At 69.7% G+C, this 97123-nt stretch carries 78 protein-coding genes and 4 pseudogenes (1 of these 82 running past the window's edge); 36 read left to right on the forward strand and 46 right to left on the reverse strand.

Annotation, left to right across the window (positions count from 1 at the left end; genetic code table 11):
• From RCO28_RS27145 to RCO28_RS27200, 12 genes are all read right to left on the reverse strand, one after another.
• Positions 1-721, reverse strand: the beginning of a protein-coding gene (locus RCO28_RS27145; RefSeq protein ID WP_308943897.1) for an amidase. 749 nt of this gene lie to the left of the window's left edge; 721 of the gene's 1470 nt are visible here — the first part of the coding sequence; its start codon is at positions 719-721; its stop codon lies off the left edge, out of view.
• Positions 718-1989 (reverse strand): M20 family metallo-hydrolase, encoded by a 1272-nt coding sequence (locus RCO28_RS27150; protein WP_308943898.1) that lies wholly within the window; start codon positions 1987-1989, stop codon positions 718-720. The genes RCO28_RS27145 and RCO28_RS27150 overlap by 4 nt, the downstream gene beginning before the upstream one ends.
• 32 nt (positions 1990-2021) lie before the next feature.
• Entirely contained in the window at positions 2022-3371 is a 1350-nt protein-coding gene (locus tag RCO28_RS27155; RefSeq protein WP_308943899.1) for an MFS transporter, read from the reverse strand.
• Between the two features lie 104 nt (positions 3372-3475).
• On the reverse strand, positions 3476-4390 hold the full coding sequence (locus RCO28_RS27160) for a LysR family transcriptional regulator (RefSeq protein WP_308943900.1): 915 nt from the start codon (positions 4388-4390) through the stop codon (positions 3476-3478).
• A gap of 167 nt (positions 4391-4557) precedes the next feature.
• Positions 4558-4872, reverse strand: a complete 315-nt coding sequence (locus tag RCO28_RS27165; protein ID WP_308943901.1) for a hypothetical protein — start codon at positions 4870-4872, stop codon at positions 4558-4560.
• A gap of 26 nt (positions 4873-4898) precedes the next feature.
• Complete coding sequence (locus RCO28_RS27170; protein WP_308943902.1) at positions 4899-5423, reverse strand: LysR family transcriptional regulator; 525 nt, start codon at positions 5421-5423, stop codon at positions 4899-4901.
• 25 nt (positions 5424-5448) lie between these two features.
• Positions 5449-6819 (reverse strand): L-serine ammonia-lyase, encoded by a 1371-nt coding sequence (locus RCO28_RS27175; protein WP_308943977.1) that lies wholly within the window; start codon positions 6817-6819, stop codon positions 5449-5451.
• A gap of 136 nt (positions 6820-6955) precedes the next feature.
• Positions 6956-8167, reverse strand: a complete 1212-nt coding sequence (locus RCO28_RS27180) for a helix-turn-helix domain-containing protein (protein WP_308943903.1) — start codon at positions 8165-8167, stop codon at positions 6956-6958.
• 123 nt (positions 8168-8290) lie between these two features.
• Positions 8291-9637, reverse strand: a complete 1347-nt coding sequence (locus tag RCO28_RS27185; RefSeq protein WP_308943904.1) for a DegT/DnrJ/EryC1/StrS family aminotransferase — start codon at positions 9635-9637, stop codon at positions 8291-8293.
• A 170-nt stretch (positions 9638-9807) separates the two neighbouring features.
• On the reverse strand, positions 9808-11307 hold the full coding sequence (locus tag RCO28_RS27190; protein ID WP_308943905.1) for an amino acid permease: 1500 nt from the start codon (positions 11305-11307) through the stop codon (positions 9808-9810).
• 176 nt (positions 11308-11483) lie between these two features.
• The gene (locus RCO28_RS27195; protein ID WP_308943906.1) at positions 11484-12947 is read right to left on the reverse strand and encodes an aldehyde dehydrogenase family protein; all 1464 of its coding nucleotides are present in this window, start codon (positions 12945-12947) and stop codon (positions 11484-11486) included.
• Positions 12944-13843 (reverse strand): NAD(P)-dependent oxidoreductase, encoded by a 900-nt coding sequence (locus tag RCO28_RS27200; RefSeq protein WP_308943907.1) that lies wholly within the window; start codon positions 13841-13843, stop codon positions 12944-12946. Before RCO28_RS27200 ends, RCO28_RS27195 begins: the two co-directional genes overlap by 4 nt.
• A gap of 452 nt (positions 13844-14295) precedes the next feature.
• Here RCO28_RS27200 and RCO28_RS27205 point away from each other — a divergent pair.
• Positions 14296-14687, forward strand: a pseudogene (locus tag RCO28_RS27205) (transposase family protein); the annotation flags it as partial.
• A gap of 7 nt (positions 14688-14694) precedes the next feature.
• On the opposite strand, the gene RCO28_RS27210 reads toward RCO28_RS27205, so the two are convergent.
• Both RCO28_RS27210 and RCO28_RS27215 read right to left on the reverse strand, forming a co-directional pair.
• The gene (locus RCO28_RS27210) at positions 14695-15114 is read right to left on the reverse strand and encodes a hypothetical protein (protein WP_308943908.1); all 420 of its coding nucleotides are present in this window, start codon (positions 15112-15114) and stop codon (positions 14695-14697) included.
• Positions 15115-15708: 594 nt separating this feature from the next.
• A complete protein-coding gene (locus RCO28_RS27215; protein WP_308943909.1) occupies positions 15709-18105 on the reverse strand; it encodes an MFS transporter in 2397 nt (798 codons plus the stop codon).
• A gap of 261 nt (positions 18106-18366) precedes the next feature.
• Between RCO28_RS27215 and RCO28_RS27220 the strand changes: the two genes are divergently transcribed.
• On the forward strand, positions 18367-19011 hold the full coding sequence (locus RCO28_RS27220; RefSeq protein WP_308943910.1) for a helix-turn-helix domain-containing protein: 645 nt from the start codon (positions 18367-18369) through the stop codon (positions 19009-19011).
• Between the two features lie 83 nt (positions 19012-19094).
• Here RCO28_RS27220 and RCO28_RS27225 read toward each other — a convergent pair.
• From RCO28_RS27225 to RCO28_RS27235, 3 genes and pseudogenes are all read right to left on the reverse strand, one after another.
• Positions 19095-19422, reverse strand: a pseudogene (locus RCO28_RS27225) (transposase family protein); the annotation flags it as partial.
• A gap of 95 nt (positions 19423-19517) precedes the next feature.
• Entirely contained in the window at positions 19518-20075 is a 558-nt protein-coding gene (locus tag RCO28_RS27230; RefSeq protein ID WP_308943911.1) for a MarR family winged helix-turn-helix transcriptional regulator, read from the reverse strand.
• Positions 20076-20364: 289 nt separating this feature from the next.
• A complete protein-coding gene (locus tag RCO28_RS27235) occupies positions 20365-21039 on the reverse strand; it encodes a DUF1326 domain-containing protein (protein WP_308943912.1) in 675 nt (224 codons plus the stop codon).
• A gap of 648 nt (positions 21040-21687) precedes the next feature.
• On the opposite strand from RCO28_RS27235, the gene RCO28_RS27240 reads away from it, so the two are divergent.
• The 3 genes from RCO28_RS27240 (at position 21688) to RCO28_RS27250 (ending at position 24454) form a co-directional block, all read left to right on the forward strand.
• Positions 21688-22524 (forward strand): hypothetical protein, encoded by an 837-nt coding sequence (locus RCO28_RS27240; protein ID WP_308943913.1) that lies wholly within the window; start codon positions 21688-21690, stop codon positions 22522-22524.
• A 37-nt stretch (positions 22525-22561) separates the two neighbouring features.
• Positions 22562-23092 (forward strand): carboxymuconolactone decarboxylase family protein, encoded by a 531-nt coding sequence (locus RCO28_RS27245; protein WP_308943914.1) that lies wholly within the window; start codon positions 22562-22564, stop codon positions 23090-23092.
• An 81-nt stretch (positions 23093-23173) separates the two neighbouring features.
• On the forward strand, positions 23174-24454 hold the full coding sequence (locus RCO28_RS27250) for an MFS transporter (protein ID WP_308943915.1): 1281 nt from the start codon (positions 23174-23176) through the stop codon (positions 24452-24454).
• Between the two features lie 380 nt (positions 24455-24834).
• On the opposite strand, the gene RCO28_RS27255 is transcribed toward RCO28_RS27250, so the two are convergent.
• Entirely contained in the window at positions 24835-26409 is a 1575-nt protein-coding gene (locus RCO28_RS27255) for an APC family permease (protein ID WP_308943916.1), read from the reverse strand.
• A gap of 101 nt (positions 26410-26510) precedes the next feature.
• Complete coding sequence (locus RCO28_RS27260; protein ID WP_308943917.1) at positions 26511-27443, reverse strand: LysR family transcriptional regulator; 933 nt, start codon at positions 27441-27443, stop codon at positions 26511-26513.
• Between the two features lie 223 nt (positions 27444-27666).
• On the opposite strand from RCO28_RS27260, the gene RCO28_RS27265 reads away from it, so the two are divergent.
• Together RCO28_RS27265 and RCO28_RS27270 are read left to right on the forward strand one after the other, a co-directional pair.
• Positions 27667-29214, forward strand: coding sequence for an amino acid decarboxylase (locus tag RCO28_RS27265; RefSeq protein ID WP_308943918.1), 1548 nt, complete (start codon positions 27667-27669; stop codon positions 29212-29214).
• A gap of 543 nt (positions 29215-29757) precedes the next feature.
• Positions 29758-31011, forward strand: coding sequence for a YncE family protein (locus RCO28_RS27270; protein ID WP_308943919.1), 1254 nt, complete (start codon positions 29758-29760; stop codon positions 31009-31011).
• A gap of 74 nt (positions 31012-31085) precedes the next feature.
• Here the strand turns inward: RCO28_RS27270 and RCO28_RS27275 are convergent, their stop codons facing one another.
• From RCO28_RS27275 to RCO28_RS27285, 3 genes are all read right to left on the reverse strand, one after another.
• The gene (locus RCO28_RS27275; protein WP_308943920.1) at positions 31086-31709 is read right to left on the reverse strand and encodes a hypothetical protein; all 624 of its coding nucleotides are present in this window, start codon (positions 31707-31709) and stop codon (positions 31086-31088) included.
• Between the two features lie 150 nt (positions 31710-31859).
• Positions 31860-32432: a hypothetical protein gene (locus RCO28_RS27280; protein WP_308943921.1), complete on the reverse strand. Its 573-nt coding sequence runs from the start codon at positions 32430-32432 to the stop codon at positions 31860-31862.
• Between the two features lie 81 nt (positions 32433-32513).
• On the reverse strand, positions 32514-33128 hold the full coding sequence (locus RCO28_RS27285; RefSeq protein WP_308943922.1) for a class I SAM-dependent methyltransferase: 615 nt from the start codon (positions 33126-33128) through the stop codon (positions 32514-32516).
• Between the two features lie 337 nt (positions 33129-33465).
• Here RCO28_RS27285 and RCO28_RS27290 point away from each other — a divergent pair, with 337 nt between their 5' ends.
• Positions 33466-33645, forward strand: coding sequence for a hypothetical protein (locus RCO28_RS27290; RefSeq protein WP_308943923.1), 180 nt, complete (start codon positions 33466-33468; stop codon positions 33643-33645).
• Between the two features lie 15 nt (positions 33646-33660).
• On the forward strand, positions 33661-34056 hold the full coding sequence (locus tag RCO28_RS27295; RefSeq protein ID WP_308943924.1) for a TniB family NTP-binding protein: 396 nt from the start codon (positions 33661-33663) through the stop codon (positions 34054-34056).
• 66 nt (positions 34057-34122) lie between these two features.
• Here the strand turns inward: RCO28_RS27295 and RCO28_RS27300 are convergent, their stop codons facing one another.
• Together RCO28_RS27300 and RCO28_RS27305 are read right to left on the reverse strand one after the other, a co-directional pair.
• The gene (locus tag RCO28_RS27300) at positions 34123-34692 is read right to left on the reverse strand and encodes a hypothetical protein (protein WP_308943925.1); all 570 of its coding nucleotides are present in this window, start codon (positions 34690-34692) and stop codon (positions 34123-34125) included.
• 673 nt (positions 34693-35365) lie between these two features.
• Positions 35366-36409, reverse strand: a complete 1044-nt coding sequence (locus tag RCO28_RS27305; protein WP_308943926.1) for an AraC family transcriptional regulator — start codon at positions 36407-36409, stop codon at positions 35366-35368.
• A 146-nt stretch (positions 36410-36555) separates the two neighbouring features.
• On the opposite strand from RCO28_RS27305, the gene RCO28_RS27310 reads away from it, so the two are divergent.
• The 6 genes and pseudogenes from RCO28_RS27310 to RCO28_RS27335 form a co-directional block, all read left to right on the forward strand.
• Positions 36556-37611, forward strand: a complete 1056-nt coding sequence (locus RCO28_RS27310; RefSeq protein WP_308943927.1) for a 3-keto-5-aminohexanoate cleavage protein — start codon at positions 36556-36558, stop codon at positions 37609-37611.
• Between the two features lie 296 nt (positions 37612-37907).
• Positions 37908-38597 (forward strand): hypothetical protein, encoded by a 690-nt coding sequence (locus tag RCO28_RS27315; RefSeq protein ID WP_308943928.1) that lies wholly within the window; start codon positions 37908-37910, stop codon positions 38595-38597.
• Positions 38597-39979, forward strand: a complete 1383-nt coding sequence (locus tag RCO28_RS27320) for an MFS transporter (RefSeq protein WP_308943929.1) — start codon at positions 38597-38599, stop codon at positions 39977-39979. Before RCO28_RS27315 ends, RCO28_RS27320 begins: the two co-directional genes overlap by 1 nt.
• Before the next feature lie 134 nt (positions 39980-40113).
• Positions 40114-40938 (forward strand): SDR family NAD(P)-dependent oxidoreductase, encoded by an 825-nt coding sequence (locus tag RCO28_RS27325; RefSeq protein WP_308943930.1) that lies wholly within the window; start codon positions 40114-40116, stop codon positions 40936-40938.
• Positions 40939-41561: 623 nt separating this feature from the next.
• The gene (locus RCO28_RS27330) at positions 41562-43100 is read left to right on the forward strand and encodes a long-chain fatty acid--CoA ligase (RefSeq protein WP_308943931.1); all 1539 of its coding nucleotides are present in this window, start codon (positions 41562-41564) and stop codon (positions 43098-43100) included.
• Between the two features lie 62 nt (positions 43101-43162).
• Positions 43163-43387, forward strand: a pseudogene (locus RCO28_RS27335) (IS630 family transposase); the annotation flags it as partial.
• 72 nt (positions 43388-43459) lie between these two features.
• Here the strand turns inward: RCO28_RS27335 and RCO28_RS27340 are convergent.
• A complete protein-coding gene (locus RCO28_RS27340) occupies positions 43460-44107 on the reverse strand; it encodes a GNAT family N-acetyltransferase (RefSeq protein ID WP_308943932.1) in 648 nt (215 codons plus the stop codon).
• A gap of 225 nt (positions 44108-44332) precedes the next feature.
• On the reverse strand, positions 44333-45859 hold the full coding sequence (locus RCO28_RS27345; protein WP_308943933.1) for a hypothetical protein: 1527 nt from the start codon (positions 45857-45859) through the stop codon (positions 44333-44335).
• Between the two features lie 216 nt (positions 45860-46075).
• Between RCO28_RS27345 and RCO28_RS27350 the strand changes: the two genes are divergently transcribed.
• Together RCO28_RS27350 and RCO28_RS27355 are read left to right on the forward strand one after the other, a co-directional pair.
• Positions 46076-46564, forward strand: coding sequence for a glutathione peroxidase (locus tag RCO28_RS27350; RefSeq protein WP_308943934.1), 489 nt, complete (start codon positions 46076-46078; stop codon positions 46562-46564).
• A 152-nt stretch (positions 46565-46716) separates the two neighbouring features.
• Positions 46717-47223: a carboxymuconolactone decarboxylase family protein gene (locus RCO28_RS27355; RefSeq protein WP_308943935.1), complete on the forward strand. Its 507-nt coding sequence runs from the start codon at positions 46717-46719 to the stop codon at positions 47221-47223.
• A 239-nt stretch (positions 47224-47462) separates the two neighbouring features.
• Here the strand turns inward: RCO28_RS27355 and RCO28_RS27360 are convergent, their stop codons facing one another.
• Positions 47463-51893, reverse strand: a complete 4431-nt coding sequence (locus RCO28_RS27360) for a trypsin-like peptidase domain-containing protein (RefSeq protein ID WP_308943936.1) — start codon at positions 51891-51893, stop codon at positions 47463-47465.
• 47 nt (positions 51894-51940) lie between these two features.
• A complete protein-coding gene (locus RCO28_RS27365) occupies positions 51941-52291 on the reverse strand; it encodes a CU044_2847 family protein (protein WP_374991258.1) in 351 nt (116 codons plus the stop codon).
• A 915-nt stretch (positions 52292-53206) separates the two neighbouring features.
• Between RCO28_RS27365 and RCO28_RS27370 the strand changes: the two genes are divergently transcribed.
• Positions 53207-53419: a hypothetical protein gene (locus RCO28_RS27370; RefSeq protein WP_308943938.1), complete on the forward strand. Its 213-nt coding sequence runs from the start codon at positions 53207-53209 to the stop codon at positions 53417-53419.
• Between the two features lie 9 nt (positions 53420-53428).
• Positions 53429-54130 carry an ISL3 family transposase gene (locus RCO28_RS27375; protein WP_308943978.1) on the forward strand — a complete coding sequence of 234 codons (702 nt, stop codon included), beginning with the start codon at positions 53429-53431 and terminating at the stop codon, positions 54128-54130.
• Positions 54131-54323: 193 nt separating this feature from the next.
• Here RCO28_RS27375 and RCO28_RS27380 read toward each other — a convergent pair whose 3' ends face one another.
• From RCO28_RS27380 to RCO28_RS27400, 5 genes are read right to left on the reverse strand one after another with little or no spacing between them, the layout of a single operon-like run.
• Positions 54324-55367 (reverse strand): 2-hydroxyacid dehydrogenase, encoded by a 1044-nt coding sequence (locus RCO28_RS27380; protein WP_308943939.1) that lies wholly within the window; start codon positions 55365-55367, stop codon positions 54324-54326.
• A 45-nt stretch (positions 55368-55412) separates the two neighbouring features.
• Positions 55413-56039, reverse strand: a complete 627-nt coding sequence (locus RCO28_RS27385) for a histidine phosphatase family protein (RefSeq protein WP_308943940.1) — start codon at positions 56037-56039, stop codon at positions 55413-55415.
• Positions 56036-57541 (reverse strand): FGGY family carbohydrate kinase, encoded by a 1506-nt coding sequence (locus RCO28_RS27390; protein WP_308943941.1) that lies wholly within the window; start codon positions 57539-57541, stop codon positions 56036-56038. Before RCO28_RS27390 ends, RCO28_RS27385 begins: the two co-directional genes overlap by 4 nt.
• Positions 57534-59096 (reverse strand): FGGY-family carbohydrate kinase, encoded by a 1563-nt coding sequence (locus RCO28_RS27395; RefSeq protein ID WP_308943942.1) that lies wholly within the window; start codon positions 59094-59096, stop codon positions 57534-57536. Before RCO28_RS27395 ends, RCO28_RS27390 begins: the two co-directional genes overlap by 8 nt.
• Complete coding sequence (locus tag RCO28_RS27400) at positions 59096-60457, reverse strand: MFS transporter (RefSeq protein ID WP_308943943.1); 1362 nt, start codon at positions 60455-60457, stop codon at positions 59096-59098. Before RCO28_RS27400 ends, RCO28_RS27395 begins: the two co-directional genes overlap by 1 nt.
• Before the next feature lie 253 nt (positions 60458-60710).
• Here RCO28_RS27400 and RCO28_RS27405 point away from each other — a divergent pair, with 253 nt between their 5' ends.
• The gene (locus tag RCO28_RS27405) at positions 60711-61493 is read left to right on the forward strand and encodes a DeoR/GlpR family DNA-binding transcription regulator (protein ID WP_308943944.1); all 783 of its coding nucleotides are present in this window, start codon (positions 60711-60713) and stop codon (positions 61491-61493) included.
• 318 nt (positions 61494-61811) lie between these two features.
• Here the strand turns inward: RCO28_RS27405 and RCO28_RS27410 are convergent.
• Positions 61812-61938, reverse strand: a pseudogene (locus RCO28_RS27410) (transposase family protein); the annotation flags it as partial.
• 212 nt (positions 61939-62150) lie between these two features.
• Between RCO28_RS27410 and RCO28_RS27415 the strand changes: the two are divergent.
• On the forward strand, positions 62151-63098 hold the full coding sequence (locus tag RCO28_RS27415) for an NmrA/HSCARG family protein (RefSeq protein ID WP_308943945.1): 948 nt from the start codon (positions 62151-62153) through the stop codon (positions 63096-63098).
• Between the two features lie 338 nt (positions 63099-63436).
• Here RCO28_RS27415 and RCO28_RS27420 read toward each other — a convergent pair whose 3' ends face one another.
• Entirely contained in the window at positions 63437-64339 is a 903-nt protein-coding gene (locus tag RCO28_RS27420; RefSeq protein ID WP_374991259.1) for a YceI family protein, read from the reverse strand.
• Between the two features lie 648 nt (positions 64340-64987).
• Between RCO28_RS27420 and RCO28_RS27425 the strand changes: the two genes are divergently transcribed.
• Positions 64988-65185: a hypothetical protein gene (locus RCO28_RS27425; RefSeq protein WP_308943947.1), complete on the forward strand. Its 198-nt coding sequence runs from the start codon at positions 64988-64990 to the stop codon at positions 65183-65185.
• Positions 65186-65434: a hypothetical protein gene (locus RCO28_RS27430; RefSeq protein ID WP_308943948.1), complete on the forward strand. Its 249-nt coding sequence runs from the start codon at positions 65186-65188 to the stop codon at positions 65432-65434.
• A 118-nt stretch (positions 65435-65552) separates the two neighbouring features.
• On the opposite strand, the gene RCO28_RS27435 is transcribed toward RCO28_RS27430, so the two are convergent.
• Positions 65553-66014, reverse strand: a complete 462-nt coding sequence (locus tag RCO28_RS27435) for an Lrp/AsnC family transcriptional regulator (RefSeq protein ID WP_308943949.1) — start codon at positions 66012-66014, stop codon at positions 65553-65555.
• Positions 66015-66095: 81 nt separating this feature from the next.
• On the opposite strand from RCO28_RS27435, the gene RCO28_RS27440 reads away from it, so the two are divergent.
• Both RCO28_RS27440 and RCO28_RS27445 read left to right on the forward strand, forming a co-directional pair.
• Positions 66096-67436, forward strand: a complete 1341-nt coding sequence (locus tag RCO28_RS27440; RefSeq protein WP_308943950.1) for an amino acid permease — start codon at positions 66096-66098, stop codon at positions 67434-67436.
• A complete protein-coding gene (locus RCO28_RS27445; RefSeq protein WP_308943951.1) occupies positions 67433-68179 on the forward strand; it encodes a class I SAM-dependent methyltransferase in 747 nt (248 codons plus the stop codon). Before RCO28_RS27440 ends, RCO28_RS27445 begins: the two co-directional genes overlap by 4 nt.
• A gap of 476 nt (positions 68180-68655) precedes the next feature.
• On the opposite strand, the gene RCO28_RS27450 is transcribed toward RCO28_RS27445, so the two are convergent.
• On the reverse strand, positions 68656-70209 hold the full coding sequence (locus tag RCO28_RS27450; RefSeq protein WP_308943952.1) for an L-lactate permease: 1554 nt from the start codon (positions 70207-70209) through the stop codon (positions 68656-68658).
• Positions 70206-72170 carry an FAD/NAD(P)-binding protein gene (locus RCO28_RS27455; protein ID WP_308943953.1) on the reverse strand — a complete coding sequence of 655 codons (1965 nt, stop codon included), beginning with the start codon at positions 72168-72170 and terminating at the stop codon, positions 70206-70208. Before RCO28_RS27455 ends, RCO28_RS27450 begins: the two co-directional genes overlap by 4 nt.
• 156 nt (positions 72171-72326) lie before the next feature.
• Between RCO28_RS27455 and RCO28_RS27460 the strand changes: the two genes are divergently transcribed.
• Entirely contained in the window at positions 72327-73529 is a 1203-nt protein-coding gene (locus RCO28_RS27460) for a transposase (protein WP_308943954.1), read from the forward strand.
• 41 nt (positions 73530-73570) lie between these two features.
• Here RCO28_RS27460 and sbnB read toward each other — a convergent pair whose 3' ends face one another.
• From sbnB to RCO28_RS27485, 5 genes are all read right to left on the reverse strand, one after another.
• Complete coding sequence (gene sbnB, locus RCO28_RS27465; protein ID WP_308943955.1) at positions 73571-74578, reverse strand: 2,3-diaminopropionate biosynthesis protein SbnB; 1008 nt, start codon at positions 74576-74578, stop codon at positions 73571-73573.
• Between the two features lie 3 nt (positions 74579-74581).
• Positions 74582-75637 (reverse strand): 2,3-diaminopropionate biosynthesis protein SbnA, encoded by a 1056-nt coding sequence (gene sbnA, locus RCO28_RS27470; RefSeq protein WP_308943956.1) that lies wholly within the window; start codon positions 75635-75637, stop codon positions 74582-74584.
• Positions 75638-75823: 186 nt separating this feature from the next.
• The gene (locus tag RCO28_RS27475) at positions 75824-76954 is read right to left on the reverse strand and encodes a 2-oxoacid:ferredoxin oxidoreductase subunit beta (RefSeq protein ID WP_308943957.1); all 1131 of its coding nucleotides are present in this window, start codon (positions 76952-76954) and stop codon (positions 75824-75826) included.
• Positions 76944-78845 (reverse strand): 2-oxoacid:acceptor oxidoreductase subunit alpha, encoded by a 1902-nt coding sequence (locus tag RCO28_RS27480; RefSeq protein ID WP_308943958.1) that lies wholly within the window; start codon positions 78843-78845, stop codon positions 76944-76946. The genes RCO28_RS27475 and RCO28_RS27480 overlap by 11 nt, the downstream gene beginning before the upstream one ends.
• Before the next feature lie 55 nt (positions 78846-78900).
• On the reverse strand, positions 78901-79806 hold the full coding sequence (locus tag RCO28_RS27485; RefSeq protein ID WP_308943959.1) for a 4-(cytidine 5'-diphospho)-2-C-methyl-D-erythritol kinase: 906 nt from the start codon (positions 79804-79806) through the stop codon (positions 78901-78903).
• 239 nt (positions 79807-80045) lie between these two features.
• Between RCO28_RS27485 and RCO28_RS27490 the strand changes: the two genes are divergently transcribed.
• From RCO28_RS27490 to RCO28_RS27515, 6 genes are read left to right on the forward strand one after another with little or no spacing between them, the layout of a single operon-like run.
• Complete coding sequence (locus RCO28_RS27490; protein ID WP_308943979.1) at positions 80046-81287, forward strand: class I SAM-dependent methyltransferase; 1242 nt, start codon at positions 80046-80048, stop codon at positions 81285-81287.
• A gap of 15 nt (positions 81288-81302) precedes the next feature.
• The gene (locus tag RCO28_RS27495; protein ID WP_308943960.1) at positions 81303-82091 is read left to right on the forward strand and encodes an SDR family oxidoreductase; all 789 of its coding nucleotides are present in this window, start codon (positions 81303-81305) and stop codon (positions 82089-82091) included.
• 48 nt (positions 82092-82139) lie between these two features.
• Positions 82140-83504, forward strand: coding sequence for an FAD-dependent oxidoreductase (locus tag RCO28_RS27500; RefSeq protein WP_308943961.1), 1365 nt, complete (start codon positions 82140-82142; stop codon positions 83502-83504).
• Positions 83505-83511: 7 nt separating this feature from the next.
• Entirely contained in the window at positions 83512-84621 is a 1110-nt protein-coding gene (locus RCO28_RS27505; RefSeq protein WP_308943962.1) for a nucleotide disphospho-sugar-binding domain-containing protein, read from the forward strand.
• A 29-nt stretch (positions 84622-84650) separates the two neighbouring features.
• On the forward strand, positions 84651-85229 hold the full coding sequence (locus RCO28_RS27510; protein WP_308943963.1) for a dTDP-4-dehydrorhamnose 3,5-epimerase: 579 nt from the start codon (positions 84651-84653) through the stop codon (positions 85227-85229).
• On the forward strand, positions 85226-86197 hold the full coding sequence (locus tag RCO28_RS27515) for a Gfo/Idh/MocA family oxidoreductase (protein WP_308943964.1): 972 nt from the start codon (positions 85226-85228) through the stop codon (positions 86195-86197). Before RCO28_RS27510 ends, RCO28_RS27515 begins: the two co-directional genes overlap by 4 nt.
• A gap of 67 nt (positions 86198-86264) precedes the next feature.
• Here RCO28_RS27515 and RCO28_RS27520 read toward each other — a convergent pair whose 3' ends face one another.
• Both RCO28_RS27520 and RCO28_RS27525 read right to left on the reverse strand, forming a co-directional pair.
• Positions 86265-87212 (reverse strand): oxygenase MpaB family protein, encoded by a 948-nt coding sequence (locus RCO28_RS27520; RefSeq protein ID WP_308943965.1) that lies wholly within the window; start codon positions 87210-87212, stop codon positions 86265-86267.
• A gap of 106 nt (positions 87213-87318) precedes the next feature.
• Positions 87319-88965, reverse strand: coding sequence for an FAD-binding protein (locus RCO28_RS27525; protein WP_308943966.1), 1647 nt, complete (start codon positions 88963-88965; stop codon positions 87319-87321).
• Positions 88966-89202: 237 nt separating this feature from the next.
• Between RCO28_RS27525 and RCO28_RS27530 the strand changes: the two genes are divergently transcribed.
• On the forward strand, positions 89203-90096 hold the full coding sequence (locus RCO28_RS27530) for an NAD(P)-binding domain-containing protein (protein WP_308943967.1): 894 nt from the start codon (positions 89203-89205) through the stop codon (positions 90094-90096).
• A gap of 147 nt (positions 90097-90243) precedes the next feature.
• Here the strand turns inward: RCO28_RS27530 and RCO28_RS27535 are convergent, their stop codons facing one another.
• Positions 90244-93501 carry a BTAD domain-containing putative transcriptional regulator gene (locus RCO28_RS27535; RefSeq protein ID WP_308943968.1) on the reverse strand — a complete coding sequence of 1086 codons (3258 nt, stop codon included), beginning with the start codon at positions 93499-93501 and terminating at the stop codon, positions 90244-90246.
• A gap of 117 nt (positions 93502-93618) precedes the next feature.
• On the opposite strand from RCO28_RS27535, the gene RCO28_RS27540 reads away from it, so the two are divergent.
• The 3 genes from RCO28_RS27540 (at position 93619) to RCO28_RS27550 (ending at position 97076) form a co-directional block, all read left to right on the forward strand.
• Positions 93619-94203, forward strand: coding sequence for an NAD(P)H-dependent oxidoreductase (locus RCO28_RS27540; RefSeq protein ID WP_308943969.1), 585 nt, complete (start codon positions 93619-93621; stop codon positions 94201-94203).
• Positions 94204-94348: 145 nt separating this feature from the next.
• The gene (locus RCO28_RS27545) at positions 94349-95953 is read left to right on the forward strand and encodes an MFS transporter (RefSeq protein ID WP_308943970.1); all 1605 of its coding nucleotides are present in this window, start codon (positions 94349-94351) and stop codon (positions 95951-95953) included.
• Between the two features lie 145 nt (positions 95954-96098).
• On the forward strand, positions 96099-97076 hold the full coding sequence (locus tag RCO28_RS27550; RefSeq protein ID WP_308943971.1) for an NADPH:quinone reductase: 978 nt from the start codon (positions 96099-96101) through the stop codon (positions 97074-97076).
• The last annotated feature ends 47 nt before the right edge of the window (positions 97077-97123 follow it).

The raw sequence follows: 97123 nt of genomic DNA on the forward strand, positions 1-97123 counted from the left end.
GGCCGGACATGACGGCGGCGAGCAGGGCGGTGTCGGCAACGGTTCGGCCCATCGGGCCGTCGCCGCGGTACCAGTCCGCGCTGAGCGGCGGCAGTCCGGGGATCCGGCCGTACGGAGCCTTGTAGCCGACCGTGCCGGTGAAGGCGGCGGGCACCCGGGTCGACCCGGCGATGTCGGAGGCCGTCGCAAGGGTCGTCATCCCGGCAGCGAGCGCAGCACCCGCGCCGCCGGAGGAACCGCCCGGGGTGGCCGACAGGTTCCACGGGTTCCGGGTCACGCCCCACATCGGGCTGTGCGTCACGGTGGCGCAGCTGAACTCGGGCGAGGTGGTGCGGGCGTGGATGACGCCGCCCGCCTGCCGGACCCGCTCCACGACGGGGTGGTCGGCGTCGCTGATCCGCCCGGCATGCGCCGCGAGACCCTGCTCGATACGGCGGCCGGCCAGGTTGTGCTTCTCCTTGGAGGCGACCGGGACGCCGAGGAGCGGGGCCGTCGGCGATCCGTCCCGAGCGGCGTCCAGGTATGCCGTGGCCGCCTTCTCGGCGAGCGTGCGGGCCTCGTCGGCGAAGGTCTCGGTGAACGCGTTGATCCCGGTCCCGCGGTCGCCGTTGACGCGCTCCGCCTGGGCGGTCACGGCGTCGAGCAGCTCGACCGGCGACAGCTCCAGGCTGCGGAAGGCGCGCAGCGCCGTGACCGCGTCGAGGTGGGCGAGGTCGCTCATCGGGTGCCTCCCTGCGCCGCGCGCTGCTCGGTGACCTCGTCGAGCCCGCCGCCGAGGAGTTCCCAAGTGGCCTCGGTCAGGGCGTCCACGCCGACGGCCATCTGCGCGTCGCTGGTCAGCTCGCGCTCGCAGTGGCTCACCCCGTCGATGGAGGGGATGAACATCATCAGGGCAGGCACGATCCGGTTCATGGGCACCGAGTCGTGGCCCGCCATGGTGTTGACCCGCCGCACACCGATGCCGAGCCCGGCCGCGGCCTTCTCCGTGATCTGCAAGCTGCGCTCGGGGAAGCTCTGCACGGGCCGTACGTCGAAGTCCCGTACCTCGATGGCAAGTTGGTGCTCGCGGGCGACATCCGCGATGCGCTCGAGGAGCAGCGCGCGAGCCTTTTCGACGATCGCCGGTGAGGAGGCCCGGAGGTCGGCGACCAGGTGGACCCTCCGGGGGACGACGATCGGGGAGTTCGGCTCCAGGGTGAGGTAGCCGACCGACGAGACGATCGACTCCGGCTCGAACTCGCCGGTCACGTCGTGTACCAGGCCGATCACGCGGGCTGCGGCGACCAGGGCGTCGCGCCGGTCGGCCATCGCGGTCGCGCCGGTGTGGGACTGCTCGCCGAGCACCTCGACGTCCAGCTTCTGCGTGTACCAGCTGTGGTCCACGGCGCCGATCGCGATGCCCTCGCGCTCCAGTACGCGGCCCTGCTCGATGTGGATCTCGGCGTACGCGACCGGGGTGGGGCGAGGGTCGGAGCCGCGGTAGCCGATGGCGTCGAGCGCCTCGGCGACGGTGACGCCTTCCAGGTCTGTGACGGCCAGCATCGCCTGCTCGTCCATGAGCCCGGCGAACACCGAACTCCCCATGATCGAGGGGGCGAACCGGCCGCCCTCCTCGTTGAACCAGTCGACGACGGCGAGGTTGTACTTCGGCGCCTCCTCGCCCTGTGCGACCCGCCGCGCCAGCCGGTCCGCGGCGTGCAGGGCCGCGATCACGCCGTACGCACCGTCGAACCGGCCGCCGCGCGGCTGGCTGTCCAGGTGCGAGCCGACGAGCACGTAGTCGGCGCCCGGATGCCACTCGACCAAGGCGAACATGTTGCCGATCGAGTCGACCCGTACGGGCCAGCCCCGCTCGGCGGCGAACGCGGCGAACCAGTCCCGCATCTCCTTGTCCTCGGGCGTGGCCGCCTGCCGTTCGACACCCCCGGCGGGGGTCGCGCCGATCGCGGCCACGTGGTGGAAGTCGGTCAGGAATGTCTCTGCGCTCATGGCGCTGTCCTCCAACGGGTGGTGACGGTCGGTCAGGCCGCGACGACAGCGCGGTGGGGGTGCGTCTCGGGCACCCTGGTGGCGAGCAGCAGCACGAGGACGATCGCCGCAGCGGCCGCCATGTAGTACCCGGGCGAGGCGGGGACGCCGGTCCGTCCGGTGAGGTAGGTGCCGACGAACGGGGCGGTGCCGCCGAAGAGGGCGTAGGCCACGTTGTAGCTCACGGCCGCCGACGTGAACCGGGTCCGGGTCGTGAAAATCTCGACGAAGAACGTGTAGCAGCCGCCGCCGTACATGGTCAGGCAGACCACGAACAGGGCCTGTCCAAGGAGCGCGAGGCCGAGCGAACCACTCGTCACCAGCGCGAAGGACGGCACCGCGACCACGGCCAGGGCCAGCGATCCCGCGATCAGCATCGGCCGGCGTCCGACCCGGTCGCCCACGATGCCCCACACCGGCAGCAGTACGGCGTACAGCAGCATCGCGGCCGCGTTGGTGAGCAGCGACTCCTCACGGCTGAGACCACCCGCGGTCTGGATGTACGACACGAAGTAGCCGCTGACGAAGTAGAAGCCCATCGCGGTCAGGCCCATCACCAGGACCACCTGCAGCATGCGGGCCTTGTTCTCCCGGAACGCGTCCTTCACCGGGCTGCTCTCCTGGCGCTCCGCCTGCTCCAGGACCTTCTGGAACGCAGGGCTCTCCTCCGTACGGCTACGGATCCACAGGCCGAAGAAGGCGAGCGGCAAGGAGAGCAGGAACGGGATGCGCCAGCCGTACGACTGGAAGGCGCCCTGGTCGAGCGTCCGCGACAGGACCAGGAACAGCGTGCCGCCGACCACGGAGGGCAGCGCGGTCGCCGCCAGGGTGATGTTGAGCCAGAAACCGCGCCGGTGGAGCGGGGCGTGCTCGAACACGAAGGCCGGCGCGCCGACCGACTCGCCGCCCGCGGAGAAGCCCTGGACCAGGCGGCACAGCACGAGCAGCGCGGGGGCGGCGGCACCGATGGTCGCGTAGGTGGGAAGCAGGCCGATCAGGGCGGTCGCGGTGCCGATGGACAGCAGCGTGATGTAGAGGACCTTGCGGCGGCCGATCCGGTCGCCGAGCGCGCCGAAGAAGAGGCCGCCGAGCGGGCGTACGAGGAAGGCCACGCCGAACGTCGCGAACGTGGAGAGCAGGCTGGCCAGTTGGCTCTGGCCGGGGAAGAACAGGGACGCCAGCGTCACGGCTGACAGGGCGTACAAGGTGAAGTCGTAGAACTCGATGAACTGGCCGACGCTGCCGCCGGCCAGGACGCGTTTCTGGATGCGTGTGGGCCGGGCCGGGTCGGTCCCATCGGACGGCGACGAGGCTCTGGCGGTGGCGGGTTCGCTGGTCGTCATCGGTGGCTCCCCAGGTCGAGTGCAGCCATGTTTGGGGAGCGGCGTTTGATGTGTCTAACAGATTCTTTCGCTGCGCATCATCGACTCGGTCGATGCATGAGTGATCAGCCCGCGAGCCCGAAGATCCGAAGGCAGACCTCCTCGAAAGCCTGGGCCTTGAGTGTCGGCCGGGTACCGGCGGCGCGGACCAGCAGCACGTCGATCTGCGGGAGGCTCTCGACTATGGGGAGCCGGACCACCGGGCTGCCGGCGTAAGTGAGGTCGTGGTGCAGTCGTTGGTTGAGCACGGAGTAGCCGTGGCCGCGGCTGACGAACGACCGGACGGTCTCGTAGCCGCTGGCGCGGTGCCGGATCATGGGCGCGATGCCGCACATCTTGAAGAGACTGAGGTAGTACTCGCGGGTGTGCGGCAGGTCGAGGAGGATGAACGGCTCGTTGGCGAGGGCACTCAGGCTAACCGGCTGCTCAGGTTCGGCGGCGAGCGGATGGTCGGCCGCGACTATGACGTGGGGTGGGACGTGCTGCAGGGTTCGGCGCGGCAACTCTGCCCCCAGGCCCAGGTCGTACATGAGGGCCAGCTCGCACTTGCCGTCGCGCAGCGCCCGCCTGAGGAATTCCTGATCCCCCTCCAGGAAGGACAGGTGCACGCCCGGATGCTCGCGCTCGAACTCCTGAAGGATGGCCGGGGCCCGAAACGGCGCGAGCGGCGCGAACACGCCGACGGAGAGCTCCCCGACGAGGTCGCCGCCGTCCTCGCGGGCCGTCTCCGGCAGCCGGTCGGCCTCTTCGAGCAGTACCAGGCTGCTCCGCAGCAGCCGCCGCCCGGCCGGGGTGAGACGCAGGCCCCGCCGGTGGAGCCGGGTGAACAGCTGTACCCCCATGGCGTGCTCCAGCTGGGAGATCGCCGAGGAGAGCGTCGACTGTGTGACCTTGAGGGCGACAGCGGCCTCGGTCATGTTCTCCAGCTCGGCCACCGTGCAGAAATAGCGGAGCTGCACCAGCGTGAATGACCTCATCATTCTCGACATTGTGCCGACATGCCGCGGCGGCGCCGCACCCGAGCCCCAGAGGGTGCGGTCGCGGCGGACCTGCATGCCTCCACCTGTCCGCTGGCGGTCGAGTCCCCCATGGAGTCGTGACGTCTTGAGCGCACGGTACGACTTCACGTGTTCGCCCCGAGCGGCGCTCAGTAGCAACGTCGTCCGTCTATGGAGGTCTGGGCGGTCTCGCGGATGCAGGCGGCGAGGTCCGGAATCGCAGGATTGGCGGGTGGGTCGGGCCAGGCGAGGCGGACCGGGACCTGTGGGGCGTCGGTGAGGGGGTAGTAGCCGACACCGGGGTAGGGGTAGATGTGAGAGGTTGCGGTAGTGGTCATGCCGAACCCTCGGTCTGCGGCGATCGCCGCCAGCCAGTCGTCGGTGTTGCCGACCTCTGTGACGGCTCGTGGCTGGTGCTCGCTGGGCCAGAGGCGTCGTGAACTGGCGTCCGAGACGGTGTTCATGATCAGGGTTCGCCCCGCCAGGTCGGTCAGACTGAGGGCCGTCCGGCCGGCTCGCCGTGCCGGGACAGGGCCACGACGGGTTCCTCGTGGAACAGGACGGTGCTGTCGAGGCCGGGGGCGGGCGCCGGCCCGCGCAGGATGACCGCGTCGACCCGACCCTGTGCGAGGCCGTCGTCGGCGCGCAGCAGTTGCAGGGGCGTCTCGGGGTGCAGTTGCTGCCAGCGGAGCAGGACTGCCGGAGTGTGGCGGCCCAGGGCGGACCCTGCGTGACCCAGGCGGAGAGGCCAGGGGCCCGCGCGGGCCGGGTCGAGGGCGGCTTCCGCCGCGCTGACCGCTGCCGCGGCGCGGACGCGGAAGGACGTGCTGGCGGCGGTGAGGCTCAGGTGGTGGGTTGAACGGTCTACTAGCCGTACGCCGAGGTGGTTCTCCAGAGCCTTGAGAGTGCGGGAGAGCGAGGGCTGGCCGATGCCGAGGCGCGCGGCGGCGTGCGTGATGGTGCCCTCCTCCGCGATAGCGAGGAAGGCGCGCAGGTGGCGCAGTTCCATGGTCATGCCTACAGCGGGAGCGCGGGGTTCGTCAGCATTCGATGACGTTGACGGCGAGGCCGCCGCGAGAGGTTTCCTTGTACTTGATCTTCATGTCGGCTCCGGTCTCCTTCATGGTCTTGATGGCTTTGTCCAGGGAGACGTGGTGCCGGCCGTCGCCGCGTAGGGCCATGCGTGCGGCGGTGATGGCTTTGACCGAGGCCATGCCGTTGCGTTCGATGCAGGGGATCTGCACGAGGCCACCGACGGGGTCGCAGGTGAGGCCGAGGTTGTGTTCGATGCCGATCTCGGCGGCGTTCTCGATCTTTTCAGGAGTGCCGCCGAGGATTTCGGCCAGACCGGCAGCTGCCATGGAGCAGGCGGAGCCGACTTCGCCCTGGCAGCCGACCTCGGCGCCGGAGATGGAGGCGTTCTCCTTGAAGAGGATGCCGATGGCACCGGCCGTGAGCAGGAAGCGGATGATGCTGTCGTCGTCGGCGCCAGGGATGAAGTTGCGGTAGTAGTGCAGGACGGCGGGGATGATGCCGGCCGCGCCGTTGGTCGGGGCGGTTACGACACGGCGCCCGGAGGCGTTCTCCTCGTTGACGGCCATGGCGTAGAGGGTGACCCACTCCATGGCGTGTTGGTGAGGGTCGCCCTGGGCGCGCAGGGACCGGGCGGAGGTGGGCGCGCGGCGGCGGACTTTGAGGCCGCCGGGCAGGACGCCTTCACGGGACAAGCCAGCGTCTACACACTCCTGCATGACGGCCCAGATTTTCAGCAGGCCGTCGCGTATCGCTTGTTCGGGACGCCATGCCTTCTCGTTCTCCAGCATCAGGCTTGAGATGGAGTGCCCCGTTTCTCGGCAGCGCTGTAGCAGCTCGTCGCCGGTGGAGAAGGGGTACTTGAGCGGGGTGGCGTCGCGCTTGATGCGGTCCGCGTCGATGGACTCTTCGTCGATGACGAAGCCTCCGCCGACCGAGTAGTACGTCTTTTCCAGTAGGGGCTGTCCGTCCGCGGCCAGGGCGGTGAGCGTCATGCCGTTGGGGTGGTGGGGCAGGGAGCGGCGTCGGTGCAGAACGACGTCGGAGTCGGGGTTGAAGTCGATGCTGTGGGCGCCGCCGGGCAGGTACAGGCGGTGGGAGTGGGTAATGCGTTCGACGTCGAGTTCGGCTTGGTCTACGTCGACGGTGTCGGGTGTGTTTCCTTCCAGACCGAGCATGACGGCTTTCGGGGTGCCGTGGCCGTGGCCGGTCGCGCCGAGGGAGCCGTAGAGCTGGGCATGCAGTCTGGCTGCGTGGGTGAGGAGGCCGTCGGCGGTCAGGTCTTGGGTGAACAGGCGGGCCGCGCGCATGGGTCCGACGGTGTGGGAGGAGGAGGGGCCGATGCCGATGGAGAAGAGGTCGAAAACGCTGATGGCCACGGAAAGCCCCTTGTCAGTGTGGGGATGCGACGCGCATCCGGTGCGGGTGGGTCGGGTTCGCTGCCGGTCCAGCCTGGTGTCAGGGCGGGACAGTGCGGGTGGACCGGCAGCGGTCTGAGGCCGGCGCACGCCGGATCTAGATGCGCGGGCGTTTCGCCCAGCGGGTGGTCTTGATGGCCATGTGGAGTTCCAGGCGTGCCGGGCCGTCGAGGGGATCGGTACCGATGGCGTCTTTGATGCGGCCGAGCCGGTAGTAGAGGCTGGTGCGGTGGAGGTGGAGGCGCCTGGCGACCTGGTTGACGCTGGCACTGTCGAAGTACACCTCCAAGGTGTGCAGGAGGTCTCCGTTGTCATCGGCCGCATCCAGGCGGTCGTACAGCTCGGACTGGTGAAGGGTGTCCCCCCGGAAGTTCCTGGCGAGGAAGCCGTAGGGGCCGACGTCGTCCCAGGCGGCCAAGGGGTTGATTTCGGGGTCCACTGCCGCAGCCTGACCGGCGATGACGGCTTGCTGGTAGGCGTCGGGGAGGCGGTCGACGGTCTTGAGGGGGCTGCTGACACCGGCGAAGACCGGAGGTGGCGTGGGAGTGCGGGCGGCGGTCGCCACGGCAGTGGTGAGGTCGTGGTGCAGCTGGTGCAGGGTGTCTGCGCCGTGGCTGGAGCGGACCAGGACGGTGGTGTGGGTGTCCTGCACGGACGTGGCCAGTACGTGACTGTGGGCGGCCAGGGTCTGGTGCAGCGCCACGCGCAGCTGGGTGGTCTCGATGTCGCTGCGGTGGGCGGTGTCCGGCGAAGGGGCGGCCAGACACACGAGCACATGCACGGTGTCCAACGCATACAGCGCGGACCAGGTTCTGAGGTCATCGAGGGCGGCGGGGTCAGCGTGGCAGGCGTGCTGGAAGCAGGATTCGCGATTGCGGCGTTCCTCCAGCAGCGGGTCGGCCTTGTCGTACTGGAGGGCAGCCAGGGTGTCGATCTGGTTGCCGAGGTTGGCCAGTTGGCCGAGGAGGGCCGGTGTCGACCAGGTGTCGTCGGACTGGAGGATCCACAAGGTGCCGGTCTTGACGCCGTGGTGCATGAGGGGGACGCAGAGGCGGGCGCGCATGCCCAGATCGGGGTTGGGCGGTACTTCCACGGGCTCGGTGGCGGCGGCGACACCGTGCCTGTCCTGCCAGGCGCGGATGTCGTCGGGGACAGCGCGGGTGAGCAGTGAACGGACACGGGCCTCATCGGCGCGGCCCTGCTGGGCACTGTAGGTGACCAGGCGGCCGCTGAGGTCGTCGACGGATACGCCCTTGCCGAGGGTGGCGGCGACCTCGTCCACGATGTCCTGGATATCGCTGTTGGCCATGCCGGTCTTCCCCTTGGGTGATGGCGTACAGAGGAGGGAGAGTGGGTGTCCGGGTGCGGGCATCCCTCTGCTGATCAGGCTAGATCCGCGGTAGTCGGGGGTTCGCCCCCTTCGCTGCGCGGTTCACACGGGCTGTACGGACTGCTGAGCGGTCCACAGGTCGGGGCCGAGGCTCGCGCGCAGTTCCGCGGCGGCGCTGGTGCTGGCCGGACCCCGGTTGATCAGTGCGTGATGGATGACGGCGGCGACGTGAGGCATGGTGGCGACGCCCGCTCCGCGTCGGATGATCTCCTGGGTGCCCAGCCGGATCCCTTGTGCAGGGGTGTCGGGCATCTGTGAGGGCAGGCGGCAGGTGCCGGCATAGATGCCGTGAGCGGCCAGGCGGGCGACGGCGCCGACTCCTCCTCCCAGGGCCGTGGCGTCGATGACGACCTGGTGGGTGCGGGTGTGGCCCCGGTCGGCGCCGAGGATGGCGTAGCCGTGACCGGCGAGGTTCGCGGCCAGATGCTGGGCGGCGGTGATGGTGGGTGCGGCCCAGGACGGCTTCTGTTCGGCGGCCTCGGCGGCGGCGATGGCCAGCGGGCCGAGCCGTGCAGGGTCGTAGTTGGAGCTGAGAACCGGGTAGGCGGCGTGCGAGATCGCCTCGGCGAGCTGCGGGTCGTTGGTGACGGCGGCGCCTCCGGCAGGTCCGGCGAAGGTCTTGTAGGTGGAGAAGGTGACGACGTGGGCACCTTCGGCGAGCGGGTCCTGGACGTATCCAGCAGCGATGAGGCCGGCGGCGTGGGAGGCGTCGTAGGCGAGCAGCGCGCCGATGCGGTCGGCGGCTTCGCGTAGAACGGCGAGATCGTGGGGGAAGAGGGTGACGCTGCCGCCGACGAAAATCAGCTTGGGCCGGTGAGCGGTGAGAAAGACGTCCAGGACGCGAGCGTCGACGTCGAGGTCGGTGCTGCTGTAGGGCAGGTGAACGACCTTCAGGCCCCGTACGCCCGCGGTGGCGTGCGCGTGGTGACTGGCGTGACCGCCAGATTCCGGGGAGAGCACGGCGATGGTGTCGCCGGGCTGGGTGAAAGCGCTGTAGAGGGCCAGGTTGGCCATGGTCGCGGTCAGGAAGCGGACCTCGGCGTAGGCAGCGCGCATCGCGCGCGCGACCTGGGTGGAGGCGATGACTTCGAGGACTTCGATCTCCTGGACACCGGTCTGGAGTTTCCCGCCGGGCCAGCCGAGCGCAGGGCGGGTGGACAGAGCACCGTCGTGGGCGGCGCGCACCGCCGGGGACAGCACGTTCGTCCCGGCGTACAGCACGAGACCTTCGGCGGCCATCCGGTAGTGGTACGCGTCCAGGGTGTGGTGGACGGCGTCGGTGACTGCCGCTGCCCCTTCCTCGCGGTGCAGGGTCTCCAGTTCGTGCAGCCGCTGCCGGCTTGGGGCATCGGCCCAGGGGGCGATGGCGGAGGGCGGGTGGGCGTTCACGAGGAGGGCTCCTTGCGGGAAGGGAAACGAACGTGAGGGGCGGGCTGCCGCCGTGGTTCGGCAGCCCGCCGGGGTGCAGGCCAGAAGAGGCCCGCGTGTCGCCGGTGCGGACGGCGACAGATCGGGGGCCCAGCCGCGGGGGGCACCCTGAGGCCAGCCCGGGGGTGGGGTCAGTCCACGAGGCGCGGCGCGGACTCGTCGCCGGGACGGACCTCGGCGGCTGAGGTGCTGAGGGCCGGCTTGTGGGAGGCGGCTGCTGCGGCTGCCTCTCTGGCGGCGATCTTCGGCTTGGCGTACAGGTAGCCGCCGATCAGGGCGGCGGCCCATATGGGCATGGCGTACAAGGCGATGCGGTTGTCGGCGTCGAAGCCGAGGATCACCGTGACGAAGGCCAGGAAGGCGATCACAAGCCAGCTCAGGGGTGTGGCGAAGGGCAGCTTGAACCAGCTCTCGTGTACTTCGCCGCGGGCCAGACGGCGGCGGTAGATCATGTGGCAGACGATGATGACTGTCCAGCTCCAGATCGCGCCCAGGGTGGCGACGGAGGAGATGTAGACGAACGCCTGCTCGGGGACGATCGCGTTGACCAGGACGCCGATCATCATGGCGGCGCCGGAGGCCAGGATGGCCCCGGCGGGTACGTGGCCCTTGTTGACGGTGGCGAAGCGGGAGGGTGCGACGCCGTCGGCGGCGAGTCGCTTGAGGAGACGGCCGTTGCTGAACAGGCCGGAGCTACAGGAGGACAGCGCGGAGGTGAGGACGACGAAGTTCATGATGCTGCCCGCGGCCGGCAGGCCGATGTGCGTCAGGGCCTTCACGAACGGGCTCTCCCCGGCGTGGAACTCGGTCCAGGGGAACAGCGTCAGCAGCACCAGCAGGGAGCCGACGTAGAAGATGCCGACCCGCCACGGGATGGAGTTGATCGCCTTGGGCAGGACCTTCTCTCGGTCCTTGGTCTCCGCTGCGGTCATGCCGATGAGCTCGACACCTTGGTAGGAGAAGACGACGATCTGGAAGGCGAGCAGGACGGCCATCCAGCCGTTGGGGGCTGCGCCGCCGTGGTTCCACAGGTGCGCGATCGTGCTGTTGACCCCGGCGTCACCGATGCTGAAGACGGCCACCAGAGTGCCGCCGATGATCAGCCCCAGGATGGCGACGACCTTGATGGAGGCGAACCAGAACTCCGCCTCGCCGAAGGCTCCGACCTTCAAGAGGTTCAGCAGCACCAGAGCGATCAGGACGACCAGCGCCGTGACGTACTGCGGGATGGCTGGGAACCAGTAGTGGACGTAGATGCCGGCTGCGGTGATCTCAGCCATGCCGATGACCGTCCACGTCGTCCAGTAGCCCCAGCCGGTGATGAAGCCGTAGGCCGGTCCCATGAACTCGCGGGCGTACTCGGCGAAGCTGCCGCTGACAGGCCGGTAGATCAGCAACTCGCCGAGGGCGCGCATGATGATGTAGATGATCACGCCGGTGATGGCGTAGACAGCGATCAGAGCGGGGCCGGCCTTGGCGATACCGGCGCCGGCACCGAGGAACAGGCCGACGCCAATGGCACCGCCGACCGCGATCATCCGGATGTGGCGCTTGGTCAGACTCTGAGCGAGCCCGTCATCAGTGAGCTCGACGCCATGAGCCGATGGCGGTGGAGGGGTGGTGGTACCCATGAAGGGGCTCCTTCGGGTACGGCGGAGCCGTCACGGTGACAGGCGCCGCCGGAGCGGGGGTTGAGGAAACTGCAGGCCGGTGCGGGGCCGGGCTTCGGCGACGCCTGTCAGACGTCGTACGTGATACGGGTGCGGAGGTGGTGCGCTGGAAGGGGCGGCCCAGGCAGGCCCCCTGATCAGGCCGTGTAGGCGATGGTGAAGCTCTTGTGCTGGGTGAAGCTCTCCAGCGCACCGTCGACGGAGTACTCGCGGCCCAGGCCGGACTGCTTGATGCCGCCGTAGGCCATGCCGGGGATCTGCCCGCCGCCGCGGTTGATCTGGACCCAGCCCGCCTCCAACCGGTTGGCGGTGCGCATGGCCTGGTCGATGTTCTTCGACCAGACGTAGCCGGCCAGTCCGTAGGCGGAGTCGTTGGCCGAGGCCACGACCTCGTCCTCGTCGCGCCAGGGAATGACGACCAGGACGGGGCCGAAGACCTCTTCGCGGGTGACCTCCCAGTCGGCGTCCACGTCGCTGATGACGGTCGGTGCGACGTAGTAGCCGTCCTGGTCGACCGGCCGCTGCACACCGCCGGTGATCAGCTTGCCGCCCTTGTCGAGGCCGGACTGGATGTAGCGGCAGACCTTGTCGTACTGGACCTGGCTGACGATGGCGCCGATGTCGCTGTCCTCGTCCAGCGGGTCACCGATCTTCAGCTTGGCCAGCTTGGCCGTCAGCTTCGCCAGGAACGAGTCGAAGATGTCCTCGTGCAGGTACAGGCGGGAGCCCGCCGTGCAGGACTGGCCCTGGCGAGTGAACCGCATGCCCATGATCACGCCGTCGACCGTGGCGTCGTCGTTGGAGTCGGGGAAGACGATGACCGGGGACTTCCCGCCCAGCTCCAGGGTGACCGGCACGATCCGGTCGGCTGCCGCCGCCAGGATGCTGCGACCGACCCCGGTAGACCCGGTGAACGTCAACTTGGCGATGTCCGGGTGCGAGGTGATCCGCGCGCCCGCCACCGCGCCCGAGCCGGACAGCACGTTCAGCACACCGTCGGGCAGGATTTCCGCCGCCCACTGGGCCATACGCAGCACCCCGAGCGGGGCCAGCTCCGCGGCCTTCAGAACAAGCGTGTTGCCCATGGACAGCGCCATGGCGATCTTCAGCGCGGACAGCTGCACCGGCGCGTTCCACGGCACGATGCCGCCCACCACGCCCAGCGGCTCACGCACGGTGTACGACAGCAGGCCGTCGCCCAGCGGGAGCGTCTCGCCCTTCTGCTCGGAGGCGACTTGCCCGTAGTAACGGAAGATGTCCACCGCCGAGGCGGCCTCGCCACGCGCCTGCGTGCGCAGAGCGTTGCCGGTCTCGGAGGCGATGATCCGCGCCAGCTCCTCCTGGTGCTCGGCGATCTTGTCGCCCAGCTTGATCAGCAGGGCGCCGCGCTCTCGCGAGGGCCGTGCCCGCCAGGCAGGGAACGCCTCCTTAGCGGCAGCCACCGCCCGGTCCACATCCGAGGCGCCGGACGCCGGGACGCGGCCGATGATCTCGCGGCGGCCGGGGTTCTCCACCTCGATCCATTCGCCGGAGTCCGCAGGACCCCATACCCCGCCGATCAGCTGGTGGACGACAGGAATCTCAACGCCGGTGGTGCTCACTTGCCTGCCTCCTTGGTCTGCAGACGAACGCCGGCGAAGTCCTCGTAGAACTCGACGACACTGGTGAAGTCCTTGCCGCCACGCCCCAGCTGACGGCCGATCGAGAACAGGTCCCGCACCGCGTTCGACAGCGGCAGCGGCACCGGCCCCGAGGTGGCGGAAGCGAGGAAGAGGCCCAGGTCCTTGTGCATGAAGTCCAGGGCGAACCCGGTCGGCCGCTCGGCGGAGAACAGCGTGCGCGGGAAGTAGTTCGACAACACGTTGCTGTTGGCGGAGCTCTTGGTCAGAACGCTGACCGCGGTGTCCAGGTCCACGCCCTGACGCACGGTCGTGGTCAGCGCCTCCCCCAGCGCCGCGATGTTGATGGCCGTGATCAAGTTGTTGGCCAGCTTCACGACCTGGCCGCTCCCGCTGTCCCCGATATGCACGACGCTCCCGGCGTACGCATCCAGCAGCGGGCGCACCTTCCCGAGGGCGGCCTCGTCACCGCCCACCATGATCGCAAGGGTGCCGGCATCCGCGCCCTGCACACCTCCGCTGACCGGTGCGTCCAGGAAGCTGACACCCGCCGCAGCGGCCATCGCTGCCAGACGGCGGGAGGTGTCAGGGTCGATCGTGCTGTGGTCGACGATCACCGTGCCCTCTTCGGTGTGCGGCAGGATCTCACCGACCACCGCCTCCACGATCGCCGGCGTGGGCAGGCTCAGGAAGACCGCCTCAGCGCCTTGAGCGGCCGCGGCGGCCGACGACGCCGACCGGGCCCCCGCCTCCACCGCGGTCTGGACCGCCGCGGCATTCAGGTCGAAAACGACCACGTCGCGGCCGGTCTTCACCAGATGGGCGACGACTCGCCCTCCGATGTTCCCCAGCCCTACAAAGGCGACTGTTGCACTCATCGAAAGCTCCGATCTCAGCTGGCCTCCGGCCTCAGCCGCGGTCTGCGGCAGAGGCTGGAATCCGACGGTGCGCAGACCGTACGACTGGTCGGAAATCAGCCACCACCAGCAGATGCCGGGAGCTTCCCCGCCGTTCACTCAACATTTGTCGAAACGAACGCCCGGGGGCCTGAGGGGTGCCATCGCTCGAGGCGCTGGAACGCCGCATTCGTGACCTCTTGGGGCAGATCGACGTAGCGGTCGCCGGGATCCTGCCGACCCGCAAGGAACGGTTCTCCCAGGCCGGATGGCCGCGGTCAGAGCCTGCCAAGACGGGTGCCGCGCACAGCCCCAGGCGCTCACTGCCGCTGAGCAGACGTCTCGCCCAGCACATCGCCTTTCGCGATCCCGGCCGGCGAGCCAGGACCGACGACGGCGAGCGGTACACACGACCGGTGGCGGTCTTGTCCTGGAAGCGCCATGGCATGAACGTGCAGGTCATCGCCACCGCGAACGGCAGCCCGCTGTGGTTCTCGCGCGCCCTGCCCGGACGCACCCATGACCTGACCGCGGCTCGCGCGCACGGCATCGTCCAGGCGTGCCAATCGAGGCAGATTCTGGTCCTGGCGGACAAGGCCTACCAGGGCGCCGGGGCCACGGTCCGCACTCCGTACAAGGGTCGCGATCTCCCCCACCCCTACCGGGAGTTCAACGAAAGCCATGCCCGCTGGCGGGCACCGGGAGAGCGGGCCTTCGCCCGCCTCAAGCAATGGCGGATCTTCCACAAGGCCGCTGCAGAACCAACCGGATCGGCCGGACCGTCGCAGCCGTTCACGCCATAGAGATCGCCTGGCGATCAGGATGAGAAACCCTCACTGAACCGCGCAGTCGATGAACCATGTGATGTGCGGGCGCACCGGGTCGCCGTCGGCCTCGACGCGTAGCGGGGCCTGGACGTGGTCGGCCTCCCAGACGTGGTTGCGCCAGGTGCGGGGACGCTTGCCGAACACGTCCAGTGCATGTGCGGCTTCAGGGCCGTTGCGGTAGCCGGCCCGCTCCCCCGCTGTCAGGTCTCGGCGCACCGCGCGTAGGAACGTCGACAGAGACGGCATCGGATCCAGCAGCGGGACAGCGGCCGCGGGCGCGCCTCCCGGCACAGGCCCTGCGGGCGGCGAGTCCCGGTCGGTTACGGAGGTGTCGGTGTCTGCGGGCTGCGGTTCGGGGGCCGCTTTGGCACGGGCGACGAGTTCACGGTGTGCGGCGGAGGTGTTGCCGTGCCAGTACTCCAGCAACACCCGGACCTCGTCCGTGATTTCGAACCGGTCGTTGTGGCGGGCGGGCGACGGTGGCGGGTGCGGTGGAAGCTGCGGCTAGCCAGCGCCAGACCGTGCAGTCCGAGACGCCAAGGCACTGGGCCGTGGTGCGGACGTGTCCCCGAGTGAGCCGTTGCTCCGCGCGCAGCGCGAGAAGCCGACGGACGGCTGGTGCCCGCAGCGCGGTCAACGACACCGCGTCGAGGGCCGGTTCGGCCGGGGGCGGTGAGGGCTCCTTGATGATGCCGTCCTCAGCGGCCTTGCCGTCCTGACCAGACGGCAAGCGCCGTCCCTCGGAGTGAATCCGCACCTGTCATGGGGTGATGTCGCAGCGAACGGCTGCGGCGTCCTCGATGTGACCGTCGACCGAGTCCAGTTCGACTGGCCCATGAGGGCCGACCCCACCCGGCCCGACAGCCCGGACACCCACGTCACGTCGTACGTGGTGGACCGCAGGTCCAGTCGTCGCCGGGCGCCTCGCCTCAAGGGTTTCCGGGAGAGGCTGATGAGCGCGCCGGGGCGGGGTCGGGCAGAGCCGTCTGCTGCGGCTCTGCCCGGCCGCGGGCGGCTGTGTCACCTGGGCCGGTCGCCCACCAGTGTGACCCGCTCCATCACTCGACGGTCGGGGAAGTAGTCGGACGCCGCGTAGTGCTGGGTGGCCCGGTTGTCCCAGACGGCCACCGTGCCCGGCTCCCAGTGCAGCCGCACCTGGTACTCGGGGTAGCCGGCCTGAAGGATGAGGAAATCGAGGAGTTCCCGACTCGCTTCCGGGGAGAGCCCCACGATCCGGGAGGTGAAGACCCGGTTGACGTAGAGGAGTTGACGTCCGGTCTCGGGGTGCGTGCGCACCACCGGGTGCTCGACCGGGCGCAGCCGGTCCCGTGCGGCGCCGACGTCACCAGGGGCTTTGGGGATCTCGTGCACGGCACGCAGGTCCGCGATCCGTCGCCGCACCTTGTCGGGCAGTCCGTCGTAGGCGGCGGCCATATCGGCCCAGAGTGTGTCGCCGCCGGTGGACGGCACTTCCACCGCGCGCAGCACGGACCCCAGGGGTGGCTGCGGCGCGAAGCTCATGTCGCTGTGCCAGATGTTCTCGGTGCCGGGGTTCTGCCGGTCGCGCGCCAGCCGTACGACATGGGGGTCGCCCGCGCTGGGCAGGAACGGGTGGTCGCGCTCCGGCGTGCCGAAGACTCCGGCGAACTCCCGTTGCCGCGTGGCCGTCAGGTTCTGTCCGCGGAAGAACAGCACCTTCCACTCCAGCAGCGCCTGCCGCAGTTCGGCACGGGCTCCGGCGTCCAGGGGCGCGGCCACATCGAGGTCGGTGACCTGGGCACCGATCACCCGGGTCTGCGGGGTGAGCCGGATGTGTTCGTACGTGTGCGGGGTGCCGTTCGCTCCGCCCGGGCGGAACTCCCGGGGGGTCAGCGGCATGCTGACGGTGTGGTCGGGGAAGCCGTCGGCATCGGGCGCCGCGGCGGTGGAGTCGGAGTCATGGGGTGAGGTGGTCATGCGGGGGCTCCTTCGTGGTGGCAGAGGGGTCATGCGTGGTGCGGGAGTTGGGGTTCCGGCGGAGGCGGGCGCGCCGATGCCGCCGGTCGCCGGAGTCCGGCCGTGGCGCATGCGTGCCGCCGTGGTGAAGGCGAGTGCGCCGCACGTGGCGCAGGCCAGGTAGGCGAGGCCGTACGTAGCGGATGAGTCAGGTCCGAATGTGCCGCGCAGACCACCGAGGAGCGCCACTCCCGTCCCTGCTCCGAACTGGCCGCAGGCCGCGAGCAGGGCGGTGCCGGTGGCGGCCCTGGCCAGCGGTACGGCCTCGGTGACCAGGTTGGAAAGGGCCGGATACTGCAGGCCGATGCCGAGGCCGAACACCGCGACCAGCAAGCCGAGTTGGGCCCGGCCGTGCGGCAGGACCGCGAGACCGAGGGCGCCCGCGGTGAGCAGCGCGGACCCGAGCATCGCGGCGTGGCGCGGGCTGTGCCGCCGGGCGACGAGGCCGCCGAGCGGACCGCCCACCAGCGTGGCCACGCCCAGGGGGAAGGTCCACAGCGCGGCGGCCAGCGCCCCGATGTCCTGCTCGTCCTGCACCATCTGCGGCAGGAGAAACCCGACGGTGCCCACGACTGCCGACCCGAGCACGGCGAGCGGCAGAGTGGTGCGCATGCCGGGCGAGGTCAGCAGCGCCAGGTCCACGGCAGGCTCGACACCGGCCCGCGCCAGGCGCCGTTCGCGGCGTACGAAGATCAGGCCGAGCAGGATCGCGGCGGCGAGCGCCGCGGGTACCGCCGGGGCGGTCCAGCCGGCGGATGAGCTCCTTCCGATCCCGGTCAGTGCGGCACTGAGCGCGGCGCCGAGCAGCAAGGCGCCCGGTACGTCCAGGCGTTGCCGGGCAGGGGGCATGGGTCGGCCGCCGCGCGGGGAGGGGGCGGCGGGCTCCGGCCGCTCGCCCGGCAGGACGAGCGCGGCGCACGGCAGCATCACCAGGACGAGGGCCAGCAGGAACCAGAAGACGCCGCGGAAGCCGTAGGCGTCGGTGAGGTGACCGCCGAGGAAGGGGGCGGCGACTCCGCTCACCCCGATGCCGGTCGCGGCGACACCCAGGACCAGCGGTACGTGCGACGGCGGGAAGACCTTGCGCACCAGGGCGTACGAGAGGGAGAGCAGCCCGCCGACCGTGCCCTGCAGGATCCGGCCCGCCACCAGCATCGGCAGCTGGTCGGCCAGGGCACACAGCAGGGATCCCACGGCGAACGCCCCGCTGCACGCGAGCATGACGCTCTTGATGCCCAGGCGGTCGGCGAGGCGTCCGGTCAAGGGGATGCTCACGGCAGCGGAGAGGCTGACGGCGGCGACCACGACATCGGCGGCCGCCGCCCCGAACTCGGCGGTGAGCGACGGCACCGCCGGATAGACCAGGCTGATCTCCAACGGGGCGGTCTCGGTGAGCAGTACGAGCACTACGAGAACCGCCACGCGGCGGAGCGCGGACGGGGATGAGGCGGGGCCGCTGTGAGCGGTGACGGGCACAGGCACGGGCGTCGTCCCTTCGGGCGGGCACCGAAGCCGGGGTCGTGAGCAGGCGAAGCCGGCTCCGCGGGACCGGGCTCTGCGGACGGGCACAGCTTGTCCGCGAACGGATTTAACCCGCCTGGGTTAAACATGTCCATGGGCGCGGCAGGCAGATTCTTCGCACCCCCTGCCGGCCTCGCAGTACGGCGCGCTAGATTCCCGCGCATGACCATCCGCCCCCACACCACCCGGCAATTGCTGCTCGATGTGGCGGAACGCCTGTACGCGGAGCGCGGCGTGAACGGGGTGTCGCTGCGCGAGATCGGCGCGGCCGCCGGACAGCGCAACACCGGGGCCGTGCGCTACCACTTCGGTTCCAAGCCGCAGTTGCTGGAAGCCGTCATCGCCCGGCGCATGGCGCCGGCCAACGAGGCACGCGCGTCGTTCCTGGCTGAGGCCGAGGCCGAGGCGGGTGAGGGAGCGGCCCTGACGACCCGCACACTCGTCGAGGCGCTCGTCCTGCCGCTGGGGGCGCAGCTGGGTGAGCCGGGGCGGCCCAGCTGGTATCTCCGGTTCCTGGCACAGGCGTTCAGCGATCGCGAGGTGGGGCGCCTCATCTCTGAGTTGCGCTACGGGCAGGGCCGCACCGCACTGTGGACCGAGGTGCAGGAGCGCGTGCTGGCCAGGCTCGACTGGCTCCCGCCAGAGCGGCGGCACGAACGGTGGATGTTCCTGGCCAGCTTTGTCACCCATGCGCTGGCGGACCGGGAAAGCCTCATCGCGACCGCCCCTTCGGGCCCGCTCACCCCGCATGACGACTTCGTGGCACATGTCGTGGACGTGGGCTTGGCGATCATCACCAGGCCGTGAATCCTCGCGCCGGAGCGGGCGTAGCGGCATGTGCGGCGGCAGTCCCTGCCGATGGGCGTTGAGGGACTCGCTCGAGTGGACGTGGCGAGGAGGATGCCGTGTTCGCGTGCGGCACGGATGTCGAGCACGGCCCCGGGCAGAGCGGGTGAGGCCCACAGCAGGCGTCCGGCCGGGTCGGCCAGGACCTGCACGTTCATGCCGTGCTTCTCGCGTTTGCCGGAGTAGAAGGGCCGGTCGGCGGGGATCCGGTCGAGGCAGGAGCGTGCCGTAGAGCAGGACGAACGCTTTCCTTGACGCGTCGCGGACGGCTTGCTCGAGCGTGGGTGCCAGCGCGGCCAGGAGGCCGACGGCTTCGGCGATGTACCGGTTGACCGTGGTCGTGCCGATACCGAACCCGGCGGCGAGCTGGGAGGGTGATCTTGGTCGTGAAACCCGTCTACCTGAGGCTTCTTTCATCTCTCACGCCAACTGCCGCACCAGCACAGCAGGTTGGAAAGGCTTATTGCCTACCGGGCCGCACTCCACCTCGCCGCCGTCTTTGTTTGGACTCGCGATTGAACAAGAGGAGGAGTCTGGGAGTTCACGTCGCCCTCAACGTTGGCGACCATCCTGCGCAGCACCTTGAGCGCAGCCACGTACTCCTCATCGCTGATGCCTTCGTGGACCACGGCGCGCAGCTCGGCCGCCAGCTCGCGCAGCCGCACCCTGGCAGCCTCCCCGGCATCGGTGAGGTGCAGGCGCTGCCCGGTATCGATCCGCAGCCAGCCGCGGTGAACCAGTTGGTCGACGACGCGCGCAATATCGTGCGGCCCGTCCGCGAGGGGCGTCAGCTGGATGACGACCTCCGCGCGGCTCGGCCCCTCCGATCCACCGTTCACACAGTTCAACACCCAGTACTGCGGCTGCGTGACGTCGATCCTGGCCATCGCGTCACGCAGGTGCCCGGTAACGGCCGCGTGGGCGAGTCCGCTCCAGTACCCGATGGGCTGGGTGGCCAGCATGTCGTCGGCTGCGCCCGGATCGGCCGGCGCCTGGTCTGTGGGGGTGCCCGTCAGGGGTTTCATGATCCCGAAGCTATATCCGCCAGCGCCTTTGAACACCGCCGAATTTGCGTCAACCGGACCGAGCCATGGGACGGCCCTGGCCATGCGAGCCGACAGACAAGCCATCGCCTTCCTGGCGGCACGCCACCTCGCCGCATCCTCCTCCAGACCCGACGCTGACCAAAGAGACAGACCCTGGTTGCGTGACCAACTCGTTTGGCGGCAAGAGCTGTTGCATGGGTTTCGCGTCGACTCAGATCACGTACGGCTCGCGCGGAAGCCGTACGCGATCTGCGACTTACCGGCGCGGTCAGGGGCGCCAGTCGAAGGGGAAGTGCTTGCTTGAGCCGCCCCGGTATTCGTGCGAGAAGTCGAACCCTTCTGCGTGGTCGCCGTCGACCACGCCCCAGGTCGCGATCTGCCCGGGACCGACCTCGGCTCCGGGTGCGTTGATGAGCTGGACGCGGCGGTTGGGGTCTGCTGTGGGACCGGTGAGCGCGTTGGCGCCGACGGAGACCTTGTCGGCCACGCTTGCTCGCCAGTACGAGAGGTCGTCGGGGGCCTCGAAGTGGATGGGGGCGTACCGGACTTCGCGCAGGTCGCTGATGAGAGAGCCGAACTCCCCGGGCCAGCCGCCGGCGTGGCCGGTGAAAATCTGCTCCAGGGCGGCACGCTGAGCGTCGTCGCCCTTCGCGTCGATGTAGAGCATCGCCTTCATGGTCGCGTCGGGGTCGCCGACCCACATGTTCCCGGCGAACTCGCCGAGCGCCACAACTCCCAGGCCATCGAGGCGTACGTCACCGAAGTGCCCCTCGTGCACCTGCCAGACGAGAGTGAAGAGGCAGTCGCCGTGCGTCGGCGACTGGGCGAAGGTGCAGGGGCACGGCAGCGCACAGCTGCACACGTCGAACCACTCACCGCGAAGGTGCCAGTCGGGTACAGCGCCCCCCTTCATCTCCGGGGCCTTGCCGGTGCCGGCGGCCATGACGCGCGGAGCGGGGAGGGGCGCTGATGTTGCGGGCGTCGTGCACATGAGACCTCCAGGGTGGTTGACCGGCGTGAAGCTCTGCAATTCTGGATACCCCTTGGGGGTATCCGGCCCGGCCAGATTAAGGCACCCGAGACGGCCGGTCAACTACCCCCAGGGGGTATAGATCCCGCATGGCCGGGCTCGGTGGCGGCAGGGCTGCGGCGCACCAGCGGTGCAGGCGGCGCGAGTTGATGGCGCCCGCCAGGAGGACAGGACCACGACAGCGGCAGCGGCAGCGGCAGCGGGGATCCTGCTTACGTCTGGGGGCTTACTCGGCTACGAAGGCGCCTCCGACGTCGACCGGTCGGCGACGAGCGCCCCAGCCGCCGCGCGACGAGACTCCGGCCTCCACCCCCTCACACCTCCCGGGCAAAGCCGGCCGGCGGGATGAGTAGAGCGCCGACGACACCGACCCAGTCGGGTCGGCAACCCGCCACCGCGGAGCGGCAGTTGGGCGCCTCCATCTGATGGATCCGGCCCGGAAAGCCCTCCTTCAAGGTTCCGGTCACCCACGCTGGCCATATACCCCCCAGGGGTATATGGTTCCGATCAACGCACCGAGCGGACAACGCCGGAAGGCCCAGCACACCCATGGGAGATGTCATGAAGAACCACGCCGGCCACGAGCACACCCACCACGCCGGTCACGGCAGCCACAACGGTCACGGCGGAGCCCGTCCCGGTGGGCTGTCGGTCTCCGAGAACGGGTACACCCTCGAACTCGACTCGACGATCCTCACCGCCGGTGTGCAGCCGATCAGCTTCCGGGTGACCGGCCCCGATGGGCAGGCTGTGACCGAGTTCGTGCCCGAGCACGAGAAGGAGCTGCACTTCATCGCCGTCCGGCGCGACACGGCCGGGTTCCAGCACGTGCACCCGGTGAGGGACGAGAAGGGCACCTGGAGCGTGGAGTTGGCCCTGGAGCCGGGTGACTGGAGACTCTTCGCCGACGTCCACCCGGTCGGCCACGACGGGACCATGACGCTGGGGATCGACGTCGCGGTCGCCGGTCCGTACGACCCGCGGCCGCTTCCCGAGGCCACCGGGATCGCGCAGATCGGCGAGTACACCGTCGCGCTCGACGGCGAACTCGTACCCGGTGTGGCGAGCGCACTGACCCTCACCGTCAGCCGGACCGGCCGCCCCGTCACCGACCTGCAGCCCTACCTGGCCGCGTACGGGCACCTGGTGGCGCTGCGGGTCGGCGACCTGGGTTACCTCCACGTCCACCCGGAGGGCGGACCCAGCGACGGCACTACCGCACCGGGACCCGAGATCGCTTTCATGGCGGTCGCGCCTTCGGCCGGCACCTACCGCCTGTACCTGGACTTCCAGCACGACGACGCCGTCAGGACAGCGGAGTTCACGGTCCGTACCACCGAAGTGGCCACTCCCCCGCCGACCGCGCCCGAATACAGCAGCCACCACGCACACCACTGACCCGACTCAAGCACGCCACCCACACCAGGAGGACGTCATGCCCCGCCTGACCGGACTCACCCCTGACACCGCGATCGGCGCCTCGCACGACCTCCTCGCCGACCTGGTCTCCCGCCATGGCCAGATCGGCGACATGGTCTCCACGATGGCGCACTCCCCGGCCGTGCTCGGCGGCTACCTCCAGCTCAGCCGGGCCATGAGACGCGCCAAACTCGACCGACGGATCAGCGAGCGGATCTCGATCGCCGTCCAGGCCCAACAGGGCTGCGGGCTCTGCCTCGACGCGCACGTAAGTGCCGCCCACGCCATGGGAGTTGACGAGGAAGAGATCGAGCGAGCCCACGCGGGCACCTCGGCCGATCCCGCGATCGCGGCGATCATCACCCTCGCCCTCCAGATCTACCGCGAGCCGACGTCGATCACCGACGAACAGGTCATCGCGCTGCGCGACCACGGCTACAGCGACCGCGCGATAGCCGACGTCGTCGGCGTCGTCGCACTCAACATCCTCACCGGCGCCTTCAACCTGCTCGCCGGCCTCACACCGGAGAGCGTCACCGGTGCGTAGGGACAACCCCGCCTGTACGTGCGGGCCACGGCCACCACCCCGGGGCCGTGCCCCGCCCCATGGATACGGAAGGACACCGCCATGCGTCTCTTCGCCATCCGCGACTACCGCCGCCTGTTCAGCGCCCAGGTGATCGCCCTGTTCGGCACCGGCCTGACCACGGTCGCCCTCGGCCTGCTCGCCTACGACCTCGCCGGCCCGAACGCCGGCCTGGTGCTCGGCACCGCCCTCACCATCAAGATGGTCATGTACGTGGTCATAGCCCCGCTGGCCGCCGCGTACGTCGACCGGCTCCCCAGAAGAACCCTCCTGGTCATCCTCGACGTGGTCCGCGGTTCGGTGGTCCTGGCACTGCCGCTCGTCGCCGAGGTCTGGCACATCTACGTCCTGATCGGCCTCCTCCAGGCCGCCTCCGCCGCGTTCACCCCGACGTTCCAGGCCGTCATCCCCGACATCGTCACCGACGAGTCCGACTACACCCGCGCCCTGTCCGCCTCTCAGGTCGCCTCCACCATGGAGAGCCTGCTCAGCCCCGTCCTCGCCGCCGTCGCCCTGACGTTCATGAGCTTCAACTGGCTGTTCCTCGGTACCTCCGCCGGGTTCCTCCTCTCCGGCCTGCTCGTCCTGTGGACACGTATCCCCGACGCCCGCCCCAGTGCCCACACCAAGGCATGGGACAAGGCGGCGGCAGGGATCAGGACCTTCCTCAGGACACCGCGGCTGCGCGGCGTCATGGCGCTCAACCTCGTGGTCGCGGCGGCCGGTTCGATCGTCGTCGTCAACACCGTCAACTACGTACGCGACGAGCTCGGCGGATCGCAGTCGGGCGTCGCGTGGATGCTCGCCGCCTCCGGCACCGGAACCCTCCTGGCCGCCCTCGTACTGCCCCGTGTCCTCGACCGGATCGCCGCCCGCACCGTCATGACGACCGGCGCCGGAATCCTCGTCGGCGGCACGACCGCCGCGGTGACGCTCATCGCGGCCGGCCTCACCTCATGGGCCGGTACGGCGATCATCTGGACCGTGATCGGCATCGGCATGGCACTGATCATCACGCCGACCGGCCAGGTCCTGCGCGCCTCCGTCGCACGGAACGCGATCCCCGAGGCATTCGCGGCCCAGTTCTCCCTGTCGCACCTGGCCTGGCTGATCACCTATCCCATCGCGGGATGGCTCGGCACGAGCGTCGGCTTCACCGTCGCCTGGTCGGTGCTCGCGGTCCTCGCCGCGGCAGGGGCCTTCGGCGCCCTCGTCCTCTGGCCGCGTCACGACGGACGCGGAACCGGATCCATGGCCAGCCCTGTGACGCCCACGGTTCACGCACCGAGCGGCGACCGGTCCAGCCTGTCCAAGGCCGCGTGAAGCACCTCGTACAGCAAGAGACTTGGCCGCCGTACCGCTCCGCGCGGGCGGCGGCCACGGTCACGAGCGGGGCCGAGGCAGCGACAAGTTCGGCCCGAACGACGCGGGCGACGCACTGCGCAAGCCCGTCCAGGTCTACGGTCCAGGACCGGCGGGGGCACTGCCTCCGGGGCGGCCCGGCACACCTGTCGTCTGCCCGTCCGAGCCGACCCCGGGGCTCGCGGCGCTTGCGGGGTTCGCGGTCGCGGACGACGGACTCGTACAGGTGACGGCGACCCTGCGAGCCGGTCGGTGCGAGTCGACCCATGCGGGTCGTCTCGCACCGGTTCGACTCGCACCAGTCGGGACCGTATCGGCTGTTCGGCACCGGCTGGAGGGGGCTACCGGACAGTCGGACCGTCTGGGCGCGTGAGCTGTTCTCCCGCCCGGGTTGCCGGGGCCGCTGCGGGCTGTGGCTGTGGCGTCGACTCTGTTGATTCTGCGGGTGGTTCAGGGTCCCGGAGGGAAGAGTGGCGGCGGCCGAAGGTCAGGTAGAGGGCCGCCGCGAGGAGGAGCCAGCAGCCGAAGAGGGTCCAGGTGATGCCGGGCAGCAGGTACGCGAGGTAGAGGCAGGACACCGCGGAGAGGACCGGCACGAGCGGGTACAGCGGGACCTTGAAGGGCCGGGGTGCGTCCGGGGCGATCCGGCGCAGCACGATCACCGCGGCGGCCACGGCGACGAACGCGACGAGGGTGCCCATGCTCGTCAGGTCGGCGAGGTACTGCAGCGGCACGAGCGCCGCGAGCCCGCCGACGCACGCTCCGACGATCCATGTGTTGTGCACCGGTGTGTGCCGTTCGCGGTCCACGCGCCGGAAGATCTGCGGCACCAGGCCGTCGCGCGCCATCGAGAACAGGATGCGGGTCTGCCCGAAGAGGGTCACCAGGACGACGCTGAAGATGGAGACGACCGCTCCCGCGGCGAGCAGCACCGCGGGCCAGCCGGCGCCGGTGACGTTCCGCAGGATCTGCGCGAGGACCGCTTCGCCCGCGTCGGCCTGCTCGCCGAACTTCGCGGTCGGCTGGGCTCCGACGGCCGCGACTGCGACGAGGATGTAGAGCGCGGTGACCGTGGCGAGGGTGAGCAGCAGTGCGAGGGGGATGGTGCGGCGCGGGTTGCGGACTTCCTCGCTTGCGGTGGCGACGGTGTCGAAGCCCACGTACGAGAAGAAGACGCCGGACGCCGCGATGCCGATGCCGCCGATGCCGTGCGGCGCGAAGTCGCTGAAGTGCTCGGATCGGAAGGCGGTCAGGGCGACGGCGACGAAGAGGAGCAGTACGCCGATCTTCACGCACACCATGACCGCGTTGACGGTGGCTGATTCGCGGGTGCCGCGGGCGAGCAGCAGGGAGCAGAGCAGGACGACGACGAGTGCGGGGATGTTGACGTAGCCGCCGGCTCCGGGGGCTTGGCTGATCGCGTCGGGGAGGGTGAATCCGAAGAGGGAGGAGGACAGTTCGTTCAGGTACTGGCCCCAGCTGACGGCGACCGTCGACACGGCGACGCCGTACTCGAGGATCAGGCACCAGGCGACGAGGTAGGCGGCGCCCTCGCCGAGGGAGGCGTAGGTGTACGAGTAGGTGCTGCCGGCGACCGGGACGGTGCCGGCCAGTTCCACGTAGCAGAGTGCTGCGAGTCCGGCCACGGCGGCGGCGAGGGCGAAGGACAGGATGACGCTCGGGCCGGTGTCGGGGACGGTGGTGCCGAGGACGAAGAAGATGCCGGTGCCCACGACGGAGCTGATGCCCAGGAGGGTCAACTGGCCGAGTCCCATGGTGCGTTGGAGGGATCCGCCGCCGCTGCCGCTGCCGCCGCCGTGACCGTCGCTTCCGGAGGGAGGGTGCGGATCGTCGCTCTCGGCGATCATCGTGCCCAGCGGTTTGCGGCGGCACAGCTGTCCTGAGATACGGCCCATGGCTCTCCTCGTGATGGTCCCGGTGGGACGGCTTCGGGTTCCGGGATCGTGCGGGAAGGGCAGACGGCGGACAACATCGGATAAGTACAAGTGGGCGCAGGTCAGTTGGCCAGTTCGACGGGTTGCTTCCACCGCTGTTCGATCTGTACGGCCTGCCGGGTGAGGGCGGCCGTCAGTTCGCGGATGCTCGGCGCGGCCGTGGTACGGAGCACGGCCACGCTGATCTCGCGAGCCAGGGGTGCGCCGTCGAGACGGCGTACGGCGATGTCGTTGCGCGGTGCGCCGAGCGCGAGCCGGGGTACGACGGCCACACCGGCGCCTGCTGCGACGAAGCCCTGCACCATCGCGTAGTCGTCGGTGCGCAGGGTGTGTACGGGCTCGAACGCGTGCTGGGCGCAGGCCCACGCCAGCAGCCGGTCGCAGGGGTCGCCCGGGTCGGCCGCGCCGATCCAGTCCTCGTGGCGCAGTGCGTCGAGGGGTACGCGGTCCTGTGCGGCGCGGGGGTGGTCGAGTGGGAGGGCCAGGAGCAGTGGGTCGTGAAGGAGCGGGTGCACGTCGAAGTCGTCGTCGAGGTCCAGGCGGTCGCCGGGCTGGGAGAAGACCAGGGCCGCGTGCAGTTCCCGGGCTCTGAGTCCCTGGAGCAGTACGGGCAGTTCGCCTTCGGTGAGGGAGACGTTGACGCCGCCGGTGCGCAGGGCTTTCACGGCGGGTGGCAGGAGGAGGGCTCCGGCGGTGGGGAACGTGCCGATGTGCAAGGTGTGTTTGCCGCGTTCGGCCAGGTCCCGGACTTCCCGTTCGGCGAGGCGCAGCCGCTCCAGGACGGCTTCGGCGTGCGGAAGGAGGGCGGTCCCGATCTCGGTCAGTACGGCGCCGCGTGGTCCCCGGCGTACCAACTCGGCGTCGAAGTGGGCTTCGAGGACGGACAGGTGGTGGGTGATGGTGGGCTGACTGTGGTGCAGGGAGCGTGCTGCGGCGGCGAGCGAGCCCTCGCGGGCTATGGCTCGGAGGGTGTGCAGTTGGCGGATTTCGAGCATGCGGGTGAGGCTTTCGGGTCGGCACGGCGGGGCAGGGACGGGGCCCGTGGGGAGTTATGGACCGTCTGCGGAGCAAGGGCGGGGGCAAGGGTGGGGCCCGTGGGGAGTTATAGACCGTCTGCGGAGCAAGGGCGGGGCCCGTAGGGAGTTATAGACCGTCTATGGAGAGGTGCAGGAAAGTGATGTGTTCCTCTATGGCCTGCAGCCTGCCACGCTGACCTGCGTGAACACCAGATCCACCGCGCTTTCGCGCAGGTCAGAGCCAACCGTTGCGTCTCCCGCCACCGCGCCCCCTGTTCGGGACTCGTCCGCCCCGTACGCAGATGCTCTGCGTGTGCATGCGGGGCGCGGTTGGCTGCGTCTGAACGTTCCCGGGCACGCCGCGGACGGGCCCCGGTTCGGACCGTTGTCGCAGCTGCTCGGCCCTGCCGCGCTGGCCCTCGACTTCCCGCCTCTGCTGGACGGCCTCGATCTGGGGCCCACGGCGCCGCTGGCGCGGGCCGAGCGGCTGGCGGCCGAGGCCTGGGGCGCTCGGCGCACCTGGTTCCTGACCAATGGCGCCTCGCAGGGCAACCAGGTCGCCTCGCTGGTCGCCCCGGCGCTCGGTGACACGCTGGTCGTGCAGCGCAGCGTCCACTCGAGCGTCATCGACGGGCTGGTCCTGTCCGGCCTCGACACCGCGTTCGTGCAGCCCTCGGTCGACGCCGGTCAGGGCATCGCGCACGGCGTGGACGCCGCCGGTCTCGCCGAGGCTCTGGCCCGCTGCCCGCGTCCCGCGGCGGCGTACGTGGTGTCGCCGAGCTACTTCGGTGCGGTCGCCGACGTGCGCGCGCTCGCGGATGTCGCTCATGCCGCGGGTGTGCCGCTGATCGTGGACGAGGCTTGGGGGGCGCACTTCGGCTTCCACCCGGCGCTGCCCGAGAACGCCCTGTCCCAGGGGGCCGACCTGGTCACCTCCAGCACCCACAAACTGGGCGGCAGCCTGACCCAGTCGGCCATGCTGCACCTGGGCCACGGGCCGTTCGCCGACCGTCTCGAACCGCTGGTCGACCGGGCCTTCCGCCTGGTCCAGTCGACGAGCGCGAGCGCCCTGCTGCTTGCCTCGCTCGACCTGGCGCGCGCCCAACTCGCCGGGGGTGCGGAGCAGTTGGGTGCGTCGATCGACGCGGCGGACCGGGTACGCAGGACTGTACGGCGTCTCGGGCGGTACCGGCTGGTCAGTGACGGCTTCGGCCGGTTCCGGGACATCGTGGGAGCCGACCCGCTGCGGATCGCCGTCGACACGCGCAGCGGCGGCATCCCCGGCCATGAGGCGCGGCGCCTGCTCTACCGCGACCACCAGATCATGGTCGAGGTGGCCACGGACGCGGCGGTCGTCGCCGTGGTGGGCGCGGGATCGCTCCCCGACACCGAGCGGTTCGTGGAGGCCCTGCACTGCCTGCCCGCCCCGCTCGCCGACCAGGGCCGCCCCGAGCGGGCTGACCTGCGGCTCCCCTCCCCCGGTCCGGCGCGGCTCTCGGCCCGTGCGGCGTTCCTGCGGCCCGCGCGGCTGCTGCCCGCGGCCGAGGCGGTGGGCCGCGTCTCCGCGGACACCCTGGCCGCCTACCCGCCGGGCATCCCCAACGTGCTGCCCGGCGAGGTCGTCACGGCCGAGGTCGTCGACTTCCTGCAGCGCACGGCGGCCGCTCCGTACGGCCATGTGCGCGGCGCCCACGATGCGGCGGTCTCCCAGCTGCGCGTCGTGGACGACGACACCACCGAGCCGCGCTGAACGTCGGGCGCGTACGGGTACTCGGTGAACGTCGGGCGCGTACGGGTACTCGGGTGGGCGTCGGGCGCGTACGGGTACTCGGTGAACGTCGGGCGCGTACGGGTACTCGGCCCAGGGCGCTGCCCATCTGATAGCTGAGGACGAACAGGCCGAGGGCCGCGGGGCGTTCGGGTTGCGGGGTGACCCTGCCAAGACATCCGTCGAACACAGCCTGGAAAGCGTGAGGCGAGCGCGCCCGGGAGGACAGCGTGGCCCCGAAGCTGCCCGTGCCCGGTCGTTCGCTTCCTCGATGCGGCGTCGCTTGTCGTCCGTTGGGTCGAAGACGAGCTGGTGCACCGCCGCTTCCTGGTCCGCGAGGCGTTCGGCGGCTGGTGCGGACGCGGGCGAAGCCAACGCCGTCGACTCGCGACCAAACGCGGACGGCCTAGGGCCGGGCCTGGTGGGTCGGGCTCAACCTCTTCCGGACCAGGCCTTGTGACCGGACCCCCGCTTCCTTACCATCCGGTAACTAAGTGCCCGCTGCCTGATCCAGGAGCCACGAACATGCGAGCTTCCCCGTCTCCCCGTTGGCGCCGACTCCTCGTCCGGGGCGCTGTGGCGACCGCGACTGCCGCCGGAGTGCTCCTCGCCACCGGTCCCGCGCAGGCCACGCCGCGGCAGGAGGTGCTGCTCGTCGGCAACAACTGGGAGGGGACCGCCGACGTGATCGAGTCCAGCGGTGAGTTCGCGAAGATCGGCCGGATCGGTCTCATTCCCGACAAGGAGGAGCGGCTGCGCGAGATCTACTCGAATCCCGTACGGCTCGCGTACTTCCTCGGCATCCGCATGACCGTCGGCGAGGGGCACGACCAGTACACCGACGACATGTACACCACACCGGACGGCTCGGCCGTGGTCGTCTCCCGGCCCAGTTTCGCCGACGTCGTCTCGATCGACACGACCACCGGGCGCATCAACTGGCGCTTCCCCGTGGCCGGTTACCGCTCCGACCACATGGCCGTCTCACCCGACGGCTCCCGCGTGGCGGTCTCGGCCTCCACCGGCAACACCGTCCACGTACTCGATATCCACACCGGTCGGCAGATCGGTTCCTTCAAGACCGGCGACAAGCCGCACGAGAACGTCTTCACCCGCGACGGCAAGATCTGGAACATGGCGATCGGCGAGGTCAACAATGACCTCGACGCCCCTTGGCTGGACGGCCTGAAGGGCGACCGCAGGATCACCGTCGCTGATGCCGATACCTTCGAGGTCGTCCGGACGATCGACATGCGCGAACGCCTCGACGCGTACGGCCAGTCCGACAAGTCCGACGCCATCCGTCCGGTCGCCTTCACACCCGACGAGTCGAAGCTGTACTTCCAAGTCTCGTTCTTCAACGGCTTCTTCGAGTACGACGTCGCCGCCGACGCGATCACCCGCATGAAGACCCTGCCGAAGAACCCCGATACCTCCGACGACCGGACCACGTACGTCAACGACTCCCGCCACCACGGCATGTCCATGAATCCCGCAGGCACCAAGCTCTGCGTCGCCGGGACCATGGACGAATACGCCACGATCGTCGACCGCGACACACTCCGGCAAGGCCCGTTGGTGCCCGCGGCCAAGCCGTACTGGGCCACCGTGAGCGGCGACGGAAAGGCGTGTGTGATCTCCGAGAGCGCCGCGGACCAGGTCACCGCCATCGACTTCGCCACCGGCCGCAAGATCAAGTCCGTCCCCATGGGCGACCACCCGCAGCGCATCCGCGTGGCGCACCTGCCGGCTGACTGGACCAGCCCCGCCACAGGTTGAACCGGCTACATCCCGGTGCTCGTCCCTGCGGCCCACCCCGGCCGGTGTAGCGGGCGCCGCGCCGCCGACGGCGGTCAGATGCGGTGCACGGGAGCGGTGTTGTCGGTCCAGTGCCAATTCACCGGGCTCCACTGCTTCTTGAGGACGGTCCGCTCCTTGGCGTAGGAGCGCAGTGCGTCATCCACCTCCTGGCCGAGGTCGCCGAGGGAGGCTGGGCGGGGGATGCGGAGCAGCAGGTGTTGTGTGCGGTGTACGAGGATGAGTTCGCCGGTGGGTGTGCAGTCGGCGAGGGTGAAGTGCTTCAGGAGTTTGTAGCGCTTGTCTTCCAGATCGAGGCGTTGGGCTCGGACTCCGGTGGCTGTCCAGGCGAACAGGCCGTAACGGTTGAGGTGGTAGATCCGCTCGCGTGCTGGGTCGGCGGCGATCTCGAAGCAGTGGCCCGTGAAGGGTGAGTCGCGGTGCAGGTGCATGCCGCCGAGCCGGCCGACGAATTCGCCCCGGTCGTTGATCAGGACGAACGCGAACCGTTGGCCGCGGCTCCCTCCGCGGTAGATGTGGCCGTAGACGGGGACGACGAACAGGTCCTCCCGTACGACCGCGGGCCGGCCGAGCCGTGCATCGCGCCAGGCCCACAGCCGCGCGGTCTGTTCGAGGTCGGTGAGGTGCTCCGTCAGCGAGGGGCGTGGCCGGTGGCTCAATGCCGACCGGCTCACCGTGGTGCAGGACGTCGGGCCGCAGGTCCGCTTCGGTCTGCTTGACGGGCTCGGCGTCCATGGAGGCCAGAGCGCGCAAGGCCGGCTTCGAGGAGGGGGTGAGGGGCTGGTCGGTGATCGACACGATGTTGTCGATCAGGAGCCGTAGTTGTAGAGCCCGTACTCGCCGGTCGTGCACAGCAGGCGGCCGGCCCGGGTCGTGCTGATCGACGAGGCGAAGGGGTCACGCGGGCCGTCCTCGTGACGTCGGTGAGGCATGGTGTGGCGTGCGGTCACCGTGGTGAGGTCCGCGGTGATCAGATGGGTCTGGTCTTCGGCCCCGGTTGCGGCGAGCGTCCCGTCGGGCAGGAGGCACAGGCTCTTGGCCCACCACAGGTCCTGGCCGAGCCCGGTCGTCCGGCCACCGAACGTCGTGTCCTGGCTCAGGAATTCGCTCTGCCCCGAGACGCCGGTGGCGAGCAGGGTGCCGTCGGGCGCGTACCTGCTCACCAGCACGTAGCTGAAGTCCGCCTTCGCCGGGTCGGCCTCGTCATCCGCCACACCGTAGGTATGACGGTGGACCCGGTAGAGGATGTAGAGGTCGCCAGAGGGCGCGGTGGCGGCGTCCTTGACCTCCATGCCCCAGCCCTCGGTGTACTTGCGGTCCAGGTCGATCGCATGGTGCTCGACGAGCGCAGAGGGCAACGGCACCGGTATGGCGTAGGTCATGGCGCCATTCTCAACGGTCCCACTGACAAGCCGGCGCCGGAGCAGGCCGGCGTCGGCTTGGGTGGCAGTGGCTTCGTGCGTTCAATCGCGATGCATCTGGTGGACGCTGACGGCATAGCCGCCGCCTTCAAAGGGGTGGGCGTCCCATGTCGCGAAGCGGTCGACGAGGGTGAGGCCGGCCTCGGCGCAGTAGGCGTCGTACTCCGGGAGGGTGATGGTGGGCGGTACCGGCAGGTGGGCTTGGTCCAGGCCGAATCCGGCGACCATCAGGCCGCCCGGGCGCAGCGCCGCGGCCAGGCGGTCGACCACGGTGGCCTCGGTACCCGTTGCAAGGAGCGGGAAGATGTTGCCGGCGGCGACCACGAGGTCGAAGGCGGCGGCACCGGGAAGGCCCGCCGGGTCGAGCGTGGCCAAGTCGGCCTGGATCCAGGGGAGTTCCGGTGCCTGTCTGCGCGCTACGGCCAGCATGGAATCGTCGCGATCGACGCCGACGCAGTCGTAGCCGAGTTCCGCCAACCGGATCATGACCCGGCCGGTGCCACACCCGGCATCCAGCACACGCGCCCCGGCGGGCACCAGCGCGGCGCACAACCGCGCCTCACCGTGCATGTCCTTGCCGCTGCCGGCCAGCGCCGCGAACCTGGCGGCGTAGTCCTCTCCGGACGTCCCACCGGTCAACTCTTCCCAACGGCTCATGACGGACAGAGTAGGTGAACAGCACGAATGCGCGCTCCGTGGCCGCCCGAGCAGAGCCGTCTTGGCGAGTGTGTGCCCGCGGTCGTCGATGGGGAACGGCGGCGGTGCGCGGTGGGACGGGGGTTGGACGGGTTGGACGGGGGTTGGACGGGGGTGCGCTGCTTTCCGGTGGCTCGACATCGCCGCCACCGGCACACGCATCCTGACGGACCGGCCGCCCGCCGTGCCCGTCCTCAGTTGACCTCCCGCCTGACCGCCCGCACCGGGGGAATCAGTACGCAGCGTTGAGGACCGCCTCGCCTACCACTCCGCGTTCGTCACCGTCCGGCCCCCGGCCATGGAGAACCTCACCACCAGCGTGCGCACCCTGATGATCCTGGGACGGCATCAACTGCCCACCGCACGCCCCTCCCTGATCGTCTCCGGCCCGGCAGCGGCCGGGAAAACCACCGCTCTCCTGCATGTCGAACGCGCCTGCCAACTCACCCACACCCAACAGCACCCACCACCGGCCTGAAGCACGCACGCTCCCGTGCCGGTCGCCTACGTACTGGTACCGCCCGCGAGCGCGAAAGCCCTCGCAGGCGAGTTCGCCCGCTACCTCTCCATCCCCGTCACCGCCCGCATGACACAGGCCCAGATCACCGACGCCGTCTGCCACGCCTACAACCGTGTGGGCGTGCGACTCGTGATGATCGACGAGATCCACCGGCTCAACCCCCGCACCACCACCGGCGCCGAAACCGCAGACCTGCTCAAAGACCTCACCGAACGCATCCGTGCGACGTTCGTATACGCGGGCATCGACGTCACCGGCACCGCCTTGCTCTCCCGGGTACGCGGAGCCCAACTCGCTGGCCGGGCTTGTCTGGTGGAAGGCAGTGCCTTCCCTGCACGACTCGGGAAACAACACCCTTCCGCGAACTGATCACCGGCGTGAAGCCGCGCTTGATCTCCGCGCACACCCGCCGGGAACCCTCGTCCGCCACGCCTCCTACCTCCACCAGCGCACCGCGGGCCGGATCGGGAGCCTGACCCGGTTCCGCCAAGCCGCGATCACGAGCATCCTCGACGGCACCGAACGCATCCCCAAAACCAACGCTAGAAGCCGTCCGGCTCGATCACCGCGCCGAACAACATCACCGCGCAGGAACTGACGCCACGTCGGCCTCGTGCCGGGTCCGCGTCGGGGTGCGGGGCCCAGGCCGGCGCTGCGCAGGGTGCGCCGGATGGCTGAGGCACCGATGCGGTGGCCGAGGCCGCGCAGCTCGCCCTGGATGCGGGTCGAGCCCCAGGTCGGGTTCTCCCTGGCCAGGCGCAGGATCAGTGCGGTGAGCTCCTCGTAGATCGGCGGACGTCCGGTCCGTGCGGGCTTCTGCCTCCACTTCCAGCGCAGCAGCGTGCGGTGCAAGGCGAGCAGGGTGCCGGGAGTGACCAGGCGGTGGCGGCGCAGCTGGCCCGGGAGGTGCCGGGCGAGGGCGGCGAGCACAGCGCGCTCCGGCCATGTCAGGCGCGGCCGGACGCCGAGCTGGCGGCGCAGCCGCGTTCTCGTGGCGGAGCGCAACGAGAACGACGTCCTTGGCCTCATCCGTGCGGGAGAGCAGCAGGAGCAGTCCGAGGAGCCGGAGGAAGATCAGATAGAGGATGTGCAGCGCCATTCAGTGCGAGCCTGCCATGATCGCTGGGTGCTGCATAGCACCTGCTCATGGGCTATGCGTGACTTTCGGCACCCCACTGGGCGGCGGAGGGGAGCATGCGCAGATTCCTGGCGAGGACCCCGAGCATGCCCGCGCAGGGGAGCACGGCCAGCGGCGACACGAGTTGGTGTGCCAGCGAGTCCAGGGCGACTCCGGTGACCGCGCAGATCAGACCCGGCAGAAGCCATCCGGCGCGCCCCGCCCGCGGATGGGTGGGGCGCGCCGGTGACCCTGGGGAACAGGTCGGGATTGCCTTGTCCTTCCGCAGTCGGGACGTGTCGACTGTTTTCACGGCCAGGTTCAGGCTTCCACGGGGAGCAGTCGGCCGCCGTCGTAGAACCCGCCCGCGCTGTAGACGAGGGACGGGCGGTCGCTGTGTTCGGCGTGCACCACCCGGGCGATGAACATCGTGTGGGTGGTGGTCTGGAGAATCTGCCGACCACAGACCCGCAGACGCCGGACCTGTGAAAATAGGCGCCCCGACCGGACGGCGCCCGACATTGCGGAGTCGGCCGGGTGCCGCCTGGGCCATGACGCTCCTCAACGGGGCGAGGCGGTTGCCTCGCCTCCTTGTTGTTTGCGCCACCGGCCGGGCGACTGGTGATGCCACCGCTTGAACGCGCGCGTGAAGTTCCCTTGGTTGCTGTAGCCGAGCAGGTGGGCGATGTCGGCCATCGGCAGCTCGGTGTCGGTGAGGAGGTGACGAGCGACGTCGCGGCGGGTTTCGTCGAGGAGAGCCTCGAACGTGATGCCATGGCGGGCCAGATGCCGGTGGAGGGTGTACCTGTGGATGCCGAAAAGGGCCGCGACATTCTCCACGCTGCAAGAGCCGGTGGCCAGCAGATTCTGAATCGTCTTGCGCACCTGCACGACGAGGTCTGGCTGGTCCCTCCCCTGCAGCTCGACCAGGTGATCGTAGAGGAACCTCTCCAGCTTCTGGTCTGCCCCCGCGCGCTCGTGGACCAAGAGTTCCTTCGGGAACCACACCTCGTGTCGGGGCTGGTCGAAGAGGACCGTGGCGCGGAAGAACCGCCGGTACGGGGTGGTAGAGGCGGGTTCGCGATGGGCGATGTGCACGGTGGTCGGCCGCCAGGTGCGGCCCAGGACCATCTCCAGGATCTTCACGTTGGCGACTAGAAAGGCCGTGAGGATCTGCTCGCTACCGGGAAACACCCGATCGATGCTCAGAGTGAGCGCCGCGTAGTCGTCCTCGACGGTGAGGCCGGCAGTGAGTCCGGGGTACCAGATGGGGCTGAACCGCAGGAGGGCGTCGACCGCATCGCGTACGGAATGAGCGTTCAGTACCAAAAAGCGCAAGGGACCGGTGTTGTCCAATGTGGCCCGTTGGCCCAGCAGCAGCCCCAGGTGATCGCAGCCGGTCGCGGCGCCTGCCGCTTCCAGGATGCGGCCGTTCACTCTCATCGGCAGCGGACGCAACGGGTGGGCGAATGAGTCTTGGGTGATGCCGAAGGACTCGAGCAGCTCCCATGGATCGTGCCCGAATTCCCGCATGATCTGGGGCAACGTCGACAGTGCACCGACTGGGACCGCTGCCTGGCCGAGATCTTTTGTGCCTCTGTTCATCGTCACCTCCAACGAAGGTGACGAAAGGATAATTCTGAGTGACGAATTGATCAATACCAGGGGTGTGTTCTCTCCTACGGTGACCGCATCGCGCCACCGAGGACGACGCGGTGGCCCCGGAACCTCGCCCGATGAGGAGCACGCGCATGCACTTCCTGGACGACAGCCTGTACCCGGAGAACCAGGAGAAGCTGGTAATCCAAGCCGCCCCCTACGGACCGCAGTGGACTCCGAACGATTCGGACGACATTCCAGTGTCCATGGACGAACAGGTTCAAAAGGCGGTGGACTGCTGGAACGCCGGCGCGACCGTCTTGCACGTGCACGTACGGGAAGCGGACGGCAAGGGATCCAAGCGGCTTTCCATGTTCAACGAGCTCCTGGGCCGACTGCGTGAAGCGGTGCCGGAAATGGTGCTGCAGGTCGGCGGCTCGATCTCCTTCGCCCCGGAAGACGAGGGCCGGGAAGCGAAGTGGCTGGACTACGACACCCGCCACATGCTGGCAGAGCTGTCTCCCGCCCCCGACCAGGTCACCATCGCGATCAACACAAGCCAGATGAACATCGTCGAGATGCTGACCGAGGACGACGTCGCCGGCACGATCCTGGAGAAGCCGCAGTACGTCGAGGCCTATAGCGAGATGGTTTCCGACGCTCGCCCCTCCTTCTACATCGAGCATCTCAAGCGACTGGCCGCCAAGGGGATCCAGCCGCACTTCATGCTCGGCCACGTGCACCAGCTCGAGTCGGTCGAGCGCCTGATCCGCAAGGGTCTCTATCAAGGCCCGCTGGTGCTCAACTACGTTGCCATCGGCGGAGGCGCCGCAGGCTTCAACCCGGCCGACCTGATGGAGTTCGTCCGACGCTCACCGGACGGCGCGGTGCTGACCATCGAGAGCTCGATGCGCGCGGTACTGCCCCTCAACGTCATGGCCCTGGCCATGGGGCTGCATGTGCGGGTCGGTATCGAGGACAACCTCTGGGGTCGCAAGGGAGAGCGCATCACCACGGTGCAGCAGATCGAGCAGGTCGTCCGCATCGCGAAGGAACTCGGACGGGACATCGCGACCGGGCCGGAGGCGCGCCGGATCTATCAGATCGGCGAGAGCTACGACAGCACCGAGGAGACGATCGCCAAGCTCGGCCTGCCACCCACCCGCCGGCCTGGTCAGCGTGGCTTCACTGTCCCCGGCCTCAGCTGACACCGCGACCCCAGACCCAGCCAAGGGCGTCCGGGAGGGCCCTCGCCCGGCTGGCCCGCGCGGGCACGTCTGTCCGCAAACACGGAGCCAGACATGAGACAGCGGGGGAACTCGCCCACTGGGGACCGGCGAGTACCGAGGCAGTTCTGTGCCCAGCCGGGCGCAGAGCTGCTCCCTCGCCCCTTTCGGTACACCCAACATCAAGCCCGCTTGTCGCTTACCTGGCCAGCGCCCCCTGGTCGTCCACCACCTGCACACGACCGCAGCAACCTTAGCCCCGCCCTCCGAGGAGCAGCGTGAACATTTCCAGTGCACCCAGGGAAGACGCAGCGGCCGATGCCGCCAACCCAGAGCCGACCGAGGACGCCCTCGCCGCAGACCACATCCTCGGCCCCAAGCTGGCCGCGCTGCTGCGGCTCAAGCTCGACGCCTCAGTGACCCACCTGTACACCCGCGGGATCCGCCGGCATATACGGGCCGCCCTTCAGGCCGGTGCCACCCGTGAGGAAGTCCTCACGGTCCTCAAGCTGTCCACGGTCATCGGCATCCACGCCCTCGCGGTCGGCATGCCCATCCTGAACCAGGAACTGGACTACGCCCAGACTCCCGCGCAGCCACAACCCCCCTTCTGCTCGACCCCGGTCTGCGACACCCTGCGCCGCGACCGGCAGTTCAACCCGGACTGGGACGCGATCTACGACGCTGCTCCGGACTGGCTGGAGAACTTCCTGGCCAGCGCCCTGGAGTTCTGGCGCGACGGCATCCTGCCACCTTTGTGGATCGAGCTCCTGTGCATCGCCGGTGACTCCGCGCTCACCCACATGTACTCGCCCGGAACGCGCCGGCACATCCATGCCGCGCTCAGCCTCGGAGCCACCCGCGAGCAGATCCTGGCCGTTCTCGACATCGTCGGCCACCAAGGCCAAGAAGCAGTCGAGACGGCTGTGCACATCCTTGACGATGTGTGGGCCAAGGAGCGCCCCTGATGTCTTCAGCAGCCGTGGAAGTAGCCTCCCGCCTTGAAAGACTCCCGCTGTCCCGGTGGCACAAGACCATCGTTGCGTTGCTGGCGGGAGCGCTGGTCTTCGAGTACATGGATCTGTACTCCTTCGCCTTTACCCCCGCGCTCATGGAGCACGAGGGATTCACCGTCCAAGACGTAGCGATCATCACCGGCGCGACAGCCGCCGGCACCTTCTTCGGCGCCGGGATCGGCGGTCGGCTGGCCGACCGGTTCGGTCGCAAGCCCGTCCTGCTGGCGTGCGTGGCCACCTACAGCCTGGGCTCGCTGCTCAATGCCGTAGTGGCCGACCCCATCTACTTCTTGGCGCTGCGTTTCGTCACCGCCTTGGGATTCCAAGGGATGAACGTCGTCACGGTGGTGCTGCTGGCTGAACTCATGCCCGCCCGGGTCCGCGGCCGCGCCCAGGCCTGGGCCGTCGGCTGCGGGGCGGTAGGCCCGATGGTGATGGCATGGCTCGGCTTCTTCGTGGTCCCCAACATCGAGTGGGGCTGGCGCCTTCTCTATGTCGTCGGCGGTCTGGGAATCGTGCTCTTCGTCGTGCTCCAGCGGCATCTACCCGAGTCGCCGCGCTGGCTGGTCTCGGCCGGTCACCATGTCCGCGCCGAAACCACCTTGCGCGCGATCGAAGACGAGATCACACGTCAGGGGCACGTACTGCCGCCCCCCGATGCAGCCCCGACACCGCCCGCCGAGGACGATGACTCCGGAGCGGGCCTGCGGGCACTGGCAAAGGCCGGGTACGGCGGCCGGTTCGCCGTCACCTCAGCGATCTTCACACTGGGCGTCGTCTCATACTTCGGCTTCAACTACTGGGTCTCCACCCTGCTGAAGCTCCGTGGCTTCGACCTCCATCACACCACCCTGTACACGGCGATCATCGTGACCGTCGGGATGCTCGGCCCCCTGGCGGCCACCTTCTTCGCCGACCGCTGGCAGCGCAAGCACATCCTCGCCGGCATCGGCGCAGCCCTGGGCATCCTGTCTCTCCTGTTCACCCTGGCCAGCTCCACCGTGGCAGCCATCACCCTTGCCTGTGTCCTGTCCTTCGTCTTCCAGCTCTCGGTGCCCCTCACGCTGACCTATACCAGCGAGGTCTTCCCTACCCGATTCCGTTCCACGGGCCTGGGCTGGGCCAATTCCATCGCCCGGGTCGCCAATGTCATCGCCGCCCAGGTCATCTCCGCTCTGCTGCTGGGCTTCGGAATCGCCGCGGTCTTCTATTTCGTCGCGGCGCTCATGTTCACCTTTGCCCTACTCATCTCCGTCTTCGGGATACGCACGCGCGGTATATCCCTGGAAGAGGTCAACGAGGCGCGAGCGGAGACCACACCGACGGCGTCATAGTTCCGACCCCGGGAATGACCTGGAGATCCGCCCCGCGCGACCTCGAGGAAAGGCGCTCTATGAAGTGCCACATTCCCGGGCACGCTCCCATCTCTTCATTCCCGGGCACGCTCCCATCTCTTCAGGAGACCGCTATGCACATGGCAAACAAAGTCGCGCTCGTGACCGGGGTTGGGCCGGGCCTGGGCAAGGCGATTGCAGTTACGCTGGCGCGTGAAGGGGCGAACGTCGTGATCTGCGACGTGAACGAGACATCGCTGGCTGAGGCCCGCCAAGAGGTCGAGGCCGCAGGCGCCAACTGCCTTGCAGTGCGCTGCGACGTGTCGTCGAGCGCCGAGGTCACCGACATGTTCGCCGCCGCGGTGGAGCACTTCGGCTCCGTTCACGTGCTCGTTAACAACGCCGCGCTGACCCCTAACAGGCCGACCGACACCGAGCGCCGCAACCAGCTCTATGCCTACCTGCACACACCCATGGCCCGCGACTCGCTGCGCTTCACCAGCGAGATCAGCGACGAGGAGTGGCAGCGCTACTGGGACGTGAATGTGCATGGTGTGTTCTATTGCACCCGTGAGGCACTCAGGTTGATGCAGCCGCAGCGCTACGGGCGCATCGTCAACATCGCATCGATCGCCGGCATCTCGTCGAGGAGCGCGCACAGCCCGCACTACAGTGCGAGCAAGGGCGCAGTGATCGCCTTCACCCGCTCGGTGGCGATGGAAGTGGCAGGCGCCAACATCTTCGTCAACGCCATGGCGCCCGGAGGCGTCGCGACACCGGCCTTCAACGAGTACCTGGAACAGATCGGCGAGGCTGGCCGTAACCGTCTCTGGCAGGGCTGCCCCGCGGGGCGCTTCGGCACCGTCGATGAGTATGCCGCGACGGTACGGCACCTTGCGAGCGATGAACACTACCTAGTTGGACAGGTCATCAGCCCCAATGGGGGCTCAGCAATCTGAATGCAACTGCGCGGGCGCAATGCACCATCACCGCCTCCATAACCGAAGTCGACGACGAACGGACCGCCCAGGCGGTAGAACTCCTGGGCGAGATCCCGGTGCTGCTTGACACGCTGGCGGTGGCCCCATCGGCGGGCAGCGGTCCGCGCCGCTCTGCCTCTCTTCGTTCTTGGGTTCCTGGTCACGGCCGCGGCCTCGTCCTCGGGTCTGATTCCCGCCTCGTGGCAGCCGGGTTGGCCTAGTCGGGCCAGTTCCTCGTCACGGTCGCCCTGGCCGGCATCGGTCTGGGGCTGCACCCCTCGCTGATCCGCGCCGCGAGGGCCCGCCCGCTGGCCCTGGGCGGCATCCTCTGGGTGGCCGTCGCCGCGACCGCCCTCGCGCTGCAGTCCCTGACCGGCCGGCTCTGAGCGAGGGCGGGCGCCAGCGTGGCTACACCAAGATCAGTGGCGACCTGGTCTGACGTAACGTCACGCTGATCTTCAAACCCCGTGCTCGGCCCCAGCAAAAGGTCCGCAAGCGCGAGCTGGGCCGGCGATTGCGTCCCTGTAGCGATCGACCGGCACTGCCGCCACGCCACCCCTCACAACAACCTGATGAACCAAATCAATCCGGAGGAGCTACGAATGACGCATCTGTCCCTGGCCACAGTCCTCGCCGAGGCGGCCCGGCGCCGCCCGGATCACCCCGCGCTCGTGGAAGATGAGCTGCGGATCACGTTCGCCGAACTGTGGCAGCAGGCCCGCACCCAGGCAGCCGCGCTCACGAGACTGGGCGTCCGCCCCGGCGACAAGGTGGCCCTGATGGCCCCGAACACCGCTGAGTTCCCACGCGCCTACTACGCGATCCTCGCCGCCGGGGCTGTGGTGGTGCCTGTGCACCTGTTGCTCACGGCCGAGGAAGCCGCGCACGTGCTGCGGGACAGCGGAGCCCGTCTGCTACTGTGCCACGCCGCCCAGACTGACACGGGCAGCAAGGCTGCCGCCGAGGCAGGGGTGCGGATGATCGCCCTCGGCCCGGAAGTGAGTGTGGCCGGCTCGGACGGTCGGCTCGAAGACCTCGCCCAAACCGTCGAACCCCTGCCGTCCTACACCCCCCGCGCCGCCGAGGATCTGGCAGTGGTCTTCTACACCAGCGGCACGACGGGAGTGCCGAAGGGGGTCGGGCTCAGCCACCTCAATCTGGTCATGAACGCGACCGTCAACGCCTTCGATATCAATGACGTCCGCCCCGACGACGTGGTGCTCGGAGCCCTCCCGCTGTTCCATGTCTTCGGGCAGACCGTCAGCATGAACTCGACCTGGCGGGCGGGCGCCACTTTCGTCTTGCTGCCGCGCTTCGATGCCGCCGCGGCCGTCGAGTTGATGGTCCGCGAGGGCGTCAACACCTTCCACGGCGTGCCCACGATGTACATCCGGCTGCTGGAGGCCGCCCGCACAGCGGGCGCCCTGCCGCGGCTTCGTCTGTGCATCTCCGGCGGCGCCTCGCTCCCCGTGACTGTGCTGGAGCGGTTCAACGAGGTCTTCGACACCGAGGTGTACGAGGGCTACGGCCTGTCCGAGACCTCGCCCACCACGGCCGTCAACCAACCCGACTTCGGCGCCAGGGCCGGAACCGTCGGCCACCCTGTGTGGGGCGTGGAGGTCGAGATCGCCCGCGCCGACCTGGAGGAGCAGATCGAGCTCCTGCCCTTCGGGGACCTCGGCGAGATCGTCGTGCGCGGCCACAACGTCTTCTCCGGCTACCTCGGCCGACCGGAGGACACCGCGGCGGCGCTCGTCGACGGATGGTTCCGCACCGGCGACCTGGGCCGCAAGGACGCCGATGGCTTCATCTCCATCGTCGATCGCAAGAAGGACCTGATCATCCGCGGCGGTTTCAACGTCTACCCGCGCCAGGTCGAGGAGGTGCTGCTGCGGCACCCCGGGATCGCCGAGGCAGCCGTCATCGGCGTTCCCGACTCTGCGTACGGCGAGGAGGTCTGCGCCGTCCTCATCGCCGACCGGCACGCCGCTCCCGCGCCAACGGCCGAGGACGTCACCGCCTGGGCTAGGCAGCACTTGGCCAAGCACATGTATCCGCGACGGATCGAGTTCGTCGACGCGTTTCCGCTGGGGCCCAGCCACAAGGTCCTCAAGCGCGAGCTGCGCCAGCGGTTCGGGTGATAGCACACCACCTCCGAACGCCCACTTCGACGACACCACCATCGAGTTCATCGACGAGAACCAACCCGATCGAGGCGCACTTCGGCCCGCTGCGGCAGTTCACCCTGGCCAACTCCCACCACCGCAACCACACCGCCCAGACGCGGGCCCTCCATGCTTACCTGCGCTGGCGCAACGCCAACGCCCGCCACCCCATCGTCCTCGCTGCTCAACGCCGCGAGCGCGCCCGCATCCGCAGTGAGAAGGGCATCCGGTGGGGCGGGCGGCCGCTTGCCACTGCGACTTGACCTACAACGCTGCCGCAGCCTGGGCTCGTCGTTCCACAGACCACCCGGGATGGTCTCCAAGCCGCTACACGGTCACACCAGGCCGAACCATGGCAGGCACTCCGACAGTCGCTCCATCTTCACCGGGACCAGCTGGTGTTGTTGCCACTGTTCAGCAGTGAGGCGGAGCCTGCGCAGCACGGCGGGCTCACCGCGTACGGCATGACGTTCAATGCCGTCCTCGTGATAGCCGAGCTTGCGCGAAACCTCCAGCGAGGCTGCGTTGTCTGAATATGCCCCAGAGACAGCGTGCTGTGCGCCGAGTCCGGCGAAGGCCAGGTGGAGGACAGCCGCACGCATCTCGGTCCCCAGGCCCTGGCGGTGATAGGCCCTGCCCAGCCAGGAGCCAGTGCCTACTTCACGACGAACCGAAAAGTCCCGGGCACCGATGCCCTGTGTACCCACGACAATGCCGTCTCGCACGACCGCCAGGTTCAGCTCCCAGTTCTCCGGCTGCCACTCACCCCAGCAGCGCCAGTGGTACTGCAGGACACTGCGAGCACGCTGCTCGGGCCCGACATCGGTCCATGCCACGGTGAACGGCTGCACCGCCGGATCATGCACACCAGCGGCTGCCAACGAAGCCAACGCGGCGAGATCATCCAGGCTGGGCAACCGAAGCTCCAGCCGCGGTGTCGTCAACCGCAGGCCCGCAAGCGGCCAGTGAGTCAGTAGGTTCATGACCAGGGATTCTTCTCGCTCCCAGCCATCGTGACTATTGGATTTTCGAGGGGAGGCGTGTTCCGGGGACCGTTTCCTACGCCTCCAACCCGGTGGACCTATTCGGTCAGGGCACTAGCTGGAGAGCTGCGCCTCCTGGGGACTGAAGCTGAGCCTCAAGACCATGCGGCAGGTGATCGCCTCGTCGTTGTGGCCATGCGGACCGTCCGCCCACAGCGCCCGGTCTCAGCCGACCTCCCCCACTCTCGCAGTCGTCCGCTCGGCGAGGTCGCAGACGTCGTTCGCGGCGTTCTCCGAGAGTTCGGCGAGTACGGCGTCGGCGGCCGTGAGGAGGGTGCGGGCCTCTTCGGGACGGTTCGCGTCGGCGAAGGCGCAGGTGAGGCGGTAGTGCTCCTCGGCTATCCAGCGGCCGAGGTTGACCTGCTGCCAGTGGCGCAGGGAGTCGTCGCCCGGGGTGGCGAGGGCGGCACGCACCTCGGCCAGGCTGTCGGCCGCCTGCGGCAATCGGCCCGCCTCCCGCTCCAGGCGGGCCAGGGTGCGCCCGGCCGAGGCGCGGTCCCATGCCGTCTCCTGAAGAGCGGCGTACAGACGCTGGGCGCGCAACGCCTGCGGAAGGTCGCCGAGTTCCTCGAAGTCCCGGGCGAGCCCGCTCAGCGGAGCCGTGGCCAGGGTGCGGGGCGCCTCGGGGCGGCGGAGTCTGCTCTGGTCCATGACGATGTCGTCGAGTTCGCGGATCAGCGCCACCCGCGCAAGCTCCGTCATCCCCTGGTCCCGGGCCAGGTCGGTCCACGTGGAGAGCGGCTCGTCCGACGGGTCCGTCCCGAACATCGACTCGTCGAGCGCTCGCGCCCACCGCTGCAACTCGTCGGCACTCGCACCCGGTTCCGGCAGGTCGCCCAGGCCGCACGCCGTGTCGAAATCCGTCTCCCGGACCTCAAGCAGCAGCGGCAGATCCCCGATGTCCCCGCGCAGCCCCACCAGCACGGCGGCGAGCCGCAGTTCGTCCGTCATCGACGACTCCGTCTCGTGCCGCAACAGATGCAGCAGCAGCTCCAGATCGCCCTCGGCCCGGTCGAACTGCGCAGCCCGCAGGGTGATCCGGCGCCGCACCGGGTCCTCGGCGACGTCACGCCACACCGTGCGCTCGCCCTCCCGCAGCCGGGCGAGGTCGGCGCGGCCCGCCGCGAGCACCCGCTCCCACAACGGCGGGCCTGCCGGGCCTATCAGCAGGTACGCACACCCCTCGTCCGCATTGAGCAGCACGAAGTCGGGCTCGGTGCGCAGCAGCGCGGCGCGCAGTCTGCCCACCAGCTCGGCCGGGGAGCGGTCCGGGAAGCCCAGCGCCGCGCGGAGCTCGGCCCGCTCCTCGTCGATTCCGTAGACCTCACGGATCTCGTCCTCGATCTCCGTGACGCGCGCCAGGATCTTCTCCTCGCCGTCGTCAGGTGACAGGCGCGTGCAGTCGTGCCAGCCGGGCAGGCCGATCACGAGTTCCAGGGCCTCGTCGACGCTGGAGCCGATGATCCCCGCGCCGCCCTCCGAGTCGGCGTAGAGCACCGAGCCGTCCGCGCACACGAAGTACGTGCCGCCCGTGTCGTCCCCGGCAACCACCTCCAGCGGCCCGCCCGAGGCGAGACGGACCTCCTCGACGTGGCCCTGGGCGGCGCGGTCCAAGTCGAAGTCGAAGGGGAAGGCGGCCAGTTCGGCCAGGCGGCGGTCCCGCCGAAGCAGCTGCAACGCGTGATCGGTCATGTCACAGAACGTAACAGCGCCCACTGACAACGGACTTGCCGGCCTCCGACCCGGCGGCCTCCACTCCGGTTTCCGACCCGGCCGCCTCCACTCCGGTTTCCGACCCGGCCGCCTCCACTCCGGTTTCCGACCCGGCCGCCTCCACTCCGGTTTCCGCCCCGGCCGCCGCCGACCCGGCCTCATGTGCAGGCAGGGACGAGACCTAGCATCTCCGGCATGTCCCTCTACGAAGTCCGGATCGACGCCCTCCAAGGCGGCCCCGCGAACCTCGCCCAGTACCGCGGCAAGGCCGTCCTCGTCGTCAATGTCGCCTCCAAGTGCGGCCTCACCCGCCAGTACGCCGAGCTGGAACAGCTCCAGCAGAAGTACGCGGCACGGGGCTTCACCGTCCTCGGCGTCCCCTGCAACCAGTTCGCCGCGGAGGAACCCGGAACCCCCGAGGAGATCGCCGCGTTCTGCTCGTCCACGTACGGGGTCACGTTCCCGCTGACCGAGAAGGTCGAGGTGAACGGCCCCCGACGACACCCCCTGTACGCGAAGCTCGTGCGCACCGCGGATGCGGACGGGCACAAGGGCGACATCCGCTGGAACTTCGAGAAGTTCCTCATCGCCCCCGACGGCACGGTCGCTGCCCGCTTCTCCCCGCAGACCACCCCGGACTCGTACGAGGTCGTGGAGGCCCTGGAGGAAATCCTCCCGGCCTGACACGGCCGGCGGCGTACGGCACGACAACCCGCCGCATGCTGGGTCAGCCTCTGCCTGACCAAGAACGACTGTCTTCCGTTGGTCATGTCACATTTCTCCGTCGCGATCCGTCAGGCCAGTGACAGCAAGTTGAAGGCCCGAAGGAGATGGCGATGGAAACACGTTCGATCACGGCGGAGGTCCCCATGGTTCCGCGGATGTCCGAGGACCCCGCGGAGCTTGTTCCCGAGCTGGCGGAGGTGTCGGCGGCACTGTTCAGAGTCACCGGCAACGGGTCAGTACCGCGCTCCACGATCAGCCTGGTCCAGCTGCGTGCTGGTCAGATCGTCGGCAGCACCTACCTGACCGTCCTGCACACGGGCTTCCTGCGCAAGGCCGGGCAGTCGGAGGAACGGATCACGTCGGTGGCGTCCTGGCAGGACTCGCCGTACTTCACAGGTCCCGAGCGTGCCGCGCTGGCACTCGTGGAAGCCGTACTTCAGCCGTCCGCAGACGGCGAGAGGGTCTCCAACGAGCTGTATGCGCAGGCAGCCGAGCACTTTGAGGCCAAGGCGCTCGCCACGCTGATGTTCGCGATCGGCCAGGTCAACTTCTTCATCCCCGTAGCGCTCATCGCCAAGCCGGTGCCCGGCCGGTCGTTCACCGACCCGTGGAAGTGAGGCCACCCGGGTAAGGCTCGGTGTTCGGGTCCCCAGGCGGGACCCGAACGGGCCGACCCGCAGACGCCTCGGGCGCGACCAGGAGTTGAGATCACGTGGTCGCCGGGAGGCTGCGTATCCACAGCACGGCTCCGCGGAGGTGGTCCTTGAGCGCAGCCAGGCCGGTGGGCTCGCCGAGCGGCTCCAACCCAACGAGCCCATCTGCGGTAGCGGACCGCCTGTCGACGTACGCGCGGCAGTCAGGCCGGACAGATCCTGTCCGGGAGTCCGGCGGGCAGGCCACGGCGATCGTCCGGGGTGAGGTCGCGACCGATGGCGTCGCACAGGTGGCGTTGCCAAAGTTCGGGGTCGAGGCGGATTAGGTCCAGGCGTCCACGGCCATCGTTACCTCCGAAGCCGCCTTCCGACAGGACCCGCACTAAGGTCTTGCCGTCCTTGGTTGCGGCCAAGAAGTACTGGTTCGTCACGAAGTCGTAGGTCGTTGCATGGCTGGAGTCAGATAGCTGCTGAAAGCGCACCGAGCTTCCGTTAGCCAAGTAGAACTCGCCGTCTCTGCCTGTGAAGTTGAAGGTGAAGCCGTCGCCGGTAAAGGTGCGGTTCGCACCCAGCGGACCGAGTGGGCCGACCAATCGGGTCGGTTCTTGCCCAGTCTCCGCTGACCACAGCTCCAGCATGCCGCCCGGTGTCTTCGCGGCTGCGTGCTGTCCGCTGCTGTCGAGGAATGCCCGCTCGACGTCCTGGCCGAGGCGGATGCGTTGGGTCTGGTTTTCCTTGCCTGTGCGCAGGTTGACGGTGTGCAGGACCGGGTCGCCGTAGATCATGATCTGGATGTGGCCCTCTTCTGGGCTGCCGTTCACCGCGAAGCCCGAATCAGTGGCCCTCTCAGTCGAGCCGAAGGCGGGCGGGTTCTTCTTGCTCAGGTTGAGCTTGCGGGCGTCGATGGTCTTGGAAAGACGATGGCCGGTCCTGGCGTTCCAGTGCTCGATCCGGCTGCCGGAGAGCGTCAGGAGTTCGTCGCCCCCTGGGAGAAAGCCGAGCGTCAGCGGTTCCGCATTGCCTCTCTCGCTGACGGGAGGCGAGAGCGTGGTGATCTCTGCGACCTTATGCAGGGACGGGATCTGCCGGACAATGATCTTGTTGCTGTCAACAACGTCCGCCACGAGGGTTTCCCCATCGTTGACCGCCAGTGCGTGTGCAGCGGTCAGGGTGAGTGACGGGGGTGTATCAGGCCGCTTCGCTTCGGCCTTCACCTGCCCGGAGGAGGCGTCGACGAGCGCGAGAGTCTCGTCGACGGCAGGTTTGTCCTGAGGCTTGACGCGGGCGACCATGGTCTTCCCACCGTCGATCAGTCGCGGCGTGTTGACGACAATATCCCTGCCGTCGACATCGCTGGGGGTGAGCGGCAGAGCGGTCAGGGTGTTCTTGTCCTCGGCAACCGTGAGCACGAGCGGCTGACGTCCGTCGTGGAAAAGGCGGCCGACCGTCATCTCGGGTGTACGAGTCTTGATTTGCTGCACGCGCCGCCCCTGCCGAATGTCGACAACTGTCCACGTGTCAAATTCGTTCGCCGCGAAACGTTCACCCGCCTCGTCGACGGCGATGCTTTCACAGCCAGAGGTTTCTCTCTCATCGGTGTAGCTGCCCAGCACCCGCCCGTCCGTGACACGCAAGGCCTGGTAGACCTTGCCTTCGCCCTCGGCGGCCTCGCGGCAGACAACCATGACGGTGCCGTCCCCCGACAGGCCGACGGGCGAGCCGTACAACCCTCCTGTGTTGACATCGTCTGCCAGCTTGCGGACCTTCCCTGTGCCCACTTCCACGGTTGACACAGAGGCTTTGCTGGTACGGGAGCGGCTTCGGACCACGAGCGTGTTCTGGTTCTGGCCGAACTCCACGGCCTCGACGTTCGCAGGCACCTGGCCGGGCACATCTCGGTGACGTTCCGTGGACAGATCCCACAGCCGCAGCCGATCGCTGGAGACCGTGGCCAGTTGCTTGCCGTTGGGTGAGAACGCCATGAGGTCGTCGTCATCGCCCAGCACCTCAGCCAGGCTGGCCATGGCCTTGAACTCCTTTGAGCGCAGGGTATGCGCCGCCCCAAGCAGACTGTCTGGCTTGTTGGCTGTGTGGTCGACGTCGTGCCAGACGACCGCACCTGTCGCCGACAGATACGCGATCCGCTGTCCGTCGCGGCTGACGAGCGGCAGGAAGGCCATCTCGTCGAGGCTGAGCTGGAGTCGCTGAACCCGTCCCCCGCTCTGGCGTACGAAGAGCGTGGCGCGACCGTTGTCTGTCACCACGAGCGTCACCATGCCGTCCACGCTCGACGCCGCGCTCCGGATCTTCCCCTGAGCCCCGCTCAGCACCCATGCGGCGTCCTTGAGCTGGTCGTACTGGCGGAGCATGGCGTTGCGGGCTTCGTCGGTCGGTGCGATCTCGTATGCCGCCATGGCGATCAGCGCGGCCTGTCCCGAATCCCGTTTCGCCACCTCGGCTGAGAAGGTGGCCAGCTGGCGGGATCGTGACTCTGCCTCGCGTTGACTGCTGACGCGTGACTGGTAGACGAGGAACGTACCGAGCCCGGCGATCAGTGCGAACACCACAGAGACCGCGATCCACGCGGCGCGGCCACGGTTGCGCTGCACCTGGCGACGCTCCCGCGCGACCCTGAGAAAGTCTCGTTCCTCTTTGCCGAGTTCATCCTCTCGGTTACCTAGTCGCTTCTCAATCGCATCGAGTTGAAGTGCACCAGGAAGCAGCCCTGGTGCCTGGCCCCCCTTCGTCCACCGCTCGCGTTCATGGCCAAGTTCCGCACGCCCCGCCAGAAACTCACTGTCAGCTCGCACCTGATCCTGGAGGGCCGGCCAGACCGTGACCAGTGCCTCGTGGGCGAGCTCGACGGTCTCCTGCTCCCCCTGTCCTCCGTGCATGACAAGGAGTCGCCACTTGGGTCCGGCGAACCAATTCGCGATCTGCCACCGCGTCTCGCCGGCTTCTTGACGAGTGAGTCTGCGGCGCAGCGGGGCCGGGCTGCCGGGCAGTACGCGGACCAGCCCGGTGAGAAGCTGCCGTGCTTCGGCTTCCTTGCGTCGCGCGGCTTCCCCGACCTTTCCCGGTCGCTCTCCTTCGCTGGTTTTGTTTTGCTTTCCGAGGCACCGCAACCAGGCCTCTTCAGCATGTTTTGCCAGTGCGCCGGAGACGCCACCAGCTGCTTCGTACGCCGCGAGACGAAGCTGCCCGTGCTCCTGGTCCGCCCATAGCCTCTGCAGGACAAAGCCGAGGAGCGGCAGTGTTCCCGGACCGCTGCCAGCGTCGTCCAGGATGCGGTCGACGAGACCCCGTTCGTAGGTCACGCCCGGGACTTGCTCGAGTGGTTTGCTGATCACCTCTCGCAGCTGCTCCCGAGACATCGGTGTCAGCGGCAGGGTCACGCCGTCCCGGAGCGCGGGACCGAGATGTGGATGCTTGAGGACCTCGTCCATGAAATCGGCCCGGAGGGTGAGCAGCACACGCAATCCCGTGGCCGACCGACTCTCCGGTAAGAGCAGGCGGACCAGTTCGGCAACCTCGGCATCTTCCCGGGCCAGGAGTGCTTCGGCCTGATCGAGTACGAGGAGAAGCTTTCTGCCCGCCTTCCCGCATAAGCGGTGGAGCGTGTCCAGGAGCCCCAAGTCTGTGAGCCACGCCTGCACTTCGCCGGCACTCCGTGCTCGCTTTGGCTCGTGCCGCTGCCTCCTGACGACGAGGACCTCGTACATGTCGTTGGCAAGCGCGACCAGCGGCGAGCCAACGACTCCAGCGTTCACCACCAGGACGTCATACCCGTCCGCTCGCATACTCGGCACCACACCAGCGAGGGCCATCGACGACTTGCCCGACCCTGAAGGCCCATACACGGTGACGCTCGAATGATCGGCCAGCGCCCTGGCCACTCTCTCGGCATCGTCCTTGCGGCCGAAGTACACGTGCGAGTGGCTTTCCTGGAAGGTTTCCAGACCGAGGAAGGGTGATGCGGGCGACAGGGCTGAGTCGAGCTCGGGTATGTCCCGGACCACAGAGTCCTTGCGGATCGCGAACGCTTGTTGGGCCTGGCGCCCCGGCTGGGCCACTGAGACGATCCCGACTACCGCACGGTGTCGCGGATCCCAGATGGGGCTACCGCTGAAGCCCTCTTCTACGTACGCGGTCTCGCCGTCGGCTCGGGAAAACTGTCGTCGTCCTTCCCCTGTGGGACCGCTGAGTTTCGCCTTGACCCATATGCCGCCTGTCGAGGTGCTGGTGAACCCCACGATGCCGACCTCGTCGTCCCATGCGGTCTTGGGCTCGACCATCGGCAGCGCCCGGGAACCGGGGATGACTGTCTGCAGGCGAAGAAGCGCCACGTCCCCCGTGCCGTCGTGCTGTTCAGCAACGAAGTGCTCCACTTGAGCGGTCCAGGTCGGCCCCGCCAAGCGCGGGTCCAAAGGCATGTCCAGCGTGACTGAGGCTCCGACTGCCTCCTGATCCGTGTCGGACCGGCTCAAGGCGAATGTCACCACATGAGCACAGGTCAAGACTTGATCAGGTGCGACGAGGAAGCCCGCGCCGATGGGCTGGCCGTCCAGCCCTTTGATACGGACAACCGACGAGACGAGTGCCTCATCGGGTCTCTGTTCTTCCGGCCCCGTCACGTGGCCTCCGCTTCACCACGGCCCCAACGCATCACTGCGTCAACCGGCTACGCACTGTTGTCCGTCGGTTCTGTCCGGTCACTTCTGTTCCAGGTAAGACTCACCGAGAAGTTGGCCGCGGTTGCAGTGGAGGCGATGACGACGCCTGCCTCCGCCGACAGGGAAACTCCGAACTCCAGGGCGATCTCGTCAGGGGGTAGAGCAAGGTCACGGAAGCGCCCCACGAAGCTGTCAGCCACCGGACGTACCGTGTCCAGCATCTCCCCAAGTGTCTGCTCAGCCCGTGCAACTGCCCGGCCACCACGCCCCACGCGCACGAGCGACTCATCCACCTCGCGGATCTGGACCCGCACGATGTCCTCGCTGCCGTCCTCCAGAGGGACTTCGACGGTGCGCACGTATCGGTCGCTCATCGGAGCCTGAGCATGCCAGCGGCGGTGACCTGCGTGTTGGCTCCGCTTGAAACACGGGGCGGAGTCACGGTCGTACTCATGGTGCTACTCCCTCACTCATGTGACGAGGTCTGTCGAGCCAGGCATCAGTTACGGAGGGTCGACGGAGACCATAATCACGTGAAGTGGCGCTGAGTTTCCACGAGTTGGCTGAGACTGGATCACAAGAGCGCGCTGTCGGCCCGATTACGCTCATGACACGACGCGGCGGACCGCCAACACAGCGCTGTGAGTGGCGAGTTCGGCAACTTCGATGCCTCGGTCAGGCCGGGGAGCGTTGACCACGAGGCCATGCCCCACCGCCATGGCGACGTGTTCGGGGCGGGCGGCGGTGCCGCGGGTGAAGACGAGGTCGCCGGCTGGATCTGCGAAGTCGGCACCGGGCGGCCTTCATTGACCTGGGTGTAGGTGGTGCGGGTCAGGGTGACGCCGTACGCGCGCTGTGTGAGGGAGGAGCAGTCGCACCGGTCGCGTGGCACAGACCCCTCGGGGTCCGTGCAGGTGCCGCCCCACGGTAGGGCCCGCCGAGCTGTTGCAGTGCCCAGCCGATCGCGGCGCGGGCCTCGGGCTTAGCGGTGGCCGGGATGCTGTAGCCCTTGGGAAGTTGGCCGTTCTCGACCCGTCCGTACGGTGAGGAGGCGCCTGCGGCCTCTCCCCCGCACGCCGCGGCCGCGGGGAGCGGACCCGCGGCGCCGAGGCTGGCCGGTGGCTCACCGCTGTGGCCGAGGGCCGGGGCGATGGCCTGCTGCAGGGCGGTCGCGAGCGGTTCGTGCTTGGCATACGCGTCGGGGAAGCCGGAGCGATGGGCGCGCTGCGCGGCGACGGTGAGCGGCAGCTGCTCCCACTTTTGGTCTTCGCGTGATGACCGTTGAGTTCAGCCGAAAATCGCTCGGCTGGATGGTGGTGTGGTCGGCAGTCCTTAGCCTTGACGAAGTGCTGCCGCAGTTGGACGATCTGCTGTTCTCCTCGGTCGAGGGCCTGTTGGTGGAATCGGTCGAGGCGACCGACACGGTCGTCAGGATCGATGCCCGTACAACCGCAGGGCAGATGGCCTGCCCGGGATGCCGATGCTGACCGGAGCGAATACATGGCTCCTACCTGCGGTTTCCTCGTGATCTGCCGACGGCGGGCAAGTTCGTCGTGGTGTCGTTGCGGGTTCGGCGATTCGTCTGCGAGGAGGAAACGTGTGAGCGAAAGACCTGCGCCGAGCAAGCACCCGGCCTCACCCGCAAGTTCGGGCGTCGGACCGAGCGGCTGCAGTCGTCACTGGTGTCGGTCGGCCTCGCGCTCGCGGGGCGGGCTGGCGCGCGGATGACGGACGCCTTCAAGGTTCCGGTCAGCCGGAACACCCTGCTGAGGTTGATCGCCTCGCTTCCGGACCCCGCCACCACCGCAACCCGGGTGGTCGGCGTGGACGAATACGCCCAGCGTAAGGGCAGAATCTACGGGACCGTACTCGTCGACGTCGAAACACGTCGCCCGGTCGACCTCCTTCCCGACCGGGAGGCGGACACCCATGCGGCCTGGCTCGCCGGGCGGACCGGCATCGAGATCGTCTGCCGTGACCGGGCTCCCTTCTTCGCCGAAGGCGCCTCCCGCGGCGCCCCGCAAGCCCTCCAGATCGCCGACCAATTGCACCTCTGGCACAACCTGGGCGAAGCCGCCGAGAGATGCGCCTACCGACACCGCGGCAGCTTGCGCCCCACTCCGGCACAGCCGGAAGAACCGCAGGAGGAGGCGGAGCCGCCTGAGTTGTCGCTGACAACCCTCGGGCGAAACGGCTGAGACGTCCCTAACGCGTCGGCAGCAAGCTCGCCGAGGTGGCCCTGCCCTGCCGGTCACAGGGCGATGCGGTCACCTGCGCCGACCGCACGTCGCTGCTCGCCGGCTCCGAGAACGACAGCCAGACCTGGCGGATCCCGGTGCCTTCCGAGGCGGCGGGATCCGGAGCTGCCCCGGCGGCCGCCGTCGATCTGCCTCAACTCGGCTGGAGCGCCTCAGGGTTGGCGCAGTGCACCAGCGGCTCGCCGCGCAGATAGCGGCCGACCTCGGCAGCGACGATGTTCGCGGCCTTGTGCGCGACCTGCTGGCTGCCGCCCGCGATATGCGGGGTGAGAACGACGCCGGGGGCGGTCAGGAGCCGGGAGTCGGCGGGCAGGGGCTCCTCGGGGAAGACGTCGAAGCCCGCGCCCGCGAGGTGTCCCGACTCCAGTGCGTCGCAGGCAGCTTCGTAGTCGAGCAGCGCGCCGCGGGCGCAGTTGACCAGGATCGATCCGAGGGGCATCGCGGCGATCTGGTCGCGGCCGATCATGCCCTTGGTCTCGTCGGTGACCCGGGCGTGCAGGGAAACTATGCGGGAGCGGCGGAGCAGTTCGTCGAGGGAGACCGGTTCGGCGATGCCCGCCAGCGCCTCGGGCCGTACGTACGGGTCGTGCACCAGGACCTCGGCGCCCATGACGCGCAGGACCTTGGCGACCCGGCTGCCGATGGCGCCGTAGCCGATCAGGCCGACGGTCGCGCCGTCGATCTCGATGCCGCAGTTGTCGTAGTCGTAGTAGTCGCCGCGCCAGGTGCCCTTGCGCAGGTCGGTGTGGGTGTCGCCGACGCCGCGGGCGGCGGCGAGCAGCAGGGTGAGGGTGTGTTCCGCGGTGGCGGTGGCGTTGCGGCCGGGGGCGTAGCAGACCGCCACGCCGTGTCGGGTCGCCGCTTCGAGGTTGGCGTTGACCGGGCCGCCGCGGCTGGTGCAGAACAGCTTCAGATCCGGGCAGTTGGCGAGGATGCGCTCGGTGAGCGGGCCGTGCTCGGTGACACAGACTTGCACGCCCTGGAGCGCTTCGATCATCTCGTCCTCGCTGCCGGATGCCTCGATGACCTCGGCGACCGGGCCGAACGGGGTGTGCGGCCAGGGGAATTGGAGCTCGCGGACGTCCAGGGGCAGGTCCCCGGCGGCGGCGCGCACGGCGTCGGTGAACAGGCTCGGGCGGATGAAGTGGTTGCCGGCGGCGAGGACGGTGGTGCTCATGGGTGGGTTTCTCCTGAAGGGCGGTGCGGGCGGGTGGCCGGGCGGTCAGTGGAAGGCGGGGGCCCGGGTCGTCGCGGGGGTGTTGAGACGTAGCAGTGCGGTCTGCCCGTTCTCGATCCGGATCTCGGTGAGGGCGCCGTTGAGCAGGTGGGGGAAGACGCGGCGGTAGTCGGCGAGCGGGATGCCGAGGAGATGGCAGAGCAGGACCCGGACGAGGGTGGAGTGGGCGACAAGGAGGATGCGGCCGTGCGGCTGTTCGCGGGCGATGTCGGCCAGGCACTCGGCGGCGCGTCCGGCGGCCTTGCGCGGGTCCTCGCCGCCGGGCAGATGGTTCTCGACCGGGTCGTCGAGGAACGCCGCAAGCTCCTGCGGGAAGCGCTGCCGCATCTCGTCCCTGGTCAGGCCATCGCCTTGGCCGAAGTCGAGTTCGTAGAGACGCTCGTCGACGCGCGCGGTGAGGCCGCAGGCCTCGGCGGCGGGGGCGGCGGTGAGCCGGGCGCGGGAGAGCGGTGAGCTCCAGACGGCTGTGAGCCCCGCGTTGACGGCCCAGTCGGCGAGCGCGGCGGCCTGCTCACGACCGTGCGGGGTGAGCGGCACATCGGTGCGTCCCGCGTAGCGGTTCTCCGCGTGCCAGACAGTTTCGCCATGGCGTACGAGGATGAAGTCGGTCACTGCGCTGCCCTCCTGCGGGCGTGGTCGGCCACGGTCTGGTCGAGCCAGCCGCGGCGGGTGAGTTCGTCGATGAAGCGGAGGTAGACGGGGAGGTAGCGGGCGGTGCGGGCCGGCGAGGGGTGGATCTCCGCGCCGATCCGGACCATGGCGGCGGCCGCTTCCTGGACGCCGGCGCCGGAGGAGGTGGCGGCGAGCACCGCCATGCCGATGGCGCCCTCGGCCTGTTCCGGCAGGCGTACGGGACGCCCGAGGACCTCGGCGCGCAGCCGGCACCAGTAGCGGTTGCGGGCACCGCCGCCGGTGAGGGTGAGCGGTCCGTCGACGGGGGCGCCGAGGTGGTCGAGATAGTCGAAGCAGAGCCGTTCCAGGCAGGCGACGCCGAGCAGATGGGCGTGGAACTCGGCGGCGCGGGTGGGGACTTCGCCGAGGATGAAGGGCTCGGCTTCGGGGGCGCGGAAGGGGAAGCGTTCGCCGCCGGTGGAGACCAACGGGTAGGCGACCGCGTCCGGGTCGAGCGCGGCGGCCTGCTCTGTGAGCACGTCCAGGTTCTCGCCGTGGAAGAGCTGGGAGAGGACGCCCGCGCCGCTGCTGGAGGCGCCGCCCGGCAGCCAGTTCTCGCCCGGTCCGCGGTGGCAGTACACGACGCCCGCCGGGTCGCGGACCAGATGCGCGCTGCTGCCCTTGAAGACGAGGGTGGTGCCGAGCACCGAGTTCCAGGCGCCGGGTTCGAGGGCTCCGGCGCCGATCTGGGCGGCGCAGCCGTCGGTCATTCCGGCGATGAGGGTGGCGCCCTCGGGGATGCCGGTGGCTTCCGCGGCCTCGGCGCATACGGTGCCGAGCGCGCTGCCGGGGCGTACGACTTCGGGCAGCAGGCCCTCGGGGACGCCGAGTTCGGCCATGACCTTGTGCGGCCAGCGCTCCTCGACCAGGTCGTAGCCGGTCTTGAGGGCGTGGCTGGCGTCGGCGGCGACCTGGTGTCCGGCAAGGCGCCAGGTGATCAGGTCGACCTGGTGCAGGAGTCGGACTCCCGTGCCGGACGCCGCGGGTTCATGGTCCAGGAGCCAGCGCAGTTTCGGCAGCGCCCAGGACGGCTGCATGCTGCGGTAGCCGAGCTCCCGCCAGGTGGCTCCGCCGACCTCGTTGACGGTCGCCGCCTGGTCGGCGGCGCGCCCGTCGTCGTACATCAGGCCGGGGGTGAGCGGGCGGCCTGCGGCGTCGGCGAGCAGGATCGTCCCGGAGGTGCCGTCGATGGCGAGGCCGCGGATGCGCCGCGTGTCGAGTCCGTTCAGGGCCTCGCGGCAGGCGGCGGACAGCGCGCTCCACCACGCCTCGGGGTCCTGTTCGTGGCGTACGCCGTCGCGGCTGCCGGTCAGCGGCCGGGAGGCGGCGGCGAGGAGCTGTCCGGTGCCGTCGACGGCGACGCAGCGGGCGCTCTGGGTGCCGAGGTCGAGGCCGAGCCAGATGCCGTCGAGGGAACCGGGGGCGTGACGGGTCTCAGACATGGAGGCCTCCGGCGGCGGTGCGGTTGTTGTCGCCGTCGTGCGGTGTCGCGCCCGACGCCGCGGCACGGCTCCCCCGCCATGTCGCGCCGCCCCGCCAGCCGGCCTCGCGGGCGATGGTCCGCCGGTCGAGGAAGTCTTCGTAGAGGGCGGTGTAGAACTGGGCGCGTTCCGGGTCGGGCTCCCAACTGCTCTGCATCCGGACGTACTTGGCGGCGGCGGTGTGCATGCTGCTCTCGGCGCCGGAGCGGACGAGGCCGGTGAGGAAGGCGCCCTTGGCACCCAGCTCGGTGTCGCCGGAGCGGGCGGTGGGCACGCCCGTCGCATCGGTGATCAGCGCGCACCACGCGTCGCTGTTGGCGCCGCCGCCGCACAGCCGCAGCTCACTCACGTCCGTACGGGCCGCGGCCAGCGAGTCGCGCACGACGAGGGAGAGCCCGTCGAACACGGCGCGGGCCATGTCGGCGCGCGAGTGCTCCAGGGACAGTCCGTTGAAGGAACCGCGGGCGCGCGGGTCGAGGAACGGCGCGCGTTCGCCGGCCGGGGAGAGATAGGGCAGGAACATCAGGCCGCGGGCACCGGGTTCCGACTCGAAGGCCAGCTGCGCCAGCTCCGGCGGCCCGGAGAGACCCAGCATCTGCGCGGCCCAGCCGAGCACTTCGGCGCCGTTGAGGGTCGGGAAGGCGCGCAGCACCCGCTCGCGGCCGCGGTAGGCGATGTTGATGCCGGACGGTTCGCCGCTGGTGTCCACGTCGGTCCGGACGATCTCTGTGCACAGGGTGGTGCCGAGGATGCTGCACGCCTGGCCGGGGTTGACCACGCCGACGCCGCGGGCGGTGGAGGCGATGTCGTACGGGGACATCACGACCGGCAGCCCGGCCGGGAGGCCCAGTTGGCCCGCGGCGTCGCCAGTGATCTCGGCGATCCGCTCCGACTCGCCGAGGACGGTCGGCAGGAGCCGGTGGTAGGCGCTGAGGCCGAACAGGTCGAGGATCTGCGGGTCGTAGTCCCCGGTGGAGTGGTCGAGGAACGGGGCTGAGGCGTCGGATTCGTCGCAGGCGCGGACGCCGGTGAGGCGCAGGAAGAGCCAGCCGGCGGCGGTCAGCGAGGTACGGGAGCGCGCGAGGCGGTCCGGGTCGTGGGCGGCGAGCCAGCTGAAGAGGGCGTTGGGCATGCCGGCGCAGGTCAGCGAGCCGTTGCGGCGGAAGGCAGCTTCGAGGACGCCCTCGCGCTGCCAGGTGGTGAGCAGGTCCCCGGCCCGGCCGTCGGACCACAGGATCGCGGGTCCCGTGGGGCGGCCGTCCTCGTCGACGAGCCAGGCGCCGTCGCCCTGGGCGGTGAAGGACACCAGCCAGACGGGGTCGGCCAGGCCGGAGAGGACGCCGCGGACGGTGTGGACGACTGCGTTCCAGACGGCGTCCATGTCCTGTTCCGCCCAGCCGGGTTGGGGCCGGAGGACTTCGGTGGCGAGCCGGGAGACCGCGATCTCCTTGCCCTGGTCGTCGAAGACGACCGACTTGATCATCGTGGTGCCGACGTCGATGGTCAGTACGGACATCAGGTCAGTCCTTTCACACCGGCCGGGGCGGTGGCGGGCGCGGGGTCCGGCGAGGCGTCGGCCGGTGCGGCGGCGTCCGGGGAGACGTCGGCCGGGGAGACGTCGGCCGCTTCCGCCGCGCCCGCGTCGTCCGGCAGCTTCAGGAAGAGCGCGAGCACGGCGCTCACCGCATGCATCCCCGCGAAAATCCAGACCACCCCTGCGACGCCGAGCGGCCCGACGAAGACGGCGACGACCGCGGGGCCGACGAAGGTGCTGGCACCCGCGCCCAGGTTGAGTGCGGACAGCGCCTGTCCCTTGTGCCGCGGCTCCAGCGAGGGCACCAGTGCCGAAAGCGGTACATATCCGGCCAGCGTAGCGCCGTAGAAGGCGGCGGCAAGGAGTGCCAGCGGGAAGTTGTCGCCCGCCGCGTTCGGGACGTAGAAGAGCAGCAGCGTGCTGACGGTGCAGCCGATGCCGCCGAACCAGGCAATGGTCCGGCGCCAGCCGAACCGGTCGCCCACCACGCCGAAGAGCAGGTTGGCGAAGATGTTGGTCGCGAACATCGCGCTGAGCAGGTGCAGCCACTCGGTGAGACTGAAGCCGACCGTCTTCGTGAAGTGGATCGGCATGATCACGAAGAAGCCGAACTGCGAGGCCGTGTTGATGACCCGTGCGAGCGATCCCGCGCCGACTCTGGGGTTGCGCCACAGCACCGTGACGCTGCCGAGGAGTGTGGCGAGCGGCCCCGCGCCCTCGCCCCGCGGCTGCTTCGCGCCCCGGTCGTCACGGACGAGCAGCAGGGCGATCAGTCCCCCGGCGGCCACCAGCGCGAGCGCGGACCAGAGTGTGGCGTACGCCCCGATCTGCGGGATGAGTCCGCTGGCGACCAGCGAGCCGAGGGTGGGCAGGCCGCCGGTGAAGGCGAACCAGAACCAGCCCATGGCCGTGCCGAGCCGGGCGCGCGGCGCCACCGAGGCGACCCAGACCAGGAACCCGTAGGCGAACAGCGGGTAGCCCAGGCCGCGCAGGCCGTACCCGAGGATCATCAGCGGATAGCTCGTCATGGGGATAGCGAGGACGAGGAAGAGGAGTTGGAAGACGCCCCAGATGCCCAGGCCGATCCACATCACCCGGCGCGGGCCCCACAGGTCGGACAGCACTCCGGAGAGCCAGGCGGCGATGGCGGCGGCGATCCCGTACACGGTGAACAGCAGCGCGACCCGGGGCTGCGAGATGCCCTGGTCGAGCAGGTAAGGCGAGAGATATCCGGACTCGACCCCGTCTCCGATCATGAAGAGGAGCAGCCCGAGGTAGCCCCAGGCGAGGGTCGGCGGAATGCCCAGGCGTGTGATCATCGAACGCGGCGGAGGGGTCGTCATCGACTCTCCCCTTTCTGCGGCGGGGGCAGGAGGGACGGACGAGCTGATGGAACAGTCGGCCGGAAAGGGCAGTCAATGGCGCCCGGAATCTTCTCATCGGGGCGACGACCTGCCGTGTTGTGTCGGACCGGAGCAGCGCGCGGACGCCGCTCCCCTCGGGAGCGGTACGTTAAATCCGTGCGAACATAACGCGGCGAATTCACACGCGTGCCGCATACAGCGACGTGGCACGAACCCAGGAGGGAGCGCTGCCATGGACCGCGTCGAGGCCCAGGAGGAGCGGCGGCGGCAGATGCGCGAGGCCGTCGTCGGCCGCGGTTTCGTACGTACCGCGGACCTCGCCGAGGAGTTCGGCATCAGCCTGATGACCGCGCACCGCGACCTCGACGCCCTGCAGGCGCAGGGCTGGCTGCGCAAGGTGCGCGGCGGTGCGACCGGGCTGCCGTCGGCGCAGTTCCACGGCAGCGTCGCGGAGCGGATGTCCATCATGGCGCAGACCAAGCAGCTCCTTGCGCGGGCCGCCGCGACGCTGCTTGTGCCAGGCCAGACTGTGCTGCTCGACGACAGCACGACGTGTCTGCTCCTCGCGCACCAGGCCGTCGAGCACACCCCGCTCACCGTGATCACCAACTCGCTGCCGGCCATCAACACGCTCGCCAAGGAGCCCGGCATTTCGCTCATCACGCTGGGCGGCGCCTACTTCCCGGCGTACGACGCGTTCATGGGCCTGCACACCGCGGACGCGGTACGGGCCTTTCGCGCCGATGTCCTCTTCATGTCCACGACGGCCGTCACCAACGGCCGCTGCTATCACACCTCGCCGGAAACGGTGCAGGTCAAGCGGGCGATGATGGAGTGCGCGGCACGCCGGGTGCTGGTCGCGGATCACACCAAGTTCGCCAAGGGCGGGCTGTACGCGCTGGCGCCGCTGCCCGATTTCGATCTGCTGATCGTGGACGACGGCCTGGCCGCGGAGCAGGTACGGGCGGTACGCGCGGCCGGCACCGAGGTGATGGTGGTGCCGGCCCACGGTTAGCAGGTGTCGTGCCGGTCGGTCGACGGTGAGGCAGCGCAGCGAGGGCCCTTGGCGGGCTCTTGGAGGGCTGCTCGGGGCTCGGCAGGGGCCCTCGGCCGGCTCCTGGAGGGCCGCTCGCGGCACGGCGAGCAGCTTGCGCGCGTGGCACGGTCCAGCAGCTCGCCGACGGCGCTCACCTCGGCGGCCACCGTGCCGTCCGTCTTGCGGAGGGTCTGCACTCTCCAACGGCTTCAGGGCGCGCACCAGTTGGGCGCCCTGTCCCGGGTCTGTCTGCCCGTCGGCGCCAAGATGGTCGATGACTCGGCAAGGGTCCGTAGGACTCGGCAAGGGTCCGTAGCCGAAGGCCGGGTGCGACGACACAGCCGCGCTCGGCGAGCAGAGGACGCACTTCGCCGATTGCACGCGTGACGGTGGAGCGGTCGACGCCGAACCAGGAGGCCAGCACCGGTCACGACGCCGGCCCTTCGGGTCGGGCGCCACGCGCGGGTTCTCGTGCGGTCGGCAGCCTGATGCTGGCTGTTTCGTCGGGCGTGGCCTTACGACCATGCAGGCGGGCCCCGGCGTGGGGCGCCGGAGCCGTGGATCGGCCGCCCTAGGCTCACTGCGAAAGTCGCCCCTTCGGGGTGCGAGGAGCGCGTGCGGGAGCGGTGGTCAGCGATGACAGGTAAGCGGACGATCACGGTGTTCGGCGCGACCGGGCATCAGGGCGGATCCCTGGCGCGGTCGATCCTGGCAGAGCCGGAGGGCGACTTCGCTGTCCGCGCCGTGACGCGCGACCCCGACTCGGATCGAGCGCGGGAGTTGGCGCGGCTCGGGGCCGAGGTGGTGCGGGCCGACCTGGACGACGAGGCAAGCCTTGGGCCCGTGCTCGAAGGGGCCTACGGGGCATTCCTGGTGACCAACTTCTGGGAGGACATGGACGCCGCGCACGAGAAGCGACAGGCCGCGGCACTCGCGAGGGCGGCCGGGCACGCGGGCGTACAGCACGCGATCTGGTCCACTCTGGAGGACACGCGTCGTTGCATTCCGCTCGAGGACGACCGGATGCCCACGCTTCAGGGGCAGTACAAGGTTCCGCACTTCGACGGGAAGGCAGAAGCCGACCAGTACTTCCTCGACGCGGGTGTGCCGGTCACCTTTCTGCGGACCACCTTCTACTGGGAGAATCTCCTGGGTGCCTTCGCACCGCAGGTTGCGGAGGACGGCGGCCTGGAGCTGATCTTCCCCATGGGTGACAAGCGGCTCTCCGGAATCGCCGTCGACGACATCGGCAAGACCGCGCACGCCATCTTCCGCACAGGCACCGACTTCGTCGCCTCCACGATCAGCATCGCCGGTGAACACCTGGGGCTGGCCGACATGGCGAGGGCCATGACCGAGGCGTTGGGGCGGCCGGTCCGGTACCGGCCCCTGACCCCGGATGCCTTCCGCGCGCTAGGCTTCCCCGGCGCCGACGAAGGCGGGAACATGTTCCAGTTCTACGCAGACTGCGAGTCCTCCTTCACCAGTGCCCGGGACCTGGACGCGGTCCGCCGGATCAACCCGGCCCTACAGGATTTCGCAACCTGGCTCGCCGCGCACAGGGACAGCTTCCCGGCGAGCTGATCCGGCGGCTCCTTCGCGGGGTTGCGATGCGGCGTGGCAGCCAGAGACGGATCGTCGCAGAGAGGGGTCGTCCACGGCGGTGACCTGTGAAGACAGGAGACTTCGCGAGGTGGGGGTTCACACCTCCGGCAGTACCTCCGGCGCAACCTGTGGTGCACCGCTGGGTCCACTCCCGAGTGCAACCTCGGGTGCAACTGCTCGCTGCTCGCTGCTCGCTGAGAGCGTACGTGTGGAGGTCCGGGGAGCCATGCAGGGGGCAGCCAGGCCCCCGTTCCTGGCTGCGCTCAGCCCTGTCGCCTACCGGTTGGCGCATCAGGCGGTGGCGTCCTGGCTATCCGTCACTTGAATTCCAGTTCGGTGCCCTTGGGGACGATCTGGATGTCCAGGTCGACGTTGATGCTGGAGCCGACCACGGCGATGTTGCGGGCCAGCATGGTCTGCCAGTTGATGGTGTAGTCCTCGCGGTGGAGCTCGGTGGTGGCGCGTACGGCTCCGCGGGTCTCGCCCTCCATGCCGACGCGGATGCCGTTGTACTGGGCGTCGAGGGTGACGGTGCGGGTGACTCCGTGCAGGGTGAGGGCACCGGTGATGGCCCAGTTGTGGCCGCCGCGGTGTGTGAAGCGGTCGCTGTAGAACTCGAGTGTCGGAAACCGTTCGACGTCGAGGAAGTCCGCGGAGCGCAGGTGGTTGTCGCGCATGCGGACCTTGGTGTCGATGGAGGCGGTGTCTATGACGACGTGCATCGCCGAGTGCTCCATGGTGTTGCCGATTCTGATGGCGCCGGCGAAGTTGCCGAAGCTGCCGTAGACGCGGCCGAGTCCGATGTGGCGAGCGCTGAAGCCGATGCGGGTGTGGGCCGCTTCGACCTCCCATTCCCCCGGTTCGGGCAGCGGCAGGTTCGGCGCCGGGTGAAGACTGATGTCGCCGAGTGCGGTGGGCGTGCCGCCCCCGTGCACTGATGCGTCGCCCCGGTAGGGGGTGTAGCCGTCGGACGAGATCGACAGGCGGTAGTCGCCGAGGGGTACGACCGCAATGACCCAGCCGAACGGGTCGGTCTCTCCCTTGACGACCTTGCGGCCCCCGCTGTCGCTCAGCGTGTACTTCGCCTCCCCCAGGGGCTCGCCGAGGGGGTCGAGTACGCGGAAGGTGAGGAGGCCCGCGTGCGGTGGTACGGCGATGCCGGAGAGCGGTCCCTTCCCGTGGTTCGCGGTTGTCTGCCTGCCCAACAAGCGGCTGATCACTGTTTGCGTACCCCTGTGCTGTCGTTCGTTCGAGTACAGGCGCGCGCCCCGCATGGGCAACGGCACCAGTTGGTACAACATTTGATCATCGCGGGCCGTCAGGGCCAAAACACGTCTGCCTCACCCCTGCCGCTCTCCGGCGTGTGACGGGATGGTGCGCAGAAACGGCCATACATCCCCGGCACATCCCTGGCACATCCCCGGCTGTCCCGAATCTGCCGCGTGCCAGCAGCCCGTGCCCCACTTCTGCACGCAGCCCTTGAGGTCGGCTTGACCCGCTGACCGCGGTCCACCACGACGGGTACCTGCTCGAGGACCCTTGCCGTTCTCCTCGTGGGGGCATCGATGAGCGACCCGCTCCTTCTCGCCGACGGAACCGGCGGAACCGCCGACCTGGGGGGGGTGCCAGTCGAGCTTGGCTTCCAGGAGTGCCAGGAGACCGGCCTGTCCGACTGGCGGTGTACCTCACCGAGCTCGGCTTCGAGGTCGGCACCGTCGAACTGCTGACGGCGCCCGACGGGTCAAGCTCCGTTGTGCAGCAGCTTGTTCGCGCACGCCGCCGCACCCTGACCCGGCATTCACGTCGACGGCTCCCTCGTACACCGCCCGGGACGCTACGGTGGAACCCGACCCGCCGAGGAGGCCGTGATGCGCATCGTCTTCGACACCGACGAGCAGCAAGCGCTGCGCGCCGACGCCCGCGATCACGCCCTCACCGACCCCGGCGTCGCCTACGTCCTCGAGCGCCTCGCCTCCGAAGGCGTCAACCTCGACGCGTGCACCGACTGGGACGACCTGAAGGCCGACCTCGGCCGCGGCCCGCGCTCCACGGGAAGCGCGGCCTGAGTGGGTAAGCACTCCCCGCGCCGGGCCCGGATCGTCCTGTACGACGTCGCCCGCGAGCAGATCGAGACCATGAGCACCGCCGGTCTCGACCGCCTCGAGCCGGTCCTCGACACGATCGCCGACGACCCGAGCGTCGGCGCGCCGCTGAAGCACGGATCGATGCGCGAGTACCGGCACGGCGGGGTGCGCTGCCTGTTCGTGCCGACCACCTTGGGCACGCTGGTCCTCGTGGCGTACGTCGAAGCCTGAGCTCCAACGCTTACCCCGTGCGTCTCTGATTCCACAGCCGTAGCGAGGAAGGTTCTCACAGACGTGGCCAGGCCCGCGCAGTGCTCTGGGACACCCTTCGGAGCAGCGAGTGCGCGGGTTAGGACATCGGACCCGGTGTGATCACAGGGGTGTTGACGTGTTGGTAGATCACCGAGCTGCGGAAGTTGACGACTTCGCGGCGTTGGCTGAAGCGGTCCATGAGGAAGCTGCGGAGTTGGTCGACGTCGGGGACTGCGACGTGGACGAGGAAGTCGTCGCCGCCGGCCACGACGAAGACGGAGAGGACCTCGGGCAGGGTCGTCACGTACGCCTTGAAGCCCTCGATGACTTCGCGGCTGAGCGGGCGCACCTGTAGGGAGAGCAGGGCCTGGACGGGGCGGTTGAGTGCCTTCAGGTCGACCGCGGCGTGGTAGCCGGTGATGACGCCCCGATTGCGCAGGGCTCGTACGCGTTCCAGGCAGGTGGAGGGGGCGATGCCGAGGATGCGGGCGAGCTCACGGTTAGTGATCCGTGCATCGCGCTGCAGATGGTCCAGTATCTGCGAATCAAGTTCATCCATGGAGATCATTCTGCCGCCTGAGCCGAATTTGCTGCGGACTGCCCTCAGTTGGCCTGTTGTCCCGTCTACGTTTCCGGTCACTTGCCGAATATCAGTGAGGGAGGCGTGGTGGAGCGGGCCGGGTTGGGTGTCGGTGCGGGTACGGCGTTGTGCGTGGGGGCGGTGCTGGGCCCTGGGGCGCTGACGCTGGTGTCCACGGCGGCCGCCGCGGCGGGGCCGGCGTCGCTGCTTGCGTGGGTGGGGCTGATCGGGCTGAGCCTGCCGGTCGCTCTGGCCTTCGCGGCGCTGGGGGCGCGGTATCCGGGGGCTGGGGGTGTGGCGGGGTTCGTGCAGCGAGCGTTCGGGAACCGGCCCGCCGTCTGTGTGGGGTGGTGGTTCTATTGGGCGGTGCCTCTCGGCGTGCCGGCCGCGGCGCTCGTCGCGGGTGAGTACGTGGCTGTTGCGGCGGGTTGGGGCGGCCGGTGGGCGGTGGGCGGCGTCGCGCTGGTCCTGCTGCTCGCGGCGTACGGGGCCAACCTCGCGGGGCTGCGGCTCTCGGGCCGGTTGCAGCTCGTCATGGTCGGACTCATCGTGCTGCTCCTAGCCGCAACCGTGGTGGTCGCGGCCGGGCAGGTGCGCGGCGCGCACTTCGCGCCGTTCGCGCCGCTCGGCTGGGCTTCCGTCGGCCGGGCGGCAGGCGTCCTGTTCTTCGCCTTCGCGGGTTGGGAGGCGGTCACGCACTTGTCGGGGGAGTTCGCCTCCCCCGGGCGCGATCTCCGTCGAACGACGCTGCTGGCATGGGGAGTTGTCGCGTTCCTCTACCTCGGGCTGGCATCGGTGACCATCGGCGTGCTGGGGGCGAGGACCGGCGGCACAGCGACCCCGCTCACGCTTCTGTTGGAAGGGGGCATCGGCTCCGCCGCACGGCCGCTGGTGGCGGTTGCAGCGCTCCTGTTGTCGTTCGGCGCGATCAACGCCTACCTGGCGGGCGGCGCCCGGCTGGGGGCGACGCTGGGCCTCCAGGGCGCCATGCCGCAGCGTCTCGTGACCAGCCCTGCGGGAAGCCCCGGCCGCAGCCTCACCCTCCTCGCCCTGGTCTCCGCGGCCGTCGTGCTCGCCTCGGCCTTCGGCGCACTCGCACTGGACACGCTGCTGCGGGCGACCTCGGCCTGCCTGGTCGCTGTCACCCTCGCCGGACTACTCTCCGCGACCTCGCTGCTGCCCGGCCGAAGCTTGCTGCGCCTGGGCGCAGCTGTCAGCGCCGTCGTCACGGCGGGGGTGCTCGTCTTCTGCGGACCGTACCTGGTACTGCCCGCCGCGCTCGCGGCAGCCGCCTGCGTCTTCCACTCCGTGTCCCGTTCCCGCGTCCACCGCTCTGCGTTCCATTCCTCCCCCGCCCCATCCACCGGGGCCGTCCACGCAGAAAGGCGTCTGCACGTATGACCACTACCGCCTCCGCCCACTACGACCGGCTCCTCGCCGCGCACTACACCTGGATGCTGGGAGGTGACATCGCCACACTCGCGGCGCAACAGGCCCGACTTTTAGACGAGTTGGGGGTACGACCCGGTCGTGCCGGCACCGAAGCCGTCGACCTCGGCTGCGGACCGGGACCGCAGAGCCTGGCCCTGGCCGAACTCGGCTTCTCACCCGTACTGGCCGTCGACACCAGCCGGCCGCTCCTGAACGAACTCGCCCAGCACGCCCCGGCCACCGTCCGGCCCCTGCACGCCGACCTGCGCGAGGTGCTGCCTGCACACACCCACCCCGGCAGCGTGGGCGCGATCGTATGCATGGGCGACACGCTCACCCACCTACCCAGCGCCCAAGACGTGACCCTCCTGATCCGCCAGGCCGCCACCAGCCTCGCCGAGGGCGGCCAATTCATCCTTACCTACCGGGACTTGAGCACACCGCGTACGGGCGAGGACCGGTTCCTCTGCGTACGGGCCACCGCTGACCGGATCATGACCTGCTTCCTGGAGTACGGCGAGGAAACCGTCACCGTCCACGACCTCATCCACACCCGCACCGGCGACTCCTGGGCCCTGCACACCAGCAGCTACCCCAAACTCCGCCTCCGCTCCGTGTGGGTCACCGAACAGTGTCGGACAGCCGGCCTCGACGTCACTCACGATGAGACAGCGACGGGCGGGCTGCGCGTGCTCACCGCCGTGAAGCGGTAGGGGTGCCGGGATCCGGCCGCGCGCCACCGATGGCCGATCAAGCTCAGCACTGAATCCGCGGCTCCGAACCCATCCCCGTCCGTGTGCGGGTCCTCACCAGAGAGCTCTGGCGCGCCTCCTCATCGAGCACGGCTTCGTCGTCGACGGCATCCAGCTGCTCACCGCAACCGACGAGTCGAAACCCGTAGTCCAGCAGCCTGTCCGCGCACGCCGCACCTTGACCTGACCGGCAACGGTCCTGGGGCAGCTCGGCAGCTCCCCCCCCGTACCAGTGCGACGCCTACCGGTTCCGTGGAGTGATAGTCGAAGCAACGTACGTTTGTCTGGGGCTATCGGCCGGTTCGGCCAACAGCCCCGTCCAGCAGAAGAGGCGAACGGTTCTTCCTGATTTGGATCCCAACTGGGCTGCGGTCGCGTCGGTGACGGCGGTCAGGAGTGCGGCCCGGTCGGCTGAAGGGTGGGGGGTGTGGTGGTGGTCAGCGCCACAGGAGGGCGATGACGCCGAGGACGAGGAAGGCCACGGTGTGGGTGGCGAGGACGGTGCGCAAGACGTGGCCGGTGTTGACGGGTGCGGTTACCTCCGTGCGTACGGCCGTGGCGGGTGCCTCGGTGCGTACGGCCGTGGCGGTGCCGCCCTGGCCTGTCGGGCCCGTCGAGCCCGTCGGGCTCGGCTGCTGCTCGGGTGCGGGTGAAGTGGCCTGCGGGCCGGGTGAGTTGGTGGCCAGTTCGGCGGCGAGCAGGACGCGGGCCACGGAGCCGCCGGAGGCGAGTGCCGCGCTGACGTTCTGGACGCCGACGAGCTGCAGCGCCGGGTAGCCGAGGGCGTGGGCGGCGCCGCTCTGGCTGGCGGCGAACATGGCGTTGGCGCCCGTGTTGGAGCCGGCGAGGAAGCCGCCGATCGCGCCGATCCAGGGGGCGAGCAGCAGGTAGGCCGGGCCGAGTGCGGCGCAGGCCTCGGCGATCTCGCGGCTCATGCCGGTGACGGTGAGGAGCGTGCCGAGGATCAGGAACAGGGCGGTGGTGAGGGTGACCTGCCACCAGCGGGTTGTGGCGGTCCGCGCGGCGGTGGGCAGGACCGGGCCGTCGGCGGCGAGCAGGCGCGGGGTGAGTGCGGCGGTGAGCAGCAGCCAGCCGGCCGGTCCCGCGAGCACGGTCCACCAGCCCTCTTCGATGCCGGCCGCGCTGAGGGCGGCGCGCCCGGCGAGCAGGCCGAGGACGAGGAAGGCGTACGGGGCGAGGGCGCGGCCGACCGGCTCCGCCTCCTTGGAGCCCTGTTCTTGCAGGCGGGATACGAGGAGCAGGACGGCGATGGTGGCGAGGCCGCCGAGGACGCCGGCGAGGGGGACGCCGATGTAGGTGTTGACGGCCCACACGGTGAGCCACAACGTGCCGGTGGCGAGCAGGAGTTCACCGGCCGCGCCGAGCGCACGGCGCGGCCCGTGGGCGACGGCGAGGGCGGCGGCGCCACAGATGAGGAAGACGGGTGCGGAGAGCAGTGCGGAGACGACGCCGAGTTCCTGGAAGTCGACCTGCCCGAGTTCGGCGGAGACGAGGCTGCCGGGGGCGAGGGAGCCCCACGGCACGGTGACGAGTCCGAGCAGGCCGACCACGGCGGCCCTGGCCGGGGCGAGGCCGAGCTGGCGGAGCAGGGGGATGGCGACGACGACGCCGATGCCGAAGCCGGTGAGGGATTCGGCGAACGGGGTGACGCCGAACACGATGAGCATCACGGCCCGGCTGTGGGAGCTGCAGGCGCCGCTGAGGCGGGCGCCGAGGCGGGCCTGTGCCCCGGTGCGGGACATGAGTTCGCTCAGGAGGATGCCGCCGAAGAGGATCGCGGCGAGCTCGACGAGCGTGGGCAGCATGTGGAGTTGGGCCTCGCCGAGGTCGGCGAGCGGGGTGCGGAAGGTGGTGGCGGTGAGGACGGCGGCGGTGCCGAGGGCGGCGAGGGCCGCGTAGAGGGCGCGTACCTTCGCGGCGAGGAGTCCGAGGGTGGCGAGGACGGGGAGGGTCGCGAGGAGTGCGTTCATCGGATGGCCTTCGCTGGTGCTGCTTGTCGGGTGCGGGGCTCCTGCGTGCGGGGCTCCTGCGTGCGGGGCTCCCGGGTACGCGGCGGCTGCCTGCGGGCCGCGTCCAGGAGGGCGCGGACGCTGCGGTCGGCGTCGAGGAGGGCCCGGTTGGGGCCTCCGGGTGAGGGGACGTAGTGGTTGTAGAAGGTGGTGCCCTCGGTGAGCGGGCCGAGGATCCACAGACGGGTGTCCACGGTGGTGTCGCGGCCGACCGGGTGCTGGGCGCGCGTGATGTCGGCGCCGCGGCTGTGCGGGGCGTCGGGCCGGTGGCGGCGCAGCCTGCCGGTGTCGCGCAGGTGGTTCAGGAGCGTGCTGCCGGTGCGGTCGATGTCGGGCTGGCCGGAGGTGGCGTGGCAGAGCCAGTCGGCGTGCACGGTGTGTCCGGTGGTGAGGCGGGTCGAGGTGAGGCGCCAGACACCGCCGGTCCCGTCCCAGGCGACCTCGGGTTCGGGGCCGAGCGGGATCTCGACGACGCCCGCGTCGATGAGGGCCAGGAGCTCGCGGTGGCGGTCGAGTTGGGGTCCGGTGACGGAGCGGTTGAGTACGGCGGTGAACGCGCCGTAGAACTCGTCGTGGGACTTCTCGTCGAGGCCCGCGAAGTCGACGGCGTACCGGATGATGTCGCGCTGGTCGCGGAGGACTTCGAGCGCCGACTTGAGAGGGCTGGCGCCGAGTCCGGCGTTCGCCTCGTCGAGGTCGGTGCGCAGGGCGGCCGTGTAGTGGTCCTGGTGGGCGGCGCTCGTGTCGAGCGGGCCGGGGCCCGGGAAGAGCAGCCTTTCGGGCACGAACTGGCCGTAGCTCTGGGCGTGTTGGCCGTCGAGGTGGTCCAGGGCGGCGTCGAGGGTGCCGTCGTGGGCGGCGGCCCGCAGTGTCTGCTCGGTGGCCGCGGCGGTGTCGGCGAGGTGGGCGCAGCGGCGGTGGTACGCGATGCGCATCTCGGTGCAGATCAGTGGCACGAGGTCGCCGTGGAGGCTGAGCGTGCCGTCCGTGGAGCCGGTCCGCAGCCGGTCGATGTGGGTGCGGGTGAGGGCGAGCGGCTTGAAGGCGCCGTCGCGGTTGTTGTGCGGGCGGGCGCGGAACGGCAGGCCCGTACGGGAGAAGAGCACGATGCGCGGTTCGCGGCCGCTCGGCTCGTACGTCCCGTCGGTGTGCCGGCCGCCGCGGCCCACGGTGAGGGCGGCGAGGGCGTCCATGCCGGACAGGCCGGTGCCGGCGAGGGCGATGGTGTGCTCGGGTGCGACGTCCGCGAACTGCTCGGCGGGCGGGTACGGGGAGCGGATGCGGCGGTCCTCGCCGGGCGCCCGGGGTGCGGGTGGCTCGGGGGTGTGGCCGGTGGTGAGGAAGACGTGGTGGCTGCGGAGCACGGTGCCGTTGTCGAGGGTGACGACGCGCAGATCCTGTGCGGCGGGGTCGGCGTCCAGGGTGCGGGCGGTGGCGGGGTGCAGCCGGATGTTGAGGTGGTCGGGGGCGCGACGCAGGGTGCGCTGCAGGAACCAGGACAGGTAGGCGCCGAGGATGCGGCGCGGCAGGTAGTCGTCGGGGCGTATCGCGCGGCCCTCGGTCTGCAGGGTGAACCCGTCGTCGGCGAGGCGGAGTTGGAGTTCGCGCACCCATGCGTACAGGTTCGGTCCCCGGTCGCCGACCGCGTCGCCGACGGTGGCCTCCTCGGGGAAGAGGGAGACCTGGCTGCACACGGTGTTGAGGAGCAGGTGGTCGGGCTGGTCCGGGGTGTGCAGGCCGGTGCCGTCGCAGGCGGGGTCGACGAGGTCGACGGTGAGGGGGCGCTGCTGCCAGTCGGGGTGCGAGGTGTGGGTGATGAGGCGTTCGAGTACGCCGATGCCGCGGGAGCCGAGGCCGATGATGCTGACGGCGGTGGCGGGTGTCCGGTGCCGTACGGAGGGGCTGTGGAGGGTCGGTTTCATTGGTGTCCTCCGAGGAGACTCCGGCCTTCGGGCCGGGGAGGAATGGGCCGCCCCGTGGAGCAGAGCAGGGAACGTCGTATCGCCGCCAGGGCGATACGAGTTCTGCAGATCGAGGTGGGACGTCAACTGTCAGTCCTCCCGGGTAGGTTGATGTTCATGACGAGGACGGTGCGGACAGGAACGGCCGGGCATGCCCGGTACACGTTTCGTCTGCGTGTGTCGTCGACCGCCCGCACAGCCCTGCTCGCCGAGTGGAACCGGTGCAGGTGGGTGTGGAACGAGTGCGTGGCCCGGTCGAAGAAGGCATATGCCGACCGCGAGGAGTGCGGTCCGGTGCGGCTGAGCAGCATGCTGACCGAGGCCCGCTCCCGTACGCCGTGGCTGCGCGAGGGCGCATCCGTGCCGCAGCAGCAGACCATTCGGGACTTCGCGAAGTCCCGGGCGAAGGCTCTCAAGGACATCAAGGCCCGCCTGCCGCAGCATCGCCGGGCGGGGATGCCGAAGCACCGCAGGAAGCGCGACGCCAGTCCGACGATGGAGTACACGCGGCGTGGCTTCCGTCTGAAGGACGGGCGCCTGCACCTGACCGGCGGGATCGTGCTGACGGTGGCGTGGTCCCGCGAGCTCCCCGCCGACCCGTCCAGCGCCCGCGTCTACCAGGACTCCCTCGGTCATTGGTACTGCTCGTTCGTGGTTCCCGCCCAGGCCGAGCCACTGCCCGCGACGGGCCGCGTCCTCGGCATCGACTGGGGCGTCAAAGAGACCGCAACGACCACTTCGGACGCGCACGACCTGCCGCATGCCGAGCACGGCAAGCGAGCCGCGCAGCGTCTCGCCCGCTACCAGCGCCAGATGGCACGGCGCCGCCTGCCGAAAGGCAAGGCCCAGTCGAAGGGTTACCGGAAGGCTCAGACGCAGGCGACGAAGCTGCACAAGAAGGTGGCCCGGCAGCGGCAGGACACCGGTCGTAAGTGGGCCAAGCGCGTGGTCCGTGACCATGACGCGATCGCGGTCGAGGACTTCCGGCCGAAGTTCCTGGCGAAGACCACCATGGCCCGCAAGGCCGCGGACGCGGCGATCGCCGCCACCAAGGCGGCCCTGGTCGAGATGAGCCGCAAGCACGGCCGGGACGTGCACCTTGTCCACCCGGCGCACACCACGACGGATTGCGCAGACTGCGGATCGAGAACCAAGCACGCGCTGCCTCTCTCAGAACGAACGTATACGTGCACCGCGTGCGGAATCTCCCGGCCACGGGACAAGAAATCCGCACGCGTGATGCTCGTCCGGGCTGGTCTCAACCCGGCTGGTGACGAAGGCGTAAGACCTCCGGGAGCGCTGCTCCCGGACGCAGCCTGAGCCAGGAATCCCCCTCCTCCAGGAGGGGGAGGACGTCAAGGTCACCACCGCTGGGTCTCGCCGAAGAAGTCGCTGATCTCGACGGCCTCGCCGGACTCCTGGGCCGTGCGGTAGATGTGCGTGCCGACGGCGAGGTCGAGGACGCCGAGGCCGAACGGCGAGAAGATGACCGGCCGGTCGGTGGCGATCTCGACGGTGCCGCGGATGACCTGGGCGAGGGTGCCGTCGATGAAGTCGCGGTGGCCGTACTTCTGTTCCGCCAGGTGCGGGGAGGTGTTGGCGGTCATGCAGTGGCCGATGTCGTCGAGGATGTTCTGCGCTCCGGCGATGATCTCCGGGCCGATGTCGCGCAGGGACACGTTGAGGACGGTCTGGCCGGGGACGAAGGTGTCGGCGTGCAGGACGTACGGTTCGCCCGCGGTGGTGGCGAACACGACGAGGTCGGCGCTGGTGATCGCGGTGTCGAGGCTCTCCTCGACGCGCGCCGGGTAGTCGAGTTCGTCGGTGGCGTAGTCGGCGAAGGCCTGGCCGTAGGCGGGGATGCGGTCGTGGATGACGAGGTCGTCGATCTGCCATTCCTGGGCGTGGAAGAACTCCAGGATGTTGCGGGCGATGATGCCGGCGCCGACGATCGTGAGGCGCTGCGTGGTGCGCCGGCCGGTGAGTTCCTCGGCGGCGAGGAGCGCGGACGCGGCGGTACGGGCGGCGCTGATCTGGGAGGCTTCCAGGCAGGCGAACGGGTAGCCGGTCTCGTAGTCGTTGAGGAGCAGCGCCGCGGAGGCGCGGGGCACCTTGTTCTTGATGTTGCCGGGGAAGCTGCTGATCCACTTGATGCCGGCGACGTTGTGCTCGCCGCCGAGGTAGGCGGGCAGCGCGATGATGCGGCTGTCGGGCTTGTCGGGGAAGCGCAGGAAGTAGCTGTTGGGGTTGACGGAGTCGCCGTCCTCGTGGGCGAGGTAGGTGGCGCGTACTTCCTCGACGATCTGCTTGCGGCTGCGCCCGATGATGTCGCGGGCGGTCCTGCCGCCGATGACGCTGAACTCGAACACGGGTCATCCCTTCACTGCGAGGGCGGTCGTGGTCCGCTCCCGCTCGTCTTCGCTGCGGTCGGTGCTGGTGGGGTCGGTGCTGGTGGGGTCGGTGCGGGGGGTGCGGGGGTCGGAGTCGAGGCGGCCGAAGCGCTCGTAGACCCATACGTCGTCGTAGATCGTGTCGAGGTAGCGGTCGCCGATGTCCGGGGCGATGGCCACGACGAGCGAGCCGGGCTCGATGTGGTCGCTGCTGCGCTCGACGGCCGCGAGGACCGAGCCGGTGGACCCGCCGAGGGCGATGCCGCGTTCGGCGGCGAGGCGGCGGCACATCCGTACGGCTTCGAACTCGGGGATGAGGACGACCTCGTCGACGCGGCCGGGCCGGAAGATCTCCGGGCGGCGGCTGGTGCCGAGGCCGGGGATGTGCCGCTGGCCGGCCGGCCCGCCGAAGGTGACGGAGCCGAGCGAGTCGACGGCGACGATCCGGGTGCGCGGGGAGTGCTCGCGGAAGTAGTCGGTGCAGCCCATGAGGGTGCCCGTGGTGCCCGCGCCGATGAACAGGTGGTCGATGTCCCAGCCCTGCCGGCCGATGGCGGCGGCGGTGCGCTCGTAGTGGGCGCGTGGGTTGGCCGGGTTGGCGTACTGGTTGGGCCACACCAGGGAGTCGTCCTCGGCGAGCCGCTGGTGGATGTAGTCGATCCGGGTCTGCAGATAGCCGCCGTTGGCGTCGCGTTCGGTGACGACGACGACATCGGCGCCGAACGCCTCCATGAGGCCGATGCTCTGCCGGGAGGTGTTCGGGTCGGCGACGCAGATGAAGGTGTAGCCGCGGGCGGCACACACGGAACTCAGGGCGATCCCTAGATTTCCGGATGACGATTCGATGACTCGCCCGCCGGGTTCGAGGAGCCCCTTCCGTTCGGCGTCCTCGATCAGGCCGACAGCGGCCTTGATCTTGATGGAGCCGGCCGGGTTGAGGCCCTCTATCTTCAACTTCAGGTCTATCTGTGGAACGAATCCGTCCAGGTCCAGGAAGACGCTGTCCAGAACCAGTTCATGAGCATTCCGATAAAGCATCGGACCTCGTCCTTCTGGAAATGAGACCCGAACTCCCTTTGTTTTCCCCGTGGTTCGGATCTCGGGCGAACAGCAGATTCCTCGACTCTGCCGACATGCCCGACGCCCCTCAAACCAAGAGGAAGACTTTGTCACTTGGTGCGGGCGACGGGGGTATCGCCGGGCCTCACGCTCGTTCTGTGAACGTCAGCCGACGACGGTCCAGGTGTCGTTGCCGGTGAGGAGGGCGGCGAGGTCGCCCTTGCCGTCTCTCTCGATGGCGGCGTCGAGCTGGTCGGCCATCTGGGTGTCGTAGACGGGCCGCTCGGCGGAGCGGAACACGCCGATCGGGGTCTGGTGCAGGGTGTCGGGGTCGGCGAGGCGGGACAGGGCGAACGCGGTGGTCGGGGACGCGGCGTGGGCGTCGCGGACGAGGATCTGCGACCGGTTGTCCTCGGTGACGTCCACGACCTTCAACTCCCCGGTCAGGGTGTCCCGTACGACTCCCTTGGCGCTGTCGGTGCCGAAGGTGATCGGCTGCCCGTGTTCGAGGCGGATGACGGCTTCCTCGGCCTGCTGCCCCGTCTTTGAATCAGATGCAGTTTTGAGGACCTCGAAGGCGCCGTCGTTGAAGATGTTGCAGTTCTGGTAGATCTCCACCAGGGCGGTGCCGTCGTGGGCGGCGGCCTGGCGCAGCACGTCGGTGAGGTGCTTGCGGTCGGAGTCGACGGTGCGGGCCACGAAGCTCGCTTCGGCGCCGAGGGCGAGGGAGACCGGGTTGAAGGGGGCGTCCAGGGAGCCCATCGGCGTGGACTTGGTGACCTTGCCGACCTCGGATGTGGGGGAGTACTGGCCCTTGGTGAGGCCGTAGATCCGGTTGTTGAACAGCAGGATCTTCAGGTTCACGTTGCGGCGCAGCGCGTGGATGAGGTGGTTGCCGCCGATCGACAGCGCATCGCCGTCACCCGTGACGACCCAGACGCTCAAGTCCCGTCGGGAGGAGGCCAGTCCGGTCGCGATGGCGGGGGCACGGCCGTGGATGGAGTGCATCCCGTACGTGTTCATGTAGTACGGGAAACGGGAGCTGCAGCCGATGCCGGAGACGAAGACGATGTTCTCGCGGGCGAGACCCAGCTCGGGCATGAATCCCTGCACGGCGGCCAGAACCGCGTAGTCACCACACCCCGGGCACCAGCGCACTTCCTGATCGGACTTGAAGTCCTTTGCCTTGAGCGGGACTTCACTGCGGGGCACCAGACGCAGGGGCTCACCGGACAAGGCTCCGCTGGGCAGGGCTTTGCCGGGCAGAGCTTCGCCGGGCCGGGCTTCAACGGACATCGAGGGCCTCCTTGAGAACCGTGGCGAGCTGCTCGGCCTTGAACGGCATGCCGTTGACCTGCGTATAACTCCGGGCGTCCACCAGGTACTTGGCCCGGATCAGCGTGGCGAGCTGGCCCAGGTTCATCTCGGGGATCACGACGCGCTCGTAGCGGCGCAGGATCTCGCCGAGGTTCGGCGGCAGCGGGTTGAGGTGGCGCAGGTGCGCCTGGGCGACGTGCTCGTCGGCGGCACGGAGGCGGCGCACGGCGGCGGTGATGGGGCCGTACGTGGATCCCCAGCCGAGGACGAGGAGTTCGGCCTGGTCGGAGGGGTCGTCGACGGTCAGCTCGTCGATCCGGATGCCGTCGACCTTGGCCTGGCGGGTGCGGACCATCAGCTCGTGGTTGGCCGGGTCGTACGAGATGTTCCCGGTGCCGTCCTGCTTCTCGATGCCGCCGATCCGGTGCTCCAGACCCGGCGTCCCCGGCACCGCCCACGGCCGCGCCAGGGTCTGCGGATCACGCTTGTACGGCCAGAACACCTCGGTGCCGTCGTCCAGCGTGTGGTTCGGCCCGTGCGCGAACTGCGTCCGCAGATCCGGCAGTTCATCCACCTCGGGGATCCGCCACGGCTCGCTGCCGTTCGCCAGATAGCCGTCGGAGAGCAGGAACACCGGCGTCCGGTACGTGAGGGCGATCCGCGCCGCCTCGATCGCCGCGTCGAAACAGTCCGCCGGCGTCTTCGGCGCCACGATCGGCACCGGCGCCTCACCGTTCCTGCCGTACATCGCCTGCAGCAGATCCGCCTGCTCCGTCTTCGTCGGCAGACCCGTGGACGGGCCGCCGCGCTGGATGTCCACCACCAGCAGCGGCAGCTCCAACGACACCGCCAACCCGATCGTCTCCGACTTCAGGGCCACGCCCGGCCCGGACGTCGTCGTCACCGCCAGCGACCCGCCAAAAGCGGCACCGAGCGCCGCGCCGATCCCCGCGATCTCGTCCTCGGCCTGGAACGTCCGCACACCGAAGTTCTTGTGCTTGCTCAGCTCATGCAGAATGTCCGACGCCGGAGTGATCGGATACGACCCCAGATACAACGGCAGATCCGCCTGCCGCGACGCCGCCACCAGACCGTACGACAAGGCCAGATTCCCGGAGATGTTCCGGTACGTGCCCGTCGGGAACGCCGCAGCCGCCGGCGCCACCTCATAACTGACGGCGAAATCCTCCGTCGTCTCCCCGAAATTCCAGCCCGCACGGAACGCCGCGATGTTTGCCGCCGCGATATCCGGCTTCTTCGCGAACTTCGACTTCAGGAAACTCTCCGTGCCCTCCGTCGGCCGGTGATACATCCACGACAGCAACCCAAGGGCGAACATGTTCTTGCTGCGCCCCGCATCCTTGCGGGACAGCTCGAACTCCTTCAACGCCTCCACCGTCAACGTCGTCAACGGCACCGGATGCACCCGGTAACCCTCGAGCGAACCGTCCTCAAGGGGAGAATCCGCGTACCCGACCTTCTGCATCGCCCGCTTCGTGAACTCGTCCGTGTTCACGATGATCTCCGCGCCCCGCGGCACATCCGCGATGTTCGCCCTCAACGCCGCCGGATTCATCGCCACCAGCACATTCGGCGCATCCCCCGGCGTGAGAATGTCATGATCCGCGAAATGCAACTGGAAACTCGACACACCCGGAAGCGTCCCGGCAGGAGCACGAATCTCGGCCGGGAAATTCGGCAGCGTCGACAAGTCATTACCGAACGACGCCGTCTCCGACGTGAACCGGTCACCCGTCAACTGCATACCGTCACCCGAGTCACCCGCAAAACGGATGATCACCCGGTCCAGACGGCGCACCGGTTTCTGTCCCTGGGCGAGATCGTCGGGGCCCTTGGCTGCGGTTGTCATACCCGGTAGTTGAGGCGGTGCCGCCGCGCCGGGCAACGCAGCCTTGAGGGCTTCGTCAGGTTCCGGAGGTCAGCACGGTGGCGCCGGGCGCGGGGCCGCTGGTGACCCGCACCGCCCGGCAGGTGCGCGCGGCCACGAGCGCCTCGGCCACCGACCGCGCCGACTCCTCGTCCTTCGCGAGGAACGCGGTGGTCGGGCCCGAGCCGGAGACGAGGGCCGCGAGGGCGCCGCCGTCCGTGCCTGCCGCGAGGGTGCGTTCCAGGGCGGGGAAGAGGGACAGGGCCGCCGGTTGGAGGTCGTTGCTCAGCACCGCGGCCAGGGCGGCCCCGTCACCGGCCCGCAAGGCCTCGATCAGCTCCGGGGAGGCCTCGGGGGCCGGGACGTCGTGGCCCTCCCACATGCGGTCGAACTCGCGGTACACGGCGGGGGTGGAGAGGCCGCCGTCGGCGAGGGCGAAGACCCAGTGGAACGTGCCGCCCACCTCCAGCGGCGTCAGCACCTCGCCCCGCCCCGTACCCAGCGCCGCCCCGCCGACCAGGCTGAACGGCACGTCACTGCCCAACTCGGCGCAGATGTCGAGGAGTTCGTCCCGGGAGGCACCGGTCCCCCACAGCGCGTCGCACGCCACCAGCGCACCCGCCGCATCCGCGCTGCCGCCCGCCATACCGCCCGCGACGGGAATGTCCTTCGCGATGTGCAGATGCACGTCGGGAGCCACACCGTGCCGTTCCGCGAGGGCGAGGGCCGCGCGCGCCGCCAAGTTGCCCCGGTCCAACGGCACTTGGCCGGCGTCCGGGCCCGAGCACGTCACCCGCAGCTCATCGGCCGGGGTCGCCGTGACCTCGTCGTACAGCCCCACCGCCAGGAAGACGTTCGCCAGGTCGTGGAAGCCGTCGGGGCGGGCGCCGCCCACCGCCAACTGCACATTGACCTTCGCCGGTACCCGTACCGTCACACTCACTGGCCCGCTCCCCGTTCTCCGCGACCTGCCGATGCGGCTCTCGATGTCAGCCCGCGTCCACGGCGGGAAACGCGGACCAGGGTAAGGCGGCGCCCTCCGTCCGGAGACCCGGAACCGGGTCGTCCGTCTGTTCCGCGCTGTCGAGGCGGGACGGCCACGGCGGACCTGACACACCCCCGGCCTTCGCGTTGAGCGGCGAACGGCCACGCCGACACTCTTCCTGCAGCGAACTGGCCGTGATGGACTCTCAAAGGAGCACGACTGTGGCCGATTGCCGGATATGCGGCGGTACCGTCGAGGAATTCTTCGATTTCGGCAGGCAGCCGGTCTCCGATTCGTTTGTGACGCCGGAGACCGCGGGGCAGGAATTCTATTTCCGGCTCGCCGTGGGCATATGTGGGTCGTGCACGATGGTGCAGCTCCTCGAAGAGGTGCCGCGGGAGCACATGTTCCACGAGGACTACCCCTACCGCTCCGCCATGTCGTCGATGATGAACCGGCACTTCGAGGAGTACGCCGGGCAGTTGCTCCGGACGGAGCTGACCGGCCCGGACCCGTTCATCGTCGAGATCGGTTCCAACGACGGCACGATGCTGAAGACCCTCGCCTCCGCCGGTGTCCGGCACTTGGGCGTCGATCCCTCCGCGCAGGTCGCCGACCTGGCCAGGGCGGCCGGTGTGCGCTCCCGCACCGCGTTCTTCGAGGAGTCGACGGCGCGGGAGATCGCTGCGGCCGACGGGCCTGCGGACGTCATCTTCTCCGCGAACACCACGAGCCACATCCCGTATCTGGGCTCGGTGTTCCGCGGTGTGGACGCCCTGCTCGCACCCCGTGGTGTGCTCGTCCTGGAGGACCGTCACCTCGGCGCGATCATGGAGCAGAACTCCTTCGACCAGATCTACGACGAGCACTTCTACCTGTTCTCCGCCACCTCCGTATCGGCCCTGGCACGCCTCCACGGATTCGCGCTCGTCGACGTCGAGCCGCTGGCGGTGCATGGCGGATCGATGCGCTACACCATCGCCCGCGCGGGCAGCCGGACCCCGTCACCGGCGGTCGAGGCCCTTCAGGACCGGGAGCGCGCGCAGGGGCTGACGGACCCGGAGACGTACCAGAAGTTCGGCGACCATGTGCGGCGTGGCTGCGCCGAACTGATGGAGCTGCTGGAGCGGTTGCGCGCCGAGGGCCGAACGGTCGTCGGGTACGGCGCCACAGCGAAGAGCGCCACCGTCATCAACTACTGCGGCATCGGCCCGGATCTCCTGCCGTTCATCTGTGACAGCACACCGGCCAAGCAGGGGCGCCTCACACCGGGCCGGCACATTCCCGTGCGGCCGCCGTCCGCTTTCTCCGATCCGTACCCGGACTACGCGGTGCTGTTCGCCTGGAATCACGCCGAGGAAATCATGGCGAAGGAGCAGGAGTTCCGTGACGCGGGCGGCCGCTGGATTCTCTACGTACCCGACGTCCACGTCGTCTGAGAAGGAGCACCTGAGATGAGTCAGGCGGGACGGTTCGCGGGCAGGAAGGCCGTCGTCACCGGGGGCACGCACGGCATCGGCAGGGCCGTCGTCGATTCCCTGCTCGCCGGCGGCGCCGAGGTGCTGCTCACCGGGAACGACAAGGCGAACATCGATACGGCCCGCGCCGAACTCGGGCCCCGCGCGCATGTGGTGCGCTCCGACGCCGCCGACGTGGCCGCGATCGACCGGCTGGGCACGGCGGTCGAGGACACCCTCGGTGGGGTCGACTTCGTCTTCGTGAACGTCGGCTACGTCAAGTTCGGCTCCTTCGGGTACGTCACCGAGGAGACGTACGACCGTATGTTCGACACCAACACCAAGGGTGCCTTCTTCACCGCTCAGCGGCTCGCGCCCCTGGTGCGGGACGGCGGCTCGTTCGTGTTCACGACGGGGGCCACCAGCGGTGCCGCGTATGTCGGCACCGGCGTCGGCACCGCCATGAAGACCGCGATCCGAGCGTTCTCGAGGATCCTCGCCTCCGAGCTGCTGCCCCGGAACATCCGCGTCAACACGGTCAGTCCCGGCTTCACCCAGACCCCGTCGATGGGTCACGCCGACCTCAGCGACGAGATGCGGGAGGCCAACCAGAGCGAGGGCGAGCGGATCACGCCCATGCGCCGCTTCGGCCGGCCCGAGGAGGTGGCCGCCGCGGTGCTCTTCCTCGGCTTCGACGCCACGTTCACCAACGGCGCGGAGCTGCCCGTCGACGGCGGCCTGGGCGAGGGCCTGGAGTGGCCGCACGGCGAGGTCCCCGAGCTGTGATCCGTACAGGCGTCCCCGACAGCAGCACCGACAGACGGAGGTAGAGAGATGACCGGTCGAGACCGAAAGCCGAGGACCGCCGTCATCGGTGGCGGCATGGCCGGCTGCGCCGCCGCCAAGCAGCTCATCAAGGCCGGCCACGAGGTGGTGGTCTACGAGTCGGCGGACGGGCTCGGCGGCCGCGCCCGCTCCTGGCACCGCCCGGAGATCGAACCCAGCGTCGGCATCAACCTGATGTACGTGAGCTTCTACTCGCTCATGACCGAGATGCTGGAGGAGTACGGCCTCAAGGACGATGTGATCCCGATCTCCGGGACCCTGTGGGTCTCCCACGGGGGCAAGGTCGCCCCGCTCGACCCGAGCAACCTGATGACCCTGGCGAAGTATCCGCACGTCTCGGTCCGCGACCGCGTCCGGTTCTTCCTCAGCACCCTTGCGCAGGTCCGGCGCAAGGAGAAGCTCGATATGTTCGACCCGGTGAAGGCCGCCGAGCACGACGACGGCGACTCCGCCGCCGACTGGGGCTACCGCCAGCTGTCCCGTCGCGGCTTCGACTATCTGATGCGCCCTCAGGTCGAGGGCTTCTGGAACTTCGCCTGCGAAGAGGTCTCCGCCGTCCACGCCCGCTCCCTGCTCGCCTGGATGGGCGGATCCGGCTTCTACGTACTGCCGAACGGCATCCAGGTCATCGCCGAGAAGAACGCCGCCGGCGCTGAACTCCGGCTCTCCCACGAGGTCACCGGCATCCACACCGAGGGCGGTCGCGAGGGGGGTGTGCGGATCACCGCGGCGGGACCCGACAAGGACCCCGTGACCGACAGCTTCGACGGCGTGGTCGTCGCCACCCCCGCACCGGCCGCCGCCAAGCTCGTCGCCGACCTTCCCGCCACGACCGTCAGCGACGGGATGCGGTCCTACCTGGAGACCCAGCGGTACGAGCCGGCGATCTCCGTCTCGTTCCTCGCCGAGCCCGGGACAGTGCGCCCCGAGGCACACATCCTCGCCGGCGGCCCCGACGACCCGCCCCTGCGCAACATGATCACCTACCCGCGCAAGGTGCGGGACGAGCAGGGCAACCTCGTCGACAAGGTCCTTGTGTTCGCCTACCCGGGCCGCGCCATCACCCGCCGCCTCCTCGGCCGCCCGCCCGAGGAGCAGTTCGCCGAGGTCGCCCCGCTGCTGAGCACGCTGTGGCCCGGCTTCCCGGTGGAGAGCGCGGAACCGTTCCACATCGCCGAGCGCCCGCTCGCCTTCCCCATTCCCGCGCCGGGCCGCTACCGCCTCTCGGCCGGGCTGGTCGAGGAGCAGCGATCCCCCGTCGTCTTCGCCGGCGACTACTTCAACTCGCCCACCACGGAGGCCGCGATGCTCTCCGGGACCAGGGCCGCCGAAGCGCTCACGAAAGCAGGTTGACCAGCCGATGAAGGCCCTGTTCATTCCCGGCAACAGCCCCTACCCGGTCTTCGCTCACGCGCCTCTGGCCTCGGCCGTCCGCAATGCGGGCCACCAGGTCCTCATGGGCGGAATCCAGTGGGTGCTGCCGAACATCGCCGGCGTCGGGCTGCCCGCCCTGCAGATCTCCCCCATATCGATGGAGGAGGTCGGTGCGTTCATGGGCGGCGTCCCCGACGACCCGGACGAGTACGCCAAGGCCGTCGGCAGCATCTATGCCGAGGTGGCGCGCGACAGCGTCGAAGCGGTCCTCGACCTCGCCGCTCACTGGCGCCCCGACATCGTCGTCGGCGGCGGGATGTTCTACACCGCGCCGCTGCTCGCGCACCACCTCGGCATCCCTTCCGTACGCCTGGAGTGGGATCGCATCGACACCCGGATGTACGACCCCGGGGCGCGGGCCGTCCTGGCGCCCGTACTCGACGAGTTGGGCCTGGACCGGCTGCCGGAACCCGACCTGTGGCTGGACGTCTGCCCGCCCGGCCTGCGCCCCGACGACGCGGTCCCGGCGCAGCCGATGCGCTGGGTGCCGGGCAATCCGCAGCAGGCTCTGGAGCCGTGGATGTACACCAAGGGCGACCGTCCTCGGGTCTATCTCACCGCCGGTACCCGCCTGTTCAGCGGGGACGCTCTGCACGAGCTGGCCACGAGCATCATCGGTCTCGGTGTCGAGGTCGTCATCGGGGCTCCGGAGAACGTGGCCGCGGAGCTGCGCGAGGCGCTGCCCGAAGCCCGCATCGGCTGGGTGCCGCTGGACATCCTCGCGCCCACCTGCGATGTCATCGTCCACCACGGCGGTGGCGGAACCGACATGACCTGCCTCAACGCCGGTGTGCCGCAGCTGATCGCGCACCCCGAGTACCCGACGGCCGCCGTGCGTTCGGTCGATGCGTACGGCGCCGCCATCCTCGTCACGGAGGGCGGGCAGGACGAGGTCGTCGCCGCCTGCCGGCGGCTGCTCTCCGATCCCTCCTACCGGGCTCGGGCCCAGGAGCTGTCCCGTGAGATCGAGACGATGCCGCTGCCGCACGAGGTGGTCCTGAAGATGGAGAAGCTCGTCGCCGCGCACGCGGCCTGACCGGCACGGGACGAGGAAGGGAGAGCCCAGTGCGCATCGCCGGTACGGCGATTCCGGGGGCGTACACCGTCACCCCGCAGCTGCTGCCGGACGAGCGGGGCCGCTTCTACGAGAGCATGCGCGCCGACAAGCTGGAGGAGGTGACCGGCGAGCCCTTCGTGCCCCGGCAGGTCAGCTACTCGGTGTCGCACCGGAACACGCTGCGGGGCATCCACACCGTGCGGATCCCGCCGGGCCAGGCCAAGTACGTGACCTGTGTGCGGGGGGCGCTGCTCGACGTCATCGTCGATCTGCGCATCGGCTCCCCGGCCTTCGGCAGGCATCATGCCGTCACTCTCGACGCGGAGTCCGGCCGCGCCCTCTACATCCCGGAGGGGGTCGGCCACGGCTTCCGGACGCTCGCCGACGACACCTGCATCTGCTATCTGATGTCGACGGTGTACGCGCCGGGCACTCAGATCGACATCAACCCGCTGGATCCGGCCATGGACCTGCCGTGGGAGCTGACCGAGTCTCCGCTGATCTCCCCGCGGGACCTGGCCGCTCCCACGCTCGCGGAGACCGTCGCGGCCGGCGTCCTGCCGCACTACACGGAGGGGCCGGTGTGACGGAGGAGATCGCGATCGGTGTGCTGGGCTGCGCCGATATCGCCAGGCGGCGCATGCTGCCCGCTTTCGCGGCCTGTCCGGACCTCCGGGTGGCGGCGGTGGCGGGCCGCGATCCCGCCCGCGCCGAGGAGACCGCGGCGCCCTACGGTGCCAGGGCGGTCGCCGGGTACGAGGCGCTGCTCGCCGACGCGCGGATCGATGCCGTGTACGTTCCGCTGCCGCTCGCGCTGCACGAGCGGTGGGTGCGGGCGGCCCTCGACGCCGGCAAGCACGTGCTGGCGGAGAAGCCCCTCACCTCGCGGGCTCGGGGCACCGTCGAGCTGTTCCGGCTGGCCGAGCGGCGGGGGCTGGCCCTCGTCGAGAACGTGATGTTCGTGCACCACAGCCAGCACGCCGAGGTGCGCCGGCTGGTGGGCGACGGTGCGATCGGTGAACTGCGCGGATTCCGGGCCGAGTTCACCGTGCCCCGCCGCCGTCCGGACGACATCCGGTACAGCCCGGAACTGGGCGGGGGCGCGCTGTGGGACACGGGCGTGTATCCCCTGCGCGCCGCACTGCATCTGCTCGGGCCTGAACTGGAAGTGGTGGGCGCCGCCGGGGCGGCGGCGCCCGGTATCCCGGTGGATTCCTCGGGCGCTGTTCTGCTGCGTACGGAGGCGGGGGTGTCGGCCCAGCTGAGCCACGGGCTCGACCATGCCTACCGCAGCTCGTACGAACTCGTCGGCAGCACCGGCCGGCTCACCCTGGACGCTGCATTCACTCCGGCCGCCGACCACCGGCCGGTGATCCGGCTGCACGGTGCGAAGGGCCTCCGCGAGTTCACCCTGCCCGCCGACGACCAAGTGGCGCGCACGGTCGCCGCGTTCACTGCCGCGGTACGCACGGGACGCGCCCCCGCGCAGGCCGTCGACGCCTCGGTCCGGCAGGCACAGCTCCTGGACACGGTGGCGGGCCTGACGGCCGCCTGACCTGTCGTACACGCAGCTCTCCCCGCACCCGAACTCCGGGGCGGGGAGAGCTGCGTGTACGTACAGGTCAGGCGGCGGGATCGGGAGCGGACCTCGCTGCGGTGGTGTGGGCAGGGCCCAGGTCCTCCACGCGGTAGTCGGCCTGCGGGAAGCTGGGGCTCGGCATCGGGTCGGGAATGGGGCTCTCCAGGACCGGGGGCCGGCCGCGTTCGCGGGCCGCGCGTATCCGGAAGGCCGTGTCGACGAGCAGCTGCCGGAGCCGGGACGGCTCGCGCACCCCGAACGCCTTGCGCATGGCGGGGGTGATGAGGGCGGGCATCGCCGCCTTGGCGAGCCTGCGGCCGAGCGGGCGCAGACGTGCGGGCAACCCGCCCACCAGGGGCTCGATCACGGTCGGCTCCAGCGCCTGCCAGAGCCTCGCCGCTTCGGGGGAGTACGTGAAGTGCTTCTCCACGTACGCGTCGTGGAATCGGACCAGGCCCTCGTACGAATCGGGGATGTTCTTGATCCCCATCAGCCTGCCCTGCTCCCTGTTGTGCAGGTAGGCGGCGACGCGTTCCTGCCGGCTCGGCTTGCGCCAGGCGTAGCGGTCCAGCCAGCGGATGGGAATGATCATGCCGGTGGCGAGGACGAACAGGAACTCGTCGTTGCTGATGGACCATTGCTGGTGCTCGTCGCTGATGTGCCGGACGGCGTTGGCGTGGATGCGGTTCATCTGCCGCACCGCGGCGAGGCCGCGCGGGTCCTTGAATCCGTACCGGACCATCTGGATGGCGAGCAGTCCGAAGTGCTCCATCCGCCGCTGGGTGTTCTCGGTGATCTCGCCGGTGCGCACCAGCAGGGCGGCCATGTGCGGCGGGGCGACGCTGCTGGCCGTGGCGATGGCACCGGCCACGCCGAAGTCCCACGTGAACTCGTAGCCCATGTCCAGCCACCAGATGTGGGTGTACTTCTCCTCGACGTCCATCCGCTCGATCTGCCGCAGCCGGTCGTAGCGCGCGGGGTTTCTGGTCATGCCGCGGTCCCTCTCCTCGTCACCGAGGAATCCCCGACGCCCTGTTCCTCGGTGTCGGGGATTCCTCGTCCGTCATGGTGCGGCCGTCCCGTCAGGGCTCACGGCCTCACTTCGGCAGCCGGATGGACAGCCGGTGGTTGAAGAAGTCCTTCGGGTCCCACTTGGCCTTGGCCTGCTGCAGCTTCGGGTAGTTGTCCTTGTAGTACAGCTCGTGCCAGGGGGTGTCGGACTTGTTCCACGCGGGGTCGGCGACGTCGCTGTCCGGGTAGTTGATGTAGCAGCCGTCGTTGACGTCGTCGGGCACGGGGACGCCGCCCGTCTCCTTGTACATCTCGGAGTAGATCTGGCGGGTCCAGGAGATGTGCGGGTCGTCGTCGGCCTCGTCGAACCAGTGGATCTCCCAGAGGATCTGGAAGATCGCGTCGCGCTGCGGGAAGGCCGTGGCGTCGGCGGCCACGTCGCCGACCTTGCCGCCCAGCGAGGTCAGCACCATCCAGGCCAGGTCGAACTCGTTCTCGTAGCCGGCCTCGACCATGTTGCGGTAGAGGCCGTCGATCTGCGTCTCGGTGAACGGCTTGCGCAGGTAGGCCGAGCGGTGCTCGCCTCGCAGGGTCGGGTTCATGAAGACGTCGCCACGGCCCGCGTTGAGTTGGTACGTGCGCAGATAGGTCTGCCGCTGGACCTCCACGGGCGTGCGGGTGTCGCCGCCGACGGCCTTGTTCATGTCCTCCATGTAGGCCTTGATCAGCTGCTCACTGCGCGCGTCCGCGCCGTCGAAGTACGCCCACAGCTCGATGCGCCCCTTCGTCCTGCCGGGGAAGAACGACAGGTAACTGCCGAGCTTCCGGTACTCGTTGCCCTCGTCGCTGTTGTCCAGGTGCCACTGGCCGTGCGCGTTGATGAGGTTGCCGAGGTCCTTGCGGCTGACCTTGTCCCACGGCCAGACGAGGTGGGCGGTGAGCACGTGCTCCGACGGGACGGGCAGCAGCTTCTGCGGGTCGCGGCCGGTGGCTCCCGGCGCCCGCATCCAGTAGCGGGTGATGATGCCGAAGTTGCCGCCGCCACCGCCGGCGCACGCCCACCACAGGTCGTGGTTCGGGTCGTCCTTCTCGCGGGTGGCGACGACGCTGCGGACCTTCCCGTCGGCGTCGACCACGACGACCTCGACGGCGTACATGTTGTCGACCGTCAGGCCGAGGCTCCTGGAGTACATGCCGACGCCGCCGCCGGTGACCTGGCCGCCGGCCGCGACGAGGGGGCAGTAGCCGGAGGGAAGGGTGACTCCCCAGCCGCGGTAGAGGAGTTCGTACATCTCGCGCAGCTTGACCCCGGGCTCGATCATGAAGGCGCTGCGGTTCTCGTCGAACGTGACCTCGTTCATGTAGGTCATGTCGATGATGACCTCGACCTCGGCGTTGTACACGAAGTCCTCGTAGCAGTGGCCGCCGCTGCGCACCGTGAGCTTCTTGCCGCCGTCCACCGCTTCCTGGACGGCGGCGACCACCTGGGCGGTGGTCGTCGGGAAGCGCACCTGCTCCGGCTGGGCCGTCCAGCGGTTGTTGTACCCGGACGTAATGTCCGCGTACTGCGGGTCGTTCGGGCCGGTGGTGAGGATCTTGGAGAGGCCCTTGGAGTCCGTGGCGGCCCGCGCCGAGGTCGTGCCCCACTCGGTGAGACCGGCGGCACTGCCCACGGCGACGGCCGAGCCCGCGCCCAAGGCCGCCATGAACTTCCTTCTGCTGTGCTCCGACATGATTCCTTCCCTAGATCCTCGGGAACGTGGGTACGAGCGCCGACCGGTACAGGAATGAACCGCCACTCTCGGTCGGTCGACAGCGTGCCTCGAAGATCTCGGCCGGAAAGGCTCTGGCGTTCGACTCTGTCAGGTTCCCCCGACCTGACATACAACGCGGGACGCGGCCTCGCGCGCGGGCCCGGGCACCTATCGTCGGTGGACCCGCAGCATTCGTTCGGCACAGAAGGGAACAGCATGACGGCAACGACGACCGGCAGCTCCACAGACGCAGTCGGCCAGGTCACCGTGCTCGGTCTCGGTGAAATGGGATCGGCGATCGCCAAGACGTTCGTCGACCGCGGATACCGCACGACGGTCTGGAACCGGACTGCGAGCAAGAGCGCTCCGCTGGTGGAGGCCGGTGCCACCGCCGCCGCGACGGCGGCCGAGGCGGTGGCTGCCAGCCCTCTGGTCGTGGTCTGTCTGCTCGACAGCACCGCCGTCGACGAGGTGCTGGCCTCCGTCGAAGCGGCGGTCGAGGGCAAGGTCCTGGTGAACGTCACCAGTGGCTCGGCCGGCCAGGCGCGGGTCAACGAGCGCTGGGCGAGCGAGCGCGGCGCCGAGTACATCGACGGCAAGATCATGGGTGATCCGCCGTACGTCGGCACGGACCACATCATGTTCCCGTTCAGCGGCTCCCGCAGCGCGTTCGAGGCCCACGAGCCGACGCTGAAGGAGCTGGGCGGCATCGCCTATCACGGCGAGGACGCCGGCCTGGCCGCCGTGGAGTTCATGGGACAGGTCGCCGTGGCCTACGAGTTGCTCATCGGCTATCTGCACGTGCTCAAGCTGGTGCAGGCCGAGGGTGTCGACGTGGTGGAGTTCGCCGAGCGCATCGCGGGCTCGGTGGCCATGTACCCGTCGCTGCTCACCTCGATGGGCAAGGCCGTCAAGAGCGGCGAGTTCCCGCCCGACCTGGGTTCGCTCGACGTCCAGGCAGCGCTGATGGACGACATGATCGAGCACCGCGAATCCCTCGGTGTGGAGGCCGTCCGGATGCGGGAGGTCAAGGAACTGATGGACCGTCGCATCGCGCAGGGCCACGGCGACCAGGGCTTCTCGGGCCTGTTCGCGCTGCTGGGGAAGTGACAGCCGCACCAGTGCGGTGACGCGGGGTGCGGGCATCGGGATCGTGTGGCGATCCCGGTGCCCGCACCCCGTTCTGCGCTGCGCGGTACGGGAGTTCCGCAACCCGCGTGCACGGGAGGCGCCGTGCGCCCGGGCCGCCGGTCCCGTTCAGTGGCTGCCCGTCAGCGCCGGGTCCCCGAGGGCGTCGGCGACGCTCATCGCCTCGCCCCGCGCGTACGCGGCGTCGAACCGGGTGTCGTCCAGGGCCGTCCGGGCGCGCTTCTCGATCCGGGCGATGTCGCCCCGCTCGCCCTCCGGCAGCGGTGCCCCGACCGAGCGCCGGGCCGCCGCCGCGACGCCGAGGAGCAGGGCGGCGTTCTCGGCCTCGCCGGTGAGCGCCCGTGCGCCGGCCAGGCCCTCCAGGCACAGGGCGATCGACCGCGTGCCGGAACCGCGCGCGGCGGCGAGGGCGTCGAGCTGCAGCTTCAGGGCCGTGTCCGGCTCGCCCCGCAGCTCGGCCACGAAGCCCAGTTCGACCAGGATCAACGGGGGCGTCTCCGGCTCGTAGCCCATCTCCCGATGGATCTCGAGTACGTGCAGCATGTGGGTCTCGGCGGCGTCCAGGTCGCCCTCGCGGCGTGCGCCCATGCCGAGGCCGATCTCGGCGTACTGCTCGCCGAACTTGTCCGCCTGGCCGACCGCCAGGCGCCGGGCCCGCTCGTGGAACTCGCGCGCCCGCGGGTAGTCGTGGGTGAGCAGGGCGATCCGGCCGATCCCCGCGAGCTGGGAGGTCACCTGCGGCCACAGTTCCAGGTCCTCGGCCATCCGCAGGCCCTCGCGGCGGAGCCGTCCCGCCTTGTCGTACTCCCCGCGCACCTCGGCCAGCCCCTGCAGCTGTGCCATCGCCCGCAGTTGGCCCCACTGGTCGCCCAGTTCCCGGAACAGCTCCAGGCTGTGTTCTCCGTGCCGCAGCACCGCGTCGAGGTCCCCGCCGAGCTGCGCGTGGAACGAGCGGATGGCGAGTGCCGCGGCGGCACCCCAGCGGTCGCCGAACGACCGGAACGTGGTGAGCGCGGATTCGTTCAGCTGCCGGCTCGGCGCCGGGTCCCCCACGCCGTACAGGTTGGACGCCACGAACCACTCCGCCCGGGCCCGGCCCAGCGGGTCGTCGACGTTCTCGTACGCCTGCAGTGCGCTGCGGTACTCGCTGACCGGGTCGGAGCTGCCGCCGAGCAGCAGCCGGAATCCGCCGAGCCAGCCCGATGCCTTGGCGACCAGGGGCGGCGGGGCGTCGCCGGCGGTCGACAGGGCCTGGGTGAGGGAGCGTTGGGCCTCGCCGTTGCGGCCCCGCAGGTACCAGTACCAGGCCAGCGCGTTGACCAGGCGCAGGGCTCTCTCGCCGTCCCCGGCGCGTACGGCGCTCTCCAGGGCGGAGCGGAGGTTCGCGTTCTCGGCGTCCAGGCGGCGCAGCCACTGGCGTTGGCCGTGTCCGCGCAGGTTCGGTTCGGCGCGCTCGGCCAGCTCGGTGTAGTAGCCGCGGTGGCCGCGCTGCAGGGCCGCCGACTCGTCTGATTCCGCGAGCCGTTCGGAGGCGTATGCGGCGACCGATTCGAGCATCCGGTAGCGCGGGCCTTCGGCGCCGTCGGTCATGACGAGGAGTGAGCCGTCGACGAGGCGGGCCAGGAGGTCGAGGACGTCCGCGGCGTCCACGTCGGCCCCGGCGCAGAGCTGCTCGGCCGCGGTGAGCGTGCAGCCGTCGGAGTGGACCGCGAGGCGGCGCAGCACCGCCTGTTCCCGGTCGCCGAGGAGTTCCCAGCTCCAGTCGATCATGGCGCGCAGGGTGCGCTGGCGTTGCGGGGCGCCGCGTGAGCCGACCGCGAGGAGGTGGAAGCGGTCGTCGAGCCGGGCCGCCAACTCAGCTACGCCCAGGGCTCGTACGCGGGTCGCGGCCATCTCCAGGGCGAGGGGGATGCCGTCGAGGCGGGTGCAGATGGACACGACGGCGTCCAGGGTGTGCTCGTCGAGGACGAAGCGCGGGGCCGCGGCGGTGGCTCGGGCCACGAACAGTTCGACGGCGCTGAACTCGCGTACGTCCGCTGCGCTCAGGCCCTCGGTGGAGTCCGGCCGGCGCAGCGGAGGCACCTCTTCGAGGCGTTCGCCGGTGATGCCGAGCGGGACCTGGCTGGTGGCCAGGATGCGCAGGGCGGGGGCTGCCTTGAGGAGTCGCCCGGCGAGTTCCGCGACGGGCTCGGCGACGTGTTCGCAGTTGTCGAGGACGAGGAGGGCGGGCCGGCCGCCCAGGGCGTGGGCGATGCGCGCCGCCAACTCGGGGAGTGCGTCGCCGGGTTGTGCCGTGTCGTCGCGCAGGCCGAGGACCACGCGGACGGCGTCGTGCACGTCGGTGCGGCCGGGTCCGGAGGCGGTGGGCGCCGGGTCGAGGGCGGCGAGCTCCACCAGGTGGACGCCGCCGGGGAAGGTCTCGTCGAGGCGGCCCGCGGTGGCGAGGGCGAGCTGGGTCTTGCCGACGCCGCCGGGTCCGGTGAGCGTGACGAGCCGGTGGGTGGCGAGCAGCGAGCGCAGTTCCCGGACCGCCTCGTCGCGGCCGACCAGTTCGGTGAGGGCGGCCGGGATGGTGCTCGGCGGGCGGGCCGCGGAGGTGGCGGGGGACGGCGGGGCGACCAGGGCGGGGTCCTGGGCGAGGATCGAGCGGTGCAGGGCGGTCAGTTCGGGGCCCGGGTCGATGCCGAGCTCGTCGACGAGCCGGGTCCGCAGGTCGGTGTAGCCGCGCAGCGCCTCGTCCTGCCGGCCGGCCAGGTACAGCGCCCGTATGTGGGCGGCGCGCAGTCGCTCCCGCAGCGGGTGCAGCACCACCAGGTCGCTCAACTCGTCGGCGACCAGGGCGTGTTCGCCGAGGTCCAGGCGGGTGTCGGCCTGGTCCTCGACGGCGGTCAGGCGCTGTTCCTCGAGGCGGGCCGCGACGGGGCGGGTGAAGTCCTCGTCGGCGAAGTCGGCGAAGGCGGGGCCGCGCCAGAGGGCGAGTGCGTCGGCCAGCAGGGCGGCCCGCGACCGGGGTTCGGCCTCTGCGCGGGCGCGGGCGAGGAGGTCCTGGAAGCGGTCGGCGTCGACCATGTCGGGGCCGGTGCTCAGCTCGTACCCCGGCGCGCGGGAGGCGACCAGGGAGCGGCCTCCGGGCTCGGCGGCCTCCAGGGCGCGGCGCAGCTGCCACACCTTCGTCTGGAGTACGCCCTGCGGGTTGTTGGGGAGCTTCTCGCCCCACAGGTCCTCGATCAGCCGGTCGGCGGAGACCGGGCCGCCGCGGTGCGCCAGGAGATAGGCGAGCAGGGCGCGGACCTTCAGCTCGGGGACCCTGACCTCCGCCCCGTCGGCCGTCCACACCCCTAGCGGTCCCAGCACCCCCAAACGCATGCGACCAGGCTATCCGACTCCTCTCGGCGGGCCGAGAGGAGACCGAGAGCGGGCCGGGAGGGGTGGCGCGCAGAGTGTGATTCCGACGGAGTCCCGGCGTCCAGGAAGGAGCCCCCCATGCCGGATCGCAAACTGAACCTGGCCGTGGTCATCGGCAGTACCCGTTCCGGCCGCTTCGGGCCCGTGCCCGCCCAGTGGATCGCCGCCGAGGCGGCGGGGCGGGACGACTTCGACGTGGACGTGATCGACCTGGCCCAGGTGTGGCTGCCCGATGTGCTGCCGCAGAGCTTCGACGGTTCGCTGCCGCCCGCCGTGCTCGACCTCTCCCCCTGGCTGACCCGGGCCGACGCGTTCGTGATCGTCACGCCGGAGTACAACCACAGCTTCCCGGCCTCGCTGAAGAACGCCATCGACTGGTACGTGGACGAGTGGAAGGCGAAGCCGGTCGCGTTCGTCTCCTACGGCGGTGTCGCAGGCGGCGTGCGCGCGGTGTCCGATCTGCGCGCCATCTTCCCCGAACTGCACGCCGTCACCGTCCGGGACGCCGTCTGCTTCCCCCACTGCCGGGAGAAGTTCGATGCCGAGGGCAACCCCAAGGACCCCGAGGGCTGCGCCGCCGCGGCCAAGGCCATGCTCGACCAACTCTCCTGGTGGGCCCATGTGTTGCGCGACGCCCGCGCCCACAAGCCGTATCCGGGCTAGTCCCGCACACGTACGTACGTAGGCACCGCACCGCACCGCACACCTCGCTCGTGCCGCACGCACAACACCCGCAGAACCCGCAGAACCCGCAGCACCCGCAGCACCCACCGACACACCCGGTTTCAAGCTCCCCGGAAGGATTCCCATGTCTTCGAACGCCCCCGAGGCTCCCGTCCGGAAGGCCGGGTCACGGGAATGGCTGGGGCTCGCCGTCCTGGCCCTGCCCACCCTGCTGATCTCGCTTGACCAGAGCGTGCTCTACCTGGCGCTGCCGCACCTGGCCGAGGGGCTGCAGCCGACCGGCACGCAGACGCTGTGGATCATGGACATCTACGGCTTCCTGATCGCCGGATTCCTGATCACCATGGGCACCCTGGGTGACCGGATCGGCCGCCGCAAGCTGCTGATGATCGGTGCCGTGGCCGTCGGCCTCACCTCGGTCGCGGCCGCGTACTCCACCAGCGCCGAAGGGCTGATCGTCACCCGCGCCCTGCTGGGCATCGCCGCCGCGACGCTGATGCCGTCCACGCTCGCCCTGATCAGCAACATGTTCCAGGACCCGCACCAGAAGGGCCGGGCCATCGCCGTGTGGGCCAGCTGCTTCATGGGCGGCACCGCGCTCGGCCCGGTCGTCGGCGGCACGCTCCTCGAGTACTTCTGGTGGGGCTCGGTCTTCCTGCTCGGCGTGCCCGTGATGGTGGTGCTGCTGATCGTCGCGCCGCTGCTGCTGCCGGAGTACAAGGACCCGAACGCCGGCCGGATCGACCTGCCCAGCGTGCTCCTCTCGATGGTGTCGATCCTCTCGGTCATCTACGGCCTGAAGGAGCTCGCCCGGTACGGCTTCGAAGCGCTGCCGCTCGCCGCGATCGTGGTCGGTGTGGCCGTCGGCTGGGTGTTCGTGAAGCGGCAGGGCAAGCTGGAGCACCCGCTGCTCGACCTGAAGCTGTTCCGGGTGGCCACCTTCACCGCCGCGCTGCTGATCCTTATGGTGTCGATGCTCGGCACCGGCGGCGGCTACCTGTTCATCACCGGCTTCCTGCAGATGGTGGAGGGTATGTCGCCGATGGAGGCGGGCCTGTGGATGGTGCCTGCCGCAGTCGCGTCGATCCTCGCCGCCCAGGTGGCTCCCGCCCTCGCCCAGCGCTTCCAGCTCGGCACCGTGATCGGGGCGTCCCTGCTCATCGGCATGACCGGTTACGCGATGCTCGCCTTCGTCGACCCGGTCGCCGGGCTGCCGCTGCTCCTCGCCGGCTTCGTGATCATCTTCATCGGTGTCGGTACGTTCGGTGCGCTCGGCACCGGCATGGTCGTCGGGTCCGCGCCGCCCGAGCGGGCCGGCTCCGCGGCCGCCCTCTCCTCCATCAGCGGTGACCTGGGCACCGCCCTCGGTATCGCCACACTCGGCAGCCTCGGCACGGCCGTCTACCGCGGCTCGGTCGAGCCGCCCGCCGAGGTCCCGGCCGGTGCCGCCGACGCCGCCGGAGTCAGCATGGAGGAGGCCCTCAACGCGGCCCGCACGCTTCCCGGCGACGCCGCCGACAGCCTGCTGACCGCCGCCGAGGACGCCTACACCAGCGGGCTCAACGCGATCGGCGTCGCCTGCGCCGTCATCACCGCCGTCAGCGCGACCATCGCCCTGACCATGCTGCGCAAGCGCCGCGCGGCCGGCGGCTCCGACGACGTACCGCCGCAGGAGCAGGAGAAGGAGACGGTGGACCGGGAGGCCGAGAAGTCGCTGTCGGCCACCTGACAGACGCCCGTACGACGACCCGACGCCGGTCCCGCGACCTTCCTCGCGGGGCCGGCGTTCCGTCGGTCCCGGCCCGGGGGCGGAACTGACAGAGTGTGCCGCGCGGGGCCGACCGGGGCGGCCGGGCCGGGGCACAATCCGGCCTATGTTTGCCGCGTACATCGAAGAGTTCGGCCCGCCGGATCTGATCCGCTACGGCGAGCTGCCCGCCCCCCGGCCCGGACCGACCGACGTGCTCGTGGACGTCGAGGTCAGCGCCGTCAATCATGTCGACACCTTCGTCCGCTCCGGTGCCTGGCGCACCGACGTACCGCTGCCGTTCGTGATCGGCCGCGATCTGGTGGGCACCGTCGCCGCGACCGGCACCTCGGTCGTGGGCTTCTCGCCCGGTGACCGGGTCTGGTGCAACAGCCTCGGCTACGGCGGCCGTCAGGGCGCCGCCGCCGAGCAGGCCCTGGTCGCCGCCGACCGGCTCTACCACCTGCCCGACGGGGTCGCGGCCGCCGGCGCCGTGGCCCTGGCCCACCCGGCGGCCACCGCCTACCTCGCCCTGTTCACGCACGGCAGGCTCCGCGTCGGCGAGACCGTGGTGGTCCTCGGCGCGGGCGGCAACGTGGGCAGCGCCCTGGTCCTGATGGCCGCGCGCGCCGGCGCCCGGGTCGTCGCCGTGGCCGGTGCGCACAGCGCCGACCACGTACGGGCCCTGGGCGCCGCGGAGTTCGTCGACTACCGGGACCCCGACGTCGCGGGCCGTATCCGTGCCGCGGCCCCGCAGGGGGTCGGCATGTACCTGGACACCTCCGCCCGCAACGACCTGACGACCGCCGTGGACCTGCTCGCCCGGCGCGGCCGGATCGTGCTGCTCGCCGGGATGACCACAAGCCCGGTGCTGCCCGCGGGCCGTCTGTACGTCAAGGACTGCTCGGTCGTCGGCTTCGCCATCTCGCAGGCCTCCGCGGACGAACTCGCCGAGGCCGCACAGCACATCAACCGGCTCCTCGCCGACGGCTCGCTGCGGCCCGCCGGGGTCACCGAGATGCCGCTCAGCGAGGCGGCCGCGGCGCACCGCCTCCTCGACGAGGGCAAGGCCCGCGGAAAGGTCGTGCTGCGTACGGGCACATGACACGACGACGGGCGACGGCCCGGTGCGCAGCGCTGCGCACCGGGCCG

The organism is Streptomyces sp. LHD-70, from assembly GCF_031157275.1.
Classification (GTDB): Bacteria; Actinomycetota; Actinomycetes; order Streptomycetales; family Streptomycetaceae; genus Streptomyces.

Coding starts and splice junctions, on each gene's coding strand:
- RCO28_RS27150 (WP_308943898.1), bottom strand. CDS start 1,989: ATGAGCGCAGAGACATTCCTGACCGACTTCCACCACGTGGCCGCGATC.
- RCO28_RS27155 (WP_308943899.1), bottom strand. CDS start 3,371: ATGACGACCAGCGAACCCGCCACCGCCAGAGCCTCGTCGCCGTCCGAT.
- RCO28_RS27160 (WP_308943900.1), bottom strand. CDS start 4,390: ATGATGAGGTCATTCACGCTGGTGCAGCTCCGCTATTTCTGCACGGTG.
- RCO28_RS27165 (WP_308943901.1), bottom strand. CDS start 4,872: ATGAACACCGTCTCGGACGCCAGTTCACGACGCCTCTGGCCCAGCGAG.
- RCO28_RS27170 (WP_308943902.1), bottom strand. CDS start 5,423: ATGACCATGGAACTGCGCCACCTGCGCGCCTTCCTCGCTATCGCGGAG.
- RCO28_RS27180 (WP_308943903.1), bottom strand. CDS start 8,167: ATGGCCAACAGCGATATCCAGGACATCGTGGACGAGGTCGCCGCCACC.
- RCO28_RS27190 (WP_308943905.1), bottom strand. CDS start 11,307: ATGGGTACCACCACCCCTCCACCGCCATCGGCTCATGGCGTCGAGCTC.
- RCO28_RS27200 (WP_308943907.1), bottom strand. CDS start 13,843: ATGAGTGCAACAGTCGCCTTTGTAGGGCTGGGGAACATCGGAGGGCGA.
- RCO28_RS27220 (WP_308943910.1), top strand. CDS start 18,367: ATGACCATCCGCCCCCACACCACCCGGCAATTGCTGCTCGATGTGGCG.
- RCO28_RS27230 (WP_308943911.1), bottom strand. CDS start 20,075: ATGAAACCCCTGACGGGCACCCCCACAGACCAGGCGCCGGCCGATCCG.
- RCO28_RS27235 (WP_308943912.1), bottom strand. CDS start 21,039: ATGGCCGCCGGCACCGGCAAGGCCCCGGAGATGAAGGGGGGCGCTGTA.
- RCO28_RS27240 (WP_308943913.1), top strand. CDS start 21,688: ATGAAGAACCACGCCGGCCACGAGCACACCCACCACGCCGGTCACGGC.
- RCO28_RS27245 (WP_308943914.1), top strand. CDS start 22,562: ATGCCCCGCCTGACCGGACTCACCCCTGACACCGCGATCGGCGCCTCG.
- RCO28_RS27250 (WP_308943915.1), top strand. CDS start 23,174: ATGCGTCTCTTCGCCATCCGCGACTACCGCCGCCTGTTCAGCGCCCAG.
- RCO28_RS27255 (WP_308943916.1), bottom strand. CDS start 26,409: ATGGGCCGTATCTCAGGACAGCTGTGCCGCCGCAAACCGCTGGGCACG.
- RCO28_RS27260 (WP_308943917.1), bottom strand. CDS start 27,443: ATGCTCGAAATCCGCCAACTGCACACCCTCCGAGCCATAGCCCGCGAG.
- RCO28_RS27270 (WP_308943919.1), top strand. CDS start 29,758: ATGCGAGCTTCCCCGTCTCCCCGTTGGCGCCGACTCCTCGTCCGGGGC.
- RCO28_RS27280 (WP_308943921.1), bottom strand. CDS start 32,432: ATGACCTACGCCATACCGGTGCCGTTGCCCTCTGCGCTCGTCGAGCAC.
- RCO28_RS27285 (WP_308943922.1), bottom strand. CDS start 33,128: ATGAGCCGTTGGGAAGAGTTGACCGGTGGGACGTCCGGAGAGGACTAC.
- RCO28_RS27290 (WP_308943923.1), top strand. CDS start 33,466: ATGGAGAACCTCACCACCAGCGTGCGCACCCTGATGATCCTGGGACGG.
- RCO28_RS27305 (WP_308943926.1), bottom strand. CDS start 36,409: ATGAACAGAGGCACAAAAGATCTCGGCCAGGCAGCGGTCCCAGTCGGT.
- RCO28_RS27310 (WP_308943927.1), top strand. CDS start 36,556: ATGCACTTCCTGGACGACAGCCTGTACCCGGAGAACCAGGAGAAGCTG.
- RCO28_RS27320 (WP_308943929.1), top strand. CDS start 38,597: ATGTCTTCAGCAGCCGTGGAAGTAGCCTCCCGCCTTGAAAGACTCCCG.
- RCO28_RS27325 (WP_308943930.1), top strand. CDS start 40,114: ATGCACATGGCAAACAAAGTCGCGCTCGTGACCGGGGTTGGGCCGGGC.
- RCO28_RS27330 (WP_308943931.1), top strand. CDS start 41,562: ATGACGCATCTGTCCCTGGCCACAGTCCTCGCCGAGGCGGCCCGGCGC.
- RCO28_RS27340 (WP_308943932.1), bottom strand. CDS start 44,107: ATGAACCTACTGACTCACTGGCCGCTTGCGGGCCTGCGGTTGACGACA.
- RCO28_RS27345 (WP_308943933.1), bottom strand. CDS start 45,859: ATGACCGATCACGCGTTGCAGCTGCTTCGGCGGGACCGCCGCCTGGCC.
- RCO28_RS27350 (WP_308943934.1), top strand. CDS start 46,076: ATGTCCCTCTACGAAGTCCGGATCGACGCCCTCCAAGGCGGCCCCGCG.
- RCO28_RS27355 (WP_308943935.1), top strand. CDS start 46,717: ATGGAAACACGTTCGATCACGGCGGAGGTCCCCATGGTTCCGCGGATG.
- RCO28_RS27370 (WP_308943938.1), top strand. CDS start 53,207: ATGACCGTTGAGTTCAGCCGAAAATCGCTCGGCTGGATGGTGGTGTGG.
- RCO28_RS27380 (WP_308943939.1), bottom strand. CDS start 55,367: ATGAGCACCACCGTCCTCGCCGCCGGCAACCACTTCATCCGCCCGAGC.
- RCO28_RS27390 (WP_308943941.1), bottom strand. CDS start 57,541: ATGTCTGAGACCCGTCACGCCCCCGGTTCCCTCGACGGCATCTGGCTC.
- RCO28_RS27395 (WP_308943942.1), bottom strand. CDS start 59,096: ATGTCCGTACTGACCATCGACGTCGGCACCACGATGATCAAGTCGGTC.
- RCO28_RS27400 (WP_308943943.1), bottom strand. CDS start 60,457: ATGACGACCCCTCCGCCGCGTTCGATGATCACACGCCTGGGCATTCCG.
- RCO28_RS27405 (WP_308943944.1), top strand. CDS start 60,711: ATGGACCGCGTCGAGGCCCAGGAGGAGCGGCGGCGGCAGATGCGCGAG.
- RCO28_RS27415 (WP_308943945.1), top strand. CDS start 62,151: ATGACAGGTAAGCGGACGATCACGGTGTTCGGCGCGACCGGGCATCAG.
- RCO28_RS27425 (WP_308943947.1), top strand. CDS start 64,988: ATGCGCATCGTCTTCGACACCGACGAGCAGCAAGCGCTGCGCGCCGAC.
- RCO28_RS27435 (WP_308943949.1), bottom strand. CDS start 66,014: ATGGATGAACTTGATTCGCAGATACTGGACCATCTGCAGCGCGATGCA.
- RCO28_RS27445 (WP_308943951.1), top strand. CDS start 67,433: ATGACCACTACCGCCTCCGCCCACTACGACCGGCTCCTCGCCGCGCAC.
- RCO28_RS27450 (WP_308943952.1), bottom strand. CDS start 70,209: ATGAACGCACTCCTCGCGACCCTCCCCGTCCTCGCCACCCTCGGACTC.
- RCO28_RS27455 (WP_308943953.1), bottom strand. CDS start 72,170: ATGAAACCGACCCTCCACAGCCCCTCCGTACGGCACCGGACACCCGCC.
- RCO28_RS27460 (WP_308943954.1), top strand. CDS start 72,327: ATGACGAGGACGGTGCGGACAGGAACGGCCGGGCATGCCCGGTACACG.
- sbnA (WP_308943956.1), bottom strand. CDS start 75,637: ATGCTTTATCGGAATGCTCATGAACTGGTTCTGGACAGCGTCTTCCTG.
- RCO28_RS27475 (WP_308943957.1), bottom strand. CDS start 76,954: ATGTCCGTTGAAGCCCGGCCCGGCGAAGCTCTGCCCGGCAAAGCCCTG.
- RCO28_RS27480 (WP_308943958.1), bottom strand. CDS start 78,845: ATGACAACCGCAGCCAAGGGCCCCGACGATCTCGCCCAGGGACAGAAA.
- RCO28_RS27490 (WP_308943979.1), top strand. CDS start 80,046: ATGGACTCTCAAAGGAGCACGACTGTGGCCGATTGCCGGATATGCGGC.
- RCO28_RS27495 (WP_308943960.1), top strand. CDS start 81,303: ATGAGTCAGGCGGGACGGTTCGCGGGCAGGAAGGCCGTCGTCACCGGG.
- RCO28_RS27500 (WP_308943961.1), top strand. CDS start 82,140: ATGACCGGTCGAGACCGAAAGCCGAGGACCGCCGTCATCGGTGGCGGC.
- RCO28_RS27505 (WP_308943962.1), top strand. CDS start 83,512: ATGAAGGCCCTGTTCATTCCCGGCAACAGCCCCTACCCGGTCTTCGCT.
- RCO28_RS27520 (WP_308943965.1), bottom strand. CDS start 87,212: ATGACCAGAAACCCCGCGCGCTACGACCGGCTGCGGCAGATCGAGCGG.
- RCO28_RS27525 (WP_308943966.1), bottom strand. CDS start 88,965: ATGTCGGAGCACAGCAGAAGGAAGTTCATGGCGGCCTTGGGCGCGGGC.
- RCO28_RS27530 (WP_308943967.1), top strand. CDS start 89,203: ATGACGGCAACGACGACCGGCAGCTCCACAGACGCAGTCGGCCAGGTC.
- RCO28_RS27535 (WP_308943968.1), bottom strand. CDS start 93,501: ATGCGTTTGGGGGTGCTGGGACCGCTAGGGGTGTGGACGGCCGACGGG.
- RCO28_RS27540 (WP_308943969.1), top strand. CDS start 93,619: ATGCCGGATCGCAAACTGAACCTGGCCGTGGTCATCGGCAGTACCCGT.
- RCO28_RS27545 (WP_308943970.1), top strand. CDS start 94,349: ATGTCTTCGAACGCCCCCGAGGCTCCCGTCCGGAAGGCCGGGTCACGG.
- RCO28_RS27550 (WP_308943971.1), top strand. CDS start 96,099: ATGTTTGCCGCGTACATCGAAGAGTTCGGCCCGCCGGATCTGATCCGC.